Raw genomic sequence first — 111,806 nt, 5'->3', positions numbered from 1 at the left:
GGCTGGCGGATTACATCACCAACTATCACGTGCTCGACTCCGAGGGTCCTTCGGTGGCCGGCGCGGTCGAATATATGCTGCCCGGCTGGGCGGCGATCCGCATCGTGCTCGCCGACAACCCCATCGTGCTGACGCTCGGCGAGACGACCTACGATCCGCTGCCCGCCGCCTCGCTCTACGGCACCACCACGCGCGCGATGCGGCTGGTCACCAACGGCGGGGTGACGGTCGGCGCGGGGATCAGCCCGCTCGGCTGGTCGCGGCTGTTCAGCGAGCCGGCCGAGCGCTTCCGCGACCGCATCGTCCCGCTCAAGACGGCGATGGACCCGGCGCTGGTCCGCGATCTGACCGCGCGTCTGCGCGCATCGGATCAGGGCCCGGCGGTCAAGGCCATCCTCGATCGCTTCTTCATCGACCATATGGGCCCGCCCAGCCGGCACGAGCCGGCGCTGCGCGCGCTGATGGCGTTGATCGACAATGACGAGACCGAGGACCTCGCCAGCGCCGCGCAGCGCATCGGCATCGACCCGACCCGGCTGCGGCGGCTTTCGATGCGGCATTTCGGTTTCCCGCCCAAGACGCTGTTGATCCGCGCGCGCTTCATGCGGTCCTTCTTCAAGATGCGGGCCGCGCGCGACCCGGGAGATTACTCGCTGATCGCCGGCGCCTATTGCGACGCCTCGCATTTCCTGCGCGACGCCAGGCGCTTCCTCGGCATGACCCCGCGCCAGTTCCTGGCGATGCACACGCCCTATCTCGACGCCACGCTGCGCGCGCACGCGCTGGTGATCCGCGCCGCGAAGGCGAAGAACGTCTAGATCGGCGGGATCAGAGCTCGAACGCCATCTGGTTCTCGGCATCCTCGGCCTTGCGCTCGAAAGCGGAGAGCGTGACGCCAAGGAGGCGGATGCCCGCGCGCGGCGGGTAGAGCGTGCGGACCAGCTCCACCGCGAGCGGTGCGACGGCATCCGCGCCGATTGGGAGGCCGAGCGTGCGGCTGCGTGTGACCGTGGCGAAATCGGCGAAGCGCGCCTTCAGCGTCACGGTGCGGCCGGTCGCGCCGGTGCGGCGCACCCAGTCCGCCACGTCCGCCGCCATGCGCATGACGCCGGCCTCGATCTCCTCCGGGTTCAGCAGGTCGGCAGCGAAGGTCGTTTCCGAGCTGTAGGACTTGCGCGGACGATCGGGCGTGACCGCGCGATCGTCCTCGGCGCGGGCGATGGCGTGGTACCATGCGCCCGCCTTGCCGAAGCGCGCGACCAGATCGGCGAGGCTCCACCTGGCGAGATCGGCGCCGGTGTGAATGCCCAGCGCATGCATCTTCTCCGCGGTGCGCGGGCCGACGCCGTGGAACCGGCCGATGGCCAGTGCGGCGACGAAGCCGGGACCGGCGGCGGGGGTGATGACGCACTGGCCGTTGGGCTTGTTGACGTCGGAAGCGAGCTTGGCCAGCAGCTTGTTGTAGGAGACGCCGGCCGAGGCGGTGAGACCTGTATCGGCGAGGATGCGCGCGCGGATTTCCTCGGCCGTCGCGGTCGCCGAGGGAAGCCCGCGCTGGTTGGCGGTGACGTCGAGATAGGCCTCGTCGAGCGAGAGCGGCTCGACCAGCGGGGTGTATTCCTCGAAAATGTCGCGAATCTGGCGGGATACCGCGCGATAGACGTTGAAGCGCGGGCGGACGAAGACGAGGTCCGGGCAGCGGCGGAGCGCGGTGACCGAGGGCATCGCCGAGCGCACGCCGAACCTGCGCGCCTCATAGCTTGCCGCCGCCACCACGCCGCGCCCGCCCGATCCGCCGACCGCGACGGGTTTCCCCCGCAGATCGGGCGCGTCGCGCTGCTCCACCGAGGCGAAGAAGGCGTCCATGTCGACATGGATGATCTTGCGGGTCATTGCCGCGCTTCATTGGCACGCCGCGATGCCCAAGCAAAAGGGGCGCCCGGTCACCCGGACGCCCCCTTCGTTCATCGCCTGGCGATCAGAAGCGGAAGCCGACACCCGCCGCGACGTGGCGGCGCTGGAAGTTGATGCCGTACAGCTCGCCATAATCGGCATAGTTGAATTCGATCATGCCATAGGCGCGCGGACCGAAGTTGAACGCCGCGCCGAGCGCGCCCTGGACGCCGCCCTTGCTTTCGGACGCGTTGCCGAACGAAGTGTCGGCCTCCAGCGTGATGTTGGCGTAGCCGACCTTGGCGTAGATCTGCGTGTTGGCGGCGACCGCATAGCCGATCCGCGCGCCCGCGCCGAGATTGCCCTCGACACGCAGGCAATCGGGACCATCGCACAGCTCCACGCTGGAGAATTCGTAGGTGGCGTAGGGGCCGACCACGACCTTCTCTCCCGCCTTCAGATCGAAACCGATCTCGCCGCCATAGGAGACCGCGCTACCGATCTTGTAGACGTCCTCATCGCCGAGATCGTCGCCGCTGACGGTCGGCGTCTCATAGCCGATCCGCGCCTCGATGCGCGCGCCGTCGAAATCCTGCGCCAGCGCCGCGCCGGGCACGCACGCCACCAGGGCGGCGGCCGCCGCCATCATCTTCATCTTCATGATATCCCCCAAAAAAGAAGCCCGCCGGACGGCAGGCCGGGGCGCGCTTAGAGCGTCACCGAGACGGCGTCCAGCGGGATCGTTACGAACCCGTTCGTTTCGGATGCGATTGTGGCGTTTCAGCCGATCGCGACGATCTCCACCGCTTCTTCCTCTCCCGCGAAATCGACGCGCTCGCCGGCCGTCGCACCCATCACCGCGCGGGCGAGCGGGGCAGTGAAGGCGATGAGATGGGCTGCGGGGTCCGCCTCGTCATGGCCGGTGATGGTGAAGCTGCGCTCCTTGCCCTTGAGGCGGATCGTCACGCGGCTGCCGATGCCGGCTTCGCCCGCAGCGGGCGGCGGAGCGATCTGCGCCGTGGCGTGCCGGGTGGTCCAGTAGCGCAGGTCGCGGCGGAGCTTCTTGACGGCGTCCGGATCGCTTTCCGCGGCGATTTGCGCTTCGAGCGCGGCGACGCGCGCGGCGATCAGCGCCAGCCCACGCTCGGTGACGAGGTTCGGACCGACCGGGATCGGCAGCTCGAACTCGGGTTCCTTATGCTCGTCGTCGCTCTCGCGTCTGAAGGCGACGCTCACGGCTAGAAGGCCGCGATGCCGGTGATCGCGCGGCCGAGGATCAGTCCGTGGACGTCGTGCGTGCCCTCATAGGTGTTGACCGTCTCCAGATTGATCGCGTGGCGCATCACATGGAAATCGGCGGAGATGCCGTTGCCGCCGTGCATGTCGCGCGCGATGCGGGCGATATCGAGCGCCTTGCCGCAATTGTTGCGCTTGATGATCGAGATCGTCTCGGGCGCGAGCTTGTGCTCGTCGAACAGCCGGCCGGCGCGCAAGGCCGCCTGAAGACCAAGCGCGATCTCGGTCTGCATGTTGGCGAGCTTCAGCTGCACGAGCTGCTTCGAGGCGAGCGGCACGCCGAACTGCTGGCGGTCGAGGACATATTGCCGCGTCGCCTCAAGGCAGAATTCGGCCGCGCCCATCGTTCCCCATGCAATGCCGTAGCGCGCGCGGTTGAGGCAGCCGAACGGACCTTTCAGCCCCTGCACCTCGGGGAAGATCGCCTCCTCGCCGACCTCGACCCCGTCCAACACGATCTCGCCGGTGATCGAGGCGCACAGCGAGAGCTTGCCCTCGATCTTGGGGGCCGACAGCCCCTTCATGCCTTTTTCCAGGACGAAGCCGCGGATGCCGCCGCCATGCGCATCCGACTTCGCCCAGACGACGAAGACGTCGGCGATCGGCGAATTGGTGATCCACATCTTGCTGCCCGACAGGCGATAGCCGCCAGCGACCTTTTCCGCGCGGGTGCGCATGCCGCCAGGGTCCGATCCGGCGTCGGGCTCGGTCAGGCCGAAGCAGCCGACCAACTCGCCCGAGGCGAGACCGGGGAGATATTTCCGCTTCTGCTCTTCCGAGCCATAGGCGTTGATCGGATGCATGACGAGGCTCGACTGCACCGACATCGCCGAGCGATAGCCCGAATCGACCGCCTCGACCTCGCGCGCGACGAGGCCGTAGGCGACATAGTTGAGCCCCGCCCCGCCATATTCCTCCGGGATGGTCGGGCCGAGCAGGCCCAATCGCCCCATCTCGCGCATGATCTCGCGATCGAAATCCTCGTCGAGAAAGGCGCGGGTGACGCGCGGCAGCAGCTCGCCGCGGGCATAGTCGCGCGCGGTGTCGCGAACCATGCGTTCCTCGTCGCTCAGCAGCCCTTCGATGTCGAAGGGGTCCTGCCAGTCGAAGCGGGCCATGCCGCTCATGTCGGTTACTCCGTTGGTTGGTTGGGCGCGGGCTGGGGAGGCGGCGCGGTGATCGCGGCCGGGGCGGTCGTCGTCGGAGGAGGAGGGAGCGCGGCCGCCGCGGCGGCGGCGCGCTGCGGCTCGACGATCGCGGCGGTCTCCAGCACGTCCAGCGCGCGGCGCGCCTGGATGTAGCGGCGCGCGGCGGTCATCCACGCCGCCGCCTTGTCGCGGCCGGGCAGGCGCGCGACCTCGGCGAGCGCGGCGTCGACATTGCCGCCCTCCATCATCCGGCGGGCGCGGGCCAGCCGGTCGGTCGAGCGCGGACTGGGCGTGCCGGTCTTGCGCAGCACGATCAGGCTCGACAGCTCGCGCCGCACCGCATCCCACCAACTGGTCTCGTTGGCGGGGGTGGTGAGTTCGGGCGCGAGCTCATCGAGGCCGATGCGCAGCGCCTCCAGCGTCACCGGATTGCGCGCCGCCTGGATGGTGACCGCGACCGCACGCGGTTGCGTCGCGCCGAAGCGGTCGCGTAGCTGGCCCTCGAGATAGCCGAGGCCGAGGCCGCGATCGAGCGCGCGGCGCGCGGCGAAGGCGACGAGCAGCCCTTCGGCGCGCGAGGCATGGCCCGACGCCGCCGACGCCCGCGTGTCGATCAGCGCGAGCCGCGATTCGAGCGCGCCGATCCGGGCCGAAAGCTGCGATTCGCGGGTGGCGATCTCGGCCAGGGCATAGGGATCGGGAACGGCGACGGCCTGTGTCGCGGACGGCTGCGACGTGGCGGCGGGGGCAGTGACCGGCGCAGATGTGCGGGTCGCGCCGAACCAGCCGCGCCAGCCGTCCCAGCGGCTGAACAGCAGGCCGGCGAGCACCACGCCGAGGACGAGCGCGAGGAGCAGCAGGATGAGCAGCGCGCGCGTGCCCAGGCCCCGGCGTTCGGGAACGGCGACGGGCGCGGTTTCGGGATCGGCGATCATCGCGACCGCTTATCCGCGTGTGCGCGGGCGCGGTCAATCGCGGCGGCGACCAGCGCGGCGTCGGTCGGTCGCGTGGCGACGGCTACGCCCGCCCAGCCGGGGCCCGCGGCGTCGGCGGCGGCCGCGCTGATGACGGCGAGATGGATCGTGCCGCGGCTGCCTGGCGTCACGATCTCCGCGAGCCGCGCTGCGGCGCGGGGCGAATGGACCAGGGCCACCGCACCGGCCAGTGCGGCGGGATCGACCGGGATCGGCGCCGCCCGGTAAGTGGCGATGACGGTGAGGTTCGGCCTTGCGGGCTTCGGGCGGTGATCCTCACCCGCCAGCCACAAAGCGCGTGCGACGCCGGCGTCGGCCATCGCCCCGAAAAGCGCGGCGGCGTCGCTCGATCCGGCATGGGCGACCGTCAGCCCCGCCTCGCGCGCGGCTTGCGCGGTCGCCTCTCCCACCGTCCACACCGGGAGCGCGGCCAAGAAGGCAAGCTCCGGTCCGGCAAGCGTGACGGTGTTTACGCTGGTCAGCGCCAGCGCGTCGAAGCCTGCCGGATCGGGCGCGTTCCAGGCCAGGGGTTCGAGCGCGAACAGCGGCAGGCCAATCCCCTCACCGCCCGCTTCGGCGATCCGCGCGAGCGTCGTGCCGGCGCGCTCGCGCGGGCGAAGAACGACCAGCCGCCTCATCCAGCGAACAGCGCACGCACCGAGGCGGGCGCGCGCGCGAGCAGATCAGCGGCGAGGCGTTCGCCGACATCGGCGCCCTTGTCGATTCGGCCGCTGACCTGCGCGCTGCCGTCGATCGCGTAAAGCGTGGCGGAAAGCTGAACCGCGTCGCCATCGCACATCGCGAGCGCGGCGACCGGCGACCGGCAGTCCGCGCCGAGCGCTGCGAGCAGCGCGCGTTCGACCTTCACCGCAACCGAGGTCGCGATATCGTCTATCGCCGCCAGCCGGTCGCGCATCGCCGCGTCCTCAGCGCGACATTCGATCCCAACCGCGCCCTGGGCAGGCGCAGGGAGCATGACGTCGACCGGAACGGCCACGCCGACGTCATGATGACCCAGCCGGCCAAGGCCCGCCGCGGCGAGCAGCGTCGCATCGGCCTCACCCGCTTCGAGCTTGGCGAGCCGCGTCGCGACATTGCCGCGGAACAGCACGACGCGCAGATCGGGGCGCAGCGCCTGCACCTGCGCGGTGCGGCGCGGGCTCGACGTGCCGATGCGGGCGAATGCGGGCAGCGCTTCGATCGACTCGGCGCCGATCAGACGGTCGCGCACATCGGCGCGCGGCAGCATCGCGGCGATGGCGATCTCGACCGGCCGGATCGTCTCGACATCCTTCATCGAATGGACGGCGCAATCGATCTCGCCCGCCATCAGCGCGCGGTCCAGCTCCTTGGTCCACAGCGCCTTGCCGCCGAGTTCGGCGAGCGCGCGGTCCTGGATGCGGTCGCCGGAGGTGACGACGGGGACGATCTCGAAGGCGTCTTCGGTGAGGCCGTGCGCCGCCATCAGCGCCGCGCGCACCATGTTCGCCTGGATGAGCGCCAGCGGAGAGCCGCGCGTGCCGATGCGGATGGGTAAAGTCACCGCGCCCCTTTACCGCCTATCCATAAGGTGTCGAATCCCCCGCGCCCTTCCTTGTCGAAGGAGGGTTTAAGAAGGGGCAAGTAGGAAGCTACAGAGGCGCATGACCACGATCATCCTCGGCCTGGAATCGAGCTGCGACGAGACGGCGGCGGCGCTGGTGACCGACGACCGGCGCATCCTGGCGCACAAGCTCGCCGGGCAGGAGGCCGCGCACCGGCCTTATGGCGGGGTGGTGCCCGAAATCGCCGCGCGGGCGCATGTCGAGATATTGATGCCGCTGGTCGAAACCGCGCTGGTCGAGGCGGGCGTCGAACTCGCCGATGTCGATGCGATCGCGGCGACGGCAGGGCCGGGGCTGATCGGCGGCGTCATGGTGGGGCTGGTCACGGGCAAGGCGCTGGCGCTCGCCGCGGGCAAGCCGCTGGTCGCGGTCAACCATCTGGAGGGACATGCGCTGTCGCCCCGACTGGCCGATCCCGATCTGGAATTCCCCTATATGCTGCTGCTGGTCAGCGGCGGGCATTGCCAGTTGCTGCGCGTCGAGGGGGTCGGGCGCTATCGCCGGCTGGCGACGACGATCGACGACGCCGCGGGCGAAGCGTTCGACAAGACCGCCAAGCTGCTCGGCCTCGGCTTCCCCGGCGGGCCAGCGGTGGAACGGGCGGCGGCAGCGGGCGATCCCCATGCGGTGCCGCTGCCGCGCCCGTTGGTCGGCACGGCCGAGCCGCATTTCTCCTTCGCCGGCTTGAAAAGCGCCGTCCTGCGCGCGCGCGACGCTGGAATCCACCGCGCCGACGACATCGCGGCGAGCTTCCAGCAGGCGGTGGTCGATTGCCTGATCGACCGCACGCGACGCCAGCTGGCCGATGCCGACGAGCTCACCGCTTTGGTCGTCGCGGGCGGGGTGGCGGCGAATACAGTGGTGCGTGGCAACCTGGAGGCGCTCGCCGCTGAATATGGCCTGCCCTTCGTCGCGCCGCCCCAATGGCTCTGCACCGACAATGCGGCGATGATCGCCTGGGCGGGGGCGGAGCGTTTCGGTGCGGGGCTGACCGACGATCTGGGCGTCGCGGCGCGGGCGCGCTGGCCGCTCGATCCGGAGGCGCAGGCGGCCCGCGGCGCGGGGGTGAAGGCATGAGGATCGGGGTGATCGGCGGCGGCGCCTGGGGCACCGCGCTAGCCCAGGTTGCGGCTTCGGGCGGCGAACCGGTGCTGCTCTGGGCGCGTGAGGCCGAGGTGGTCGACACGATCAACATCTTCCATGAAAACCGGCTGTTCCTGCCGGGCGCGAAGCTGTCACCGGCGATTCGGGCGACGGGCGACCTAGCCGATCTCATCGGCATGGACGCGCTGCTGGTCGTCGCGCCCGCGCAGCATGTTCGCGCAGTGCTGGGGGACATCGCGGTGGGCGAGACGCCGCTGGTGCTCTGCGCCAAGGGCATCGAGGCGGGAACCGGGCGGCTGGTGGGGGAGGTTGCGGCCGAGGCGCATCCAGGCGCCCCAATCGCGGTGCTGTCCGGCCCCACCTTCGCGCATGAGGTGGCGAAGGGGCTGCCTACCGCGGTCACGCTCGCCTGCGCCGATGAGGCGTTGCGCGACCGGCTGGCGGCGCGCCTCGCCGGCCCCGCCTTCCGCACCTATGCCAGCCATGACGTCATCGGCGCGGAGATCGGCGGCGCGGTCAAGAATGTGCTGGCGATCGCCTGCGGCGTGGTCGAGGGCGCGGGGCTCGGCCTCAACGCGCGCGCCGCGCTGATCGCGCGAGGCTTCGCCGAGATGACCCGTTTCGGCGTCGCGCGCGGCGGTCAGGCGGAAACGCTCGCCGGGCTTTCGGGGCTGGGCGATCTGGTGCTGACCTGCTCCTCGACCAGCTCGCGCAACTTCTCGCTCGGTGTCGGGCTGGGCCAGGGGCGGGCGGCGGCCGAACTGCTCGCCGACCGGCGGACCGTGGCCGAGGGCGCGTTCACCGCGCCGGTGCTCCAGGCGGAAGCGGCGAAGGCGAGGGTCGAGATGCCGGTGACCGATGCGGTGTGCGCCTTGCTGGAGGGCGCGCCGGTTGGTGAAGTGGTGCGCGAGCTCTTGGCGCGGCCATTGCGGGCGGAAACGGTCTAAGATCCTCCCTCGCGTAGCGGGGGAGGAATTTCAGCGCAACGCTCTCTCGCTCAGCGCCGTGCAGTTCGCGTTCGTCGCAAGCGGCGCTTGGTCGCCGATGATCGCCTTGCCCAGCATCTTGAGCACGCTGCCTACCGTCTTGGTGCCCTTGGGCGGAAACGCCTCGGGGTTCTTGATCGTGCCGCCGATCGGCAGCGGCTTGTCGTAACGCAGCAGGCTCGATTTCTTGGGCGCGCCGGTCAGCATCCAGTCGAGCCGCTCGGTCTTCAGATCGATCGTTCCCGTCACCCGCGCCTGGCTGCGCGAGGTGTCGACGATCAGCGGCGAGAGGCGACCGGTGCCGTTGCGCACGTCCATATGGAAGACCAGACAGCGCAGCGCCGCCTCCTCGTCCTCATCGGTCGTCACCCCGCGGCCGATATCGAGGCCGATGAACGAGGCCATCCGCGCGGGAAGCCGGCCGTTTCCGGCAACCAGGCCGACGCTGCCGTTCGATCGGCCGATCGCCGCGCGCACCGTCCGCCCCGGGCCGGTCAGCCGCGCGCGGCCCTTGAGCCAGCCGGACATGTCGCCATGGCCGGCGAAGGTGGCGAGCGTCGAATCGGCCAGCGTCAGGTCGAGCGTCAGCAGCGGCACTTCGCGGTTCCGCGCATTCACCACCGCGCGGCCGGACATGACGCCGCGCGTCAGCCGCGCCGTGACGGGCTCGACGGTCAGCACCAGATTGTCGAGCTTGAGCACGCCCTTCAGCGACCTGAAGGGCGCAGGATTGCGCCAGCGCAGACGCTTGATGTCGAATTCGATCCGCCCGTCGGTGTTCTTCATGTTGGCGATGTCGATATCGGTATCGGGAATGATCCGCGGACCCAGCCGCGCGCGCTTGGCCCGGCCGCGAGCCAGCCCGGCATCGTCCGACAGATCGTCGAAGTCGAAGCCGTTCGACGTCATCTTGCCTGTGATGATGCTGCGGCCGTCGCGCTTCTCGACGGTGACATGGCCGGCAATATCCGAATTGCCGATCACGCCCTTCAGATTGGCGACGATCCAGTCGGGGCTGGCGCGGCGAATGTCCGCCGCGAGCGAGACCGGCTGGGTGGCGGGCAGGCCGGCCTCGATCACCGCATCGAGCAGCCGCAGCGAATTGCCGCGCGCCGTGACCTTGCCGGTGAAATGGCCGGTGTCGAGCGGCGAATCCATTCGCCCGTCGAGCCGCATGGCGATCGCCGCGCCTTCGATCCGCGCGACGAAGGGCCATGTGCCGCCATCCTTCGTGATCGGCGCGCCTTGCGCGGCGATGCGGACGGGGTGGCCCTGGATCGCGCCGGTTCCAGCCGCGCGTAACCCGCGCTCATCGAAGTCGACACGCAGTTCGGCCCGCCGATCGCGCTTCCGATCGGTATAGCGCACCAGCGCGTCATCGATCCGCACCGATTCGAGCCCGAGCGGCGAGCTGCCCTCGGACGCGGCGGGCTTTTCGCGCTGCCAGTTTTCGCGGCCGTCCTCATGGCGGATCAGATTTGCGACCAGGCCGTTGAGCGCGATGCCGCTGGGATCGAAACTGCCGCGGATCGCGCGGATCACCGGCACCTTGAGTCGCGCTTCCTCGAGCGTCAGCAAATCACCCTCTCCCGCCCAGGCCGGCTGGGCGATGCGCACGTCCCGGATGATGATCGTCGGATTGAAGGAAAAGGCCTCCGCCCGTTCGATACTGCCGATCCGTGCCGGATTGCCCGTGGCGTCGGTGATTGCAGCTTCGACCCGGCCCTTGAGCCAGCCGACCGGCGCTGCGGCGATCGCGAGCACCGCCAGCAACAAGAGCGCGATGAGCGCGAATCCCGCCCAGATCAAATATTTGCGCCAGGCGTGCGATCGCTCCACGCCGTCTGAGACGCTTTCGTGACGGCCTCGTTCCGAATCCTCAGAAATCGACCGCGATCCCGTTGCGCTCCCAGTCGCCATAGCGGGTGGGATCCTGGCCGTCGGGGTCGCTGGTTGGCCTGACCGGTTCAGGTTCGGGCACGGGCGGGCTCTTCGACAGATGCGCGGGCGGCTTCAGGTGCGGCGGGCGTTGGCCCATGGCGGCGATCCTTGCGCGAAACGGGGTGTTCCACCACATTGGACGGACAAAGGAGACGATACAAGTGAACGGCCTCAAGACGACCATGCTGCTGGCGGCGCTGACCGCCTTGTTCATGGGTCTGGGTTACACCTTCGGCGGTGCATCGGGCGCGGTGATCGCGCTGCTGGTGGCGGCAGGCATGAACCTGTTCACCTTCTGGAACGCCGACAAGATCGTGCTCAGGATGCACCGCGCGCGTGAGGTCGACGCGGCGAGCGCGCCCGAATTCCACGGGCTGGTGAAGCAGCTGGCCGACCGGGCCGGGTTGCCGATGCCCAGGACCTATATCGTCGACGATCCGCATCCCAACGCGTTCGCCACCGGCCGCAATCCCGAGAATGCGGCGGTCGCGGCGACGACCGGGCTGCTCGCCATACTCACCCGCGACGAGATCGCCGGGGTGATGGCGCACGAGCTGGCGCATGTGAAGAACCGCGACACCCTGATCATGACGATGGTCGCGACGATCGCCGGCGCGATCTCGCTGCTCGCCAATTTCGGGCTGTTCTTCCGCGGCGGGGACAGCCGCGGCAACATGGTCGCGATGCTGCTGGCGGTGATCGTCGCCCCCTTCGCCGCGATGATCGTCCAAATGGCGATCAGCCGCACCCGCGAATATGGCGCGGACGCGGGCGGCGCGGAGATCTCCGGCAATCCGCGCGCATTGGCCTCCGCGCTCGCCAAGCTCGCGCACGGGGCGCAGGCGATCCCCAACCACACGGTCGAGCGCAATCCAGCGGTGGCGCAGCTCTATATCGTGCCGGCGCTGACCGGGCGCGGCGGCGACAGCATGTTTTCGACCCATCCCGACACCGGCAACCGAATCGCTGCGCTGGAAGCGATGGCGGTGGAGATGGGGCAGGCGCCGGCCGCGATGGCCGCGCCAGTTGAGCGCCCGCGCATGTCGGCAGTGCCTAGATCGCGCCGCCGCTCGAGTGCGCTCGATCCGCATTCGCGAGGTTGATTTTCCATTGATTATCTCGTCGCCCCTGCGAAGGCAGGGGCCTGCAGGTTTGTGGCACATCCGGCGTCGCCCAAGCCGCTATAGGCCCCTGCCTTCGAAGGGGCGACGAGGATAGAGTGACGGAAACAACCGGCGTTCCCGCGCGATTGGCCGCGCTCAAGCTGCTCGATGCGGTGCTGCGCCAGGGCTTGCCGCTGGAGGCGGCGCTGGAGCGTGCCGGCGCCGGACTCGCCCCGCGCGATCGGGGTCTCGCCCATGCCATCGCCGCCGCCGTCATTCGCTGGCTGCCCGATCTCGACGAGCTGATCGATTCGGCGACGCGCAACCGGCTGGCCGACGATGCCAAGGCGCGGATGGCGCTGCGCATCGCCATCGCCCAGGCGCTGGTGCTGAAAACGCCGGGCCATGCCGCGATCTCGACCGTGCTGCCCTTGGTCGACGGCGGACCGCGCAAGCTGGTCCACGGGGTGTTCGGCACGCTGATGCGCAAGAACGTCGCGCTGCCCGACCGGCCGACCCTGCCCTATGCCACCCTCTATCGCTGGCAGAAGAATTGGGGCGACGTGATGCTCGCCGCCGCCGAGCATGCCATCGCCGATCAGCCGCCGATGGATATCGCGCTAAAGGGTGATGGCCCCGTGCCGGAGGGCGTGTCGCTGGCGCCCAACCATATGCGGCTGGGCGATCATGGGCCGGTCACCGAGATACCCGGTTTTGCGGAAGGATCATGGTGGGTGCAGGATCTCGCCGCGCAGATTCCGGCGCGGTTGCTCGGCCTGAATGGTGGCCATGTCCTCGACCTGTGCGCCGCGCCGGGGGGCAAGACGCTGCAGCTGGCGAGCGCGGGATGGAACGTCACCGCGGTCGACGCCTCGGATAGTCGTCTGGCGCGACTTCGCGAAAATCTCGAACGTACCGGGCTGGAGGCGGAGGTGATCACTGCCGACCTGCTCGACTGGAAGCCGTCGGCGCCCGCCGATGCGGTGCTGCTCGACGCGCCCTGTTCGGCAACCGGCATCTTCCGCCGCCACCCCGACGTGCTCCACCGCGTTCGCCCCAAGGTGATCGCCGAAATGGCCGCGGTGCAGGCGAAGCTGCTCGCCCGCGCGGCGCGGTGGGTCAAGCCGGGAGGCCGGCTGGTCTACGCCACCTGCTCGCTGGAGCCGGAGGAGGGCGAGGATCAGCTAGCCGCCTTCCTGATGGCGCATGGCGGCTTCCGGCTCGATCCGGTGCGCGCGGACGAGCTGCCCGCTGGCGTCACGCCGTCAGCGAACGGCACGGTCCGCACCCTGCCGACAATGCTCGCGGACCAGGGCCGCCTCGACGGATTCTTTGTGGCGCGATTGGTGCGCGTTTAGGCTCTTCCCCGGTTGCTAGCGCACGCGGGCACGCCTAAGCCTGCACGGCATGTCGCGTCCCATCCTGATCGCCCCATCCATTCTTTCCGCCGATTTCGCGCGGCTGGGCGAGGAGGTGCGCGCGATCGACGAGGCGGGGGCCGATTACATCCATGTCGATGTGATGGACGGGCATTTCGTGCCCAACATCACCATCGGGCCGGCGGTGGTTAAGGCGTTGCGCCCGCACACGGCGAAGCCCTTCGACGTCCATCTGATGATTTCGCCGGTCGATCCCTATCTCGACGCCTTTGCAGAGGCCGGGGCGGACATCATCACCATCCATCCCGAGGCCGGGCCGCACGCCCATCGCACGATCCAGCGGATCAAGGCGCTGGACAAGCTGGCCGGCGTGGTGCTCAACCCCGCCACGCCCGCGAAGATGCTCGATTACCTGATCGACATGGTCGATCTGGTGCTGGTGATGAGCGTCAATCCCGGCTTCGGCGGGCAGAGCTTCATCGACAGCCAGCTGAGGAAGATCGAGGCGATCCGCAAGCTGATCGATCAGACCGGACGCGACATCCGGCTGGAGGTCGATGGCGGCATCACCACCAAGACCGCGCCGCGCGCGATCGCCGCGGGAGCCGATGTGCTGGTCGCCGGCACAGCGACATTTAGCGGCGGGCCAGCGCGATACGCGGCCAATATCGCGGCGCTGAGGGGGCATTGAGCGGCTTCCATCCGATCGACGCCGCCGCCGACGGGATCGAACAGGGCCGCCGGCTGATCCGGCTGGGCGGCGACAAGGGACTGTCGCTCGCTGAACGACTGTCGAACCGTTTCAACCGGTTGACGTGGCGGACGCCGTTGCACAACTTCCGTTTGCGGGGGCGTTTTCCCCTGAAGCTGATCGCGGTGCCCGACGATCCGATCCCGGGAGACGCGACCGAGGGGCAGGCGATCATGGACGGGGTGCTGCGCCACCGCGGCACCGCGCGTGCGATCGAGGAGCTCGACTTCGCCCGTCCAGACGCGCCGGCCTCGTTCGTCGACCATCTCCACGGCTTCGCCTGGCTGCGCGACATCGCCGCCGCGGTGCCGCGCAAGGAAGGCGCGGCGGTCGCCGAGCAGATCATGCGGCTGTGGCTGGCGGCGCACGCGGACACGGTGACCGACCCCGCCTGGCGCTATGACGTCACGGGCAAGCGGTTGCTGATGTGGACCGCGCACGCGCCGCTGATCCTGTCGAGCGGGGACCTGGTCTACCGATCGGCGGTGCTCAACGCGCTGGCGCGCCAGGCGCGGCATCTCGACCGCGGGGCGGAGCGCAGCCCCCAGGGCGCGCCGAGGATTGCCGCCTGGTGCGGCGTCATCGCCGCCGGGCTGCTGATCCCGGGCGGCGACCCGCGCCGCCAGTTCGGCGAGGCGGGATTGACCCGCACGCTGTCGCAGGCGGTGTTCGAGGATGGCGGCCTCACCGCGCGCTCGCCGGTCGCGCAGCTCGAGGCGATCGCGCTGCTCGCGCAGCTCCGCCAGGTCTATGACGCGCGGCGCGAGGAGCTGCCCGCGCCGATCCAGACCGCGCTCAACCGGATGGTGCCCGCGCTGCTCGGCGTGGTGCATGGAGACGGCGGGCTTTCGAGCTGGCAGGGCGGCGCGCCGATCGACGGCGAGAGCGTGCGCGCGGTGATCGCCGCCTCGGGCGTGCGTGCCCGGCCGCTCAGGCAGGCGCGCGACTGGGGTTACCAGCGCATGGCGGTGGCCGATACGACGGTGATCGTCGACGCCGCCCCGCCACCCGTCGCGCGGCTCACCGAGGGCGGCTGCGCCTCGACGCTCGCCTTCGAACTTTCCGACGGGCCCAAGCGGCTGATCGTCAATTGCGGCGGCGCGCGCATGGCCTCGCCGCGCGTGCCGGCGCATCTGTGCGAGGGCCTCAGGACCACCGCGGCGCATTCGACGCTCATCCTCAAGGACAGCAACTCGACCGCGATCCATGCCGACGGGACGCTGGGGCGCGGCGTGTCCGAGGTCGAGCTCGATCGACAGGAGAGCGAGGGCGGCAGCCGCATCGAGGCGAGCCATGACGGCTATCTGCGCCGCTTCGGCTTCCTCCATCGGCGCGTGCTGGTGCTGACGGGCGACGGACGCGAGCTGCGCGGCGAGGACCTGCTGCTCCCCGCCCCGCGCGCGCGCCGCAAGCCCGAAGGGGCGGGCTTCGCGATCCGCTTCCACCTCGCGCCCGGGGTCGAGGCCTCGCCGACCGCCGACGGCCAGGGCGCGCTCCTGCGCCTGCCCGACGGGCCGCTGTGGCAGTTCCGCGTCAAGGGCGCGGGCCTCAGCATGGAGGACAGCCTGTGGATCGACGGCGGCGGCCGCCCGCGCGCGAGCTGGCAGATGGTCGTGATCGGCGAGGCGGCGGCGGGCGGCGCCAGCGTCAGCTGGGCGCTCCGGCGGATGGGGTGAAAGGCGGCCACTCTTGGAGCGGGACCGATATTTGTTCTCGGGGAATCATCAATCCTGTCCCTCGTCACCCCGGACCTGTTCCGGGGTCCATCGGGCGGCGAGGTCGAAGCTGGAGATTCAAGCGGTGCGCTTGCGGCACCATTGCCCCCGGAACAAGTCCGGGGTGACGGGAAGACGGGGCAAATTATGCATCACCCGGCCGCGGCTCAGCGACTTGATGCGCGGCAAGCTCGGCAAGTTTCGCTTGATGCGCTGGTCAACCCTGGCTTCCACGGCAGGGCTGGCCCTCGATATCAGGATCGCCGACGCCGCCTGAGCCTGGGCCCCGGCCCAGCGACGCCGGGCTGGTAATTTTGTTACGAATCTGCTAAACGGGTTCCGACATGACGGGTGCGACCGGCGCCCGTCTTCGGAGACGTGCAACACTCATTGCATCGCTGGATCGGATCGGAAGGTTTGTCGCGCCTTCCGCCCGCGGCGATTCACCCGACGAAAGGTAGGTTAGAATGGCTTCCAAGGCATTGTCCTTCGATGTCGGCGATTATGTCGTCTATCCCAAGCATGGGGTCGGCCGCGTGATCGAGCTTCAGAAATCCGAGATCGCGGGCATGCAGCTCGAACTTTATGTGCTGCGTTTCGAAAAAGAGAAGATGACGCTCCGCGTGCCGACCAACAAGGCCGAGAGCGTCGGCATGCGCAAGCTTTCGTCGGACAAGACGCTGAAGGAAGCGCTCGATACGCTGACCGGCAAGCCGCGCGTCAAGCGGACCATGTGGTCGCGTCGCGCGCAGGAATATGAGGCGAAGATCAATTCGGGCGACCTGGTGTCGATCGCCGAGGTGGTCCGCGACCTGTTCCGCGCCGACGACCAGCCCGAGCAGAGCTATTCCGAGCGGCAGATCTTCGAGGCGGCGACCAGCCGCCTCGCCCGCGAGCTCGCCGCGATGGAGCAGGTCGACGAGCCGACCGCGCAGGAGAAGATCCTGGAAATCCTGCGCAAGGCGGCGGCGATCTACAACAAGGAAAAGGCCGAGGCCTGATCGCAGCCGACTGTTCACCACGTCATGCCGGACCCGTCCCGGCATTCATTGCGTCACGCGCGTTCCGCTTGCGGAAAGATGGACCCCGGACCAAGTCCGGGGTGACGATGGAATGCAGATGCGATCTCTCACGAAAAGGCGGTCCCGCGGGGCCGCCTTTTTTCGTTTGCGGCCGGGTGAGGCGGGGTGTATTAGGTGCATAACACGCCAGGGAGGACACCATGCGCAAATCGATATTTCTGCCGCTGATCGGCGCGATCACGATCGCCGCCTGCAACGACAGCACCGCCAGCACCACCGACGCCAAGGTCACGCCGTCGGGCCAGCAGGGCCAGCGCCAGTTCCAGCTCGCCAATTTCGACACCGTATCCCTGGAAGGCCCCGACAATGTCGAGGTGCGCGTCGGCCCGGCCTTCTCCGTCACCGCGCAGGGCGACACCGGCGTGCTCAAGGCGCTCGAGATCAAGCTCGACGGGTCCGAGCTCGAGATCGGGCGCAAGAACCAGCGCAGCGGCTTCCGCTGGGGCAATGACGAGGGCGACGAGGCCGGCCCGCTCAAGGTGATCGTGACGATGCCGGCGATCCGCGCCGCGAACCTCGCCGGATCGGGCGACATGAGCGTCGACAAGGTGAGCGGCGACAGCTTCGACGCCGCGCTCGCCGGATCGGGCGACATGCTGCTGGGCGCGCTCGCGGTGAAGACCGCCGAGCTGTCGATCGCCGGATCGGGCGACATCAAGGCGAGCGGCGCCGCCGACCAGGTGTCGGTCTCGATCGCCGGATCGGGTGACGCCGACGGATCGGGGCTGGCGGCCAAGGCCGCGGACGTGTCGATCGCGGGGTCCGGCAATGTCCGCCTGGCGGTGGACGGCGCGGCCGACGTCTCGATCGTCGGTTCGGGCGACGTCGATCTGGGCCCCAAGGCGCGTTGCCAGAAATCGATCATGGGCGCGGGCGACGTCATCTGCGGCGGCTGACGCTTGCCTGAGGCGCGGGCGCGTGCGACGCTCGCGCCCATGCTGACGCGCCTGGTTCTGCTGTTGCTGCTGCTCGCCGCCCCCGCGGCGGCGGCGGAACGCAGTTATTCGGTCACCGATTTCGACCGCATCCGCGTCGAAGGGCCGTTCCGCATCACCGTGACGACGGGAAGCGCGGTGACGGCGCGCGCCGAGGGCGACCAGCGCGCGCTGGACGGCCTGGTGCTGCGGGTCGACGGGCGGACGCTGGTGGTGCGCATGGGAGATCGCGGCTGGGGCGGCTATCCCGGCGAGACCCCGCCGCCGCCGAGCATCCGCCTGACCGCGCCAAACCTGCGCGCGGCGGTGGTGACCGGCGGCGCGGTGCTCGACATCTCGGCGATGAAGGCGCCCCGCGTCGACCTGACGCTGACCGGATCGGGCAGCATCACCGCGCCCGCGATCGAGGCGGACCGGCTGGTGGCGAGCCTGATGGGCACCGGCCGGCTGGTGATGGGCGGCCGCGCGCTCATCGCCTCGGTGCAATCGCGCGGCGCGGGCGATATCGATGCGAGCGCGCTGGCGGTCGGCGACCTGACGGTCAATTCCGAAAGCGCGGGCGAGGCGAAGTTCAACGCCGAACGGAGCGTGCGTGTGGTCTCGCTGGGCGCGGGCGCGATCAGCGTGGCGGGCGATGCGGCGTGCACGGTGCAATCGACCGGGGTCGGGCCGGTGGCGTGCAATCGGTGATATGGGTGGACGACATTCGGAGGGATTGGTTCACGCGGAGGCGCGGAGAAGAAGAAGTTGGTTCACGCGAAGGCGCGAAGGCGCGAAGAAAGAAGAAGGGGTTCGCGCAGAGACGCGGAGGCGCAGAGAGGTGGTTCTGCCGCGTCAGCGGCTTTCATCTTTTCGCAGGGTTCCGCTTGCCGCAACGTAGCGAGGTGACATGCGCTTCGCGCAGAGTTTTGACATCTCTGCGTCTTCGCGTCTCTGCGCGAACCAACCTTCCTGCTTCTTCTTCGCGCCTTCGCGCCTTCGCGTGAACCAATCTTTCGAACGTCGATACGTCCCGGAGCCTGTCAGTTTAAGTTCCTGTCCCCCCTGCCTTCGCAGCGGCGACGGACCATAGATGGCAAAGAGCAGACAATCGGCCCGGATCGCCCGGATGGAAGTCACAGCAGCCCGATCGCCGCCAGTTCGCCGACCAGGCGGTGCGGCATGTCCGCCGTGCCGCTGTCGCCGCCGAGATCGGGCGGCGCGTCCTTGTCCTCCAGATAGCGCCAGCCCTGATGCGCGCGCTTTGGGCGGGCGGCGACGAGGATCAGGCGCGGTTCGAGGTGGATCGCGGTGCGGCCGCCCTCGGCCTCGCCGAAACGAAGGATCGGCGAGCGCGCGACGAGCTGGTGCTTGATGATCCAGTAGAGCGATCCGCCGGCGATCTCGGCATGGCGCTTGGGCAGGTAGCGCGTGGTCAGGACGAGGCCGCCCTGGGCGGCGCGCAGGGCGACCACCGCCTCCAGCTCGGGCAGCGAGGGATGGCCGTAGGCGACCTTGGTGAGATGAAGCGGCACGACGCCCGATTTGGGCCCGCGTGGGGCGGCGATCAAGCCAGCGGCACGAGCCCGCTCAGCACCGCGAGCCCGAGAAAGGCGAAAAATCCCATCGAATCGGTGATCATCGTGACGAACACCGAGGACGCCACCGCCGGATCCTGACCCAACCGTTCGAGCAGCACCGGCACGAGCACGCCGGCCAGGCCGGCGACGACGATGTTGATCAGCATCGCGGCGGCGATCACCGCGCCCAATGACGGGTTGCCAAACACCAGCGCCGCGCCGATGCCGATCAGCACCGCGATGGTGCCGCCGTTGAGCGCCGCCAGCGTGATCTCTCGCCTGATGGTGCGGATGGTGTTGGATTGGGTGAGCTGATTGGTGGCGAGCGCGCGCACCGCGACCGCCATGGTCTGCGTGCCGGCATTGCCGCCGATCGAGGCGACGATCGGCATCAGCACCGCCAGCGCGACCATCTGCTCGATCGCCCCGCCGAAAAAGGCGATGATCGTCGAGGCGACCAGCGCGGTGCCGAGATTGGCGACCAGCCAGCGCACGCGCGCCGAATAGCTCTCGCGGATCGGCTCGTTGATGTCGCCGTCGCCCGCGCCCGACAGCAGCAGCGCGTCCTCGCCGGCTTCCTCCTGGATGATGTGGACGACATCGTCGACGGTGATCATGCCGACCAGCCGCCCGTCGGGATCGACCACCGCGGCGGAGATCAGCGCGTATTTCTGGAAGCGCAGCGCGACCTCCTCCTGGTCCATGTCGACCGGGATCAGCGTCTGCTCGCGCGCCATGACGTCGGCGACGGCGATCGCGCGCGGCGTGCGGAGAATCCAGGAAAGGGCGCAGGTGCCGACCGGCTTGTGCTGCGGATCGACGACGAAGATTTCCCAGAAATCGGTGGTCAGCGTCTCGTCGGCGCGAAGGAAATCGAGCACGTCGCCGACGGTCCAGTGCTCGGGCACCGCGACCACCTCGCGCTGCATCAGGCGGCCGGCGGATTCCTCCGGATAGCCGAGCGCGGCCTCGATCGCGGCGCGATCGTCGGGGTCGAGCGCGCGGAGGACGGCGCGCTGGTCCTCGTCGTCCATGTCCTCGATGATCGCGACCGCGTCGTCGGTATCGAGCTCGGCGGCGATATCCGCGACCTGACCGGGCTCGAGCGCGTCGATCAGCGTCTCGCGGACGTAATCGTTCATCTCGGCGAGGACTTCGCCGTCGAGCATGTCGGCGAGCGCGGCGGCGAGCGCGCCGCGGTCCTCGGCCGGGGTCAGCTCGAACAGGTCGGCGATGTCGGCCGGGTGGAGCGGATCGACCAGCGCGCGCGCGGCCTCGGCGTCGCCCGCATCGACCGCGTCGAGCACCGCGCGGACGAATTCGGGCTTGAGCCGGTCGTCCTCGTCGAGCTGGGTTTCGCCTTCCGATTCGGGCGGTTGGAGTTCGGTCTCGCTCATGTTCGACCTCCCTCTGGCGGCTGGCGAATCCCCTTAGCGCGGCAATGCCGGGCTGCCAACGCGATTGGACAGGCCGGGATGCGGAGGGTAGGGCGTCGGCCAAATTCCCCATCCACAGGAGATTCCCCGATGGCCGATACGCTGACCTTCACGCTCGACAATGGCGGCGACGTCGTCATCCGCCTGCGGCCCGACCTCGCCCCCAACCATGTCGCGCGCATCGCCGAGCTGGCCGGCGAGGGCTTCTACGACGGCGTCGTGTTCCACCGCGTCATCCCCGGCTTCATGGCGCAGGGCGGCGATCCCACCGGCACCGGCATGAGCGGATCGGACAAGCCCGACCTCGCCCAGGAATTCAACGACGAGCCGCATGTCCGCGGCACCTGCTCGATGGCGCGCACCGCCAATCCGGACAGCGCCAACAGCCAGTTCTTCATCTGCTTCGACGACGCACGCTTCCTCGACCGCCAGTACACGGTGTGGGGCCAGGTCGAATCGGGCATGGAGCATGTCGACGCGCTGCCCAAGGGCGAGCCGCCGGCGACCCCGGGGAAGATCGTGAAGGCGGTGGTAAGCGATTAGCGCCAGCTAATCGCTGTCTCGGCCACCGCCACGGCCGGCGTCGCCACGCCGCAGTTTTGGCTTTCGTATACGACGCGGCAAAGCCGCGCCGTCGGCCGGACTGACGTCCGCCGGCCGGAACCCTGGCCGCGACGCGGATTAGCGAGGCTAATCCGCTGCCAGCGTTCCGATCAGCCAATCGTGAAACAGGCGCACCGGCTTGCTCTCCAGCGCGCGGGGGCGGCAGACGAACCAGTAGCTGTAGGGGCTCATCACCTCGATATCGAACAGCCGTACCAGCCGCGGATCGTTGGCGTCGAGGAAATGGCTTTCGTGCATGAAGGCGACGCCGAGCCCCTGCGCGGCCGCCTCCAGCATCAGCGGGCCCGAATCGAAATGGTCGATCGCGGCGGGTTCGAGCGCCTTCAATCCCGCCGCCTGGCGCCAGGCGGTGAAGGTGTCCGGCATGTCGCGGTGGATGAAGGCGGTGAGATCGGCCAATTGCTCCGGCCGCGTCACCGGATCGGGCCGTTCGAGCAGCGTCCGGCCGCCGATGACATAGACCTGGTTGCGGTCGAGCCGGTGCGCGTAGAGCGCGGGATCGATGTCGCGGGCGAGCGCGATCACCGCGTCGAGCCCGTCGCCCAGCCGGGCGATGCCGTGGCCGGCGGTGTCGACGTCGAGATGCAGCTCGGGATGCCGCGCGCGCAGATCGCCGAGCTTGGGGAACAGCCGCTGCGAGGCGAACAGCGGCAGCACGCCCAGCCGCAGGCGCAGCACGTCGCCGGGCGCGGTCAGCGCCTCGACCGCGTCGGAAAGCGAATCGATCGCGGGCCCGATCTGCTGGAGCAGGCGCTCGCCGTCGGCATTGAGGCGCATCGCCTGATGGCGGCGCTCGAACAGCGGCTTGCCGACGAAGCGCTCGAGCGCCTGGACGCGGCGGCTGAGGGCCGGCGAGGACAGGGCGAGCTCCTCCGCGGCGGCCTTGACCGAGCCCAGCCGCGCGACCTGCACGAAGGCCTCGATCGCGGTCAAAGGCGGCAAACGGCGCAGTTCTCGTCTCCTTTCTTGTGCATTGCAGCACAGGTCTGCGCGGTTCGCAATCCTGCTTTTGCGTAGATGAAACCGGTTACCATTGCAAGAATCGCAATCGTAATGGTCTTATTTCGCACTTGCACAAAAACGTGCTGCGCTGCACATAGAGCGGGCCTTTCAGGCATCCTCTCCTAAAAACTTTCAAGGCCGGTCCTTCGGGACCGGCCCTTTTTTTACCCCGATGCGTTCTGCCATCGCGGATAGGGGTCGCACGTTCGTGCGCCCATCCCTATTTCCGCCCCTTCGCAGAATTGAGGCGGGACGATCAATGGCAGACGAGGACGCGCCACTGAAGGTGCAGGTGGCGAACGCGCGCAAGGAGGATTCGGGGCGAGGCCTCGCCCGCCTCCCGCGCGCGACGATGCAGCAGCTGGGTCTGAGCGAGGGAGACGTCGTCGAGCTGATCGGCAAGCGGTCCACCCCGGCGCGCGCCGTGCCGCCCTATGCCGAGGACGAAGGGCTCGACATCGTCCGCCTCGACGGCCTGCAGCGCGCCAATGCCGGGATCGGATCGGGCGACCATGTCGGCATCCGCAAGATCGAATCGAAGGCGGCCACACGCGTGGTGTTCGCCCCGGCGCAGCAGAATCTGCGCCTGCAGGGCTCCGCGCAGGCGCTGCAGCGCGTCTTCATCGGCCGGCCGCTCACCTCGGGCGACGTCGTCGCCACCGTCGGCCAGCAGCGCACCGACCAGGACGCGCCGCCGCATGTCCGCCAGCTGCTCGGCGCGCCCGCCTATGCGCTGCAGGAAATCCGCCTGGTCGTCGTCTCGACCGCGCCGAAGGGCATCGTCCATATCGACGAGACCACCGAGGTCGAGCTGCGCAGCGAATATGAGGAACCCAAGGAAGCGCGCCGCGCCGACGTCACCTACGACGATATCGGCGGCATGGCCGGAACGATCGACCAGCTGCGCGAGATGGTCGAGCTTCCCCTGCGCTATCCCGAGCTGTTCCAGCGCCTGGGCGTCGATCCGCCCAAGGGCGTGCTGCTGCACGGCCCGCCCGGCACCGGCAAGACGCGGCTCGCCCGTGCGGTCGCCAACGAGAGCGACGCCGAGTTCTTCCTGATCAACGGGCCCGAGATCATGGGCTCGGCCTATGGCGAATCGGAGAAGCGCCTGCGCGAGGTGTTCGAGGAGGCGGCCAACGCCGCGCCCTCGATCGTCTTCATCGACGAGATCGATTCGATCGCGCCCAAGCGCGGGCAGGTGTCGGGCGAGGCGGAGAAGCGCCTGGTCGCCCAGCTGCTGACGCTGATGGACGGGCTGGAGGCCCGCGCCAACCTGGTCGTCATCGCCGCGACCAACCGGCCCGAGGCGCTCGACGAGGCGCTCCGCCGCCCCGGCCGCTTCGACCGCGAGATCATCGTCGGCGTGCCCGACGAGCGGGGGCGGCGCGAGATCCTGGGCATCCACACGCGCGGCATGCCGCTGGGCGACAAGGTGGATCTCGAGGAGCTGGCGCGCACCACCTTCGGTTTCGTCGGCGCCGATATCGCCGCGCTCGCGCGCGAGGCGGCGATCGAGGCGGTGCGCCGGATCATGCCCCGGCTCAACCTGGAGGAGCGCACCATCCCGCCCGAGGTGCTCGATACCCTCTCGGTCACGCGCGAGGACTTCGTCGAGGCGCTGAAGCGCGTCCAGCCGAGCGCGATGCGCGAGGTGATGGTCCAGGCGCCGACCGTCCGCTGGGACGATATCGGCGGGCTGGACGACGCGCAGATGCGGCTGAAGGAAGGCGTCGAGCTGCCATTGAAGGACCCCGACGCTTTCCGCCGCATGGGCATCCGCCCGGCCAAGGGCTTCCTGCTCTACGGCCCGCCCGGCACCGGCAAGACGCTGCTGGCGAAGGCGGTCGCGCGCGAGGCGGAGGCGAACTTCATCGCCACCAAATCGAGCGACCTGCTCAGCAAATGGTATGGCGAGAGCGAGCAGCAGATCGCCCGCCTGTTCGCCCGCGCGCGCCAGGTCGCGCCCACGGTGATCTTCATCGACGAGCTCGATTCGCTGGTGCCCGCACGCGGCGGCGGCCTGGGCGAGCCGCAGGTGACCGAACGCGTGGTCAACACCATCCTTGCCGAGATGGACGGGCTGGAGGAGTTGCAATCGGTCGTCGTCATCGGCGCGACCAACCGGCCCAACCTGATCGACCCGGCGCTGCTGAGGCCCGGCCGTTTCGACGAGCTGATCTACGTCACCGTGCCCGACGCGGGCGGCAGGCGGCGCATCCTTGCGATCCACACCGCCAGGATGCCGCTCGCCGACGATGTCGACCTCGACGACATGGCGCGGCGCACCGAACGCTTCACCGGCGCCGACCTTGAGGACCTCGTCCGTCGCGCCGGTCTGTTCGCGCTGAGGGAATCGCTCCAGTCGACCGAGGTGACGATGGCGCATTTCGAGCGAGCGCTAGGCGAAACCCGCGCCACCGTGACGCCCGAGATGGAGCGCGAATATGAGACGATGGCGGCGAAGCTGAAGCAGGAAGCGTCGGCGATATCGCAGATCGGCTTCATCGCGCCCGGCATGCTCACGCCGAAGGGAGAGAAGAACCCCTGAGACGCGCCAGCGCATAGACGAACAGCAGCGCGAGCGCCGCGCCGGCGACGAGATAGGGGAGCGGCTTCCACAGCTCGTAGAGGCCGACTCCGATCGAGGGACCGAGCACGAACGCCGCGCCGTTGATCGAGGTGGTCTTGCCCGCGACCGATCCTTGCGCGCCGGGCCCCACCGCCAGGCTGACCCCGGCGGTGAAACCGGGGCGGATGAAGCCGAAGCCGAGCGCGGAGAGCGCGAAGGCCATGGCGATGCCGTAGAGCGAGGTGGCGAGGCCGGTCAGCGCGCAGCCGGCCGCGGCGAGCACCAGGCCGATCAGCACCAGCGCGCGGGGTGCGAGGTTGAACAGCGGGATCAGCCCCCATTGCGCGAGCAGCGCGGTGCCCGCGCCCAGCATCAGCACGATGCCGATCGCCTGCTGCGCCTGATCGAGCGGCAGGCCCAGACGATCGATGACGAGGAAGCCGATCGCCTGCCCGGTCATCGCCTGCGCATGCCCCATGACCAGCCCGATCAGCATCCAGGGCAGGATGCGCGGATCGCGATAGGGCACGTCCTCCACCTTGGGCGCGGTCGCCGCCGTCACGCTGGCCCCGGTCGATTGGCCGCCGATCGAAGGATAGGCGTTGGCCGCGCCGTGCGCGCCGTCGTCGAGCGCATGTCCGTCGCGCGGCAGCATCCGCCATAGCGCGACGAACACCAGCCCGCCGAACGCGGCGAAGACATAGGCCGGCCCCGCCAGCCCGACGAGGGGCAGCACGAAGAACGGCGCGAGCGCCGGGCCGAGGATGGTCCCCAGCCCGAAGGCGGAGCCGAGCAGGGTCAGCGCGCGCGTGCGCTCCTCGCGCGTCGTGCGCCCCGCGACCATCGCCTGCGCGGCGGGCGGCGCGGCCGCGCCGAACAGCCCGTAGATCAGCCGCCCGCCGATAAAGGCGAGGAACGCGGCGAGCGGCGCGATCCAGCCCAATATCCCCGCGGTCAGGAAGATCGCGCACAATGCGACCGAGACGATATAGCCGCCCATGCCGATCAGGATCATCCGCCGCCGTCCGTGCCGGTCGGATCGCTTGGCCCAATAGGGCGCGGCGATCACCCAGAGCAGAGCGGAGACCGAGAAGGCGGCGGCGACCGCGCTGTCCGGCACCTTCAGGGATCGCCCGATCGCGGGCAGCACCGATTGCAGCGCGGTGTTGCCCGCGGCGATCGTCAGCATGACGATGAACAGCAGCGCGAAATCCCGCTCCAGCCTGGGGCGGAGCGTCACGCCTTGGTCCAGCTATAGCCGCGCATGACGGTGGTCACGGCGAGTTCGTAGCTCCGATACCATTTCGCCCGCCCCTCGGCGCGGATGCGCGCATGCTCGGGATGGTCGCGCCAGGCCGCGGCGGCGGCCTCGTCCGTCCAATAGCTGACGGCGATGCCCTGACCGTCGGCCCCGCGTGCGGCGATGAAGCCGCGATAGCCGGGTTGCGCCGCCGCCAGCCGCTCCATCGCTTCGGCGGCGGCGCCATAGCCCGAATCGTCCTGCGCGGTGCGCACCGAGGTGAAGATCACCGCGACCTGGCCTGTCCGTTCGCCGCTCATATGGCGCCTTTGGCCTGCGGAACGGGACGCGTAAACCCTGTTAGGAGTTTGTCAGGCAACCGATGCTCTTGAATGTTCGTTGCGCTTTTGCGACTGCGATGCTTCCATATCGACCGGGGGCGCCCGCACGCGAACGATATAGTCCGGGAGTCCGCATGCCCTCTTCTTCCGCCCCGACCCTCGCCAAGCGTACGCGCATTCGCCGACCGGCCGGGGTTCCCTCCCCCTGGGGCATGTTCTTCAAGGGCTTTCTGAAGCACCCGGTGATGGTCGGATCGATCATCCCCTCATCGAAGGTGCTGATCGACCGGATGCTGGCGCGGGTCGATTGGGAGAACACCAAGCTGTTCGTGGAATACGGCCCCGGCGTCGGCACCTTCTGCAATCATATCCTGGACCGGATGGCGCCCGACGCGACGCTGATCGCGATCGACACCAACCCCGAGTTCATCCAGTATCTGAGGCGCACGATCGACGATCGCCGCTTCGAACCGGTCCACGGCTCCGCCGCCGACGTCGCCCAGATCATTCGCGATCACGGCCATGAAGCGGCCGATTTCGTGCTTTCGGGCCTGCCCTTCTCCACCCTGCCGCCGGGCGTCGGCGACACCATCGCCGAACAGACCGCCCATGTGATCCGCCCCGGCGGCGCGTTCCTGGTCTATCAGTTCAGCCCCAAGGTGAAGAGCTTCATCGCGCCGCATTTCGGCAGGATCGACCACGCTTTCGAGCCGATCAACATTCCGCCGGCCCAGCTCTACTGGGCGTGGAAGGGCTGAACGGTCAGGCGGCGTCGGCCACTGCGCGCGCCGCCGCCTCTGGTTCGGCGGCGATCACCTTCAGATAAGCGCGCACCGCCGGTGGCGGCATATAGCGGCCTATCTCATATTGGCGGATGCTGGCGAGCGGGATGCCGTAGGTGCGGGCGAACGCCTCCTGGCTCAGCCCCAGACGGTTGCGCAGCTGGCGAACGCGCCGCCCCATCAGCCCGCGCTCCAGTGCGGCGACGCTGACGTCCCGATCCTCCGGATCATTCGGATCCGCCGGAATTGCTATCATAGTCTCTTTGTTCACGATCGTTGCTCCGCCTCACTGAGATCAGCCGGATCACTTCGCCCCGCCAGACGTGAATGGCGGTATAGAGCTTTCCGTTCACTGATCCGATCGCCTTGTGCCGCTCCTCCTCGTCGCCGATGCGCAACGTCGGAATGATCACGACATCGGGATCATCGAAAATCCGCAGGCCGAAGATCAGCGGCACGCCGTGCTTGATCCGGTTGGCCTTGTCCTTGGCCGGATCGAACTCGGCGATCATGGCAGGAATATATGTGATTCACATATGCGGTGCAAGAATCCTACCGCCCGTCGATGCCGAAGTTCAGGCGGCGCGAGACGTTATAGTCGAGCACCGCGATCAGCAGATAGGCGGCGAACTGCCTGATCCGCGTCCACCAGCCGCTGCGCCGGCGGTTGACCTCCGCCGTGATCGCCTCGGACTTCGCCATCTCGCCTTCGAAATAGCCGCGCACATGCGCGGCGAAGGCGGCGTCGTCGATCCGCACCATGATCTCCAGGTTGATGAACAGGCTGCGCATGTCGAAATTGGCGCTGCCGATATGGACGATGTCGTCGATCACATAGAGCTTGGTGTGGAGCTTGGTGGGCTGGAACTCGAAGATTTTCGCACCCTGGCGAAGCAGTCCGGCATAGGTGAAGCGCGCCGCGGCGATCGTCGCGTTGTTGTCCGATTTCGCTGCGGTGATCAGCCGCACGCGGCGCGCGCGATCGATCCGGCGGAGCAGACCCGGGCCCGGCGCGAAATAGGCGGCGATCATGTCGACCTGGGCGGCGCCGCGAATGTCGGCGCGCAACGCCTGCGCCCAGGGGCTCAGCCGCCGCGTGGGTCCGCCGAGCAGCCAGCGCACGCCGCCCGAGGTCTCGCTCGCGCGCTTGAGCGCGCGCCGCAGCGTGCGGATCCTCGCCTTGTCGTCGCGCGCCCAGGCCGACAGGTCGTCGAAATACCGCGCGATCCGCCCCGCCGCCGGCCCATCGATCTCGACGCCGAGATCGCGCCACGCGTCCTCGGCCGGGGTGCCGAAATAATCGTCCTCGACATTGAAGCCGCCGGTGATGACGCGCGCCTCGTCCGCGAGCGCAAGCTTCTGGTGGTTGCGCAGCAGATAGCGCCGGCCGAATCGCGGCAGGAAGCGGCACAGCTCGCCGCCTGCGTCGGTCAGCGGGCGGAAGAAATCGTCGTCGCCGCCCACCTCGCTGCCGAAACCGTCGACGATCAGCGACACCTGCACGCCGCGCGTCTGCGCCGCGACCATCGCGTCGCGCACGCGCCGCCCGGCATGATCGTCGGTGTAGATGTAGAACAGCACGCGCAACGACCGCTCGGCCCCGTCGATCAGCGCGATCAGCGCCTCCAGCCGCCGCGGGCCGGTATCGAGCAGCCGCAGGCGGTTGCCGTCGACGGTGAACCAGGGCTGTTCGGGCGGCTGTTCTGCGGGCGATGAAGCCATGTCCTGTCATGCTGCGCCCGCCCCGGACGCGCAAGGGGCGCGCCGGTTTCATTGACATTGCGAGGGCGCGGCGCTAACTGCCCGCCTTTCCGTTCATCGTTATCGAAGGATGCGTTTTCATGGCGCGCGTGACCGTTGAGGATTGCGTAGACAAGGTTCCCAACCGGTTCGATCTGGTGCTGCTCGCCGCCCAGCGCGCGCGGCAGATCTCGGGCGGCGCGGAGCTGACCATCGATCGCGATCGCGACAAGAACCCGGTCGTCGCGCTGCGCGAGATCGCCGACGAGACGATTCGTCCCGACCATCTCGAGGAATCGGTCGTCGCCGGCATGCAGAAGGTGCTGATCGACGATGAGGACGAGGCCGATGAGGTCGGCTCGCTGGCGGCGTCGGCCGAGGCGCTGCGGCTGACCGCGGCGGCTCCTCCGCGGAACCAGAATCTTGGGGCTGATTACGAAGGTTGAGGCCCGGATTTAGCGCAAGCTAAATCCGGATAAGCCGAAACCCCGGCCGGCGGTGCGCAAGCGCACCGACCGACGACGCGGCTTTGCCGCGTCGGGTTTCCGATAATCGAGATCACAAAGCGACGCGGCAAAGCCGCGTCGTCGGCCGGGTACTTCGTCCCGCCGTCCGCGGGCTCGGATGACTCCAGATTTAGCTCAAGCTAAATCTGGTCCTCGCCCCGGCCCTTAAACCCCTGCGCAATCACATACCACTCCGACGAGTCCTTGCGGCTCGCCGGCGGCTTGGCGTGCTTCACCTGCGCGAAATGGCGTTTCAAGAGCGCGACCAGATCGCTGTCGGCGCCGCCCGCCAGCACCTTGGCGACGAACGCCCCGCCGGGGCGCAGCACCGAGATCGCGAAGTCCGCGCCCGCCTCCACTAGCCCCATGGTGCGCAGATGATCGGTCTGCGGATGGCCGACGGTGTTGGCCGCCATGTCCGACAGCACCAGATCGGGCGCGCCGCCCAGATCGGCCATCAGCAGGTCGGGAGCGGAAACGTCCATGAAATCGAGCTGGTGGATGACGACGCCGTCGATCGGATCGACCGGCAGCAGATCGATGCCGACGACCGCCGCCCTGGGGCTCGCCTTGCGCACCACCTGCGACCAGCCGCCCGGCGCGATGCCCAGATCGACCACCCGCCGCGCGCCCTTCAGCAGCCCGAACCGCTCGTCGAGCTCGATCAGCTTGTAGGCGGCGCGGCTGCGATAGCCTTCGGCCTTGGCGCGGCGGACATAGGGGTCGTTGAGCTGACGTTCGAGCCAGCGGGTCGAGGCCGCGGTGCGCCCGCGCGCGGTGCGGACGCGCTGACGGCCGCCCGATCCGCCCCTGCTCAAGAGCGCCACTCCCCGGCCATGAGCGTGCGCAATATGCCCTCGCGAATGCCGCGATCGGCCACGCCCAGCCGCTCGGCGGGCCACATGTCGAGGATCGTCTCCAAGATGGCGCAGCCCGCCACCACCAGATCGGCGCGCTCCGGGCCGATACAGGCGAGCCGCGCGCGATCGGCGATCGCTTGGCCCGACAGGCGATGGCTGATCGCGCGCATCGATTGGGCGGGCACGATCAACCCGTCGACCGCCGAGCGGTCATAGGAGGGAAGCCCGAGATGGACGGAGGCGAGCGTCGTCACCGTGCCGCTGGTGCCGAGCAGCCGCAGCGCGGCGCCCTTGGGCAATCGGTCGGCGAAGCCCGCGAAGCTTTCCGCCACGCGCGCGCGCATGCGGGCGTAGGTGGCGCGCCGCTCGGCCTCGTCGGCGTGCGCCGCGCAAGGCTCGCTCTCGGTCAGCGAGACCACCCCCCAGGGCGCGCTCTGCCAGTCGAGGATCGCCGGAGGGCCGTCCTCGCGCGTTTCGACCAGCACCAGCTCGGTCGATCCGCCGCCGATGTCGAAGATGAGCGCCGGCCCGTCGCCCGGCTCGATCAGCGGATGGCAGCCGAGCACCGCGAGCCGCGCCTCCTCGCGCGCGGCGATGATGTCCAGGCGGATGCCGGTTTCACGATAGACGCGGTCGATGAATTCGGGCCCGTTGGCGGCGCGGCGGCATGCTTCGGTCGCGACGGCGCGCGAGAGCGTTACGTTGCGCCGCCTGAGCTTGTCGGCGCACACGGCAAGCGCCGCGATGGTGCGCTCGATCGCCGCATCGGACAGCCGGCCGGAAGCCGCCAGGCCTTCGCCCAGCCGGACGATCCGCGAAAAGGCGTCGACCACCGCGAAGCCATCGGCCTGCGCGCGCGCGATCAGCAGCCGGCAATTGTTGGTGCCCAGGTCCAATGCGGCGAAATGCCGCGGGCCGGGCCGGTGGTGCCGGCCCCGCATGGGGTGCGCCGGAGCGGCCCTCTGCGTCGAGGGAGCCGCGGGGCGCGGCGAATGGGTGGATATGTCCCCCATTTTCCGGCAATCTCGCTTTTCTGTTCTTCCGTCACGGCATGGCGCCGCCCGGTGCTTGGAGCCAGCCTATCGGGGGCGCGGCGCGGGCGCAAGCGGAAGGCCGCCCGCGACGTTGACAGCCCCGGCGCGCGCGCCTATTTCGCCGCGTCTCCGGTGCCCCGTCGTCTAAAGGTAAGACTACGGACTCTGACTCCGTCAATTGAGGTTCGAATCCTCACGGGGCATCCAGCCGCCTGCTTCGCTTCCTTCCCCACCTCGCGCACGCGGGGGTGGAGACATGCTGCCGACGCGCCAGCGAACACGGCATGATCGCTGCTCGGCCGTATAAACCCGTACAAATAGATGCCTAATCGAGTGACATGAAAAGCACAGACCAGTAGGCGAAGTTTACTGTGCCCACTTCGCATGTGACTCTTTTGGCACATGGGGAAAGTACCGGATTTACGCCGTTGCTTGCCATCTTTACAGCCTTTCACCGCCGTCCCATCCCTCACGCCATGTCCCGTCGCGCCGCCTGAGAGCGGGTGCGGGACGGTGCAACATTTCCGCGAAAGGGGCCTCTCGGCCGCGGAAGAACAGTGAGGACATTCGCCGTGAACAAGTTCATTTCAGGGCGCGCGCGCCTTCAGAGCGGCTCCGCCCTTCAGGCGCTGGCGTTGATCGGCGCGGGCGCCGCCTTCATGGCCGCGACGCCGGCGCTGGCGCAGGATACGCAGGATCCGTCGGTCGCGCCCGAGACGCAGACTGCGGAAGATGCGGATACCGGCGAGAACATCGTCGTCACCGGATCGATCCTGCGCCGCAGCACCGCCGACACGGTCTCGCCGATCACCGTCGTCACCGCCGACGATCTCGATGCGCGCGGAATCAACACCACGCAGGAGGCGATCCAGCGCCTTTCGTCCAACAACGGCCCCGCGCTGACCAACTCCTTCTCGGCCAACGGCGCCTTCGCCGCGGGCGCGTCCGCCGTGTCGCTGCGGGGCCTCAGCACCAGCTCGACGCTGGTCCTGTTCGACGGCATGCGCGCGAGCTACTATCCGCTCGCCGACGACGCGACGCGCAACTTCGTCGATCTGAACACCATCCCGGACGACATCGTCGAGCGTGTCGAGGTGCTGCGCGACGGCGCGTCGTCGACCTACGGCGCGGATGCGATCGCAGGCGTGGTCAACGTCATCACCAAGCGCGAGATCACGGGCATCAGCGCGCGGGCGGAAGCCGGCATCGACGAACGCGGCAACAGCCCGAATTACCGGCTGAGCCTGACCGGGGGCTTCGGTGATGTCGAGGGCGACGGCTACAACGTCTATGCGAGCGGCTTCTATTATACGCAGGACGCGCTGTTCAACGGCGACCTGCCCTATCCCTACAACTCGCAGAATCAGTCGGGCATCTGCCTCGACGGCGTCTGCGGACCGCAGGTCGGGCCAAATTCGGGCTCGATCAACCCGTCGAGCCAGGGCTTCGAAGGCTTTTCGCTGACGAGCGACCGGCGCCTGTTCGCCACGACCTTCTTCGTCGCCCCCTATGACGCGAGCAACACCACCTCGCAGGGCCGCTACCAATTTCTCAACCCAGCTGCGGGGTGCATCACCGGCGAGACGCCTTACACGCTGAGCGCAGCCGAATTCGCCGATCCCGACAATGCGCTCTCTCCGAGGACGGTCTGCCAGGGCGACCTGGTCACCCAATATGGCGTGGTCTCGCCCGAGCTCGAGCGCTTCGGCGGCGCGATCAAGGGAACCATCGCACTGGGCGGCGGGATCGAGGCATCGCTGGTCGGCAACTATCTGCAGAGCAAGGTGAGCTACACCGGCGAGCCCGCCACGATCCGCGCCAATGCCAATACCGGCATTATGTTCCCGCGGTTCAGCACCTTCACTGGCGGTCCGCCCAACGCGCCGGGCTCCTTCGCGCTCGCGCTGCCCGTCTATGTCTGCCCGCTTGTGAACGGCATGCCCCAGGCGACCTGCGATGCGACCAACGGCACGCTCAATCCCAACAACCCCTTCGCCGCGCAGGGCCAGGTCGCGCGGATCATCGGCCGCATTCCCAACCTGATCGAGTATAACGAGACATTGAGCCGCACCTATCGCGGTGCGCTGACGATCTCCGGCCCGATTTCCGACAATTGGAACTTCGCGGTGGACGCGGTGGGCATGCGCACCGATCTCAGGCGCACCCAGGAAGGCTATGTCTACATCCAGCGGCTGTTGAACGTGGTCGCGGACGGCAGCTACAATTTCGTCGATCCGTTCGCCAACAGCCAGGCGACGCTCGACTATCTGTCGCCCGACAACGTCACCGATTCGCATTCGGACATCTACGCGGCCTCGGCGAACATCAGCGGATCGCTGTTCGAGCTGCCGGGCGGTCCGTTGCAACTCGGCGTCGGCGCCGCGATCCGCAACGAGTCGATCGACGCACCCAGCGCCAATGACGATTTCGCCGGGCCGACCGAGCGCTATTTCGTCCTGAACGCGTTCGGCACCAGCGGCGAGCGCACCGTCTATTCAGCCTTTGCCGAGCTCGACGCCCCGATCCTCGAATGGGTCGACGTCAACCTGTCCGGACGCTACGACAATTATTCGAGCGGCCAGGACGCCTTCTCGCCAAAGGTGGGCGTCCGGTTCAGGCCGTTCGACGGGCTGACCGTGCGCGGCACCTGGTCTCGCGGCTTCCGCATCCCGAGCTTCGCCGAGGCGAACGCGCTGCCGACCACGGGCTTCGTCACCAATACGGCGGCGCTGTTCAACGATACCTATCTGGCGCAATATGGCTGCACCGTCGCGACCTTCAACGCGTGTCCGACCTATATCCGCGCCGGCGCATACGGCCAGACGACGCTCGCCAGCCCCGATCTCGATCCCGAGCGCTCGACCAGCTGGACCGCGGGCATCGTCTTCGAGCCGCTGCGCAACGTCACGCTCGCGGTCGACTATTACAACATCAAGAAAACGGGCGCGATCACCACGCCGAGCAACTCGCCTGCGCTCATCGCCTATTATAGCGGCCAGGCCATTCCCGAAGGCTACAACGTCATCGCCGATGCGCCGGATGCGCAATTCCCGAACGCGACGCCGCGCGTCGCCTTCGTCCAGTCGTCGCTGATCAACGCGAACACCATCCGGTCGGAAGGCCTGGACTTCGCCGCACGGGCCAGCTTCGATCTGGGGCCGGATATCCGCTTCACCTCCTCGGCGGAGGCGAGCTACATCATCAATCTCTCGACCGAATTCCCCGACGGATCGGTGGAGAGCTATGAAGGCACGCTCGGCAACTTCAACCTGACCGCCGGATCGGGCACGCCCGAATGGCACGGCAGCTGGCAGAACACGCTGGAGATGGGCGCCTGGACGCTGACCGCGACCGCCGAATATTTCGACGGCTACAACCTGTCGGCGGAGGATCAGAACGGCGCCGGCACCTCGGGCGATTGCGGGCTGCTGTCGGAGGCCTTCGTGGAATGCGACGTGCCGTCCTACGTCACCGTCGATCTTTCGACGAGCTTCGACGTGAACGACAACTTCACATTCTATGTCAACGTCCTCAACGTCTTCGACAATCTGCCGCCGATCGATCCGATCACCTACGGCGCCAACAACTACAACCCGGTGCAGGGCGGCACGGGCATTTTCGGCCGATCGTTCCGCGCGGGGGCCAAGGTCAACTTCTGATCGGCCGTCCTGGCCGGCAGGGGCGGCTTCCCTCGGGGAGCCGCCCTTTTTTGGTTCAGGCGGGTTCCCGCACCTGCTGGACGATCCCTTCGGCGAGCTTGCCGCCGACCTCGGCGAGATGGTCGAACCGCGCCTCGTAGCGGGCCATGCCCTGGCTCAGCGACCGGAGCTCGGACTCCAGCCCGTTGAGCTCGGCGCCGGGCAGCAGCGCCTCGACGCAATCCCAGCGCGACCAGCCTTCGAGCGGCGTCACGCCGAGCAGCTGCCCGCGCTTGCTCGCCACGGTCGAGGTGATCCGCGACGTGGCGCTGCCCGGCGCGCGGATGGCGATGTGCGCCATCGGTTCGAGCAGATAGGGCGAGGCGGCGGCGAGCGCATCGGCCATGGCGATCCGCCCGGCGGTGCGGAAGGCGAGTTCGGAGCTGTCGACGCTGTGGAACGACCCGTCGACCAGCGCCACCGCGACATCGACCACCTGGAAACCGAGCGGCCCCTTCGCCATCGCGTCGCGCACGCCCTGTTCGACCGCCGGGATCCACTGGCGCGGGATCGCGCCGCCGGTGATCCGGTCCTCGAAGCCGAAGCCCTCGCCGCGGCCCAAGGGGCGGATCTCGATCACGACGTCGCCGAACTGGCCGTGCCCGCCCGACTGTTTCTTGTGGCGCCCGCGCTGCATCGCCGGCTTGCGGATCGTCTCGCGGTACGCGACCGCCGGCTGGCGCACGGTCACCGCGACGCCGTAGCGCTGCTGCAACCGGTCGAGCGCGACCGCGAGATGCTCGTCGTTGAGGCCGCGCAGCAGCGTGTCGTGCGATTCCTCGTCCTGTCCCCAGTTGAGCGCGAAATCCTCCTCGGCCAGCCGGTTGAGCGCGGTCGACAGGCGGACCTCGTCCTTGTGGTCCTTGACCGCGATGGCGAGTGCGCAATTGGTCACCGGCGGCTCCGACAGGGCGGCGGCGGGCGGCTTGCCCGCGATGCCGATCAGGTCGCCCGCACGCGCCGCATCGGCCTTGGCGATGCCGACGATTCCGCCCGGCTCGGCGCGCGGCGCCTTGGCGGTGGCGGCACCCTGGACAGCGAACAAGGCGCCCGCGCGCATCGGCTCGCCATCGCCGGCGGTGAGCTCCGCGCCCTCGGCGAGCGGCGCGCCGAACACGCGGGCGAGCGCCAGCCGCCCGATCGTGCCGCCATGCGAGATCTTGAACACCTTGACCGCAGGACCGTCGATCCCCAGCCGCCGGGCGGTCTGCGCCGCGTCGGGCGTGTCGTGACGCAGCATCTTGAGCAGGCGGCGGATGCCGAAGCCGCTCGTCGCCGAACCGAACAGCACCGGCACCACCAGCCCTTGCGCGGTCTCGCGCGCAAGATCGCCGAAGATCGTCTTGAGATCGGGTGTCTCGTCCATCAGCAGCTGTTCGAGCAGCGTGTCGTCATGGTCGGCGAGCTGCTCGAGCATGTGGAAGCGCGCCGCCGCCTCATCGTCCTTCAGATGCGCGGCGAGCGGCACCTGGGTGGACGGCTTGCCCGGCTCGTAATGATAGGCGCGTTCGAGCGCGAGATCGACGAAGCCCGCCACCCGCTCGCCCGCGCGGATCGGGATCTGGCGGGCGACCAGCGCCGCCGCGCTCATCGGCTGCAGCGCTTCGAGCAATTCCTCGATGCTGCCGCGCGCCTGGTCGATCTTGTTGACGAACAGCGCGTGCGGCATGCCCAGCGCCTCCAGCCGCCGCAGCACCGGCTCGACCAGAGGCGCGTGCGCCGGGTCGGGATCGATCACCACCAGCGCGAGGTCGGCCGACGCCACCGCCAGCTCGGCATCGGGCGCGAAGCCGGGGGAGCCGGGCGCATCGACCAGCGTGTAGCGATCGCCCATCCAGTCGAAGCGCATCAGGTTGAGCTCGGTCGATCCGCCGCGCGCGCGCGCCTGGGGGCTCGCATCGCCCACGCTGCTGCCCGCATCGACCGCGCCCAGCCGCTGGATCGCGCCCGCCGCGAACAGCAGCGCCTCCGCCAGACTCGTCTTGCCCGCGCCCGCCGGTCCGACGAGCGCGACGGCTCTTGCGCCCTTGCTGTGCTCCATGCCTGCTCTCCTTTTGCTGCCGACCCCGCTCTTGCTCACCCTGTCTGTCCGAGTCGCGAGGGTCGGCCCAAGGGCGCGCGAAGGCAAGGCCCCTGCGGGCCGATCGTCAGGCGGGGCGGGGCGGCGTCAGGCCGATCCGATCTCCGCGGCGATGCGCCGCAGCCGGTCCTCGTCCAGCCGCACGCCGAAGCGCAGGCCGATCCGGCCGCCGCCCGCCCGCAGCACCACCGCCGGGATCGGCCGCTCGTCCACGATCAGCGCGACGAGCTGGCCGGGCTTGAGGTCGGCCGCGCAATGCATCCGCGCGCCTGACGGCGAAATGTCGAGGAGATGCGCGCGCAGCAGCGCATCGCCGTGCCTCAGGCGCGCCAGCCGGAACAGCTTGACCCGCGGCTCGCCGCGCGGGCGGTCGATTTTGTCCTGCCGTGCCGCCGAAACGTTCACCCACCGCTCCCCACGCGAGTCCGGTGGCCCTATGCGAGCCTCCTCCTGCCCGTTTCCAGCAGAAAAATGCTTAACACCCCCGTCCGACCGGTGCGAGGGTGCTGGACCGGACGCACGGGCTTGGGCTAACGCCGCTGCCTCACTCAAGCATGAGGATAATCCCATGAACAATGCCGACCTCGCCGATACCCTGGCCGCGAGCCATGGCCTGACCAAGGCCGACGCCCGCAAGGCCGTCGACAGCCTGTTTGCCGCGATCGCCGATGCAGCCGCCAAGGGCGAGGAAGTGTCGATCAACGGCTTCGGCAAGTTCAAGGTCAAGCAGAGCGCGGCGCGCGAAGGCCGCAACCCTTCGACCGGCGCGACCATCCAGATCGCCGCCTCGAAGAAGCTCGGTTTCTCCTCGGCCAAGGCGCTGAAGGACAAGATCAACGGCTGATCCGTGATCCGATCCGCCGCGCGGCCCGCTCGGGCGCGCGGCGGATCGCCTAGCCGAGCGCGTCGAACAGCAGCTTGGCGCCCAGCGCGACCATCAGCAGATAGACCATGGTGTAGAAGCGCTCCGTCCTCATCCGGCGGATCAGCCACACGCCGGCGAAGGTCGAGATGATCGCCAGCGGCATCAGCATGGCCGATGTCGCCAGATTCTCCTGCGTGAACTGGCCCAGCGCCAGATAGGCAGGCGTCTTCGCCCAGTTGATCGCGGCGAACAGCACCGCGGAGGTGCCGACGAAGCTTTCGTGCGGCAGCCGCTTCGGCCCCACCCACATCTGGAAGGGCGGCCCGCCGGCATGCGCGATCTGGCTGGTGAAGCCCGTCGCGGCGCCGAACAGCGCGCCGACCCAGCCGGGAGAGGTGGAGGCGAGCGGCGTGCGCCCGCCGCGCTCCAGCCATAGCCGCCACAGGCCGAACGCGACCGAGATCGCCCCCAGCGCCGCCATCACCGCATCCTCGGACAGCCGGTCGGCGAAGAACCAGCCGCCGGCGATGCCGGCCAACGCGCCGGGCAGCATCACCAGCACGATATGCCTGTCCCAGGTCCTGCGGAACGCCCACACGCTGACGACGTCCTGCACGATCAGGATCGGCAGCAATATCGCAGCGGCGGTCACCGGGGGAACCGCCAGTGCCAGGATCGGCGTGGCGAGCGCGCCCAGCCCGGCGAACCCGCCCTTGGCAAGCCCGAGCAGGGTCACCGACAGGATCGCGGCGATCAGGAAGGCGGGATCGGTCAGCACGTCCGCGCCTTAGCCGCGCGGGCGCGCCGCGACACCCCCTAGATGGGTTTCGGCCGCACGCGCGACGCCAGCCAGCCCGCGACGATCGCCAACAGGATGCCGGAGATGGGCATCCACACCGGTCCCGGAATCATCGTCGCATTGACGACGATCGACGCGATCACCAGCGCCACGATGATCCAGCCCGCCAGCGCGCGCCTGGCGATCAGATTGGCGACGAGCGCACCGGCGAACGCGCCCATCGTCCAGGCGGCGACGATCGTCGCCAGCGCAGCCGTCGGCGCCGCGGCTATCGCGGCGCGGACCGAATCCATGTCGCCGGACGTCGTGCCTGGAGGCGGCGGCCAGATCGCATGACCGATCATCTCCACGGCGCTTATCACGATCATGCCGGTCACGATGCCGGCGACGATGCCCAATGCCAGTTTCAGCATGCTCATCCCCTTTACGAGTCGCGACGCGAACATATCATGTGCGCAACCATCGGCCTTGTTGGGCGGTTGAAGGGAGAGGAAGAGGGAGTCTGCCGATGCTCGAACACCTGCCCCACTGGCTTGGCCACGCCATGCGCGGGCTGCGGGCGGGCGCGGACAAGCTGGCGATCGTCCAGCTGCGCATGGGCGGCGAAGTGCCCTCGCTCGATCTGATGAGCCCCGCTTTCGCCGATGGCGCACGACTGCCGCCGCGCTTCACCGCCGATGGCGAGGGCGTGTCGCCGCCGCTGGTCTGGGGCCCGGTGCCCGAAGGGACCAGCGGCCTCGCGCTGCTGGTGGAGGATGCCGATGCACCGACGCCGCAGCCATTGGTCCATGCGGTGGTCTGGGGGCTCGCCGCCGATACCGGCCGGCTCGCCGAGGGCGCGATCGTCCGCGACGGCGACGGCGGTGACGGGCGCGACGTCGGGCGCAATTCCTATTTTGCCGAGGGCTGGCTGCCGCCCGATCCGCCGACCGGGCATGGCGACCATCGCTATGCCTTCCAGTTGTTCGCGCTCGCCGCCGGTGACGATCCCGATCCCAATCCGGGCCGGTCCGAGCTGATCGAGGCGATGACCGGCCGCGTCCTTGCCGCTGGCCTCTTGATCGGCACCTACGCCCGCGGCAAACCCGCCGATATCGGCCCGGTCGGCAGCGTAGAGCGATCACCCGCGTAAAGGAGCATCCCCATGAACCGCACCCTTCCCGCGCTTGCCGCGCTGCTCGCCTTTACCGCCTGCGACCGCTCCGATCCGCCGGTCAACCAGGTCGGGATCGATCTGAACGCGGTGACCCCGGCGCCCGAGCCTGCGCCCCAGGCGCCAACGGCCAATGAGACCGCGCCCGCGAACGGCGCCGCGCCGGTCGCCAGCACGACCATCCCCGCCGCCTATCACGGCGTGTACGATCAGACCGCGGCCGCCTGCGCCTCGGCCTCGTCGATCTACCGCCTGACCGTGTCGGGCGACGAGCTGCGCTTCCACGAAAGCCTGGCCGAAGTGCAGAGCGTCACGCCGGAAGGCGAGAACGCCATCCGCGTCGCCGCCAACTATTCGGGCGAGGGGATGACGTGGAGCAACATCCAGCGCGTCGCGCTCTCCGACGGCGGACGGACGTTGACGATCACCGGCGAAGGCGAACCCGTCAAGCGCACGCGCTGCGGTTAATCGGTCCGCGCCTCGGGATTTTTGTCGACCGGCAGCGCCCAGCGGATCTGGTCGCGCAGCAGCGCCTCCAGCTCGTCGGCGCCGACGGCATGCGCGGCGGCGCGCTTGCGCAGCAGGCTGGCGAGCAGTTGCGGCCGCGTCTGGGCGGCTGGCTTGATACGGCGCCCCTGCGAAAGGGCGCGCGCGAAGCGCACGGATAGCGCGGTCACGACCAGGTTCCTTCATTGGCGCCGGTGGGGAGCGGCGCTTTCCCAGTAATACGGCAACGCCACGATAAAGTTGCGTAAAATGAGGGTTTTCGCGGCGTTAACCCCGATCCGGCCGGGTCCATAGCTCGGCGTCGCGGGGCCGCGGCGTACGCTGGTTGAGCGCCGCCGCGCCGGCCTTCGCCGCCAGCGCCAGCTTCTCCGCGCGGCCGACGACGACGCGGTGGTCCCAGGCGTGTTCGCCGCGCTCCGCCACCTTCCGCGCGATCGCCCCATAGATTTCCGACGCCGCCAGCACCGCCCAGCGCGAGCGGAAGGGCAGGCCCTGCGCGCCCTCCGCCGCGCTCGCCCGGTAGGCCGCCGCCATTCCCGCCAGCCGCTTCGCCAGCACCGCCAGCCGCGCGCGGAACGGCGGCTTCATGTGCTGTCCCGGCGGCATGTCCATCTCGACCAGCCACTCCTCGGGCAGATAGCAGCGTCCCACGCGGTCATCCTCCTCGACATCGCGGGCGATGTTGGCGAGCTGGAAGGCGATGCCGAGATCCGAGGCGCGGTCGAGCGTGGCCGAATCGCCGGGCGAGACCCCCATCACCACCGCCATCGCGCACCCGATCGCGCCCGCGACATGGTAGCAATAGCCGAGCATGTCGGTCTCGGAGCGCGGCCGCCACTCCTCCGCATCGCGCGCGAATCCCGCGATCACATCGTCGATGAAGCCGTGCGGCACCGGGCATTCGGCGACCAGGTAGCGCAGCGCGTCGAACGCCGGATGCCCGACCGGCTCGCCCGCCAGCGCCCTGGCGGTGAGCTCGCGGATCAGCGCCAGCCGCGCGGCCGGATCGGCGACCGCGGTCATGTCGTGGCCCATCGCCTGCCCGTCGGCGAGATCGTCGCAGGCGCGCGCCCAGGCGTAGAGCAGCCAGGCGCGCTCGCGCGTGCGCCGGTCGAACAGCCTGCTCGCCATCGCGAAGCTCCTGGAGCCGGCGGCGATCGTCTCGCCCGCGGTCGCGACGATCGCGTCGCGCGTCGCGTACCCTCCGCTCACAGCTCTTCGCTGCTCATCTTGAAGATCGGCGTGTGCGGGCGGTGCGCCGCCATCCGTTCGAGCAGATCGTCGAGCGTGTCCGCCACGATCAATATGTCGCGGTGGACCGGGCGCAGGAAGCCGATCTCGGCCATCTTGGCGACGAAGGCGATCAGGTGATCGTAGAAGCCGAGCGCGTTGAGCAGCCCTACCGGCTTGGCGTGATAGCCGAGCTGCGCCCAGCTCATCGCCTCCCACAATTCGTCCATCGTGCCGGTGCCGCCGGGGATGGTGACGAAGCCGTCGGAAAGGTCGGTGAACAGCTGCTTGCGCTGGTGCATGCCGGGAACGACGTGCAGCTCGGTCAGCCCGCGATGCGCCACCTCGGTGTCGACCAGCGCCTCGGGGATCACGCCGATCACCTCGCCCCCCGCGTCGAGCGCGGCATCGGCGACCGCGCCCATCAGCCCCAGCCGCCCGCCGCCATAGACAAGCCCGATCCCGCGTTCGGCGAAGCTGCGGCCGACAAGCCGCGCGACCTCGATATAAGCGGGATCGGCGGGCGTGGCGGAGCCGCAGTAAACGGCGAGGCGGTTCATTCCGATCCTCCCCGGCACGGGGAGGGGGACCAGCCGCAGGCTGGTGGAGGGGGATCGCCCCACACGCTTCGCTCGCGGCCAGCCCCCTCCACCGCACTTCGTGCGGTCCCCCTCCCCGTGCCGGGGAGGATCACACAGCCATTCACCCGAAATCCTCCAGCATCAACTTCGCCGTCGCCTTGGCGCTCGCCACCACCCCAGGGATCCCCGCGCCGGGATGCGTGCCCGCGCCGACGAAATAGAGGTTGGGGATATGGTCGTCGCGGTTGTGCACGCGGAAATACGCGCTCTGCGTCAATATCGGCTCCAGCGAGAAGGCGCTCCCCAGATGCGCGTTCAGATCGTGCGCGAAATGGGTCGGGGCGTAGCTGAAGCAGGTGACGATCCGGTCGTGGATGTCGGGGATCAGCCGTCGGCCGACCTCGTCGAGGATGCGCTTCTCCATCACCGGTCCGATCTCGCCCCAGTTGACCGGCAGCTTGCCGAGATGCGGCACGGGCGCGAGCGCGTAGAAGGTCGAATGCCCCTCGGGGGCCATCGAAGGGTCCGTCACCGTCGGATGGTGGAGATAGAGCGAGAAATCCTCGCTCAGCACGCCGGTGTCGAAGATGTCGGTCAAGAGCCCCTTGTAGCGCGGGCCGAACAGGATCGAATGGTGCGGGATGCCGGGCCAGGTGCCCTTCACCCCGAAATGGACGACGAACAGCGAGGGCGACCAGCGCTTGGCGCGCAGCCTGGGCACCTTGCGCCGCGCCGACCCCGAATGGCGCAAAAGGTCGCGATAGCTGTGCATCACATCGGCGTTGCTCGCCACCGCATCGACCTCGCGCCGCCAGCCGCTCTTGCACGAAACCGCGGTGGCGCGATCGCCCAGCGTCTCGATCGCATCGACAGGATCGCCCAGGCGAAGGGTGCCGCCCAGCCGCTCGAACTGCGAGACCATCGCCGCGACCAGCCTGTTGGTGCCGCCTTTCGCGAACCACACGCCGCCGTCGCGTTCCAGCTTGTGGATCAGCGCGTAGATCGCGCTGGTCGTCATCGGATTGCCGCCGACGAGGAGCGTGTGGAAGCTCAGCGCCTCGCGCAGCTTGGGGTGCCGCACGAAATGCGACACCATCGAATAGACCGATCGCCACGCCTGATGCTTCGCGAGCGCCGGCGCCGCCTTCACCATCGACGCGAAGTCCAGGAACGCGCTGTGCCCCAGCTTGACATAGCCTTCCTGATAGACCCCCGCGGCATAATCTAGGAACTTGGCGTATCCCGCGACATCGATCGGATCGAGCTTTGCGATCTCGGCGGTGAGCTTCGCATCATCGTTCGAATAATCGAAGCTGGTCCCGTCGGGCCAGCTGAGGCGGTAGAAGGGCGATATGGGCTCCAGCGTCACATCCGCCGCCATGTCGCGGCCGGTCAGCGCCCATAGCTCGGCAAGCGCAGCGGGATCGGTGATGACGGTGGGTCCGGCGTCGAAGACGAAGCCGTCGCGCTCCCAATGATAGGCGCGCCCCCCCGGCTTGTCGCGCGCCTCGATCAGCACGGTGTCGACGCCCGCCGACTGCAGCCGGATGGCGAGCGCCAGCCCGCCGAATCCAGCCCCGATCACCGCCGCCGATCTGGTTTTTACCGCCACGTCGTCTCCCGCACCGCCTGCAGCGCGCGCCCGATCGGGACGGGCGGCTTGCCGGCGAGGATGCGGGCCTTGTCCAGCCATGTCGACTGTCCCGCGTAGAATCGGCGTATAAGCGCAGGGTTCAGCCGATAAAAGCGCTGGATCACGCGCCAGCGCTCGGCCGGCTCGGCGGCGCGGAACAGCATGGCGTTGAGCAGGCGGTAGAAGCCGCGGCTTTCCCATGCCGCGCGCGCATGGCCGTGCGTCAGCCTGGCGAGCGCCGGGCCCGACAGGTCGCGCTCGGCGGCGATCTTCACCGCCAGCCGCACCGCATCGGGCAGCGAATAGCCGGTGGCCGGCTGGAACAGCCCCGCGCGCATCCCCGCCTTGGCGACATCGGTCCCGGTCGATCGCCAATAGCTTTCGAAATCGCCGCCCAGCGCGATCGGCAGCACGCCGGTTTCCTCGCGGTGCACGCCTTCGATGCTCCAGCCGCGGCGGTGCGCGTAGTCGTCGATCCGCTGGGCCAGCGCCTTCTTGTCGAGCTTGGGCGAATCGCTGAAATAGGTGTCCTCGACGAACATTCGCGTCGCGGTGAAGGGCAGCGCATAGACGAAGCGGTAGCCGTCCACCTGATCGACGCACGCATCCATCACCCGCGGATCGGGCGCCTCGTGCGGCTCGGCCAGCGCCAGCTCGCGTCCCATGAACTTCTGCCAGCCGAGATCGAGCAGCCCCAGATCGCCCGGGCCGCGCGCGTCGATCACCCCCTTGGCCTCGATCCGCGTGCCGTCGGCCAGCATCACCGCGCGCGGCGAGAGCCCCAGCACCCGCTTGCGCGTCATCACCCGCCCACGCGGCAGCGCGCCGCGGATCACCCGGTGGAAATGCTCGCTCTCGATCGAATAATAGGGTGCGTCGAGCGTCCGCTCGAGATCGGGGAAGCATACCGAATAGCGCCGCCAGGCATGGCTGACGAGCGGCGCGACCAGCCATTTGTCGCCCGGCGCGATATCGCCGCCGAAGAACGACCAGACGTGATTGCCCCCCAGCCTGGGCGCGCTCTCGATCAGCCGCACGTCGACATCGCCGCGCCGCTCGCCCAGCGCCCGCGCGATCAGCCCGCCAGCCAGCCCGCCGCCGACGATGGCGACATCGCAGGAAATGCTCTCTGCCATAGGTGAGGGGCGGTTAGCGTAAGGCGCGCATGAAGGGAAATGCGGTTCGGCGCACAATCGCCCGCTTTCACCGCGCGTGGGAAGACCGCTATCCCTTGGCTTTATCGCGCGAGCCCTCGTACGGACACTCGGCCCGCTCCGCGTCGCTCTTGGTCAGTTCGCTGCTGAATTCCCGACGACGCTTCTGTTCGTCCTCATCCGCCTTGACGACGGCCTGGAGCTTCGTCTGCGCCTCCTGCAGGTCGGTTTTCGCATCGTCGATAGGCTGTTTCAGAGCAGTGATCTGCGCCTCGATCTGCTTGGCCTTGGGATCGGCATCAGCCGCCGCGTCGAGCGCCGCCGCGTCCGCCGCCGGAGAGCGGGCCGCTTCGGTCGCACGAGCGGCATCCTTCGCGGCCCTTAGATCATTCTCGAGCGTCGTGCGCCGGTTGAGGAGGTTCTGCAGGTTGTTGCTCATCCTGTTGTGCTGATCGATAGCCAGCTGCCCGGAAAGTGAGTTGGTCACAAACGACGCCGATATAAGATTGTCCGCCTGCTTCTGAATCGAAGCAAGATCGGCAAGCTGCCGCCGCATCGTATCAAGACCAGGCTGATCCGACCGTTCGATCGCCTGCGCCGCCTCGGCGAGACCGGTGAGGATCGAGCAGCTCGCATGATAGCGCATCGCATCTCCGAACCCGTCCATCAACGTGTAGGAGGTCATCGGGCAGGCTTGGCGATTCGTGATGTCGCGCAACTGCCGCTCGCGCGATTTCTCATAGGCGGCGACGAGCACGTGGATGGTCTGGCTGGAAAACCAGCTTTCGTTGATCGCGGTGCGGCTGCCGCTCAGCATGGCGGACGATCCGGACAGGATGCGCGCCGCCTCCGCCCCCTGGACGATGCCGCCAACACCGCCGGTCAGGATTGCTAGCACGCTCAGCGCGCTGTTGGTCTGCCCGTCGAAGGTCTTGAGATGCGCCGAATAGCTGCCGCACTTGTCGTTCGACACCGCGATGAGCGCGTCGACCACCTCGTTGCGCCGCCAGAGCGTTTGCTCCGTAGCGTCGCCTTTTCCCGGTCCTCGATCAAATTCGTAGGCGCGCAACTGATCGAGAAGATCTCCACAGACTTTGTTGCCTGCAAATGCCGGGGGCGACCGGCTGCTTTCCGGTGCGGTCACTGCGAAAAGGAACAGCGGATCGTCGAGGCACAGGTCCGCATTCTCGCCGACGCTGCTGCTGAACAGCGGCTCGGCCTGCGAAAGCCTCACTCGCTCGTCGGCTAGATTGCATCCGGATAGAAGCACAGCCGCCAGACCGGCGGCGCAAAGGCGCATGAACATCGTTGTCCCCCCAGGCAAACAAGACGTCGTGCGACCCTAATATGCGGACGTTACAGGACCTTATTCTGGAGTCAACTCGATCGCTCTTCGCAACTCGCGCCATTTCGGATCGATCGCACGGTTTCATTGCCTAGCGCGCCCGCGCCCGGCAATGTCGCGCGATGACCGTCCCGCGCCGAGCCCTCCGCACCCCGCCGCGCGCGCTGGTCGCCGCCATCCTCCTCGCAGCCGTCGCCGCGGCGATCCTGCTCGTCATGGGCCGCCCGCCGATCTGCGCCTGCGGCAGCGTCAAGCTGTGGCACGGCGTGGTGCAGTCGAGCGAGAACAGCCAGCATCTGGCCGACTGGTACAGCTTCAGCCACGTCATCCACGGCTTCCTGTTCTACGGCGCGGCGCACCTGCTGCTGAAGGGGGGCGCGCGCCAATGGGCGCTGCCGCTCGCGGTGCTGGTCGAGGGCGCGTGGGAGCTGCTGGAGAATTCGCCGATCATCATCGACCGCTACCGCGAGGCGACCATCGCCTTCGGCTATTCGGGCGACAGCGTGATCAACTCGGTCGCCGATATCGGCTGGATGGCGCTGGGCTTCGCGCTCGCCGCGCGGCTGCCGGTGTGGCTGACGGTCGCGCTCGCCATCGCATTCGAGCTGATGACGCTGTGGCTGATCCGCGACAATCTGACGCTGAACGTGCTGATGCTGGTCTGGCCGGTCGAGGCGATCAAGCTGTGGCAGGGAGGTTAGGACCTTCGGCCTAGGCCGCCCGGACGCGATGCCCGGCGATACGCGTCATGTTATCATAGGCGTATCGCGGGCGGGAGGCACCGGCATGATTCGCGCGTTGACGACGGGAGCGGCGCTGCTCTCCGCAGCCGCGGCGGCGCAGGTCGCGCTTGCGCCGGCGGATCGCGACGCCGCGTTCCGCGCCGCAGGCTTCCTCAAGATGGGCGGCGCGTGGCGCGGTTGCGACGATCCGGGCACCGCCGGCTATACGCCGGGCAGCATCGAGCAGGTCGAGGACGTCAACGGCGACAATTTGCCCGAAGCGGTGATCACCGAAGGCAGCAGCTATTGCTATGGCGGCGCGGGAGCGGGCTATGTCCTGGTCAGCAAGCAGGGCCCGGCGCGCTGGCGGCGCATCACCCAGGGGACCGGCATGCTGCGGTTCCTGGAGACCAGGGGCGTCGGCGGCTGGCCGGATATCGAGATCGGCGGGCCGGGCTTCTGCTTCCCGGTCGAACGCTGGAACGGCCGCGAATATCGCCGCGTCCGCTTCGAATATGAAGGCAAGCCCTGCACGCCGGCGCACCGATGATCGCAGGCTATCCTTCCCGCCAGCGCGCCAATGCGCGGCGATAGGCGGCATCCGCCCGCTCGCGCGCCTGCTCCAGCCTTCCGGCTTCGTTCGATTGCGCCTTGTCGAGCTTGCGGCGTCTGGCGGCCAGCGCCTTCTCTTCGCGCGCCAGCGCCGCGCGTTCCGCCCGGTGACGGCGCTCGGCAGCTTCGATCGCCGCTTCGGCGGCGTCGAGCCCGGCGCGGCTCGGATGCGGCGCGCGCTTCGCCTTGGCGGCCGGCTTCGTGACCTTTCCGCCATCATCGCCGGCGAGCGCGGCTTTCTGCTCCGCAGCGGTTCCGCGCATCCGTTTGATGATCTTGCCGGGATTGGCGAGCGGCTCGGCGGACAATTGGGCATCGGTCACGCGTTCGGCGACGCCGCGGGCGAACAGGTCATGGTCGCTGCCCCATGCCTCGAGCGCCGCCTTCTGGCTGGGCGCCGCGACATAGGCGTCGTGGAAGCCGATCGGCGTGCGAAACACCTTCAGCTTGCGCGCCGCCGCCATCGTCAGCGGCCTGTCCGTTCGGGGGGAAAGTTCATCGCGTGCTCCGGGGCGGACAACGCCGTTCGCGCCAAGTCTATCCGGCCGCGCGCGCGGCGCCTATGATCGGGCCATGTCGCCCGCGCTCGCCATCCTCCTTTCCGCGCTCGCGATGACCGCGATCGTCGGCACGCGCTATCTCGCCGCCTCGGGCGCGTTCGCCCTCGCCACGCGGATCAGGCATCCGGGCCTCTATCGCGGCCTCGACCGGCAGATGCGGCGCGAGATCGGCTGGAGCCTCGCCTCGGCCGCGATCTACGGCGCGCCCGCCGGGATCGTCGCCTGGGGCTGGCGGGAACATGGCTGGACGCGCATCTACAGCGACGTCTCCGCCTGGCCGCTCTGGTATCTCCCCGTCTCGGTGCTGCTCTACCTCGCCGCGCACGACGCCTGGTTCTACTGGACCCACCGCTGGATGCACCGCCCGCGCCCGTTCCGCATCGCGCATGCGGTCCACCACGCCAGCCGCCCGCCGACGGCCTGGGCGGCGATGGCCTTCCATCCGCTCGAGGCGATCGCCGGCGCTGTGGTAATTCCGCTACTGGTCTTTGTAATTCCGATCCACGTCGCCGCGCTGGGGCTTGTGCTGGCGATCATGACGGTGATGGGTGTGACCAACCATATGGGGTGGGAAATCTTCCCCAGATGGATGCACTCGGGCCCGCTCGGCAGCTGGCTGATCACCGCCAGCCATCACCAGCGGCATCATGCGGAGTATGCTTGCAACTATGGCCTCTATTTCCGCTTCTGGGATCGGCTCTGCGGCACCGACAAGGGGCTTGGCGATTTCCGCTCTCTCCGCCGCGGCGTTCATTCTGCTGGCCGGCGCGAGCCCGACCTCGACGCTTGACGTCGGCGTCGACAAGCTGCGTTCGGCAAAGGGCCTGGTGCGCATCTGCCTGACGCGCGATCCGGACAATTTCCCCGATTGCGTCGATGATGCCGGGGCCGTCACCCGATCGATTCCAGCCAGCGCGCCGCATACCGTGTTCGAGGGACTCGCTCCGGGCGGCTATGCCATCGCCATCATCCATGACGAGAATGCCAACGCGAAGCTCGATACCTTCGCCGGCATTCCCAGGGAAGGCATCGGCTTCTCGCGCAACCCGAAATTCACCTTTGGCCCGCCGCGCTTCTCCGCCGCGCGCTTCACGCTCGATGGTGATGCCGAGCGGCAACAGGTGCGGATGCGTTACTTCCTGTGATGCGGCCGCCCCGCAACCAAAACCGCTTCTGGCTCGTTGCGGCAGCGCAACCTGTTGAATTGGACACATATGATCCACCGCACGCTCACGGCCCTGTTCGCCGCCGCCCTGCTCGCCACGCCTGCCTTGGCGCAGGATACCGAACAGGGGCAGACCGGCCAGGCCGATCCCGGCACCGCCGTGGACAATCCCTCGCTCGATCCCGATCGCGACACGGTCACCGCCGGCGTCGGCGTGGTCGTCATTCCCGATTATGAGGGATCGAACGATTATCGCGTGATCCCCGGCGCGATCGTGCGCGGCAAGGTCTCCGGCATCAGCTTCTTCACCCGCGGCCTCGCGCTGTTCGTCGACGTGATCCCGGAGCCGCCGGGCGAGAGCGTCGACATCTCCTTCGGCCCGATGATCCAGTATCGCGGCGGCCGCTCCAGTCTCGATTCGATCGAGGACCCGCGCATCCGCGCGCTCGGAGAGACCGACAGCGCGCTCGAGGTCGGCGCCTGGGCGGGCGTCTCCAAGACCGGAATCATCACCTCCGCCTATGATACATTGGGGGCGCGGATCAGCTATCAGCATGACGTGATCGGCGGACATGACAGCTACGTCATCACCCCCACCATCGAATATGGCACGCCGCTGTCGACCACCACCTTCGTCGGCCTGGGCGTCACCGCCGATTATGTCGGCGACGATTTCGCGCGGACCTATTTCTCGATAGCGCCCGGCCAATCGGTCGCGAGCGGGTTGCCGGCGTACGACGCCGATGGCGGCTTCAAGAGCGTCGGCGGCACGCTGATCCTCGGCCAGTCGCTGTCGGGCGATCTCCGGCACGGGTTGGGGCTGTTCGGGCTGATCGGCTATAACCGCCTGCTCGGCGATTTCGCCGACTCGCCAATCGTGTCGGTCGCGGGCAGCCGCAACCAGTGGTTCGGCGGCATCGGCCTGGGCTACACTTTCTGACCGCGTGCGCGGCCGGCTGCAACCAAGTCGCGCCTGGCCGGTTTGGAGCGGATGTTGCGTGTCCGTAGCGATCCTCCGCACGGCGACATATTCGCGGACGGGGCGGGGCCCCGGCCGATCCTGGGCGCGCGCCATGCCGTCGCGATCTGCATCGGCATCGTCATCGGCGCGGGCGTGTTCCGCACGCCATCGCTGGTCGCGGCCAATTCCGCCGACGCCTTCGTCTTCGCCGCCGCCTGGATCGCGGGCGGGCTGCTCTCGATCGTCGGCGCGCTGTGCTATGCGGAGCTCGCTTCGGCCTATCCCGGCGTCGGCGGCGATTACAGCTATCTGAAGCGCGCGTTCGGCGCACGGGTGGGCTTCATCTACGCCTGGGCGCGGCTGTCGGTGATCCAGACCGGATCGATCGCGCTGCTCGCCTTCGTCTTCGGCGATTATCTGGCGGAGATCGTCGATATCGGCCCGCGGGGGCCGGTGTTGTTCGCCGCGGCGATCGTCATCCTCCTCACCGCGCTCAACCGCGCCGGTGCGCGCCAGGGCGCAGGCGCGCAGCTGTGGCTGATGCTGCTGGAGGTCGGCGGCCTGCTGCTGATCACCGCCGCCGCCTTTCTGCTCGTCCCGCCTGCGCCTGCGTCCGCCGTCGCTGCGGCGCCGGAGGGCAGTGCGCTGGGGCTCGTGATGGTGTTCGTCCTCCTCACCTTCGGCGGGTGGAGCGAGACCGTCTACGTCACCGCGGAGCTGCGCGGCGGACGGCGGCGCATCGCCGGGGTGCTGGTCGCGAGCCTGGCGCTCGTCACGCTGCTCTACCTGCTGGTCAACCTCGCCTTTCTTCACGCGCTGGGCCTTGGCGGGATGGCCGCGAGCGACGCGGTCGCGGCCGACGCCATGCGGCTGGCGATGGGCGATGCGGGCGCGGTGGCGATCAGCCTGATCGTCGCGGTCGCCGCGCTCAGCTCGGCCAACGCCACCGTCATCACCGGCGCGCGCACCGGCCATGCGCTGGGCGAGAACACCCCCGCGCTCGGCTGGCTCGGCCGCTGGGACGGCGCGCGCGGCACGCCGGGCAACGCGCTCCTCGCGCAAGGCGCGGTGGCGCTGCTGCTGGTCGTGCTGGGCGGGCTGTCGCGCGACGGCTTCGCCGCGGCGGTCGAGTTCACCGCGCCGGTGTTCTGGCTCGCCATGTTCGGCGTCGGCGTCGCGCTGTTCGTGCTGCGCCGGCGAGAGCCCGGCGTCGATCGCCCGTTCCGCGTGCCGCTCTATCCGCTCACCCCGGCGATATTCTGCGCGACCAGCCTTTACCTGCTCTGGTCGAGCATCGCCTATACCGGCGTCAGCGCGCTGGCCGGCGTCGCGCTGCTGGCGGTCGGCGCGGCGCTATCCCTGTTCATCCGCCTGTCGCCCAACGGTTCCCCAAGCGAGAAGGAGTTCGCCCGATGAAATGCCTTGTCCTCGCCATCATGCTCGCCACGGCGGGCGCCTCGGCCGCCTGCGCGCAGCAGGCGCCCACGCAGACGCGCACGCCCGACGTGATCTACGTCCCCACGCCCCAGCCGGTGGTCGAGGCGATGCTCAAGCTCGCCAAGGTCAAAAAGGGCGACGTCCTCTACGATCTCGGCTCGGGCGACGGGCGCATCCCGGTCACCGCCGCCAAGCTCTACGGCGTCCGCGCGACCGGCATCGACATCGATCCCGAACGCATCGCCGAGGCCAAGGCCAACGTCGCGAAGGAGGGCGTCGGCAACCTCGTCACCATCAAGCGGGAAGACCTGTTCGAGACCGATTTCAGCGACGCGACGGTGGTCACGCTCTACCTGCTCGATTCGCTGAACGAAAAGCTGCGTCCGCGCCTGCTCGCCGAGCTCAAGCCCGGCACGCGCATCGTCAGCCACGCCTTCCGCATGGGCGACTGGGAGCCCGAGGTGACGAAAGAGGTGGAAGGCCGCACCATCTATCTATGGACCGTGCCCAGGCGCTGACCTACAAGGGGCCATCCCCGGGGGAGCGCTGCCGGGTTCCCATCAAGCTGATAGTTTGATGGGGTCCCTATCCGCGCTTGAGAGGGTGGCAGGAGCCGCCGACCCGCTGAACCTGATCCGGTTGACACCGGCGTAGGGAGTGGGCGGTCCTTCATCCGAAGCCCGTGCTCCCCGCGATAGTGGAGAGCATGACGATGGCCGACATTCCCGCCCGCACCGAACTTATACCTCCCCGGAACGGGGAGGGGGACCGTTCGCCGCAGGCGAATGGTGGAGGGGGCGGAGCGCAGCTCCGTGTCACCACCGGCCCGATCCGCGGCAGCCATAAGGTGCATGTCGGCCCATTGAACGTCGCCATGCGCGAGATCGACCTCGAACCCTCCTCGGGCGAACCCCCCTTGCGCGTCTACGACACCAGCGGCCCCTATACCGATCCCGCCACCCGCATCGACATCATGGCCGGTCTCCACGAGCTGCGCCGCGACTGGATCCGGAGCCGCAATGACGTCGAGGAGGTCGCCCAGCGCGAGGTCCGCCCCGAGGATAACGGCCAGCTCGGCCCCGACCGCAGCGGCGGCGTCCAGCCCTTCCCCAATGTTCGCCGCACCGTGCTCCGCGCCAGGCCGGGCATGAACGTCTCCCAGATGCACTATGCCCGCCGCGGCATCGTCACGCCCGAGATGGAATATGTCGCCACCCGGGAGAATCTCGGTCGCGCGATGCTCAACGAATATGTCCGCGACGGCCAGGACTGGGGCGCCTCGATCCCCGATTACGTGACGCCGGAATTCGTCCGCGACGAGGTGGCGAGGGGCCGCGCGATCATCCCCAGCAACATCAACCATCCCGAAAGCGAGCCGATGGCGGTCGGCCGCAACTTCCTGGTCAAGATCAACGCCAATATCGGCAACTCGGCGGTCGCATCCGATGTGGCGAGCGAAGTCGACAAGATGGTGTGGGCGATCCGCTGGGGCGCCGACACCGTCATGGACCTCTCGACCGGGCGCAACATCCATGACACGCGCGAATGGATCATCCGCAACAGCCCCGTGCCGATCGGCACCGTCCCGATCTACCAGGCGCTCGAGAAGGTCGGGGGCATCGCCGAGGACCTGACCTGGGAGATCTTCCGCGACACGCTGATCGAGCAGGCCGAACAGGGCGTCGACTATTTCACCATCCACGCCGGCGTCCGCCTGCCGTACATCCCCATGACCGCCAAGCGGGTCACCGGCATCGTCAGCCGCGGCGGCTCGATCATGGCGAAATGGTGCCTCGCCCACCACAAGGAGAGCTTCCTCTACGAACGCTTCGACGAGATCACCGAGATCATGAAGGCCTATGACATCGCCTATTCGCTGGGCGACGGCCTGCGCCCCGGCTCGATCGCCGACGCCAATGACGAGGCCCAGTTCGCCGAGCTCTACACGCTGGGCGAGCTGACCAAACGCGCCTGGGAGCAGGATGTGCAGGTGATGATCGAAGGCCCCGGCCATGTGCCGATGCACAAGATCAAGGAGAATATGGACAAGCAGCTCCAGGCATGCGGCGAGGCCCCCTTCTACACGCTCGGCCCGCTCACCACCGATATCGCGCCGGGCTATGACCACATCACCAGCGGCATCGGCGCGGCGATGATCGGCTGGTACGGCACGGCGATGCTCTGCTACGTGACGCCGAAGGAGCATCTCGGCCTCCCCGACCGCGACGACGTGAAGGTCGGCGTGGTGACCTACAAGCTCGCCGCCCACGCCGCCGACCTCGCCAAGGGGCATCCCGCGGCCAAGCTGCGCGACGACGCCCTCAGCCGCGCCCGTTTCGAGTTCCGCTGGCGCGACCAGTTCAACCTCAGCCTCGATCCCGACACGGCGGAGCAGTATCACGACCAGACGCTGCCGGCGGAAGGCGCAAAGACCGCGCATTTCTGCTCGATGTGCGGGCCGAAGTTTTGCTCGATGAAGATCACCCAAGAAGTGAGGGATTTTGCGGCGAAGCAGAATCAGGGCGCAGAAAGCTTCCTTGCCGCCAATTCCTCCCTCGCGTCAGCGGGGGAGGGGGACCATTCGGCAAAGCCGAATGGTGGAGGGGGCCTCGCCGCGGAGGAAGCCGAAGCCGGCATGGCCGAAATGAGCGAAAAATTCCGCGAAACCGGCAGCGAGCTCTATATGGGCGCGGGCGGGCGCGAGCACGACTGACGCCGTCGCCGGATACCTTATCCGCATCGGATGCGTCCGCGTCGACAATATTGACTGTCCTTCCCCCCTCACACAGTCTGCGTAACGGGGGAGAATGGACATGGACGACAAGGCGGGGGATCTGACCGAGGCGGCGCTCGATCGGCGGTACGAGCTGGATTATTCGCCGGGCGAGGTCCAGGCGATGTGGACGCCGCCCGCCGCGCTGTTCCAGGGCGCGCTGGCGGTGGGCCGTCCGCCGCGGCTGATCGGCAAGTCGACCGGCGTGACCGGCGAGCACATCCAGCTCAACGCCGAAAGCCGCGTTCGCGCGCGCATCTGCGTCGACGACCAGAGCCTGACGATGAGCCTCGACCTCAAGATCGGCGGCGGGGTCGTCATCGTCGATACCGGCAGCGCCGAATCGAAGCTGCAGCTGATCTCCAGCATCGGCGTCAGCAATTATGACGTCACCATCGTCGTCTACGCCAAGCATGTGCCGGGATCGCTGTTCGCCAAGGGCGCGCGCCTGCTTCCCGGCGTCCGGCCCGGCACGCAGGGCTTCGTCGATTACTATGGCGGCGCCTGGGTGTCGAAGATCACCCACGGCGCCGAATTCGCCAGCATCGTCAACTACAAGGCGGCGACGCGCGAACAGCGCATGGGCATCGTCTCCGCGCTCAAGGCGGAAGGGGCGCTCGCCGGCAACTCGCTCAACTTCGACTTCTCGCTCGAGGCCAAGCTGGAGGCGGTCGCGAAGCATTTCGCCTATGACACGGACTATCTGATCCGCGGCATCGCCAGCCCGCCCTATTTCGAGCCGCTCGAAACCAAGAGCGCCGAATTCTGCCGCGATTTCCTGAAGCTCACGCCCGATTCGCCGATCGTCACCGATCTCGACTTCACCGATTACGGCTCGGTGCCGCCAGGATGAGAAGGAAGACGCGATACAACTGAGCGAAGCGACGAAAAGGCCCTTGCGCTCGGCGTCGGGAACAGAGGCGCCACGTTCGTCCCTAAGCATCTCGGATCGTTCGCGCCGACATCGGCGTTGGATGGGCATGAGACTGTTTCCAATCGCCTTTGTCCTGGCCTTGGCCGCTTGCGCGCCCGAAGCCGCCGATAAGGCAGAGAGCGGCAACGCCGCTGCGCCCGTCAGCCAGCCGCCGCCGGCCGCTCCGGCTGAGCCGGCGCGTGCGCCCGCCACGGAGACGGCCCTCACGGCCGATGGCTGGGGCCCGCTCCGGATCGGCATGAGCCGGGCCGAGATCGAAGCGGCGCTGGGCGGGGACGCCGATCCGGCGGCGGTAGGCGGGCCGGATCCCGAGGCCTGCGACCAGTTCCGCCCGGCGCGCGCGCCCCAAGGCATGCTGGTGATGGTCGAGGACGGCAAGCTCGCCCGCATCTCGCTGGTCCGCGACGCCGACATCGCGACCGACCGGGGCATCAGCCTGGGCGACGATGCCGCCAGGGTCCGCGCCGCCTATGGCGACGCTATCGGCGCGACGCCGCACGCCTATCTCCATCCCGAGGGCGGCTATCTGACCGTCTGGGCGCGCGGCGGCGGCGGTGAAGACGTTCGCGATCCCGCGGCGCGCGGCATCCGCTACGAGATCGGCGAGGACGACCGCGTCACGGCGATCCATGCCGGCGGGCCGGCGATCCAGCATGTCGAGGGCTGCCTTTAGGATTATCGATCACCGCCTTCTCGCTGAAAGGGGAGGCGCACTGCGTAAATTGCGCACGCGTTAGTGCTATTGTAAGACTATTCGGCCCAGATGCGCCGTTGCCTGGCATCTGGAGCCGCCATGATCGACGTCGCCCTGTGTATCGCCATCGAGCATGATCCGTGGCTGGTCGCGCTCGCGGTGCTGATCTGCGGCATGGGCGCCTTCGCCATCGTCCAGATGTTCGAGCGCGCGTGCAACGTGCCCGGGCTGCAGCGCTTCGGCTGGGTGTTCCTCACCTCGGTCGCGGCGGGCGCGACGATATGGTGCACCCATTTCGTCGCGATGCTGGCGTTCGAGGCCAAGGCGCCGGTCCAGCTCGATCCGGTGCTGACGATCGGTTCGCTGATCGTCGCGGTGGTCGGCTCTTTCGCCGGCTTCAGCGTCGCCGCGTGGCGATCCGATCGCGCGCTTCCGGCGATCGGCGGCGCGCTGTTCGGCGGCGCGATCTCGGCGATGCACTTCATGGGCATGGCCGCCTACCGCGTGCAGGGCGCCGTCAGCTGGGACATGGGCTACGTCGTCGCGTCGGTCGCCTGCGCCTGTGTCTTCGCCGGCGCGGCGCTCGCCGTGCTCAGGTCGCTCAGCCTGCCGCGTCACCGCGTCGCGCTGGGTACCGTCCTGATCGTCGTCGCCATTGCGACGCTGCACTTCGTCGCGATGACCGCGATGAACATCCGGCCGATGATGGGAAGCGATCTCGCGCTCGAGGCCGAGGAGGCGCGCGCGCTGGCGCTCGCCACCGCGCTGATCGGGCTGCTGGTGATCGCATCGGGCGTGTTCGCCGCGATGATCGACCGCCAGACGCGCTCGGACGCGATGCAGCGCCTGCATCACATGGCGATGAACGACGCGCTGACCGGCCTGCCCAATCGCGTCGGCTTCCAGGGCGAGCTCGACCGCCAGATCGCCGCCGCACGGACGACGGGCGGGCGGATCGGGCTGTGCGCGATCGATCTCGACCGCTTCAAGGAGATCAACGACGTCCATGGCCACAAGGCGGGCGACGACGTGCTGGTGCTGCTCGCCGAGCGGATGCGCCAGGCGATCGGTCCGAACGACATGGTCGCGCGGCTGGGCGGCGACGAGTTCGTCGCGATCACCCGCTTCACCGACCGCGCGCAGCTGGTAGCGTTCGCCGCTCTGCTCGAGGCGACGCTCAAGGCGCCGCTCTCGCTCGGCCAGTTCGACGCGCGGCTGGGGGCGAGCATCGGCGTCGCGGTCTTTCCCGACGACGCGGGAGATGCCGAGGCGCTGACCAACAACGCCGATCTCGCCATGTACCGGGCCAAGTGCGAGAGCGCGCCCGGTCCCTGCCATTATGACAGCGAGCTGGACGAGGCGATCCGCGAACGCCGCGAGATCGCGAACGACCTGCGCCGCGCGATCGAGCATGACGAGCTCGACGTGCACTATCAGGTGCAGGCGTCGATCGCGACGCGTGAGGTGACCGGATATGAGGCGCTGCTGCGCTGGACCCACCCCGAACGCGGGGCGATCCCGCCATCGGTGTTCATCCCCATCGCCGAGGAGAACGGCCTGATCCTGAGCCTCGGCGAATGGGTGCTGCGGCGCGCCTGCTTCGATGCGATGCGCTGGGACCACCAATCGCGCGTCGCGGTCAACGTGTCGGCGCTTCAGCTCGCCCATGCCGATCTGCCGCGGCTGTTCCACCAGGTGATGCTCGATTCGGGGCTGCCGCCGCGGCGGCTGGAGATCGAGCTGACCGAGACCGCGATCATGGCGAACCGTGAGCGCGCGCTGCACATCCTCCGCCAGATCAAGGCGCTGGGCGTCGGCGTGGCGCTCGACGATTTCGGCACCGGCTATTCGTCGCTGGAGACGCTGCGCGTCTTCCCGTTCGACAAGATCAAGCTCGATCGCTTCTTCACCTCGGAACTGGAAGGAAGTCCGCAGGCGACCGCGATCATCCGCGCGGTGCTGGCGCTGGGCAAGAGCCTCGCCATCCCCGTGCTCGCCGAGGGCATCGAGACCGACGAGCAGCTGAGCGTGCTGATCCGCGAAGGCTGCGACGAGGTGCAGGGCTTCCTGCTCGGCCATCCCGCGCCGATGCCGGTGACCGGCGCGATCGGGGCGACGCCTGCGGCGGACGAAAAGGTCGGAGCGCTCGAACGCGCCGCCTGACGCGTCGCCGGTGGCCAAGCCCGGCGCGATGCCTATAAGGCGCTGATGGTCGATCTGGCGGCGCTGCTCCGCACCACATTCGGATTCGAAGGCTTTCGCGGCGTCCAGCGCCAGGTGGTGGACCGCGTGCTGGCCGGCGCCAACACGCTCGCGGTGATGCCCACCGGCGCGGGCAAGTCGCTCTGCTACCAGCTGCCGGCGCTGGCGATGCCGGGCACCTGTATCGTCATCTCGCCGCTCATCGCACTGATGCACGATCAGCTGCGCGCGGCCGAGGCGGTCGGCATCCGCGCGGCGACGCTGACCTCGGTCGACACCAACCAGGCCGAGACGCGCGCGCGGTTCCGCAGCGGCGATCTCGATCTGCTCTACGTCGCGCCCGAACGCGCCTCAAGCGAGGGCTTCCGCCGGCTGCTCGGCGAGGGGCGGCTGAGCCTGTTCGCCATCGACGAGGCGCATTGCGTATCCGAATGGGGTCACGATTTCCGCCCCGACTATCGGCTGCTCAAGCCGCTGATGGACGCGCATCCCGACGTCCCCCGCCTCGCGCTCACCGCCACCGCCGACGCGCACACCCGCGCCGATATCCTGACGCAGCTCGGTATTCCCGATGATGGCCTGATCGTAGCCGGGTTCGACCGGCCCAACATCCGCTATGCGATCACCCCCAAGGCCAACACCGCGCGGCAGATCGCGGCGCTGATCGCGGAGACGCCGGGGCCGGGCATCGTCTATGCGCAGACGCGCAGCGGGGCGGAGAAGCTCGCCGGGCAGCTGGCGGCGACGGGCCGGCCGACGCGCGCCTATCATGCCGGGCTCGATCCCGCGGTGCGCGCGCGCAATCAGGCCGATTTCGTCGCCAGCGAGGATATGGTGATCGTCGCCACGGTCGCCTTCGGCATGGGCATCGACAAGCCCGACGTGCGATTCGTCGCCCATGCCGGCATCCCCAAGTCGATCGAGGCCTATTATCAGGAAACCGGCCGCGCGGGGCGCGACGGCGATCCGTCGGTCGCGCACATGTTCTGGGGCGCGGAGGATTTCGCGCGGGCGCGGGCGCGGCTGAACGAGGTCGATGAAGCGCGCTTGGCCGGCGAGCGCGCCCGGCTCGACGCGCTCGCCGGGCTGGTCGAGACGCCGGGTTGCCGGCGCGCGGTGCTGCTCCGCCATTTCGGCGAGGACCCGCCCGAGACCTGCGGCAATTGCGACAATTGCCTGAATGCGCCCGGGGTGATCGACGCGACCGAGACGGCGCGCAAGCTGCTCTCCGCGGTCTATCGCACCGGCCAGAGCTTCGGCATCGGCCATGTCGAAAAGGTGCTGACGGGCGCGAACGACGACCGCATCGATCGGCTGGGGCATGATCGTCTGAGCGTCTTCGGCATCGTCGCGGGCGAGGAGGCGGGGCTGATCCGCCCGCTCGCCCGCGCCTTGCAGGCGCGCGGCAGCCTGGTGCCGACCGAGCATGGCGGCCTCGCGCTGGGGGGAGACGCGCGCGCGATCCTGAAGGGCGAGGCGGCGGTCGAGATCGTCGTCCCGCCCAAGCGCGAACGCCGCCGCCGCGCCGACCGAAGCGCCGCGGCCAACCCGATCGGCGATCCGCTGTTCGAGGCGCTGCGGGCCGCACGCCGCGATCTGGCGAAGGAAGCGGGCGTGCCGCCCTATGTCGTCTTCCACGATTCGGTGCTGCGCGACATGGCCCGGCTCCGCCCGCGCGACCTCTCCGAAATGGCGCTGGTCAGCGGCGTCGGCGCGCGCAAGCTGGAGGCTTATGGCGACGCCTTCCTCGCGGTGGTGCGGGAATGGGCGTGATCCACCGCCTGCCGCGCCTCACAGCGAGATGGATTCGCCCCTCTCAATACGCGGGATCATCTCGCGCGCATGGCTGTTGGCAGGATTCAGCGCCAGCGACCGGCGGAAGCTTGCCATCGCCTTGCTCGCGAAATCGGGCCCGGCCGCGGCATAGCCGTCGCCCAGGCTGTCGTGAACGTTCCAATCGTCTGGATATTCCCGCGCGTTGAGCTCCCACAAAGCGATGGCGTCTTGCACCCGGCCCTTGCGCAGCAGGGAATAGCCCAGCCGATTGAGCTCGCCCGGGTTGAAGATGTAGTTCGGACGCGTTTCTTGCGTCTTCAGTGCTTCGTAGCGCGCGATCGCGGCCGAAACGCCGCCTTCGTGCAAAGGCCCAAGGATCGTCGCCGCGATCGAGCGCGGGATCGACAGCCGCTTGCCCGTCTTCCATTCCATCCAGTCGGCGACCAGCTGGTTCGATACGTTCCAGCCGTTCGATCCGTTGGTGAGGACGATCAGTCCGTCGCGCTGGAATCGGCTGACCCAGAAGAAGCTCTGCCAGCCGCGATTGCCGCCGTCATGGCCGACGCGCGCCACGCCGTCCGGAAAGCCCTCGCCCGCCGCCTGGATCGAATAGCCCAGTCCCCAGCGTCCATTGGTGGCGGGCGCGGGCGCGGTCATCAGGTCAAGCATGCCCGGCTTCAGCACCGCCCCCGATCGCGGGTCGCCGATCGACGCCAGCGCGTAGCAGGCCATGTCGCCGACGGTCGCATACATGCCCGCAGCGGCGAGCTCGGCGAACCGCGGCGTAGGCGTCTCCTCGCCCAGTTCGTCATAGGCTCGCGCGGCGCGGCCAAGCACGTCGGCGGTCAGAGCGAAGCTGCTGTCGTCCATGCCGAGCGGGCGAAGGACGGCGTCGCGCATATGGTCCGCGAACGGCTTGCCCGCGGTTTCCTCGACCAGCAATTGCATCAGCGTGTAGCCGCCGCCCGAATAGGACCAGCGCGAACCCGGCGCCGCCTCCAGCACGACCGCGCCGGCGCCGTTCGCCTGGCCGGACAGCGATTGTTCCAATGTCGGGATGAGGTCGTCAGGCCCCCAGCCGCGATAGCCCGACACCGACAGACCCGCTGTATGGCTGAGCAGCCGGCGCAAGGTGACGCCCGACACCGGATGCGGCGATGGGGGAAGATGCCAGCGCTTCAGCCGCGCGTCGACCGGCTCGTCGAGTGACAGCTTGCCTTCGCCCACCAGGTGCATCGCCCCCCATGCCGCCACCGATTTGGAGGTCGATCCGATGTTGAACAGCGTTTCGGGGCCGACCGCCGTCGCGGTGGCCAGGTTCGCCACGCCGAACCCGCGCGCGAGAATCACCCGGCCGTCCTCGATCACCACCACCGCGCCGCCCGGTACGCCGAAATCCTCGAGATAGGTCGGGGTCCGGGCGCTGACCTGTTCCGCGAAGGCCGCCTCGCGCGCGCTCCTCTCGGTCGCGGCTTCGGAACAGCCGGCGAAGGCCGGCTCGCCGATCAGGGCTCCGGCAAACAGCAGCCAGGTCGCGCAAAGTAGCTGTCGCTTCATCTTGACCCCCGAATTTCCTTGAAACGCGCGGAACTTGTCGTGCTTGGCCCGGCGGCACAAGCCGCTTGGCTGCGATGCACGATAATGCTCAATGCGTATGACAATGCGCTTTCACGGCTTGCATCGGTGGCGACCGTTCCTATTCTGATGCTGCCATGATGTTCACCATCTTCAATCGCGCGGCCGCCTTTCTGCTCGTCTGAGTGGACGACGAGTACCCGAACCGGCGGCGTTTCGCCTGCGCCCGCGATCGCCTGTACAATTTGATTGGAAACACATCATGGGCCTTGAAACCGCGCATGCGCTCGACGCCGCAAGCATCGCGTCCTTCATCGATAACGGCTTCGTTCGCATCGACCGCGCCTTTCCGAAAGCGCTGGCCGAGCAGGCCCGCGCGATCCTGTGGCGCGACACCGGCTGTGATCCGCACGACCGCTCGACATGGACCCGGCCCGTCGTTCGGCTGGGTCAATATGGCCAACCGCCCTTTCGCGAAGCGGCGAACATGCCGCTGCTCCACGCCGCGTTCGATCAACTCGTCGGGCCGGGGCGCTGGCTGCCCCTCGGCGCGCTCGGCACCTTCCCGGTCCGCTTTCCCTCGCCGATCGATCCCGGCGACGATGGCTGGCATATCGATGTGAGCTTCGGCGAGGACAATCCGGACTTCATGGAATGGCGCGCCAATGTGGCCAGCAGGGGCCGGGTGCTGCTGATGCTGTTCCTCTTCTCGGATGTCGGGCCCGAGGACGCGCCGACGCGCATCCGGGCGGGATCGCACATCGATATTGCCCGGCAGCTCGCCCCAGCCAGCGATTCCGGGCTGACCCTGCGCGAGCTGGCCGCCGACGGCTTTGCCGGATCGGCCGGCCGGCCGGAGGTGCTCGCCGTCGGCGAGGCGGGTACGGTCTATCTGTGCCATCCCTTCATCGTCCACGCGGCGCAACGCCATCGCGGGACTCGGCCGCGCTTCTTGGCGCAACCGCCGCTCCTGCCGCGCGAGCCGATCCGCCTCGATCGCCCGGACCACGATTATTCGCCGGTCGAGCAGGCGATCCGGGGCGCGATCGGGGAGATGGCGGAACGACGTCGCTTTCCTGGCGCCTGAACCGCTTGTGCTTCGATGCGCCGCTGACGCAGCTGCTCGTCGCGACCGGACAAGGAGATTCATTTTGTCCGGAAAGAGTCAGGCTGGAAGCTGGATGGTCTGACTTTTTCGCTTTCCTAATAGGATTTCGCGTGCTGGACTCGGCCGATGATCCCCGCTCGGCCCTGCTTCTCTTCTACGCCCCGCCGGCCAATCCGCTCGGTTCGCCGCACGCTCGCGAAGACGTGGCGTGACCTTCCTTACCTTTCGCACATCGCGATCAGTCCCAGCGCGCAACCGGACCCTAAGCCATGACCGACATCCGCCCGCTCGATTCGCACTTCGCCGTCGCGCCGCAGCTCACTTCCGAGGACCTCGGTCCCGCCGCGCAGGCCGGTTATGTCGCGCTGGTCAACAACCGGCCCGACGGCGAGGAGGCGAATCAGCCCGAAGGCGCCGAGATCGCGCGCGTCGCGGCGGAGCATGGGCTGTCCTATCGGGCGATCCCCGTCACCCATGCCGGCTTTTCGCTGCCGCAGGTCGACGCGCTGGTCGAGGTGATCGAGAGCGCCAACGGCCCGGTGCTGGCCTATTGCCGGTCGGGCACGCGCTCGGCCAATCTATGGGCGCTCGCCCGCGCGCGGCTGGGCGACGATGCCGACACGCTGATCGAGAAGGCGGCCGGCGCGGGCTACGATCTCTCCAATCTGCGCCCGTTGCTCGACCAGATGCGCGCCGCCAAATGAATTGGGCGCTGCTCGGCGGCAGCCTCGCCGCGGTGCTCGCATTGGCGGGGATCGCCTGGGCGCTGGGGCTGGGCGGCGGCGGCATCGCGAGCGAGGACGAGGCGAAAGCGGCGGCAGAGGACGCGCTGTCGGGCTTCGCCTCGATCGACGCGGTGGTCGCCGAGGACGGCAAGGCCGCGCTGGTGACGGGAGCCGACGGAAGCGTCGCGCTGTTGAAGCTCCACGGCGCGCAGATCGCCGCGCGGCGAATGCGTCCACCCCTACGGATCGCGCGCGATGCGGGACTTGCCACTATCGACAGCGGTGAGAGCGGCTTCGGCCGCATCGCGATTCCGGATAGCGACAAGCTGCTGACACTGGTGTAAGCACAAGCCCGTGCCCGACCTACCCGATCCCGTCGATCTCGCCATTCCGGCCTTCGTCCTGCTCGTGCTGGCCGAGATGCTGGTCGCGCGGCTGAAGGATCGGCGGCGCTATTGCCCGAAGGACACGCTGACCTCGCTCGGGCTCGGCTTCGGCAGCACCATCGCCGGCATACTCTCGGGCGGCCTGGTCGTCGCGCTTGCCATGTGGGTCCATCAGTTCGCCCTGTTCGACATCGGCTATGCCTGGTGGGTGTTCCCGGTCGCCTTCGTGCTCGACGACCTCGCTTATTACGTCTTCCACCGCAGCGCACACCGCGTGCGCTGGTTCTGGGCGAGCCACGTCATCCATCACTCGTCGCAGCATTATAATCTGTCGACCGCGCTCCGGCAGACCTGGACCGGCTTCTTCAGCCTCGGCTTCCTGTTCCGGCTGCCCTTGTTCCTGATCGGCTTTCCGCCCCCGCTCGTCTTCTTCGTCGCCGGGGTGAACTTGGTCTATCAGTTCTGGATCCACACCGAGACGATCGGCCGGATGCCGCGCTGGTTTGAGGCGGTGATGAACACGCCCAGCCACCACCGCGTCCACCACGCGACCAACGCGCGCTATCTCGACGCCAACTATGCCGGCGTGTTCATCGTGTGGGACAAGCTGTTCGGCACCTTCGTCGCCGAGCGCGACGACGACAGGCCCCGCTACGGCATCGTCCGCAACCTCGGCAGCTTCAACATCCTGTGGGCGGCGACGCACGAATGGATCGGCATCGCGAAGGATGTGTGGCGCGCGCCCGGCTGGCGCAACAAACTGAACTACATGATCCGCGAGCCCGGCTGGAGCCACGACGGATCGCGCGACACCAGCGCCATGATCAAGGCGCGCTGGGCCGCGAAACATGGGGAGGCGCAGGACGCATGGACGAGTTCGACATCATCGTCGTCGGCGGAGGATCGGGCGGCAGCGCCGCCGCGGGCCGCCTGAGCGAGGACCCCGATCTCTCGGTCTGCGTGGTCGAGGCGGGCGGGCGCAACGACGATGTCTTCATCCGCACCCCGGGCTTTATGCCCTTCATCCGTGAGCGGTCGAACTACCGGTTCGACACCGTCCCGCAGCGGGGGCTGAACGGGCGCACCGGATACCAGCCGCGCGGTCGCGGGCTGGGCGGATCGAGCGCGATCAACGCGATGCTCTATATCCGTGGGAGCGCGTGGGATTACGACAATTGGCGGGATCTCGGCTGCACCGGCTGGGGCTGGGACGATGTGCTGCCGGTATTCAAGGCGTGCGAGGCGAACGAGCGGGGCGCGGATGCCTGGCACGGCGCGGACGGGCCGCTGTCGGTCAGCGACCAACATTGGCCCAACCCCGGCAGCCGCGCCTTCGTCGAGGCCGCGGCCAATCTGCAGCTGCCGCTGAACGACGATTTTAACGGGCCCGGCCAAGAGGGCTTCGGCCTCTACCAGACCACGCAGAAAGGCGGCGAACGCTGGTCGGCGGCGCGCGCCTTTCTCGATTCGGCCAAGGGCCGGGCGAACCTCGACATCCGCACCGGCGCGGTGGTCGAGCGTGTGTTGATCGCCGATGGCCGCGCCTCGGGCGTGGTGATCGTGCGCGGCGGCCGGCGCGAGACGATCCGCGCGAAGGGGGGCGTGGTGGTGGCAGGTGGCGCGTTCGGCACGCCGCAGACGCTGATGCTCTCCGGCATCGGGCCGGGCGCGCATCTCGCCGAACATGACATTCCCGTCGTGCGCGATTGCGCCGCGGTCGGATCGGACCTGCAGGACCATGTCGATTATGTCGCGGGGTTCGAGACCGAGGGGCGGACCTTCATGGGCCAGTCGCTTGGCGGCCTGTGGACGATGGTGAAGGCGGTGATCGAGCACCGGCTCAAGCGCACCGGCGCGATGACCACGCCCTATGCAGAGGCGGGCGGCTTCTGGCGGGTCGACCGCGACGCGCCCGCGCCCGACATCCAGTTCCACTTCGTCCCCGCCGTGCTCGAGGATCACGGCCGCACCAAGGTGAAGGGCCACGGCTTCTCGTGCCATGTCTGCGTGCTGCGTCCCGAAAGCCGGGGGACGGTGCGATTGGGCTCGACCGATCCCGCCGCGCCGCCCTTGATCGATCCCGCCTTCCTCACCACCGATTACGACATGCGGATATTGCGCGAAGGCGTCCGCCTCACCCATCGCATCTGCGCCGCGCCGCCGCTAGACGGGCACAAGCCCAAGGACCGGCACCCGATCGATCTGCGCGACGACGCAGCGCTCGACGCCATGATCCGCGACCGCGCCGATACCGTCTATCACCCCGTCGGTAGCGCGCGGATGGGGGCGGACGAAGATGCGGTGTGCGATCCGGCGCTCAAGGTGCGCGGGGTTGAAGGCCTGTGGATCGCCGACGCCTCGATCATGCCCCGCCTCGTCTCGGGCAACACCAACGCTCCCTCGATCATGATCGGCTGGCGCGCCGCGGAGTTCGTGAAGGAGGCACTCCAATAAATCCTCCCCATGCGAAGCAGGGGGAGGGGGACCAGCCGCAGGCTGGTGGAGGGGGGAATGCCACAAGCGAATCGCTCGCGGCCTGCCCCTCCACCGCACTACGTGCGGCCCTCTCCCCTGCTTCGCGAAGGAAGATAAAAAGAGGCCGGCGTGTCGCCACACCGGCCCCAGTCGTTCGCAGGAGGAACCTCTTCAATAATTGTAGGCGCGCTCGCCATGCTCGCCGAGGTCGAGGCCTTCGCGCTCGACTTCGGGGGTGACGCGCAGGCCGGTCACCGCCTTGGCGATGAAGAAGGCGATTGCGGAGCCGACCGCGGCCCAGACGATCGCGACAACCACCGACATCACCTGGATGCCGAGCTGGCTGCCCAGCGCGTAATCCGCGGCGCCCGGCCCGCCCAATGCGGGCAGCATGGTGAAGGCGGTGCCGATCGAACCGATGATGCCGCCGACGCCGTGGATGCCGAACACGTCGAGCGAATCGTCGAAGCCCATCTTCGGCTTGAGCGCGGTGACCACCCAGAAGCAGGCGAGACCCGCGACCGCGCCGAGCAGGATCGCGCCGAACGGACCCGAATTGCCCGCCGCGGGCGTCACCGCGACCAGGCCGGCGATCGCGCCCGAGCAGGCGCCGAGCAGCGAGGACTTGTGGCCGCCCATTTTCTCGCCGAGCATCCAGAACAGCACGCCCGCCGCGGTCGCGACGAAGGTGTTGAGCAGCGCGAGGCCCGCCGAGCCGTTGGCCTCGAGCGCGGAGCCCGCGTTGAAGCCGAACCAGCCGACCCAGAGCAGGCCGGTGCCGATCAGCGTCATGGTCAGCGAATGCGGCGCCATGATCTCTCTCTGATAGCCGATCCGCTTGCCCAGGATGATCGCGCCGACCAGCGCCGAGACGCCGGCATTGATGTGGACGACGGTGCCGCCAGCGAAATCGAGCGCGCCCCAGCCGAAGATCAGGCCGGTCGAGGCGTCGTCTCCGCCCAGATACCAGACCATGTGCGCGATCGGGTAATAGACGATCGTCAGCCAGACGATGGCGAAGACCATCAGCGCGCTGAACTTCAGACGCTCGACGAGGCCGCCGACGACGAGCGCGACGGTGATCGCGGAGAAGGTCATCTGGAAGGCGATGAAGACGAATTCGGGGATCACCACCCCGTCGGTGAAGGTCGCCACGGTCGAATCCGCGGTGACGCCCGCGAGGAAGAACTTGCCCGAGGACAGGAACTGGTTGAAGTCGCCGCCAAAGGCGAGGCCGTAGCCGTAGATCACCCAGAGCAGCATCGCCAGGCTGGCGACGGCGAGCGTCTGGGTCAGCACCGACAGCATGTTCTTGGTGCGGACCAGGCCGCCGTAGAACAGCGCGAGGCCGGGGACGATCATCGCCATCACCAGCACGGTCGCCATGATCATCCAGGCGGTGTCGCCCTTGTCGGGCGTCGGCGCGGCGGCGGCGGCCTCCTGCGCCCAGGCCGGCAGAGCCGCGAACAGGCCAAGCCCGAGCCCACCTGCAATCTTGAGAGCGTTTTTCATCTTTCCCCCTTCAGCTCAAAGTGCGGTCACGTCGGTTTCGCCGGTGCGGATGCGCACCGCCTGGCCGACGTCGAGCACGAAGATCTTGCCGTCGCCGATCGCGCCGGTGTTGGCCGATTGCTGGATCGCCTCGACCACGCGGTCCGACATGGCGCTGTCGCAGACCACCTCGATCTTGATCTTGGGCACCATGTTGGTGCTGTACTCGGCGCCCCGGTAGATCTCGGTCTGGCCCTTTTGCCGGCCGAAGCCCTTGACCTCGGTCACGGTCATGCCCGCGACGCCGACATCGGCGAGCGCCTCGCGCACCTCGTCGAGCTTGAATGGTTTGATGATGGCGATGATCAGCTTCATGCGCGTCCCCCGAATAGTCGGCCCGTGCCGGGGTCACGCAACGCAAGCGGCATGCCAGATGTCTTTGCGCTAACGATTCCGCGAGATTCACGCGGGCGGCGCAGCAACGTTATGCCGCTGCCGCCGATTTATTGTGCAGTTGCGAAAGACTGCCTGTTTTTCAGGCAGGAGCGTCGATGATCGCGCGCGCTTCGGCCAGATCCTCGTCGTCGACCATCACGCGCGCGGGGATCAGGAACTGGCTGCCGTCGGCGATGCTCGCCTCGCCGTCGAAGACGAAGGCGTGAAGCCCGGCGGCCTCCAGCTTGGCGCGGACCATGTGCGCCTCCATCCGGTCGAACCGGCCGAGCTCGATCAGCGCCATCAGGCGGGGCTCACATCGCCGTCCCGCCGACGGTCAGGCCTTCGACCAGCAGGGTCGGCTGGCCAACGCCCGCGGGCACGCTCTGGCCGGCCTTGCCGCAGATGCCGACGCCTTCGTCGAGAGCGAAATCGTTGCCGATGCCCTTGACCTTGGTAAGCACCGTGGGGCCGTCGCCGATGAGGGTCGCGCCCTTGATCGGCGCGCCGAGGCGGCCGTTCTCGATGGTGTAGGCTTCGGTGCAGCTGAAAACGAACTTGCCCGAGACGATATCGACCTGACCGCCGCCGAAGCTCTTGGCAAAAATCCCTTTCTTCACGCGTGTGAGCAATTCGGCCGGGTCGTCGTCGCCGCCCTTCATGAAGGTGTTGGTCATGCGTGGCATGGGCGCATGCTCGAAGCTTTCGCGCCGCCCGTTGCCGGTGGGCTCGACCCCCATCAGCCGGGCGTTCAGCCGGTCCTGCATATAGCCCTTGAGGATGCCGTCCTCGATCAGAACGGTCTCGCGCGTCGGGGTGCCTTCGTCGTCGATGGTGAGCGATCCGCGGCGGTCGAGGATCGAGCCGTCGTCGACCACCGTCACGCCGGGCGCGGCGACGCGCTCGCCGATGCGGCCGGAAAAGGCGCTGGTGCCCTTGCGGTTGAAATCGCCCTCCAGACCATGCCCGATCGCTTCGTGGAGCAGGATGCCCGGCCAGCCGGGGCCGAGCAGCACGGTCATCTCCCCCGCAGGGGCGGCGACCGATTCGAGGTTGGTCAGCGCCTGGGCCAGCGCCTCGTCGATCGCGCGGGTCCAGACGCTCTCGTCGAACAGCCGGTCGTAAAGATGGCGACCGCCAAGGCCGAAAAAGCCCGATTCGCGCCTTCCGCCCTGCTCGGCGACGATCGAGACGTTGAGGCGCACCAGCGGGCGGACGTCGGTGGCGATCGTGCCGTCGGCGCGGACGATCTCGACCACGCTCCACGATCCCTGCAGCGTCACCGACACCTGCGCGACGCGCGGATCGCGCCCACGGGCGGCCGCGTCGATCCGCTGGCACAGCGCGACCTTGTCGGCGAAGGGGACGAGATCGAGCGGATCGGCGTCGGTGTAGAGCCGCGCATTGGTCTTCTGCGGCGGCGCGGCGCGCGCGGCCTTGGTCGGATCGAGCAGCGCGAGCGTCTCGCCCGCGCGCGCGATCGCCGCGGCGGAAATCTCGTTGGCGTGGGCGAAGGCGGTGGTCTCGCCCGATATGCCGCGCAGGCCGAAGCCCGAATGCGTCGCATAGTCGGCGGTTTTCAGCCGCCCGTCGTCGAAGCCGAACGCCTCGGTCTTGCGATATTGCAGGTAGAGCTCGCCATCGTCCGCCCTGGCCAGCGCGTCCGCGACCAGCGCCTGGGCGCGTTCGGGATCGAGCAGATCGGGATCGTAGAGGAACGAGCGGGGATCGGATATGTGGGCCATGCCCTCCGATATAGGCTGCTCAGGCCCCCGCGCCATCCCCGATGTCGCGGCCCTCGCCGGCCTGCGGACCGTCCGCCGGGCCGCCGATCAGGATGAAGCGCCGGTCGCAATAGCCGCAATCGACATGGCCGATCTCGGGATCGATCTCCAGCCACACGCGCGGATGGCCGAGCGCGGCGCCGCCGGGAATGTCGGTCGCCCCGTCGCAGGCGACGCGGGTCTGGCTGGTGCGGACGGTTTCGGGCGGTTCGATCATGGCGGCGCTTGCGTTAGCAACGCCGCCCCGCCCGCGCAATCGGCGCAATCAGAGGTAGAACACCGTCAGGTTGAACGTGCCGGCATAGTCGCCCGGCATCTGGTTGGCGGCGACGGTCAGCCGCCCGCCGACATTGATGTCGATCACGCCGCTTCCGGGAAACAGGCTCACCGCCGGACGGTTGGTGGCGATGTCGGTCACGTTCATCGACGCGCCGCCGCCGGCGCGGGTGATCGTCGTCGCATTGTCGACCGAGATGATCACGACGATGCTGGCGAGCCCGGCGGTGACGAACTGCGCCGGGCCGAAATCGCCGGGCGCGCCGGTGACGCCGCCGGTCACCATCCGCGCGCCGCTGGTTTGGCTGATCACCGCGCTGCCCCCCGCCGTTCCCGCGATCAGGCTGCCGAAGCGCAGATCCTCGGTATTGACCAGCGACAGCGGGCGGACGATCACCACCTCGCCCTGGCCGGTCGCGGACTGCGCCGCCGCCGCGCCCGGAATGGCCGCCGCGCCGATCGCGCACAGGGTGAACAGGGGCCGCATCGCGCCGATCCTTTCAGAAATAGGTGACGGTGATGGTGAAGCTGCCGGAATATTCGCCGGCCATCTGGTTGGCGCCGACATTGAGCTGCCCGCCGACGCGCAGATCGAGGATGCCGGCATCGTCGAGATAGCGGAAGGTCGCGCCATTGAGGGTCAGCTGGCTGACGTTCATCGTCGCGCCGCCGCCCGCGCGCGTCAGCACCGGCAAGGGCCCGCGCGTCACATAGATGAACTGGCGCGGCCCGCCATAGGTGTAGAATTGCGCGGCTTGCGGCGCACCACCGGCGGCCCCCACGCCGCCGGTGGTGCTGCGTGAGTCGTCGTCCGCATCGATCGTCACCGTGCCCGCGGCCGGTCCGGCAATCAGGTTGCCGAATTCCAGGTCGCGGAGCTTGACGATAGAGAGCGGCCGGAGGGTGATGGCCTTGGCCACCGCCGTCTCCGTTTGCGCCTGCGCCTGGCCCCCGCCAAGCGCAGCCGACAGCAGCGCGCAGGCAAGTGCTGCACGCCGCGACCTATGTCCCCACATGGTCCCCACATTCCGCCGTCTAGTCGGGACGGCTTCAGCAATGGTGAAGCCGCATGGTTAATTTTGCGTTGTGCTTGGCGGGCGGGCTCTCACGCGGCTATGCGTCGCCGCGATGAGCGACGCGGCGATCGAGATCGAGGGCCTTTCCAAGGTCTATCAGGGCGGCAAGCAGGCGCTGGACGACGTGTCCTTCTCCGTGGCCGAGGGCAGCATCTTCGGGCTGCTCGGCCCCAACGGCGCGGGCAAGTCGACGCTGATCAACATCCTCGCGGGCCTCGTCAACAAGACCGGCGGGCGGGCGAGCATCTGGGGCTTCGACATCGACGCGCATCCGAGGAACGCCAAGGCGTCGATCGGCATCGTCAACCAGGAGATCCTGTTCGATCCCTTCTTCACCCCGTTCGAGACGCTGGAGATCCAGGCCGGGCTGTACGGTGTGCCCAGGACGCGGCGCCGGTCGCTCGACCTGCTGCGCGCGGTGCATCTGGAGGACAAGGCGGACGCCTATGCCCGCACGCTTTCGGGCGGGATGAAACGCCGGCTGATGGTGGCCAAGGCGATGGTCCATTCGCCGCCGGTGCTGGTGCTCGACGAACCGACCGCGGGGGTCGATATCGAGCTTCGCCAGCAGCTCTGGGCCTATGTCCGCGAGCTGAACGCGGGCGGCGTCACGGTGGTGCTGACGACGCACTACCTCGAAGAGGCCGAAGAGCTGTGCGACCGGATCGCCATCATCAACCATGGCCGGCTGATCGCCAACGAGCCGACCCGCCAGCTGGTCGGCAAGGCGACCGAGAAGCGCGTGGAGGTTACCGTCGACCGCGACGTGGCTGCGCCGCCCGATGCGAGCTGCTTCCAGAAGATCGAGCTGATCGGCGAGCGCGTGCTGGCGATCACCTATGACAAGGCCAAGGTCAACGCGGGCGAGGTGCTGGCGGCGGTGCAGGCGGGCGGCCTGGGCATCGTCGACGTCTCCACACGCGAGGCCGATCTGGAGGACGTGTTCCTCAGCCTGACGCGGGCCGAGCGCGCCTAGGATCAATCGACCTTCAACTGGTTATGGCGCGCGCATATTCCCATTTCCGTCACCCCGGACTTGTTCCGGGGTCCATGGCGCCGCGAGCGCAGCACTCGCTTCTCAAGGGCGAACCTAGCGGCACGATGGACCCCGGAACAAGTCCGGGGTGACGAGGAGTTGCATGATATCGCAGTGCTAACAGCCGATCCGCCTTAGGGGTGTACTCAGCGCCAGCCGGCGTCCACGAAATAGCTGTGGCCGGTGATCAGCCGGGCGTCGTCCGAAGCCAGGAACATCACCATCGCGGCGATATCCTCCGGCACCAGCCGTCCGCTCAGGCATTGCGAATCGACGATCTCCGCCTCGCCCTCGGGCGTGTACCATTTGAGCTGGCGGGGGGTGCGGACATTGCCCGGGATCACGCAGGTGGCGCGGATGCCGTCCTTGCCCAGATCGCGGGCCAGGCTGCGCGTCAGCCCTTCGATCGCGGCCTTGCAGGTCTGGTACAGGGTCAGGTCGTTGAGCCCGAGATGCCAGGAGATCGACCCCAGATTGACGATCACCCCCGCGCCCTTGGCGCGCATCGCCGGGATGACCGCCTGCGCGCAGAAGAACATGTGCTTCAGGTTCACGCTCAGCCGATCGTCCCAATAGGCCTCGGTGATTTCGTCGATCGAATGGCGATCGTCGTTGGCGGCGTTGTTGATCAGGATGTCGAACGCGCCCGACCGCTCGATCATCCCCGCGATCGTCGCCTGCAGCGTGGCGATGTCGGTCAGGTCGACATGCTCGTAGCACGCCCTGCCCGCACCGCCCGCCAGCCGCTCGACCAGCGCGCGCGATTCGGCCTCGGCGATGTCGAAGAAGGTGACGTCGGCCCCTTGCGCGACGAAGCCTTCGACGATCCCCGCGCCGATGCCCGAGCCGCCGCCCGTGACGAGCACGCGCTTGCCCCGAAGGCTGGGATAGCGCGCGCCGAGGCCGGTATCCTGGATGACGGGAGAGGGATCAGCCTCCGACATAGACGGTCTTCATCTGGGTGTAGAACTCCACTGCGGCGAAGCCCTGTTCGCGCGCGCCGTAACTCGATTTGCGGGTGCCGCCGAAGGGGACGTGGTAATCGACCCCCGCGGTCGGCAGGTTGACCATCACCATCCCCGCCTTCGCCGCGCGGCGGAAATGGCGGGCATGGATAAGCGAATTGGTGACGATGCCGGCGGAGAGGCCGAAATCGCCGCGATTGGCGATCTCCAGCGCCTCCTCGTAATTCTTCACGCGCACCGTCGAGACGACGGGGCCGAACACCTCCTCGACATTGATCCGCATGTCGGGCGCGGTGTCGGCGACCAGCGCGGGCGCCATGTAATAGCCGGGCGTGGCGAGCTTGAGCGCATCGCCGCCAGTGACCAGCCGCCCGCCTTCGCCGGTCGCGATCTCGACATAGCTGCGGTTCTGCTCGAACTGGCCCTGGCTGACGGCGGGGCCGACCTGCGTGTCGGATGCGAGCGCGTCGCCGACCTTCAATGCCTTGGCGCGCTCGGCGAGCGCCGCGACGAAGCGGTCATGGATGCCCTCGGTCACGATCACGCGCGACGAGGCGGTGCAGCGCTGGCCGGTCTGGAAGAAGCCGCCGTCGAGCGCGATTCCCACCGCCTTGTCGAGATCGGCGTCGTCGAGCACGATCAGCGGGTTCTTGCCGCCCATCTCCAGCTGCACGCGCGCCTGGCGCTTGACCGCGGCCTCGGCGACGCGCGCGCCGACGCCCTGCGATCCGGTGAAGGACACGCCGGCGACGTCGGCGTGGTCGACCAGCGCCGACCCCATCCGCCCTTCGCCCAGGATCAGGTTGAACACGCCGGCGGGCGCGCCCGCCTCGTGGATGATCGCGGCGAGCGCATGCGCGATCGCCGGGGTCGGGCTGGCGGGCTTGAGCACCACGGTATTGCCGAAGGCGAGCGCCGGCGCCGCCTTCCACGCGGGAATTGCGATCGGGAAATTCCACGGCGTGATCAGCGCGAACACGCCGACCGCCTCGCGGTGCGTCGTCACGTCGATTCCCGGCCGGGTCGATTCGAGCGCCTGGCCGTGACGCCTGAGCGCCTCTCCGGCGAAATATTTGAAGATGCGCGCCGCGCGCATCACCTCGCCGGTCCCTTCGGCGAGCGTCTTGCCCTCCTCGCGCGCGAGCAGCCGGCCGAGATCCTTGGCGCGCTCCATGATCAGCGCGCCGGTCCTGTCGAGCAGGTCCGAACGGACCTCCGGCGATGCATCGGCCCAGGCGGGGAGGGCCGACCGCGCGGCGTCGACCGCGGCGTCGACCTCGGCCTGGCCGCCCTGCGGGTAGCGCGCGACGATCTCGTCGGTGTTGGACGGGTTGGTGCTGGCGCCGGTCAGCTCGCCGGACACCGCCTCGCCGCCGATGAAATGGGTGAGCGATTGGGTCATAGCGAAGCTCCCGCGCCGATCAGCCGGCGCTCTGCGAGATTGGCGAACAGGTCGCGAATGCCGAACGTCCAGGGCGCGGCGTCCTTCGATGTAGTGACGCGGTTGGCCAAAGTCCCGAGCCTTGGCGTCGAGATGAGCACGGTGTCGCCGGTCTTGTGGGTGAAGCCGCGGCCCGGCACGTCGCGGTCCTGCACCGGCGCGAACAGCGTGCCGAGGAACAGCGCGAAGCCGTCGGGATATTGATGCTCGCTCAGCGTCTGGCGCACCAGCTCCTCGGGATCGCGACTGATCTCGCGCATCGTGCTGCGCCCGTCGAGGACATAGCCCTCCGGCCCTTCGATGCGCATGTCGAGCTCGGCGGCGCGGACATCGTCCATGGTGAAGCCTTCGTCGAACAGGCGGATGAAGGGGCCGAGCGAGCAGGAGGCGTTGTTGTCCTTCGCCTTGCCCAGGAGCAGCGCGCTGCGCCCTTCGAAATCGCGCAGGTTGACGTCGTTGCCCAGCGTCGCGCCGACCGGCCTTCCGCCCGCATCGGCGATCACGACGATCTCGGGCTCCGGATTGTTCCAGGTCGAATCGGAGCGGACGCCGATCTCCGCGCCCCAGCCGACGGTGGAGAGCACCGGCGCCTTGGTGAACACCTCGGCGTCGGGACCGATCGCTACCTCGAGATATTGCGACCACATGCCGGCGTCGATCAGCGCCGCCTTGAGGCGCATCGCCTCCTCGCTGCCGGGCTTGACCGCGCGGATGCCGCTGCCGACCCGCGCTTCCAGATCGCCGCGCACTTCCGCCGCCTTGTCCGCGTCGCCGCGCGCGCGCTCCTCGATCACGCGCTCGATCGCCGAGACCGCGAAGGTGACGCCCGCCGCCTTGACGCATTGCAGGTCGATCGGCGACAGGATGCGCGGCCCGTCCGCGCCATCGGCGGTAAGCGCCTTTACGGGGCAGATTTCCGGACCGTCGATCGCGGCGATATCGCGGCTGTCGAGCAGATCCGCCACCGTCGGCGCGGCGCGCGACACGTCGAGCACCCGGCCCTCGCGCACGATCACCGGCGTCGGCCCCTCGTCCAGCGCGACGCGGCCGACCAGCAGCGCGGCCGACAGGTCGACGGGCAGCATCTCCGCTCCCAGATTGCGATTCAAGCCCCGATCCCCGCCCATGCGTTTTTGATAGCGCTACCATTGGTGCGGTCGCGCAGCATTGTCAAGATCGCGCGGGCCCCTCTCTCAGCCGACCGGCTGACCGCAGGGCAGGCCGCTCCTGGCGCCTTGCGCCACCGCCGGGATCCGCGTGGCGAGATAGGGTCCGAAGGCGATCGCGTGCTTGTCCCCGGCCAACTGGACCGAGACCGCCAGCTGCGCCGGCTCGAGCGCGATCTTCGCCGGGCCGGCCAGGCAGTGGAAACGCCAATCGGGGCCGATTTCCAGGGCGCCTTCGAGTGCGGCGTCGTAAGGTGCGGCGTCGCGCTGCACGCGGACGTTGACCCGTGCGGTGTCCTTGCCCGGATCGGGGGCGATCGCGCGGGCGTAGAAGCCGAAGGTGACGGTGTCGCCCGCGGCGAACCCCTCCTTCAACTTGAGCCGCGCCTGGATGTCCCACGGATTGACGCCCCTGGCGGGCACCTCGACCGCGAGCGCCCGTCCGCCGGGAATGCCCTCGGCGGCGACCTCCTTGACCTCGGCCTTGCCCTCGAACGCCCAGCTGGCCGACGCCTGATCGCTGATGATGGTCTCCTTCACGCGCTCCTGCGCCGGCAGCGCGACGGCCATCGCACTCACGAGCATCACCCGAAGAACCATGATCCCTCTCCCCTTGTTATCGGTATCATGGTACGCGCCGCCGCATCCGGCGCAACAGCTAATCTGCGACCTTGCCCGCGTCCGCTTCGCCGCCCAAAGGGAACCGATGTTGCGTCGCCCCGCCCTGCTCGCCCTCCTCCTCCATTCCGGCGCGGCGTTCGCCCAGGAGACCATCGTCGTCACCGGCCGCGGGCTGGAGGAGGCGGCGGGCGAGCGCGCCTATGACGTCGTCACCATCGATCGCGACCGCATCCAGGCTTCGGCGAGCGAGCGGCTGGAGGACGTGCTGCGCGACGTCGCCGGGCTGCAGCAGTTCCGCCGGTCGGATTCGCGCTCGGCCCATCCGACCAGCCAGGGCATCACGCTGCGCGGCATCGGGGGCAACGCGTCGAGCCGCGCGCTGCTCCTTCTCGACGGCGTGCCCCAGGCCGATCCGTTCGGCGGCTGGGTGGCCTTCCCCGCCTTTGCGACCGACCGGCTGGGGCGCATCCGCGTGACGCGCGGCGGCGGCAGCGGGCTGTTCGGCCCCGGCGCGCTCGCCGGCACGATCGCGCTGGAAAGCGCGACCCCCGAACAGCTCGCGCCGCTCTCCGCCTCGCTCGCCTATGGCAGCCGCGAGTCGCTCGACGCGCGCGCCTCCGCCTCGCTGGTCTCGGGCGCCGGCTTCGCGACGATCTCGGCCGCCTATGCCCGGGGCGACGGCTTCGCGCCGATCGTGCAAGAGCAGCGCGGCCCGGCCGACCGCGCGGCGCCGTTCGAGCAGGCGTCGGGCGCGGTGCGCGGGGTGATCGCCATCGCCCCGGCCGCCGAGTTGCAGGCGAACCTCTCCGCCTTCGCCGACCGCCGCGACCGCGGGGTCGATTTTACCGAGAACGGGAGCGAGGGCGCCGACGCCTCGCTGCGGCTGGTGGGCAAGGGCGAGCTTGGCTGGTCGCTGCTCGGCTATGTCCAGACGCGCGCCTTCGCCAGCCGTTTCGCCAGCGTCGAGGATGATCGCAGCGCGAGCAGCCTGGTGCTCGACCAGTACAACGTCCCCTCGACCGGCATCGGCGCGCGCGGCGAGATCGCGCCGTCCTGGGCCGGCGTCGACCTGCGGCTGGGCGCGGACCTGCGCGCGGTGAGCGGCGAGACGCAGGAGCTGTTCAGCTTCGCCGCCGGAAGGCCGACGCGGATGCGCGAGGCGGGCGGGCGCTCGCTCACCGCCGGGGCGTTCGTCGATGCGAGCGCGGAGCTGGGCGCGGTGACCCTGAACGCGAGCGGACGGCTCGACCGATGGGCGATCGGCGGCGGCCACCTGCGCGAGCGCGCGATCGGCGGCGCGACGATCGCCGACACCGCCTTCGCCGATCGCGCGGGCTGGGAGCCGACCGGGCGTGCGGGGATCGCGTTTCGGGCGAGCGAGGCGCTGTCGCTGCGCGCCGCGGGCTATCGCGGCTGGCGGCTGCCGACGCTCAACGAGCTCTACCGCCCGTTCCGCGTCGGCGCGGACGCGACCGCGGCCAACGCCGCGCTTGCGCCCGAGACGCTGCTGGGCGCGGAGATCGGCGTCGATCTGACGCCCGCACCCGCGGTCCGGCTTTCCGCCACCGCCTTCATCAGCCGGCTCGACGACGCCATCGCCAACGTCACGATCGCGCGCGGCCCCGGCACTTTTCCCGGCGTGGGCTTCGTCTCCGCCGCCGGGGCCTATCGCCGGCGCGAGAATCTCGATTCGATCGCGGCCAGGGGGATCGAGCTCGACGCCACGGCGGCGTTCGGCGCATTCGGCGCGCGCGCATCCTATGCCTATACCGACGCCACCGTCGCCGCCTCGGGAGTCGCGGCCGATCTCGACGGCCTCAGGCCCGCCCAGTCGCCCGAGCACCAGGCCTCCGCCACGATCGGCTGGGAGGGCGACGCGGGCGCCGCCGTCTCGCTCACCGGACGCTATGTCTCGGACCAGTATGAGGATGACGGCAACAGCCGCAGCCTGGCCGATGCCTTCACCATCGACGCCCGCGCCGAAATGCCGGTGGGAAGAGGCTTCAGCATCGAGGCGCGGGGCGAGAACCTCGCCGATGAGCGCATCGAGACCGGCATCAGCGGCGACGGGATCGTCGAGCGCGCGAGCCCGCGCACATTGTGGATCGGCCTGCGCTATCGGCGATGAGGGCCGCTCACCGGCCGGGCGGCACGACCGGTGCGCGCGCCGTATCGGTTGAACCCGTGGGCGGAACCGGGGCCGGGTTTGGCGCGACTGGCGGCGTGACCGGCTCGACTGGGGGCGTCACGGGTGGAGTGACCGGCGCCACGGGCGGCGTGACCGGTTCGGCTCGCGCCGCGTCTCCCCCGGTCACGGGCGCCGCGCGCGCCGTCGAGGAATCCCCGGTCGCCAGCCGGCTGGTGTCGATCGCCGCCGGCGGGTCGGGCGCGGGGGGCGTGCGGGTGATCGCCTCGGTCCGCTCGGTGCGGGCCGCGCGTTCGGTGGCGCGGGCGGTGGCGCGGGCGCTGCGCTCGGTCGCGATGCGCTGCGCCTCGTCCTCGGGATTGATCGTATTGACCATGATCCGCTCGCGCGCCTCGCCGGTCGCCAGCCGGTCGAGCGGCACGTAATCGGTGCGGAAGACCAGCTCGACCGCGCTGTCCAGATCGAGCTCGGTGTTGATCTCCTCGCTGGTCTGGGTCCGGTCGGTCGAGACATAGCCGATCGTGTTCTGCACCTTGGCCTCGGCGCCCCACGGCCCGAACTTCGCGCCGACGCCCGCCTCCACGGTGTTGCGCATGTCGAACTGCGACCCGCGGTCGTTCGCGGCGGCGCTGCTGGTGTCGATGTGGAAGCGCATCGATGCGTTCAGCCTGCCGCTTTCGATGACGATGCGCTGCAGCCCCATCTGCACCATGGTCGCGAGCAATTGCTGGCGGTTGCGCGCCAGCACCTGCCGGGCGAAGGGCACCAGCGCCTCGGGATTGCCGCCGGAGATCGTCTCCCCCTCCGCCGTGCCGAAGGCGGCGCGCAGCGCGGCGTCGGTCGGCGGCGCGGCGCCGGGGCGAAGGACGAGGCGGATGGCGGCGTCGCGCTCGGCCTGGATCTCGGCCTCGCGCTCGCGCCGTTCCTCGGGCGAGAGGCCGGACAGATCCTCGGGAAACGGGTCCTCCTCGGCGCCCTCGATCATGTAGGAGCCGGGGAAGCGCTCGGCGATCCATTCGCGCGCGCCCGCCACCCCGACATTGCTGTCGGCAAAGCCCTCGGTGGTCTGCGCGACGTTGCGGATCAGATCGACGAAGGCGGTCAGCTGCTGCTGGTTGGAATCGTTCATCGCCTTGAACACGCCGGTGATCAGCTCGGTGACGAAGCGCGGGAAGGACACTGCGTTGAGCACCGCATGGGTCGTGCTCGCCAGCCGGTCGGTCGCCGCGCCCGAGAATTCCCTGCCGGCGTTGAGCGCGCGCGCGACCGGCTTCGTCGCGGGCGGCGCCGCGGCCTCGTGATTGTCGAGCGCGACCGATCCGATCCTGACCAGCGAGCTGGCGATGTCGCGGCGGGTGCGGTCGTCCAGCGCGGAGAAGCCCTGCTGATCCGACAGCAGCGCGCGGACGCCGTGGCGGACATCGTCGCGCGGATGCGGGGCGCAGGCCTGCCCTGGCGCGGGCGGCCGGGAGATCGCCGCCGCCGCCATCTCAGGCCCCGAGCGCCGCCCAGGGCGATGCGGCCTCCGCCGCGGGAACCGGCTGCGCGGGCGCGAGGGCGGCGCTCGATTCGCCGATGTCGAGCGTCGCCTCGATCCAGTCGATCGCCGAGCCGACCACCGGATGGCCGATGACCACGTTCGGCCCGCCGGCCCCGCCAAGCCGATCCGCCACCTCGGCCAGCCAGGCGATGACGGTCATCCCGGCCTTGCCGCGCCGCAGATAGGGGCCGGCGGGCTCGAAACGCTGTCGGGCGAGACGGGCGATCCCGCCGACCACGTCCCACAGGTCGCGCGCGGCGAAGGTGCGGCGCAGGTCGGGATGGCCGACGATGGCGAACGCCTCCTTCAGCATCGCGATGATCTCGGCCGCCATGAAGGCGGCGATGCCGCCGCTCGCCGCCGCCAGATTCTGCGTCAGCCGCCGCGCCGCCGCGCGCACCCGCGCCTGCTGCGCGGCGCCGCCATAGGGATCGCCGCCCGACAGCTCGTCGAGCTTGTAGAGCGCCTCGCACAGCTCGAGCATGCAATCCTCGAACTGGTAGTTGCGGTCGGCGTCGGCCGCGACGGGGCCGTTGGCGGTGCCGAACAGGCGCGAGAAGAAGGCGTTGCGCTCCGGCCCGCCGGCGCGTTCGTTGCGGCGGCGCCACCAGCCGGCGACCAGCGCCTGCGCCTCGCCCAGATCGAGGCTCGCCGCGCCGGTCGATGCCAGCCCCGCCAGCGCATCGACCGCGGGAACGATGCCCGCCGCCTCCAGATCGGCGGCGAGATAGAGCGTGGCGAGCGCGCGCAGCTGCGCCCGGTCGATCCGCGCGGCGAGCGGCTCGGGAATGTCGATGTCGCCGATCTCGTCGAGCGCGAAGGCCACCGCCTGCGCGCGCGCGGTCAGCCGGCCGCCCGTCGCCAGCGCCGCGCCGACCAGCGCGTCGGCGACCGGGGCGATCACGGCGGACGCCACGGCGTCAGCCCCCCGCGCCGGCTTGCTGGGCGGGCCTCGGCGTGTTGGGGTTGTACGGGGTGCTGTTGCCCTGGATGACCGACATCATCTCCGGCGTCGCCATCTTTTCGAGCGGCAGATAGTCGCTCTTGAAGTTGACGCGGACGTCGCCCGAAAGGTTGGATTTCAGCTCCGCCTTGAACTCGCTGGTTTCATCGACGGCGGAGCCGACGGTCGCGACATGCTCCTGCTGTCCTTCGAAGGATGCCGACGCGGAATAGGGCGTGTACCAGCTGCCATATTCCGCCTTTGCGCTCTGCTTGTATTTCTGCGCCTCGCGGTCGTGCATCGACGCCGTGTAGCTGCGCTTGCCGGTATCGGTGACCCGCATGGAGAACAGCACCTTGGCGTTGATCGATCCGTCGGTGACGACGATGCGGTTGATGCCCAGCATCACCATCGACGAAAGCAGCTGCTGACGCGACTTGGCCATTTGCAGGCGCGCGGCGGTGACCAGGCGCAACTCCGCATTGGCATCGGTGATGTCGCTGACGGGCGGGTTGAGGTTGAGGTCGCGGCTGATCTCCGCCAGGCGGACGGCGGCGTCGTCGCCCCGCGCTTCCAGCCGCGCCGGGGGCTGTTCGGTCGTCTCGCCATCGGCAAATGCGTCGGAGGTGCCGCCCGTGCCGACCGACAGCACGTCGGGGAAGGCGTCGGCCAGGTAATCGCGGCCGGCCGCCTCGCCGATATTGTCGCGCATGAACTGGTCGGTGGTTTTGGCGACGTTGGCGATCAATTCGCCATAGGCGCGCATCTGTTCGATCGAGCTCTCGACGATCGCCTGAAACACGTTCTTGATCAGCCCGCCGACGAACTTCGGGAAATCGATCTTCTGGATCATCTCGCCATATTGTTGAACGGTGCCGGCAAGCGCCGCGTCGCTGAAGTCCTTGCCGGCGAAACCGGGACTTTTCGATAGCTGCCTTTTGGTCGCATCGACCGCACTGTCGAGTGCGCTGGCGACCGGCGGAGCGGCGAGCGCATTGACCGCCGGCAGCGCGCCGCTGGCCTCGCGCTCGCTGATCTCCGCCTGTACGCCGTTGGGATCGGCCATGTAGCTCAGCACCCGCACCGTATCGGCGGCGATGCGCTGGCGCTCGGCGTCGGGCAGGTCGAGGAACGCAGGGATGGCGGTGAGCAGGCGCTTCACCTCCGGCCGGGTGGCGTCGAACGCCGCGGAGCTGGTGGGCGGCGTGGCGAGGTGGGTGGTCATCGCGGCGGCTCCGTCTCAGACGGCCGGCGTGGGCGCTGGCGCGATCGCCCCCGCCGGGGCCGGGGTTGGCGTCACCGCGGCCGCCGGCGCCGCCCTTGGGCTGGGCACGACATTGGGATCGGCCGGGGTGGCGTTGCCCTGGATCGCGGCGATCATCTGCGGCGTCGCCATCTTCTCGAGCGGCAGATAGTCGCTCTTGAAATTGACGTCGACCGCGCCGGACAGCTGGATCTTGGTCTGGATCGCCGCATCGGATTCGTAGGATGCGGTGGTCTGCGCCGTGATGATCGGCTTGTTCTCGTACTGATACTCGCCCTTGGCGAAGTATTTCGCGTTGTATTCCGGGGTGTTGTACTGGCCGGACACCTGGTTGTCGCTCTCGTACTTGCCTTCGCCCGAATGCGTCGTCTGGACCCGGCCGAACCGGTCGCGCGCGACGTCCATCGCGCTCGCCCGCTTGCGCATCGACGCGCTGTCCTGGGTGCGCACGTCGTAGATGATCTTGGCGGAGATGCGGCCGTCGGTGACGACGATGCGGTTGATGCCCATCAGCACCATGCTCGCCATCAGCTGCTGGCGCTGGCGGGCGAGCTGGATGCGGCTGTTCTCGATCAGCGCCTTCTCGACATTCTCGTCGCTCAGGTCGAGGCTCTTGAGCTGGCCGTTCTCGAACTCCAGCTTGTTGTTGACCTTCTTGAGCGCCTCGTTCTCGTCCACCCCTTCGCGCAGCTTCAGGCGCGGCTCGCCCGTGTCCGACCATTCGTCCATGCCGATCTCGAACAGGTCGGGGAACTGGTCGACCATGTTGTCGCGGCCCTGGTTGGGCGTGACATTGTCCTCGGTGAACTGGCGCAGCGACGTCGCGACCGAGGCGATCATCTCCCGATAGGCCTTCATCTGATCGATCGAGCTCTTGACGATCGAGGTGAACACGCCCTCGATCAGTCCGGAGACGAAGGTCGGGAACTGCACCTGGTTGAGCAGCAGCCCGGCGACGTTGGCGCCCTCGCGCGCCGCCTCGGCGCGGAACGGCTTGCCGGCGATCGCGTCCACCGCGGCCCTGCGCTCCTCCCAGCTCGCCTCGTCGGCGGACTTGTCGTCGCCGAAGAACAGCGCTTGCGCGGGCGGCATGCCGACGCCGCCGGCGATGCGGTTGCCCTCGATCCCCTCGGGCCTGGCGATATAGTCGGCGATCAGCGCGGTGTTGTGCGCGATCTCCTGCTGGTCCTTGGCCGGCATGTTGCGGAACGCTTGCGAACGGCTGAGCATCTGCGCGATGCCCTGGCGGACCTCGGGAGCGGGCGTCTGCGTCCGGGCGCTGGCGGGGGCGGCGTTGGCGGCGGGGGCGTACATGGCGAAACCTCGTGGAGTTAGGCGGCCTGCGGGAGGGCCTCGACCGGCAGCTCGAACTCGATCGGGCGGAGGTAGAGGCTGACGCGCGGCGGCGTGTCGCGATCGGTGCGCAGGCTGATGATCGAGAAGCGGCCGGGCCAATGCTCGTCCTCGGGCGTGAAGGCGCCCATCCACCGTTCGAGCGCCGCGAGACCGCGCGGGCGCTCGGAAAGGCCCATCGTCAGGAGCGACAGGAAGCTGGGCGGCACGTCGGGGATGGCGGACAAGAGCACGTAGATCTCGAAATCGGGACCGCTCGGGCCCTCCCCGCAGGCGATCAGCGCGGCATGCGCGGGCAGCTCGAACCGGCCGCCGAGCACCAGCCCCAGCATCTGCATGATGCCGGGCAGGCGATGCCCCAATCCGAGCACGTCGAGCGCCGGCTGCAGGTCGGCGAGGCGCAGCGGCTGGGTGCAGGCGAAGGTCAGCCGCTGGCCGCCCATGTCGCGCTGCGCCGCGACCGTGGTGAACAGGGGCTTCAGCCCCGGGATCAGCTCGAGCGCCGCCTGGACGATCCGGTGCAGCCCGAACGGCAGGTTGTCGATCGCGCCGCGCCCGCCCGGCAGCTCGTAATAGACCTTGGAGGCGTAGAGCCCGTCGCGGTCGAAGCTCGATCCGAAGAACGCGCCGTAGTCGAGCTTGCCGCCGCCGTTCGCGAAGCCGCGGAACGGCTCGCTCGCGCGATCGAACCAGCGGAGCGCGTCGCGCCCCATCACGCCGCCGACCAGCCGCCGCATCTCGCGCGTCGATTCGTCGCGGCGGTCGAGCGACGACGCCTGTGGCGGCAGCGGCTCGATGGTGAAGCGCAGCTTGTTGGGCTGGCTCTCCGAGAAGCTCGGCTCGAACGGCACCGCCATCGGCAGCAGCGCATTGTCGCGGTAGCGCGGATCGTCGGCCGGATATTGGAAGGTCCGCATGAACAGGTCGCGCGAGGGGGCGAACGGGTCCGACGTGCCCAGCACGCGCGCGGCGGAATGCAGCGTCCGCGCGACCTTGGCAAACATCGGCTCGGCAGTTGGTTGATGGCGCATGGCGCGTCTCCTTAATGACAGACCAGGGTGCGCGGGCCGCGGCATCAGTGATGCGCGCGGCCGCCATATCCGTTCTGGTAGAGCGGCTGCGCCCCCATGCCGCGGCCGAGCCCGGCGCCGAGATCGCCCAGCCCGTCCAGCATGTCGCGCGCGAGCGCAGGGATCTGGATCGGCTTGGAGGTCATCTGCGGCGCCTCGCGCGGCTGCGCCATCTCCTCGACCTGCGTGTCGCTCGTCGCGGTGTCGGCGAGCCACAGCTCGCAGGCGTTGACGAGGTCGTAGTCGGTCGGGTTCTTGGTCGCGCGGTGGTTGGAGGCGACATCCGGGCTGCGCACCTGATCGATGTTGATGATCGGGCCGGTCGCCTGGTTGATGCGGTTGACGTTGTTCGCCAGCCACGCGGTGATGATCGTGCCGCAGGTGGCGAGCGTGCGATAGCGCGAGCTGGTCTTGGCGCCGCCCAGCTCGTAGGTCGCGACCTGATCGACCACCTGCCACATGTCGCGCGCGCCGTAGCAGCCGAGGATCTCGGGATCCTGCAGCAGGCCGATCATGAACTTGACCTGCGCCTGCATCTCGCGCGCCGCATAATGCGCCATGCCGTAGCCGTGCAGCGAGAGGTTGCCGGCGAGGTCGCGCGCCGATTTGCGCACCTGCTGGTGGCTGATCGGGCTCGGCGTCGCCGAGCGGAGCAGGCTGTCCACCTCGTTCTGGCGGATGAAGGACGAGACCGACGAGACGAAGCGGATCCACAGATCGTTGAACTCGCGGTTGACCATCCCGCCGGCGTCGCCGCCGGGAATGCCGAGCGTGATCGCGGCGAAGTTCTTGCGCTCCTGCTCGGACATGCGGTTGGGCGCCTCGCGCCAGTAGCGGTAGAGCATCTTGCCCGCGTTGCCGGGGCCGAGCGGCAGCATGCCGTGCTGGAACTGCTCGACGATGCGGTCGACCACCTGGAAGACCTTCAGCTCGTCGAACATCGCCGAGACGATCATCGGGCCCATCACGCGGACATTCTCCGCGACGATGTTCTGGTCGTAGATGTCCTCGAGATCGGGCAGGTCGATGCCAAGGTCGGCGATCGAATCCTCGCCGCCGACATTCTGGACGTCGTCGAGCACCTCGTTGACGCGGCGGCGCAGCTGCGGCTCGTTCTCGCCCACCCTGCGCAGCACCAGGCCGCGCATGACGCGGGCATATTCCTCCGCGCCAACCGTCGGGACGCCGCCGCCCGAACCGTCGGGATCGCCCTCCTCGACCAGGATGGCGAGCACCTTGTCGCCCAGCCCGCCATAGCTGCGCGCCTCGCCGACCGCGCGGAAGAACTGGCGGGTGAACTCGTTCGCCAGCCTGTGCGACAGGTCGGCATAGATGGTCTGGCCATTGGCCTTGCCGCCCGGACCGGCCTTCATCCCGGTCTTGTTCGATGCCTGGGCGACGACCGTCACCGGCGGCGGGGTGGCGCCGTCGGCGGCGAGCAGGCCGATCGTCAGCGCGACGATGCCGATCGGCAGGCTCCTGCCGGAAGCGGGCGCCGCCGCCGCCGTGGAGGTGGATTCGGATGCCGACGACGCCGCGTCGACCGTGACCGTCGCGGTCAGCGTCGGCGCGGAGGTCTGGCCGTCGAACAACAGGCAGCCATCGTCGTGCGATCTGAGATCGGGGCTAATCAGCGACTGTTCGTTGAGCAATGTCCGCGCGGCGACGAACAGGGGATCGCACACCTCGTCCGCCTTGTTGTTGTTGCGGCGGCTCTTGTCGATCTCGTCGATGACGGCTTCGGACAGCGCCTTCTCGGCGGCCTCGGCCTTGCTCAGCGCGCGCTTCTCCTTGACCTGGGTCAGGCGCGCGACGGTGTTGACGTGGCCGTCATAGGCTTCGCTCTCTCGCCGGGCGATGTCGCGGAAGCGGGTGGTGGGATCGATGGTAGCCATGATGTCGTCTCCTGGTGTCTCGAATGATTGATGGAATCAGCGAACAGCGATCGGGTCAGCCGTCATCGGCGCCTCCATCGGCTTCGGCCTGGGGTCCCAGGGCGCGGTCGATCTCCCGGTCGAGTTCGGTGAGCGCGGCGGCGCCGTCGAGGATGCCCGCGCCGCAGCCGGCGGCGGCGCCCGCGGCGAAGGGCTGCGCGGTGCGCATCAGGATGTCGCGCACGGTGAGCGCGTCGATCGGCCGGGCCCGGCGATGGCTGCGCGCGACGAGCAGCGCCGCCGCGCCAGCGACGAAGGGCGCCGCGAAGCTGGTGCCGGTGGCGTGCTGATAGCCGTCGATGGCGGTGGTCAGCACCTTTTCGCCGGGGGCGGACAGCGCGACATGGTCGCCGCGCGTCGAGAATGCGGCGGGCCGCTTGTCCGCGCCGACCGCGCCGACCGCGATCACCCCCGGATGCGCCGCTGGCCAGTAGCGGGTCTCGCGGCCGTTGTTGCCGCTCGCCGCGATCAGGATGCAGCCGCGCGCCAGCGCATAGTCGATCACGTCGGCATGCGGCTTCGGGCTGCGCGGGCCGAGCGCCGTGTCATCGGTGCCGAAGCTCAGGTTGAGCACCTTGGCGCCCAGGTCGACGGCGAGCTTCACCGCCATGTCGAGATCGCTGATCGCGCCCAATCCGACCGCCTCGGCCTTGCCGGACATCCGGGCCGCCGCCAGCGCGCGCATCGGGATGATGCGGCAATCGCCGCCCATGCCGCGCGGCATGGCGCGTCCCTCGGCGGCGATGATCCCGGCGCAGCCCATGCCGTGGCCGACGAAGCGGTCCTCCGGATTGCCGTCGTTGCCGCGGTGATCGCCGAGCAGCTCGACGCCGGGCGCGACGTCGCCGCTCTCCAGCCGGACGGTGTCGTACCCGGCGCGGAAGGTGCGGGCGAACTCGCGGTGGCGGCGGGCGATGCCGCTGTCGACCAGCCCGACCATCACCGCATCGTCGCCCGGCTCGATCGCATGCGCCTCGGCCATGCGCACCACCGCGCGCGATTCCCAGCCGGTCTCGTCGCGCGCGGCGACCGGGGCGAGCAGGTCGAACGGCGTGACCGAGACATAATTGGGGCTGGCGCTTTCGACCGTGGTGATCTGCGCCAGCGTCTCGCACAGCGCGCCGACCGGCGTCCCTGCGGGCACGCGCAGCACCAGCGTGCGCGCCATGCCGGTCATCTGCTCGGTCGCGTCGAAGCCGAGATGCGCCGCCCCCGGCATGGTCGGCTCGCGCGCGGCGCTGAACAGCCGGGCGGCGCGGAAAGCCCCGGCGAACTCGCCTGTGATGCGGTCGATCGGGCCGCCGTCGATCGCGGTCGCCGGGGGCAGCACGCGGCGCGCGACGTCGCGGATCGCCGGGATGCCCTCGGGCGCCTCGCCGAGCGCGAGCTTGAGCACCAGGCTGGTCGGCAGGCTGTATTGCCTATCGCCCGGCGCGGCCCAGGGGGTGGCGGCGGTCATTGCCGCGTCTCCACCGGCGGGATCGCGGCGATGCCGATCGCGGGCGCGGCGATCGGCTCGATCGGCCTGTCCTGCGGGGCGAAGGCGCTGAGGTCGAAGCTCATCGCGGTGCCGAGCAGCGGCGCCGCCTCGACCGCCAGCTCGCCGGCCCATTGATCGTCGCCGGGGGCGAGCAGCAGCTCGTTGGGCGACGATTTCAGGATCGATACCGGGCGGCGGCCGATCTTGACCTGCGGCAGCATATTGCCGCGCACCAGGTTGCGGCCGGTGACGCGGATCAGCGGCGGCGCGCCCGGCGATGCATCCAGTTCGGGCCGCACCGGCTCGACCCGCTGGACCAGCGGCTCCGATGCGCGCTCCAGCGCCTTGCGCAGCCGCTCGACCGGCAGGTTGGTGACTCGGCCGATGGTGTGCACCGCCCCGCGCTCGCGCGCGTCCTGCAGCTGCTTGACCGTGCGGACCCCCGCCCATTCGAGCCGTTTGCGCTCCTCGCTGGTCAGCTCCGCCTCGAGCTCGTCGAGCGGCTGATCGTCGGGATCGTCGGCCAGAGCGATCGCATTCTCCTCGATCGCGGGGCGGGTGATCGCGGTGAAGACGAGGTGGAAGACGCTCGCCTCCTTCTCGCCCGCCGCGGCCGGGCGGATGCGGATCTCGCTGTCGGCGAACTCGACATGCGCGCGCAGATCGAGGTTGATGTCCTTGATCGCGAAGGTCAGCGGCAGGTTCAAATTGCGCGCCTTGATCGCCATCGCGGCCTGCGCGTTGTCGAGCTGGCTCTGCACCGCCTGGATGAAATCCTCCAGCCGCAGGGTCGCGTCGCGGGTCATGGCGCGTCCCCCGTCCGTTCGGCCGGCACCGCGCGCCATTCGACCGACAGCCGCGCGGGATCGGGATCGAACGCGGTGCGGGTGATGAATTGCGGCGCGTCGCCGATCACCTGCGGGCCTGCGGCGGTCGCGACCAGGCGCAGGTCGATCGGCAGGCTGATCGAGAAGGACCGCGCGCGCACCGCCTCGCCGCCGGCGAGCATGCCCGCGCTCTCGGCCAGCTCGCCGAGCAGCTCGCCCAGGGGCCGGCGCGCGGTCATGCCGGCGCTCCGGCGGCGGGCGGGATCGCGGCGACGGGGGCGACCGGCGGCGGCGCGACGGCGGGTGCCGTGGTCGGCGGCGGCGGCGCGGCGGCCGTGCGGCGCGCGGGCGCCTGGCGGCTGTGGCGTTCGAGCAGCGTGCGCTGCGCCTCGTCGACGAAGCGGTCGAGCGGCAAGGTTTCGGAGGCGAAGTTGATCTTCACGTCGCCGAACAGCTCGGCCTTCAACTCGCTGTCCGACTGGGCGTTGACCCCGACGGTCGAGACCTTGGTGATCGCGCCTTCGCTGGCGCGCGCGCCCCAGGCGGTGCCGCCGCTGTTGGGATCGTTGGAGGTGGCGTACTGCACCGCCGCGCGATCGACCGCGGCGGCGCGGAAACGCAGCCGCGCGCCGATCGACCCGTCCTTGATGACGACGCGCTGCATGCCCATCAGCACCATCGTCGCCAGCGTCGAAAGCCGTTGCTGGGCCATCCGCTCGCGCGCCTGGGGCAGGATCGTCTCCTCCAGCAATTCCGCGGAAAGTTCGTTGCCGTCCTCGCCAAAGTCGGCGAGCCAAGGGGGCGTCGGCGCTTCTTCGCCGCCCGGCGCGATCAGCGGGGCGAGGCGATAGTCGCCGCCCTCGGCGATCAGCGTCACGTCGCGGGGGTATTGCTCCACCATCCAGGCGCGCGCCTGGCCCGGCGTCACATTCTCCTGGGTGAACTGGTCGAGCGGCTTGGACACCGCGCCGACCAGATCGGCGAAGCTCTCCATCTGCTTGATCGAGCTGTCGACGATCGCATCGAACGTGCCGTGGACCAATGACGCGACGAAGGCGGGAAAGTCGATCTCGTCGGACAGCGCCCCCGCCCGCCGGCCGAGGGCGTCGGTCGCCTTCTCGGTCTTCTGGGCGGGTTGCGACGGGTCCTGGCTGCCGAACAGCGGCGGTTCCTCGCCGCCGCTCGAAGGCGCCGCGATCTCGCGCCCGAAGGCGTCGCGCGCCAGCGTCATCGCCGGGGCGAAGCGGGGCGGGGGCGGGATGTGGCGGGCCATCGATCGGCTTCCCGGCGCGGGCGATCAGGCGCGCAGCAGCTGCGGCGGGGCGTCGGGCGCCGCCGGCTCGGGCGGCAGCGGCTCGGCCGGGGCGCGATCGGCGCCGTGCCGGGTTTGCTGGCGTCCGTCGCCCATCAGGATGACGTCGGTGACCGCGACCTGATCCTCCTCGTCCTGGCGCGAGAAGACCGTGGTCACGCGCACCTTCAGATGGGTGCGTTCGGGCATCGATCCGTTGAGCGAGATGTCCGCCTTGACCGCGGCCGACCAGCCGTCGAGCACCTGCCCCTCGATCGGGGCGATCGCGACGTCGCCGACCGCGCCGCCCTGATATTTCCAGTCGATCGCGACGCCCGCCTGGGTGCGGCCGCTCGGCCCCTCGATATAGGGCCAGTCGTCAAGCACGACGCGCTCGCCGGGCAGCGCCGGCGCGCCCGCGCCGCCGGCCAGCGCGTTGGCGGGCAGGACCATGCCGGCAAGCTGGGCGAGGTCGTAGCGCCGCCCGTTCTTGCCGCTCGCCTGGCGGGTGAGCGACGTGCCGACGCCCAGGCTGGCGTCGCCGGCGGGAGCCTGGGCCGGGGTCGGCGGCGTGGAGGGCGCGAGCGTCGCCGTCTCCGTCGCGCCCGCGTCGCTCAGCGCCAGGGCGTAGTTCGCCGCCGGCCCCATCGCGCGCGCATTGCCGCGGTTGGCGGTGTGGCCATGCGTGCCGCCGGTGTGGAGCAATTGGATCCGGTCGATATCGCCCGCCGCCTCGAACTCGGCGGCGAAATTGTCGTAGGTCATGATGTAGCGGCTGCCGGTGACATGGGTCATCGGCCGCGCGCCCGGCGCGCCGGGCGCACCCACCTCGCGGTCCAGCGGATCGGTGATGCGGACGTAGGTCACGCCGCCCGCGCTGTACATGCCGGTGACGACGATCGCGTGGACGAAGGGCACCTTCGCCGTCACCCAGACCGGTCCGTTGGCCTCCAGGACGTCGCGGAACCCTTCCGCCGTGTAGCAGGCGTTGGGATGGACGATCAGGCCGACCGAATCGGCGAAGGCCTGCTTGTCGCCGGGGCTCAGCCCGCCGCTCAGCGAGCTTTCGAAGCCGTTGCATGAGGCGAGCAGCTGCGGGGAGACCGACTGCCGGTCCCGCCAGCCCTTGAGCATCGCCGCAGCCGTCGCCCAGCAGCCCATGTCCGAAGGCTGCGGGATCTGCTCGACATCGTCCCAGTTGATCGACCAGTCCATCGTGTCGAGCGCATGGGCCGGGGCGCGGCGCGACAGGCCTTGCGCCGCCGCGGGCTCGCGGACGTTGAAGTTGAAGTTGCGCAGCCCCTCGACGATCGTCGCGTAGTTGCGCGGCAGCGGCGTGTTCGCCGGGTCCGCCAGATAGGCGTCGAGCCCCGCCTTGCCCGGCGGGCGCTGGCCGGGCCGGACCTCGTTGAAGGCCATCAGCAGCGCCAGCTCGCGCGCGTTGTCGGCAAGGCACAGCTCGGTCATGATCGCCGTCACCCTGGAAGCGATGTCGGCCTCTGACGGGGGCGGATCGTCGCGGCTGGTGGTCGACGTTCCGGGGAAGACGAGGATGCTGACCGGGAAATTGTTGTTGAACCGGTTGCCGCGGCCGCTGCCACCCAGGTTCGTTCCCACCTTCTGCGCGCACTCGCCGAGCGCATAGCTGTTGCGCCCGCCCGAATCGGCCATCCAGAATCCGCTCTGCAGGTTCCGGTCATTCCGCACGGCCAACCCGAAGTCACCCAGCCCCACCCCCAAACCCTTGAGCTTGCCGGACAGCGCGCCATAGGCGACCGAGGACGCGTCGAGGTAGCGGCGCTGCAGATGGTTGGCCAGGCTGCGGTCGGCGGCACGCGACGTTTGCGACACATAATAGCCCGGCCGTGGATCGCCGTTCTTCTCCTGCTGGATGACCGGATATTCGCCCTTGAACAGGCGCTCTGGACGCTGGTCGATCAGGACGGTGCCGTTGGCGACGAGCGGGTCGGTCGGCTTCATCGCGACGACGCCGTACCAGCCGCTTGTCGCGTCGCCGGCATTGGCGAGATGGTCGTCGCCGGTGTCGTCGGGATGATAGGCGGTGGGCGAGCCGTCGAAATCGATGCTGACATGGCCCATGCAGACGAACGCCACCGGCGTGTCGGGCGCGTCGGACCAGCTGACTTCGGTGAGGGTCACGCGGTCGTAGTCGACCATATGCCAGGGCTCGCTGGCCGGCCGGTCCTTGAACACGAGCGTGCGCGCGGTGAGGCCACGGGCGACGCCCAGCCCCTGCGCCACAGCGGGCGCGCGCGAGGGCACCGCGATCCAGCCCGTGCTGACCTCGCGGTCGGTCGGCGGCAGCAGGCTCGTGGGGCCGTTCCCCGCCGCGACCGGATCATAGCCGAAGATCAGCTGGCCATTGATGTAGAGCTCGTGACAGGGGAAACCGTCATGATCGCCGACGACCATCGCCTCGATGCCGTTCGCGCCCCGCTTCAGGTAGATCGCGATGTCGGCGTCGATCGCAGGTGACGGGCTGACCAGCGGCAGGCTGCCCGACAGGTAGATGGAGACCACCGCGCTCTGGCTGGTCATCGCCAGGATGTTGCGCGTCGTGCCCGATGCGCCGCGATAGATCTTCAGATTGTCGTCATCGGCGGCGAGCGTCGCGTGGCGGCTGGGGGTGTGGCCGGCATGCTTGTCCACCCACCAGTCGGGCTTGCCCGCGACATGATAGGTATAGGTCGAATCATAGGCCTTGGACTCGCCCCAATGCCGGTCGACCGTGCGCAGATCGGAGATGCCGCCATCGGCGCCCAGGGTCAGCGTCGCGGTGATCTCGCCGCGGCTGGTGCCGCCATCGTAGCTGAAGCCGCGGCCGTCGCCGCTGAAATCCTCGCCCGAGGCGATCGGCCCGAAATCATAGTCGGAGTTCGGCCCCTTGATCAGCGGGGAGGGGATGAACACGCGATATTTGATTTCCACCGTCTCGCCGCCCCCGCTCATCGCGCGCGGCCCGGACCAGCTCTCGGCGCGGGCGTAGGCGCGGCTCTGCGCCAGCGCGGGTTGCGGCGCGCAATATTGGTTGGTGACCAGTTCCATGAAGTGATCCCAGTTCCACGCGCCGTCGGGGCACGAGGTGTGGGTGGTGTTGGCGTCCGCCTCGCGGTGGCCGATGATCGTCGTGCGATCGGGCGTGAGGCCGTATTTCTGGCAGAGATGGCTGACCAAAGCGGCGGATTCGCAATATTGCGTGTCGGTCGGCGGCATATGGGGGAAGGTGGTGCTGCCATAGGTCGCGCCGCCCTGCTTCACCGCGACATGCTCGATGCCGATGCTGCGGCCGTTGACCCCGCGCGCGTGCCAGGCGGTGTCGGCTTCGGAGACGAACTGGACGATCTCGCCGTCCTGCCCGACCAGATAGTGCGCGCTGCTGTTGGCGTCGGCGCGGGTGAAATGGTTGACCGTGCTGCTCGTCGTCGGCGCATCGGTGATGTGAATGACGATGCGGTCGATCGCCTGCGAGCGGCCGGCGGTGAAGGCCGGCGAGGGCGCGGTGCGCGATGCGCGGTCGTAATCCTTCGCGGTCAGCGCCAGCGCCGCCGCCTGCACCGGGGCCGCCTCGCTATGCGCCGGACCCTCGATCCCCATCGTCTCGGGATCGATTTCCAGGCCGCGCGCAAGGCCCCGGCCGAGGCCGGTGGCGGGAAGCGCCGCGTAGCACTGGGCGACCAGCGCCATATAGCCGTCCCAATCCCACGCGCCGTCGGGGCAGGCGGTGTGGGTGGTGCTGGTATCGGCCTCGCGGTGGCCGATGATCGTCGTGCGGTCCGGCGTAAGGCCGTATTTGCGGCACAGATGCGCGACCAGCGCGGCCGAGGCGCGATATTCCGCATCGGTCGGCGGCGTATAGGGATAGGTGGTGCTGCCGTAGCGCGCGCCGCCCTGCTGAATGGCGACATGCTCGATGCCGATGCTGCGGCGGTTGGCGCTGCCGGCGTGCCAGGCCTTGTCCTGCTCGCGGACGAACTGGATGATCTCCCCGTTCTGGTCGACCATATAGTGCGCGCTCGAGTTCGCCTCCTCCCGCGCGAACCAGCTGCCGATGTGCGGCGACTGCGGCGCGCCGGTGATGTGGATGACGATCCGGTCGATCGCCTGCCCGCCGCGCCCGCTATAGGCAGGCGACGGCATGATCCGGGTGACGCCCGGATATTCGGCCGCGGTCAGCGCGCGCGGCCGGCTGCCCAGCGCCATCGCCTGGGGCGGAACGCTGTCGTCGAGGACCGGCCCATCGATCCCGATCGCGTCGGCATCGGCCTCGGGCGGGGCAACCGGGCTCGCCGGCGGCGTCTCGGCGGCGGTGAGCGGCGGCAGCGGACCGAAGCCGTCGTCATAGGGCACGTCGCTCGCCGCCGGCGCCGGCGCGCCATTGGCGGGGGCGGGCTGTGCAGCCGGGGCGGGCGCCGCGCCCGCCCGCACCCGGTCACCGGCCCAGTCGAGCACGCCCGCCCGGCTGCCGCCGCCATAGCCCCCCGATGCGCCGCGCGTCGGGAACATGCGCACGCGGCGCAGCGCCCGATCGCTGAGGCCCGAGAGCGACACATAGGGGCTGGCCTCGCTCGGCAGGACGTCGACCGTCCAGTCGCTCGCCGCCGGCGGCGAGGCGGTGGCCAGGCCGAACCACAGCCGGTCGGCGGCGATGAAGCGCGCGAGCACATCGGGCGGCACGACATAGACCGCATCGCGCTTGGGCAGGCTCAGCAGGCCGTGCTCGCGGCTCGAATAGAAATTGGCCGATGTCCGCCCTTCGGGCTTGGTGAACAGGTCGATGCCGGTCGCGATCACCACTTCGGCGAGGCGCGGCGGGCCGTCGGTCAGGATGGTGAAGCCCAGCATGGGGAACCGGTCGGTGACGTCCAGGCGGGTCGGGCGGATCTGCGAAGCCATGGGACTACCTCTCTGTGGAAGCGGGAAGCGCCGATCCGTCGCGCGTCGCGGCGATCGGCCGGCGGCGCGCATCGATCGCGCGCCGTTCGAATTCGGACGGGTGGGTGAAGGCGAGATCGCCGTCGTTCGCGCCTGGCGCGATGTCCGGGATTTCCTGGTGCTTGCGCTCGAATTGGTCGATCGACTGGTTGAGCAGCTGCGCCAGCAGCTTGGCGTGGACGGGGCTCACCGCGATGCGGCTGAGCAGCTGGACCTCGCCCGATTGCGGTTCGAGCTGCCCGGCGTCGAGCAGGAACTCGAAGGCGTTGTGCCCGACCTCGAAATAATTGGCGTAGCAGGCGAGCGGCGGGCGTTCGTGGCGAAAGCCGCCGCCCTCGCCGGCGCAAGCCCCCTGCGTCTGTGTTTGCGGCGTGGCGGTCATGAACACCCCTTGCGCATCGCGTCGATGCAAGGGGCGGGTGCAAGCGTCAGGCCAACCGTTCGCACCCAGCAAAACCGGCCGATTTCGCGGCTGCGATGCGCGCGGGGCTGTCACATGTGACAGTCGCCGCGTAACAGAGGTGACAGCTCAGTCTTGGTCGTCCCCTTCGGGATCGAGCGCATATTTGGCGAGCTTGCGGTAGAGCGTCATGCGCGACCAGTTCATCTGGCGCGCCGCCTCCACCTTGTTCCACCTGGTCTCGCGCAGCACCTCGGCCAGCCGCTCGCGCTCGGGCGCGCCCGCGCTGCGGTCCGACGCGAGCAGATCGCGGAACGAGCGCGGCAGGTCCTCCAGCCGCACCGCGCGGTCCTGCGGCGCGTCGATGAACAGCGCTTCGACCATGTTGCGCAGCTCGCGCACATTGCCCGGCCAGCTATATTGGCGCATCGACGCGAGCAGCGCTGCGTCCGGCCGCCCCACGCGCATCGCCAGGCGGCTGTTCTGTTCGGCGATGAAATGATCGACGATGGGGGCGATATCCTCCGGACGCGCGCGCAGCGGCGGCAGGTCGATGCGGGCGACGTTCAGCCGATAGAACAGGTCGGCGCGGAACTGGCGGGCGGCGACCAGCTCCTCGAGCCGCTGGTTGCTCGCGGCGACGATCCTGACGTCGACGGCGCGCGGCCGCACCGATCCGACCGCGGTGACCTTGCGGTCCTCCAGCACGCGCAGCAGCTTGGCCTGCGCGGCCGGCGCCATCTCGCCGATCTCGTCGAGGAACAGCGTGCCGCGGTCGGCCTGGGCGAAGCGGCCGGGGAAGCTCGCCATCGCGCCGGTGAACGCGCCGCGCTCGTGGCCGAACATCTCGGATTCGAACAGGGCGTCGGGTATCGCGGCGCAATTGACCGACACCAGCGGCCCGGCCGCGCGCGGCCCCAGCGCGTGGATGGCCGATGCGACCCGCTCCTTCCCGGTGCCCGTCTCGCCGGTCACCAGCACGGTCGCGTCGCTCCGCGCCACCTTCGCCAGATAGCCGCGCATCTCGGTGATCGCGGCGCTCGCGCCGAACAGGCCATCGCGAGCAGGCGCAGCCGTCCCCTCCACCAGCGTGACCCTTCACCCGCGGCGCCATGTGGCCCGCGTCCAGATTGCGCACAACGTCCTCGCCCGCCCTGTTCGGGAAAAACGATCGGACAGTGTTTGTGGTTTGTTTTACAGCAGGAGAGCCGGGGTGGGCGTTCGCGCTGCGCGACTCATGGGGCGATCCAGGGCGGATGCTAGGCCTCCCCAGGCCGGGGCACAACGCGCAAGCGACAGAATGAGGCTTATAAAAGCCGTTCGGGAGGGACGCGGCGCGGACGGCGGCCCGGTGCCGTCGGTTGAAGGCGGGAATCGGCCGGTCAGACCGTCTTTCCAGCGCCGCGCCAGGTCCTCATCGCCCTGAACTTGGCCGCGATTTTCCGATGGGCTGGATCAGTGCATATGTCTGCGCCCAACGAGGATGATGGCCGGCCAGTCTCCCTGCTGCCGAAAATATGAGCCTGAACGCGTCACTTGGCGCACGCCAGGCTTCGGACGGCCGCATCCCAGTCGACAGCTTTGGCGGGCCACGCCCGCTGAGGATGAGCACTATACCTACGCTGTAGCGCTACGATAGCAGACGGAGGCCTTCCGGCCCAGTTTACGCCGTTGAGTGATGCCTTTGCCGACCTGCCACCTGCCGTCTGCTCAGGTGGCCAAGGCTGTCCAGAACGTACGCCAATCGAACGAGGGGCGCTGGACTAGGGTCCAAACCCAATTAGGACAGGGTCGTGACGGAGCGGATTTTGGCGCACGGCTAGGAGCAAGGAGGGAGCGATGCTGAAGCATCGTGACCAACGCGCGACGCCGCTGTGCGCCAAAAGCCGCCCGCCGCCGAGGCGGTCGCCCGGAGAGGCCCGCTGGCCGCGTCGCTTGCTTGCGCGTAGCACCAGCTACGCGTCTGCGCCGCGCTCCTTGCCAGCGGGCCTCTCCGGGCGATCACGATCCCTGTCCTAATTGGGTTTGGACCCTAGCCATGAACCGTCTCGCCGCGCCCGAGCATCTCGACGAAATCAGCGATACGCTTGGCGCGCGTTTCGGACCTTTTCGCCGTGCTGACGCGATAGAGGATCGCGTAGCGGTTCGCACCTTTCAACGTCGCGAAGAACTCTGCGGCCCGGGGCGCGGCATCGAGCGCGGCCTGCAGATCGGGCGGCATTTGCGCGGTGCTCGCGGGCGCATAAGCAGCATCCCACCGACCGTCGGCCTTGGCGGCTTCCACCTCGGCCAAGCCAGTGGACTGCATCCGACCCTGCTTGATCAACTCCACGGCGCGGGTCCGATTGACCTCGGACCATTTGCTTGCGCGCTTGCGCGGCGTGAAGCGAACCAGCCAGCTCTCCTCGTCATACTTGTCGAGCTGGCCATCGATCCAGCCATGGCAAAGCGCCGCGTCGATTGCTTCCGCTTTCGAGAGACTGGTAACCGCCGCGCCTTTTTTGGCGAGTTTTAGCCACAACCCCCTCGAAGTCCTCGGTTCCGCCGCCAGCCAAGCGCCGAAGGCGGCGGCGTCCTCAAAGCCGATTATGGGAAGGCCCGCTCGGATCTCCATTTCCATCTCCATCGGGAGGGGATCATATTACGCCTGCCTCGTGGGGCAACGGCAGATGTCTGCGTCGGGCTGCCTTTAGGCCAAGTCCCACAAGCCGTCATTCAGCAGCCGAGCGTAGCGGCGGCGGCTCAAAAGTCGAACGGCGGCGTATGGCGGAATGGCGGAGCGGGAGGGATTCGAACCCTCGATACGGTTTTGCCGTATACTCACTTTCCAGGCGAGCGCCTTCGACCACTCGGCCACCGCTCCGCATTCCCTGGCAGGAGGTGCGCACCTAATCGGCTGGCGGCGCTTCCGCAAGCCGCCTTGCCGTGGCATCACTGCCGGCCATGACGCTTCCCGCCCTGCTGCTCGCCCTCGCCGCGCCCGTCCAGGCCGCCGCGCCCTCCCCCGCCGATCCGATCGAGGCCGACTGGCGAACCATCCCCGACGACGAGATCATGATCATCACGCTGGCCGACGGGCGCGAGGTCGTGGTCCGGCTCGCGGCCCGCTTCGCGCCCGAGCATGTCGCCAATATCCGGAAGCTGGCGCGCGCCGGATGGTGGGACGACGCCAGCGTCTACCGCGTCCAGGAGAATTGGGTGACCCAGTGGGGCGATGCGACCGAGAAGAAGCCGCTGCCCGCCGACATCGCCCGGCGCCCGGCGGCGGAGTTCGAGATTCCGGCCTTCACGCCCGCGCAGCGCATGACCAAGTCGGACGCGCGCTCGACGGCCAGCGGCTTTTCCGCCGACGGCTGGCCGATGGCGACCGACGGCAAGGCGGCGTGGCTGACGCATTGCTACGGCATGGTCGGCGTCGCGCGAGACAGCCTACCAGACACCGGCACGGGGGCGGAGCTGTTCACCCCGATCGGCCAGTCGGCGCGGCGGCTCGACCGCAACTACACGATCGTCGGGCGGATCATCGGGGGCATGGGCCATATGGCGTCGATGCCGCGCAGCGACGCGCCGATGGGGGTCTATGCCGATCCCGGCGAGCGGACCGGCATCACTTCCGTCCGGCTCGCGAGCGACATTCCCGCCGCCGAACGGCCGCGGTATGAGTACCGCGCCACCGACAATCCCCGCTTCGCCGCGCTGATCAAGCTGCGCGAGAATCCGGCGCCCCCCACGATCGGCACCGGCGGCGCGGACGTCTGCGAGATCGCGCTGCCGACACGCCGGGCCGGCTAGGACGAGCACTGGGACGGATCGAAGATTGGTTCACGCGAAGGCGCGGAGGCGCAGAGATGTGGTTCTGCCGCGCCGGCGGCTCTCATCTTCCTGAGGTTTTCGCTTGGCGCAGCGTAGGGAGGTGAATGCGCTTCGCGCAGGGCAGCGACATCTCTGCGCCTCCGCGTCTCTGCGTGAAAAACCGTCTTCGCGGCCTCGCGCCTTCGCATGAACCCAAACCCTGCGAGGCCGGCAAATGTCGATCCGCCCTAGCCGCCGGAGAAGCTGAGGTTGAGCTCGCGCGAATTGGACGGCACGTCGAGCTTGGCGCTGTTGAACTCCAGCTCGGCGCGCGGGCCCAGCGTCCGGCGCGAGGGAGCGACCGTCCAGCTATAGACCAGCCGCCCCTGCGCATCGCGCAATTCGGCGATGATGTCGGGCACGCGCTGCGCGCGGTCGGTGGGGTTGATGATGCGGCCGCTGACCGCGAACAGCTCGTTGCCGCTCTCCAGATCGCGCCGCTCGACCGTGTAATCGGCGAAGCGCAGCGGCACGTCGGTCTGGGTGACGGGCAACCCCAGCTTGCTCGCGATGTCGGCGGCGAAGCCCGGCGTGCCGAAATAGTGGATCGCGCCGATCGCGCCTAGCATCAAGAGGCCCGCGATCACCGCCGCGATGGTCCAGCGCCGCGCCGGGTTGCGCCGCGCCCGGAAGGGCGGGCCGTGCCGGAACGCGTCATAGTCGCGATATTCGACGCTGACCGCCGGTTCGGGCGCAGGCACGGGGGCGGGTTCGGGTGGTGGCGGGTCGAATACCGGCGCCTCGGGCTCGGGTGCGCGGGGCCCTTCCTGGAACCAGCTGTGCTTGCAGCTGGCGCAGCGCACCTGCCGCCCGTCCACGCCGATGGCGCTGTCGGGAACGACATAGCGGGTACGGCATTCGGGGCAGACGAGGATCATGCGCGCGTGGTTTTCCCGGGTCCGCCGGTGATTGGACAGCCCCTCATTGTAAACACCCTGCACGAAGCGCGCGCAAGCCCCTGAAAGCCGCCGAGTCGCCGCCCTTGATGCGCCCTCCCGCTTCGTGCGATGGCCTGCACCGGGGGTCGAGGTTTTCCAAGGCGCGCATGGCCAGCATCGTCCAGTTCGAGAATGTCGGCCTGCGCTACGGCACGGGGGCGGAGGTGCTGTCCGACGTCAGCTTCTCGCTGGGCAAGGGCGCCTTCTATTTCCTCACCGGCGCGTCTGGAGCGGGCAAGACCTCGCTCCTCAAGCTGCTCTACCTCGCCCAGCGCCCCAGCCGCGGGCTGATCCGGCTGTTCGGCGAGGATGCGGTGACGATGGCGCGGGGGCGGCTTCCCGGCTTCCGTCGCCGGATCGGCGTGGTCTTCCAGGATTTCCGGCTGGTCCAGCATCTGTCGACGTACGACAATGTCGCGCTTCCGCTCAGGATCGCGGGCATGTCGGAGAAGGAGCTCGACACCCCGGTGCGCGAGATGCTCGCCTGGGTCGGCCTCGCCGAGCGCGCCGACGCGCGGCCGCCGACGCTGTCGGGCGGCGAGCAGCAGCGCGTCGCGATCGCGCGCGCGGTGATCGGCCGGCCCGAGATGCTGGTGGCGGACGAGCCGACCGGCAACGTCGATCCCGACATGGCCGAACGGCTGCTGCACCTGTTCGACGCGCTCAATCGCCTCGGCACCACCGTCGTCGTCGCGACGCACGATCTGCACCTGATCAGCCGCATCCCCAATGCGCGGATGATGCGGCTCGATCGCGGGCGGCTGTCCGATCCCACCGGCGAGCTGCGCTTTCCGCCCGGAGCGCCGGCATGAGCTTCGGCTGGGCCGCATCGCCGCCCGACAGCCGGCTGCTGCAGGAAGGCCGGCTGACGGGTCCGATGCCGTGGATCATCGCGATCATGATGTTCCTGACCGCGCTCGCCGCCGCCGCGGGTCTCGGCCTCGCCAATGCGTCGAGCGCGATGGACGCGCGGCTGGCGGGCCGGCTGACCGTCCAGATCGTCGACGCCGACGCCGAATCGCGGGCGCGCGACGCGCGGCGGGTCGCGACCGCGCTGGAGACGCTGCCCGGCGTCGCCAAGGTCGAGCAGGCCGACCGCGCCGAGCTCGCCGCGCTGCTCGAGCCCTATCTCGGCGCCGACGGGCTCGACCGCGACCTGCCGATGCCCGCGCTGATCGACGTCGATCTGGACAGCGCGGAGGAAAGCGCGGTCGCCGAGGTGGAGGGCGTCGTCGCGCGCATCGCGCCCGCCGCGCGGGTCGATCGCCATGCGCGCTGGCTTGCGCCGGTCGAAAGCCTGTTCGGCTGGCTGACCTGGCTCAGCATCATGATGGTGCTGCTGATGGCGGCGGCGACCGGCGCGGCGGTCGTGCTCGCCGCGCGCGGCGCGCTCAACACCCACCGCGCGACGATCGACGTGCTCCACCTGATGGGCGCGACCGACCGGCAGGTGGCGCGGCTGTTCCAGCGCCGCATCGCGCTCGATGCGCTCTTGGGCGGCGCGACCGGGCTGGTGGTGGCGCTGATCGTCATCATGCTGCTCGGCTGGCAGGTCGGCTCCCTGCAATCGGAGCTGGCGAGCGGCGTCACGCTCGCCTGGCGCGACTGGCTGCTGCTGCTGGCGCTGCCGCTGCTCTTCGCCGCGCTCGCCACGCTGGCGGCGCGTACCACCATCCTGGCCGCGCTGAGGAAATTGCTGTGATCAAGCGCGTGGCGGCGGCCGTCATCCTGCTCTGGGCGTTGGGCTTCGCGCTGTTCGCCGTCACCCTCGCGCAGCCGCTGGAGGGGCGGACCACCGACGCCGTCGTCGTTCCCACCGGCGGGGCGGGGCGCATTCCGCGCGGCATCGACCTGCTGCAGCGCAAGCAGGCGAAGCGCATGCTCATCACCGGCGTCGCGCGCGACGTGCGGCCGATCGAGCTCGCCATCGCCAACGACGCGCCGCCGGCGGTGTTCGCCTGCTGCATCGATCTCGGCCGGTCGGCGGTCGACACCCGCTCCAACGGGCTGGAGACCGCGCACTGGATCGAGCGGCGCGGGTTCAGGTCGGTGCGGCTGGTGACGACCGACTGGCACATGGCGCGCGCGCATTACGAGCTCAGGAGCGCGCTTGGCCCCGATATCGAGATCGTCGACGATGCAGTGCGCTCCAGCCCCGGCCTCGGCGTGCTGCTGCGCGAATACAACAAGTATCTGCTCGCCCGCGCGGCGGGGCTGATCGGGCTGTGAGGCGGCTGCGCGCGACCCTGTTCGCGCTGATCTTCTACGGCGTGTCGGTGCCGATCGTGCTCGGCGCGCCGGTCGCAGGATTGCTCGGCCGGCCGGCGATGCGCGGCTGGGTGCGGATGTGGGCGCGCTGGCACCGCTGGTGCGCGAGAGCGCTGCTTGGCGTGCGCGTGCGCGTGGAGGGCGCGCCGCCGGCGCACCCGCTGCTGATCGTCGCCAAGCATGAGGCGATGTTCGAGACGATCGAGGTCGTGCTGATGCTGCACGAGCCCGTCGTGGTGATGAAGCGCGAGCTGGCCGACATCCCGATCTGGGGCTGGTGCGCCAGGCGTTACGGCATGATCGTGATCGACCGCGAGGGATCGGCGCGAACGCTGCGCCAGATGGTGCGCGAGGCCAAGGCCGCGGTCGAGGCTGGGCGCGCGATCGTGCTGTTCCCCGAAGGCACCCGCGTGCCGCATGGCGAAGCGCCGCCGCTCCGCTCGGGCATGGCCGGGCTCTATCGCGCGCTGGGCCTGCCGGCGATGCCGCTTGCGGTCGACAGCGGCCGCTTCATCCCGCGCGAAGGACTGCCGCGCCCGGGCACCATCACCTTCCGCTTCGGCGAGGAGCTGCCGCCCGGCCTGCCCCGCGCCGAAGCCGAGGCGCGCATCCATGCGGCGATCAACGTGCTGAACGGTGGGCAGTAGAACAGGGGTGTTCATGCGAAGGCGCGAAGGCGCAAAGAAGAGATAGGGTTTTCACGCGAAGCGCGAAAAGAGCGGCAGCTTCATCCATTACCGTTCGATCGCGCAAATGCGGAACGGCGGCCACGCAATATCTTCGCGTCTTCGCGCCTTCGCGTGAACCATCCTTCTTTTACTTCGCCCTCGCGAAGATCAGTCGTGCAACCGCCCGAAATCCGGCCTGGAATCGTCCTGGCCCTCTTCGATGATCGAGCGCCGGACCGCGCGGGTGCGGGTGAACAGGTCGAACAGCGCGTCGCCGTCACCCCAGCGGATCGCGCGCTGCAGCGCGGAGAGGTCTTCAGAGAAGCGCTGCAGCATCTCCAGCACCGCATCCTTGTTGGCAAGGAACACGTCGCGCCACATCGTCGGGTCCGATGCGGCGATGCGAGTGAAGTCGCGAAAGCCGCCGGCCGAATATTTGATCACCTCGCTCCTCGTCACCGCCTCGAGGTCGGACGCCGTGCCGACGATGGTGTAGGCGATGAGGTGCGGCAGATGGCTGGTGACGGCGAGCACCAGGTCGTGGTGCCCGGCCTCCATCGTCTCCACCCGCGCCCCGAGCCTGGTCCAGAAATCGGCGAGCCGCGCGACCGCGAGCCGGTCGGCGCCCTCGGCGGGCGTCAGGATGCAATAGCGATCGTGGAACAGGCTGGCGAAGCCGGCCTCGGGGCCGCTATTCTCGGTTCCCGCCACCGGATGCGCCGGGATGATCGTCGCGCCCGGCAGCGCTTCGGCGAGCGCCTTCGCGACCCCGGCCTTGGACGATCCGACATCGCTCACCACCGCGTCGGCGGGCAGGTCGCCGGCGATCTCCGCCGCGACCCCCGCCATCGCGCCGACGGGCACGCACAGGATCACCAGATCGGCGTCGGTCACCGCCGCGCCCGCGCTGTCGGCGATGTCGTCCGTGAGGCCGAGGGCGCTCGCCGCATCGCGCACGTCCGCGCTCGCGTCATAGCCGGCAAGCGCCACCGTCGGCATATGCGCCCTCACCGCGCGCGCGATCGAGGAGCCGATCAGCCCCAGCCCGATGATCGAGACGCGGGCGAATGGAAGCATCAGTCCTCGCCGCCCAATATCTTGCGCAGCGCCGCCGCCACCCCGCGCGTCTCCTCCTCGGTGCCGATCGAGATGCGCAGGGCTTGCGGCAGCTTCTGCCCCGGCAGCCAGCGGACGATGAAGCCTTCGTGCATCAGCCGCTTGTACGCGTGCTCGGCGCTCATCGCGCCCTCGAACAGCACCAGCAGGAAATTGGCACGGCTGGGCACGGCGCGGACGCCGTGATTGGCCATGCCGGCGATCTCGCCCGCCAGCCATTTGAGCCAGCGGTCGTTGTGCGCGCGGCTGTGCTCGACGAAATCGGTCGCGCCCAGCGCGGCGATCGCGGCGTGCTGGCCGGCGGTCGTCACGTTGAACGGCGCGCGGATGCGGTGCATCGCCGCGACCGCCTCGGCCGATCCGTAGCCCCAGCCGATCCGCTCGGCGGCGAGGCCGTGGATCTTGGAGAAGGTCCGGGTGATGATGACGTTGGGCTGGCCGATCGCCAGCTCCAGCCCGCCGTCATCCTCCTCGGCGGAGAGATATTCGGCATAGGCCTGGTCGATCACCAGCATCACGTCGGCCGGCAGGCCGGCGTGCAGCCGCGCGATCTCGTCGCGCGAGGCATAGGTGCCGGTCGGATTGTTGGGATTGGCGATGAACACCACCCGCGTCCGCTCGGTGACGCAGGAAAGGATCGCGTCGACGTCGGTGGCATAATCCTTGTCGGGCGCGATCACCGGGGTCGCGCCGACGCGCCGCGCGGCGATCTCGTACACCGCGAAGCCGTAGCGGACGAAGATCACCTCGTCCCCCGGCCCGGCATAGGCGCCGGCGGCGAGGTGCAGCACCTCGTCCGATCCGGTGCCGTAGATCACCCGCGCCGGATCGAGCCCGTAGGCGCGCGCGATCGCCTCGCGCAGCTCGGGCGCGGCGGCGTCGGGATAGCGCGAGAGCGAACGATCCGCCGCCTCGAACGCCGCGCGCGCGGCCTCGCTGGTGCCCAGCGGATTCTCGTTGGAGGACAGCTTGGCCACTTCGCGGCCGTCGTCGGTCCTGGACTTGCCCGGCACATAGGGGGCGATGTCCATGATCCATTGCTTGGGGCTGGGTGCAGTCATGCGCGGCTCCTTAGGGACCATAGTCGGCACCGGCAATGGTCCCTCAGCCGATTGATGCCCCTTCGGATTCGCGGCTAATCGGTCCTTAACCCTGCGCGGATAGCGAAGGCATATGATGGAGCTGACCCCACGCAGCTTCCCTGTCGATCCGGAGCGCGCGGCTGGTTCGCCGCGCCCCGGCCCGTCGGAAGCACAGAAGACGGCCGATGCGGCCTTCGCCGCGGCGCGCGGCGCGGCGCGCAAGCCGCTGTTCCGCCCGCCGCCGCCCAAGCCCGCGCCGCTGCCGGCATCAGACGACGTGCTCGACGTCCGCCTGGCCGAAGAGATCGACTATATCCGCCGGATGCTCGATGCGATGGGCGAGCGGCTCGCCGCCGATCCGATCCTGCTCCAGCGTCATGGCCAGGCGATGCAGGGCTTCGACCTGATCGCGCAGATGCTCGGCCATGTCGCGAGCGTGGTGGGGACCTGCAACCGCGACGCCGCGATCGAGCGGATCATGCCCGACATGCGCGCGCGGCTGACGCGCAAGTCGCTGTTCGGCTGAACCCTCTCCGCGGGGCCGATGTTGACAGCGCGCGCGCCGCGGCCATAGCGCCGCACGCGATGACCAGCGACCAGCGTTTCGGCCTTCAGCGCCACGTCCGCCTCACCCAGCCGCTCGCGCTGGACGGGGGCGCGGTGCTGCCCGCGGTCGAAATCGCCTATGAGACCTATGGCGCGCTCAACGCGGACGCCTCCAACGCCATCCTGATCTGTCACGCGCTGACGATGGACCAGCATGTCGCCAGCAAGCATCCGATCACGGGCAAGCCCGGCTGGTGGGAGCAGATGGTCGGCAGCGGGCGCCCGATCGACACCGATCGCTATTTCGTCATCTGCGCCAATGTGCTCGGCAGCTGCATGGGCTCGTCGGGGCCGGCGAGCATCGATCCGGCGACGGGGGCGCCCTACGCCATGGCCTTTCCGGTCATCACCATCCGCGACATGGTGCGCGCGCAGGCGATGCTGCTCGATCATCTCGGCATCGCGCGGCTGATGGCGGTGGTCGGCGGGTCGATGGGCGGGATGCAGGCGCTCTCCTGGCCAGCGACCTATCCCGAACGCGTGGCGTCGGCGGTGGTGATCGCCTCCACCGCGCGGCATTCGGCGCAGAACATCGCCTTTCATGAGGTCGGGCGCCAGGCGGTGATGGCCGATCCCAATTGGCGCGGCGGCGCCTATTACGGCCACACGCCGCCCACCGCGGGTCTGGCGGTGGCGCGAATGGCGGCGCACATCACTTACCTCTCCGAAGCCGGCCTGACCGAGAAATTCGGTCGCAAGCTGCAGGAGCGGGATACCAAGACCTTCGGCTTCGACGCCGATTTCCAGGTGGAGAGCTATCTGCGCCACCAGGGCATCAGCTTCACCGACCGGTTCGACGCCAACGCCTATCTCTACATCACCCGGGCGATGGATTATTTCGACCTCGCCGAAGAGCATGGCGGGCGGCTGGCCGATGCGTTCAAGGGCAATGCGACGCGCTTCTGCCTGATCAGCTTCGATACCGACTGGCTGTACCCGACGGCCGAATCGCGCAGCATCGTCCATGCGCTGAACGCGGCGGGCGCGGCGGCCAGCTTCGTCGAGCTGAAGAGCCCGTTCGGCCACGACGCCTTCCTGCTCGACGTGCCGGAGATGAACCGCGTGATCGACGGCTTCCTGCGCGCGGTGGAAACTCCCTCTCCCCTGAAGGGGCGAGGGCTTTGACGCTGCGCCCCGACCTCGCGATCATCGCCGCCAATGTCGCGACCGGCTCGCGCATCCTCGATGTCGGCTGCGGCGACGGGGCGCTGATGGCGGCGCTGCGTGATGAGCGCGGCTGCGACGCGCGCGGGCTGGAGATCGATCCGGCCAATGTCGCCGCCGCCGTCGCTCGCGGATTGTCGGTGATCCAGGGCGACGCCGACACCGATCTCGCCGACTATCCCGACGGCGGGTTCGATTACGCGATCCTCAGCCAGACGCTGCAGACGACGATGCGGCCCGATTGGGTGCTCGATCAGCTGCTGCGGATCGGCGCGCGCGCCTTCGTCAGCTTCCCCAATTTCGCGCATTGGCGGGTGCGCGCCTCGCTCTTGTGGGGCGGGCGGATGCCGGTGACGCGGCTGCTGCCCGTCGCCTGGTACGCCACGCCCAATATCCACCACGTCACCATCGACGATTTCCGCGCGCTGGTGGCGGAGCGCGGGCTGACGGTGGAGGGCCAGTGGTTCCTCGCCGGGGATAAGCGAAGGAGCGCGCTGGCGGCGAATTTTGCCGCGGAGCACGCGGTGTTCCTGCTGCGAAAATAGCCGTCGCCCCTGCGCAGGCAGGGGGCCGCTGGCGGCATACGCTACGTTGATTGTGCCACAAACCCAGCGGCCCCTGCCTTCGCAGGGGCGACGTTATGACACGACGATCATGCCCTTCATGCCGAAGGTCGAATGAAGGAAGTGCGAGCAGTGGACCGGATAGCGGCCCGCGGGCGGCGCGGTCAGGCGGATGCCCACCGTGGTGCGGCCGGGCACCTCGATCCCGCCATCCTCCAGCTTGGCGCGGTCCTCCGCCGCGACGCCCGCCGCGGCGAAGAATTCGCGCGCGACGAAGTCATGCCCGCCCTTCGCCGCGTTGGTGAAGCGCAGCACATAGGGCTGGCCCTGCCGAAGCGCGATCGTCTCGGGCGTGTAGCGGAAATTGGCGAGGGTGATGGCGATCGTCTCGGGCGCCTGGACGGGCGCCGCAAGCGCGCATGCGAACGGGATCAACAGGGCTTTGCCGATCATGTGCCGGTCCTCCACTGGAGGGTCGGCGCGCACGGCCGACTCGACCGCGCGCGATCATACGCTCAAAATGGAACGTCGTCGTCCAGATCGCTGTCGAACGCGTTCGGCCGGCTGCCGCCGCCGCCGCGCGACTGGCCGCCGCCCGAGAAGCCGTCATCGCCGCCGCGGCCCCAATCGTCACCGCCGCCGCGCGATCCGCCGCCGCCGCCCTGGCCACCACCCGGCGCGCCGTCGAGCATGGTCAGCACCGAGTTGAAACCCTGCAGCACGATCTCGGTCGAATAGCGGTCCTGGCCGTTCTGGTCCTGCCATTTGCGCGTCTGCAGCTGGCCCTCGATATAGACCTTGCTGCCCTTGCGCAGATAGCGCTCGGCGACGTTGGCGAGGCCTTCGTTGAAGATCGCGACCGAATGCCATTCGGTCTTTTCCTTGCGCTCGCCGGTGTTGCGGTCCTTCCAGCTTTCCGAGGTGGCGATGCGCAGATTGACCACCTTGCCGCCGTTCTGGAAGCTTTTCGACTGCGGGTCCTGGCCCAGATTGCCGACCAATATGACCTTGTTGACGCTGCCCGCCATGTTCGCTCCGCTATAATCCGAGTGCCGTTGCGACCCAGTAGGTCGCTCCAGCAGCGATGTAGGCCAGCGCGAACAGGTAGACAATCATCACGATCGGCCAGCGCCATCCATTTGTTTCCCGGCGGGCGACGGCGATGGTCGAGAGGCACTGCGGCGCGAAGACGAACCAGGCGAGGAAGGCGAGCGCGGTGGGCAGCGGCCAGCTGTCGCTCAGCCGCCGGCCGAGCGCCTCGGCGCCCTGCTCCTCGTCGGGCGCGTCGATCGAATAGACCGTCTGCAGCGCGGAGACGGCGACCTCGCGCGCGGCCATCGCCGGGATCACCGCAAGCGACATCTCATGGTTGAAGCCGATCGGCCGCAGCACGACCTCCAGCCCCGACGCGATCCGCCCGGCGACCGAATATTCGCTCTGCTTCACGCCTTCGGGCGCGACCGGATAGCTGGCGAGCAGCCACAAGGCGACCGTCACCGCCATGATGATCGTGCCCGCGCGGCGCAGGAACACATAGGCGCGCTGCCACAGCCCGATCAGCACGTCGCGAACCGACGGCAGCTGGTAACGCGGCATCTCCATCATGAAGCCGCTATTGGCGCCCCTGGCAGCGGTGCGGCGGATGACCAGTGCGGCAACCATCGCGCCGGCGATTCCCGCCAGATACAGCCCCAGCAGCACCAGCCCCTGCAGACCCACGCCGTAGCCGATGTCGCGCGCCGGGATGAACGCGCCGATGATCACGGCATAGACCGGCAGCCGCGCCGAACAGGTCATCAGCGGGGCGATCAGGATCGTCGTCAGCCGCTCCTTCGGGTCGTCGATCGACCGCGTCGCCATGATGCCGGGGATCGCGCAGGCGAAGGAGGAGAGCAGCGGAATGAACGCGCGGCCGGAAAGGCCGACGCCCGCCATCAGCCGGTCCATCAGGAACGCGGCGCGGACCATGTAGCCCGACGCCTCCAGGATCAGGATGAACAGGAACAGGATCAGGATCTGCGGCAGGAACACCACCACCGATCCCACGCCGTTGATGACGCCTTCGACCAGCAGGTCGCGCAGGAAATTGTCGGGCAGGCCGGCCACCGCCGCCTCGGCCAGCCACCCCTGCGCGCCCTCGATCCAGCCGATCGGCGCCTCGGACCAGCTGAACACCGCCTGGAACATGACGAACATCAGCGCCAGCAGGATCAGCGGGCCAAGCACCGGATGCAGCACCACGCGGTCGATGCCGCGGGTGAACTTGCGCGCGCCGGGCTGCTCGACGATCGCGGCCGCCGCGATCCGCCGGGCGTCGCGCTGGAAATGGCGAATGTCGGTGTCGAAGCCCTCGATCACGGCCGGTTGCGGCCGGCCGATCACGCCCGCCAGCGCGTCCTTCAGCGCCTCCAGCCCGCGCTTGCGCACCGCGACCGTCTCGACCACCGGCATGCCCAGCTCGCGCGACAGCATGTCGGCGTCGATCTTCAGCCCGTCGCGCACCGCCATGTCGATCATGTTGAGCGCCAGCACCATCGGGCGGCCCAGCGCCTTCAGCTGGAGGACGAAGCGCAGATGGTTGTCGAGGTTGGTCGCGTCCGCCACCACCACCAGCGCATCGGGGGTGCGCTCCAGCTCGCCATTGCCGGAGACGACGTCGCGCGTCACCTCCTCGTCGGGGCTGGACGGTTCGAGCGAATAGGCGCCGGGCAGGTCGACCAGCTCGACCGGGCGGCCGTCGTTCAGCGCCATGCGGCCCGAATGCCGCTCCACCGTGACGCCGGGATAGTTGCCCACCTTTTGCCGCGCGCCGGTCAGCGCGTTGAACAGCGCGGACTTGCCGGCATTGGGATTGCCGACCAGCACGATCAGGGGGGCGTGCTTCATGCCGGCAGGGTGACGCGGATGGTCGTGGCGACGCGGCGGCGCAGCGCCACGGTCATGCGGCCGATGCGGCACGCCAGCGGATCGCCGCCCAGGCTGGCGCGGTGGAGCAGCTCGACGGTCACCCCCTCGTCCAGCCCGAACTCGCGCAACCGCCGGCTATCCTGCGCGCCCAACGCCTCCCAATCGACCGAATGGACCGTCGCGGGCTGATTGGGACGCAGGGTCGCAAGGCTGTCGGGAAGGCTCATGCTGCGAGCGATTATCAATATCGGGTGGGTTTGGAAACCCTAGGGTCCAAACTCAATTAGAACAGGGATCGTGATCGCCCGTGGAAGACCGCCGACAAGGAGCGCAGCGCAGTCGCGTAGCCGAAGCTACGCGCAAGCAAGCGACGACGCTCGGCGGTCTTCCACG

The 111,806-nt window shown here is 69.0% G+C and carries 108 protein-coding genes and 2 tRNA genes (1 of these 110 running past the window's edge); 46 read left to right on the top strand and 64 right to left on the bottom strand.

Annotated elements, in window-relative coordinates; genetic code table 11:
• On the top strand, window positions 1-818 hold the 3' portion of the coding sequence (locus tag D1610_RS00550; RefSeq protein WP_222926899.1) for a helix-turn-helix domain-containing protein. It extends 109 nt beyond the left edge of the window; the window shows 818 of its 927 coding nt (coding positions 110-927); its start codon lies beyond the left edge, outside the window; its stop codon occupies window positions 816-818.
• A 10-nt stretch (window positions 819-828) separates the two neighbouring features.
• Here D1610_RS00550 and dinB read toward each other — a convergent pair whose 3' ends face one another.
• From dinB to hemC, 7 genes are all read right to left on the bottom strand, one after another.
• On the bottom strand, window positions 829-1,893 hold the full coding sequence (dinB, locus tag D1610_RS00545) for a DNA polymerase IV (protein WP_118862201.1): 1,065 nt from the start codon (window positions 1,891-1,893) through the stop codon (window positions 829-831).
• An 85-nt stretch (window positions 1,894-1,978) separates the two neighbouring features.
• Window positions 1,979-2,554: an outer membrane protein gene (locus tag D1610_RS00540; protein ID WP_118862200.1), complete on the bottom strand. Its 576-nt coding sequence runs from the start codon at window positions 2,552-2,554 to the stop codon at window positions 1,979-1,981.
• Window positions 2,555-2,673: 119 nt separating this feature from the next.
• The gene (locus tag D1610_RS00535; protein ID WP_118862199.1) at window positions 2,674-3,129 is read right to left on the bottom strand and encodes a GreA/GreB family elongation factor; all 456 of its coding nucleotides are present in this window, start codon (window positions 3,127-3,129) and stop codon (window positions 2,674-2,676) included.
• Window positions 3,130-3,131: 2 nt separating this feature from the next.
• Window positions 3,132-4,316, bottom strand: a complete 1,185-nt coding sequence (locus D1610_RS00530) for an acyl-CoA dehydrogenase (RefSeq protein ID WP_118862198.1) — start codon at window positions 4,314-4,316, stop codon at window positions 3,132-3,134.
• 5 nt (window positions 4,317-4,321) lie between these two features.
• A complete protein-coding gene (locus tag D1610_RS00525; protein ID WP_118862197.1) occupies window positions 4,322-5,272 on the bottom strand; it encodes an MICOS complex subunit MIC60 in 951 nt (316 codons plus the stop codon).
• Window positions 5,269-5,949: a uroporphyrinogen-III synthase gene (locus D1610_RS00520; protein ID WP_118862196.1), complete on the bottom strand. Its 681-nt coding sequence runs from the start codon at window positions 5,947-5,949 to the stop codon at window positions 5,269-5,271. The genes D1610_RS00525 and D1610_RS00520 overlap by 4 nt, the downstream gene beginning before the upstream one ends.
• A complete protein-coding gene (hemC, locus tag D1610_RS00515; RefSeq protein WP_118862195.1) occupies window positions 5,946-6,854 on the bottom strand; it encodes a hydroxymethylbilane synthase in 909 nt (302 codons plus the stop codon). The genes D1610_RS00520 and hemC overlap by 4 nt, the downstream gene beginning before the upstream one ends.
• Before the next feature lie 100 nt (window positions 6,855-6,954).
• Between hemC and tsaD the strand changes: the two genes are divergently transcribed.
• Together tsaD and D1610_RS00505 are read left to right on the top strand one after the other, a co-directional pair.
• Window positions 6,955-7,992 carry a tRNA (adenosine(37)-N6)-threonylcarbamoyltransferase complex transferase subunit TsaD gene (gene tsaD, locus D1610_RS00510; RefSeq protein ID WP_118862194.1) on the top strand — a complete coding sequence of 346 codons (1,038 nt, stop codon included), beginning with the start codon at window positions 6,955-6,957 and terminating at the stop codon, window positions 7,990-7,992.
• On the top strand, window positions 7,989-8,966 hold the full coding sequence (locus D1610_RS00505; RefSeq protein WP_118862193.1) for an NAD(P)H-dependent glycerol-3-phosphate dehydrogenase: 978 nt from the start codon (window positions 7,989-7,991) through the stop codon (window positions 8,964-8,966). Before tsaD ends, D1610_RS00505 begins: the two co-directional genes overlap by 4 nt.
• A 30-nt stretch (window positions 8,967-8,996) precedes the next feature.
• Here D1610_RS00505 and D1610_RS00500 read toward each other — a convergent pair whose 3' ends face one another.
• Entirely contained in the window at window positions 8,997-10,844 is a 1,848-nt protein-coding gene (locus D1610_RS00500; protein ID WP_182466645.1) for an AsmA family protein, read from the bottom strand.
• Between the two features lie 40 nt (window positions 10,845-10,884).
• Window positions 10,885-11,043, bottom strand: a complete 159-nt coding sequence (locus D1610_RS00495) for a DUF1674 domain-containing protein (RefSeq protein ID WP_118862191.1) — start codon at window positions 11,041-11,043, stop codon at window positions 10,885-10,887.
• Window positions 11,044-11,107: 64 nt separating this feature from the next.
• Here D1610_RS00495 and htpX point away from each other — a divergent pair, with 64 nt between their 5' ends.
• The 7 genes from htpX (at window position 11,108) to D1610_RS00460 (ending at window position 18,601) form a co-directional block, all read left to right on the top strand.
• Entirely contained in the window at window positions 11,108-12,049 is a 942-nt protein-coding gene (gene htpX, locus D1610_RS00490; RefSeq protein ID WP_118862190.1) for a zinc metalloprotease HtpX, read from the top strand.
• Between the two features lie 116 nt (window positions 12,050-12,165).
• Window positions 12,166-13,407 carry an RsmB/NOP family class I SAM-dependent RNA methyltransferase gene (locus D1610_RS00485; RefSeq protein ID WP_245941893.1) on the top strand — a complete coding sequence of 414 codons (1,242 nt, stop codon included), beginning with the start codon at window positions 12,166-12,168 and terminating at the stop codon, window positions 13,405-13,407.
• Between the two features lie 49 nt (window positions 13,408-13,456).
• A complete protein-coding gene (gene rpe / locus D1610_RS00480; protein WP_118862188.1) occupies window positions 13,457-14,119 on the top strand; it encodes a ribulose-phosphate 3-epimerase in 663 nt (220 codons plus the stop codon).
• Window positions 14,116-15,855 carry a heparinase II/III family protein gene (locus tag D1610_RS00475; protein WP_118862187.1) on the top strand — a complete coding sequence of 580 codons (1,740 nt, stop codon included), beginning with the start codon at window positions 14,116-14,118 and terminating at the stop codon, window positions 15,853-15,855. Before rpe ends, D1610_RS00475 begins: the two co-directional genes overlap by 4 nt.
• 506 nt (window positions 15,856-16,361) lie before the next feature.
• Window positions 16,362-16,895, top strand: a complete 534-nt coding sequence (locus D1610_RS00470; RefSeq protein WP_118862186.1) for a CarD family transcriptional regulator — start codon at window positions 16,362-16,364, stop codon at window positions 16,893-16,895.
• 221 nt (window positions 16,896-17,116) lie between these two features.
• A complete protein-coding gene (locus tag D1610_RS00465) occupies window positions 17,117-17,872 on the top strand; it encodes a head GIN domain-containing protein (protein ID WP_118862185.1) in 756 nt (251 codons plus the stop codon).
• A gap of 39 nt (window positions 17,873-17,911) precedes the next feature.
• Entirely contained in the window at window positions 17,912-18,601 is a 690-nt protein-coding gene (locus D1610_RS00460; RefSeq protein WP_118862184.1) for a head GIN domain-containing protein, read from the top strand.
• 425 nt (window positions 18,602-19,026) lie between these two features.
• Here the strand turns inward: D1610_RS00460 and D1610_RS00455 are convergent, their stop codons facing one another.
• Together D1610_RS00455 and mgtE are read right to left on the bottom strand one after the other, a co-directional pair.
• Complete coding sequence (locus D1610_RS00455) at window positions 19,027-19,461, bottom strand: DUF1489 family protein (protein WP_245941892.1); 435 nt, start codon at window positions 19,459-19,461, stop codon at window positions 19,027-19,029.
• Window positions 19,458-20,867, bottom strand: coding sequence for a magnesium transporter (gene mgtE / locus D1610_RS00450; protein WP_118862182.1), 1,410 nt, complete (start codon window positions 20,865-20,867; stop codon window positions 19,458-19,460). Before mgtE ends, D1610_RS00455 begins: the two co-directional genes overlap by 4 nt.
• Before the next feature lie 129 nt (window positions 20,868-20,996).
• On the opposite strand from mgtE, the gene D1610_RS00445 reads away from it, so the two are divergent.
• On the top strand, window positions 20,997-21,449 hold the full coding sequence (locus D1610_RS00445; RefSeq protein WP_118862181.1) for a peptidylprolyl isomerase: 453 nt from the start codon (window positions 20,997-20,999) through the stop codon (window positions 21,447-21,449).
• A 147-nt stretch (window positions 21,450-21,596) separates the two neighbouring features.
• Here D1610_RS00445 and D1610_RS00440 read toward each other — a convergent pair whose 3' ends face one another.
• The gene (locus D1610_RS00440; RefSeq protein ID WP_118862180.1) at window positions 21,597-22,481 is read right to left on the bottom strand and encodes a LysR substrate-binding domain-containing protein; all 885 of its coding nucleotides are present in this window, start codon (window positions 22,479-22,481) and stop codon (window positions 21,597-21,599) included.
• 310 nt (window positions 22,482-22,791) lie between these two features.
• On the opposite strand from D1610_RS00440, the gene D1610_RS00435 reads away from it, so the two are divergent.
• A complete protein-coding gene (locus D1610_RS00435; protein WP_118862179.1) occupies window positions 22,792-25,083 on the top strand; it encodes a CDC48 family AAA ATPase in 2,292 nt (763 codons plus the stop codon).
• On the opposite strand, the gene D1610_RS00430 is transcribed toward D1610_RS00435, so the two are convergent.
• Window positions 25,055-26,293 (bottom strand): MFS transporter, encoded by a 1,239-nt coding sequence (locus D1610_RS00430; RefSeq protein WP_118862898.1) that lies wholly within the window; start codon window positions 26,291-26,293, stop codon window positions 25,055-25,057. The two genes, D1610_RS00435 and D1610_RS00430, sit on opposite strands and share 29 nt — an antisense overlap.
• A 47-nt stretch (window positions 26,294-26,340) precedes the next feature.
• Window positions 26,341-26,664, bottom strand: a complete 324-nt coding sequence (locus tag D1610_RS00425) for an antibiotic biosynthesis monooxygenase family protein (RefSeq protein WP_118862178.1) — start codon at window positions 26,662-26,664, stop codon at window positions 26,341-26,343.
• Between the two features lie 155 nt (window positions 26,665-26,819).
• Between D1610_RS00425 and D1610_RS00420 the strand changes: the two genes are divergently transcribed.
• Window positions 26,820-27,443 (top strand): class I SAM-dependent methyltransferase, encoded by a 624-nt coding sequence (locus tag D1610_RS00420; protein ID WP_118862177.1) that lies wholly within the window; start codon window positions 26,820-26,822, stop codon window positions 27,441-27,443.
• Window positions 27,444-27,447: 4 nt separating this feature from the next.
• Here D1610_RS00420 and D1610_RS00415 read toward each other — a convergent pair whose 3' ends face one another.
• The 3 genes from D1610_RS00415 to D1610_RS00405 are packed head-to-tail and all read right to left on the bottom strand — an operon-like array spanning window position 27,448 to window position 29,189.
• Window positions 27,448-27,738, bottom strand: coding sequence for a helix-turn-helix domain-containing protein (locus tag D1610_RS00415; RefSeq protein WP_245941889.1), 291 nt, complete (start codon window positions 27,736-27,738; stop codon window positions 27,448-27,450).
• A complete protein-coding gene (locus tag D1610_RS00410) occupies window positions 27,695-27,979 on the bottom strand; it encodes a BrnT family toxin (RefSeq protein WP_118862175.1) in 285 nt (94 codons plus the stop codon). The genes D1610_RS00415 and D1610_RS00410 overlap by 44 nt, the downstream gene beginning before the upstream one ends.
• Window positions 27,980-28,019: 40 nt before the next feature.
• Entirely contained in the window at window positions 28,020-29,189 is a 1,170-nt protein-coding gene (locus D1610_RS00405) for a phospholipase D-like domain-containing protein (RefSeq protein ID WP_118862174.1), read from the bottom strand.
• Between the two features lie 119 nt (window positions 29,190-29,308).
• Between D1610_RS00405 and rpoZ the strand changes: the two genes are divergently transcribed.
• Window positions 29,309-29,653, top strand: a complete 345-nt coding sequence (gene rpoZ, locus D1610_RS00400; RefSeq protein WP_118862173.1) for a DNA-directed RNA polymerase subunit omega — start codon at window positions 29,309-29,311, stop codon at window positions 29,651-29,653.
• Window positions 29,654-29,853: 200 nt separating this feature from the next.
• Here rpoZ and D1610_RS00395 read toward each other — a convergent pair whose 3' ends face one another.
• Together D1610_RS00395 and D1610_RS00390 are read right to left on the bottom strand one after the other, a co-directional pair.
• Complete coding sequence (locus D1610_RS00395) at window positions 29,854-30,531, bottom strand: RlmE family RNA methyltransferase (RefSeq protein ID WP_118862897.1); 678 nt, start codon at window positions 30,529-30,531, stop codon at window positions 29,854-29,856.
• The gene (locus D1610_RS00390) at window positions 30,528-31,514 is read right to left on the bottom strand and encodes a Ppx/GppA phosphatase family protein (RefSeq protein ID WP_245941888.1); all 987 of its coding nucleotides are present in this window, start codon (window positions 31,512-31,514) and stop codon (window positions 30,528-30,530) included. Before D1610_RS00390 ends, D1610_RS00395 begins: the two co-directional genes overlap by 4 nt.
• Window positions 31,515-31,740: 226 nt before the next feature.
• On the opposite strand from D1610_RS00390, the gene D1610_RS00385 reads away from it, so the two are divergent.
• Together D1610_RS00385 and D1610_RS00380 are read left to right on the top strand one after the other, a co-directional pair.
• Window positions 31,741-31,814: transfer RNA gene (locus tag D1610_RS00385), tRNA-Gln, on the top strand.
• 452 nt (window positions 31,815-32,266) lie between these two features.
• Window positions 32,267-35,266: a TonB-dependent receptor domain-containing protein gene (locus D1610_RS00380; RefSeq protein WP_118862896.1), complete on the top strand. Its 3,000-nt coding sequence runs from the start codon at window positions 32,267-32,269 to the stop codon at window positions 35,264-35,266.
• Between the two features lie 55 nt (window positions 35,267-35,321).
• On the opposite strand, the gene D1610_RS00375 is transcribed toward D1610_RS00380, so the two are convergent.
• Both D1610_RS00375 and D1610_RS00370 read right to left on the bottom strand, forming a co-directional pair.
• A complete protein-coding gene (locus D1610_RS00375; RefSeq protein WP_118862171.1) occupies window positions 35,322-37,346 on the bottom strand; it encodes an elongation factor G in 2,025 nt (674 codons plus the stop codon).
• Window positions 37,347-37,472: 126 nt separating this feature from the next.
• Window positions 37,473-37,790 (bottom strand): PilZ domain-containing protein, encoded by a 318-nt coding sequence (locus tag D1610_RS00370; RefSeq protein WP_182466644.1) that lies wholly within the window; start codon window positions 37,788-37,790, stop codon window positions 37,473-37,475.
• A gap of 163 nt (window positions 37,791-37,953) precedes the next feature.
• Here D1610_RS00370 and D1610_RS00365 point away from each other — a divergent pair, with 163 nt between their 5' ends.
• The gene (locus D1610_RS00365) at window positions 37,954-38,229 is read left to right on the top strand and encodes an HU family DNA-binding protein (RefSeq protein ID WP_118862169.1); all 276 of its coding nucleotides are present in this window, start codon (window positions 37,954-37,956) and stop codon (window positions 38,227-38,229) included.
• 49 nt (window positions 38,230-38,278) lie between these two features.
• Here D1610_RS00365 and D1610_RS00360 read toward each other — a convergent pair whose 3' ends face one another.
• Both D1610_RS00360 and D1610_RS00355 read right to left on the bottom strand, forming a co-directional pair.
• Window positions 38,279-39,028: a sulfite exporter TauE/SafE family protein gene (locus D1610_RS00360; RefSeq protein ID WP_118862168.1), complete on the bottom strand. Its 750-nt coding sequence runs from the start codon at window positions 39,026-39,028 to the stop codon at window positions 38,279-38,281.
• Window positions 39,029-39,066: 38 nt separating this feature from the next.
• Window positions 39,067-39,462 (bottom strand): hypothetical protein, encoded by a 396-nt coding sequence (locus D1610_RS00355; protein WP_147414238.1) that lies wholly within the window; start codon window positions 39,460-39,462, stop codon window positions 39,067-39,069.
• Window positions 39,463-39,557: 95 nt separating this feature from the next.
• Between D1610_RS00355 and D1610_RS00350 the strand changes: the two genes are divergently transcribed.
• A complete protein-coding gene (locus tag D1610_RS00350; protein WP_118862166.1) occupies window positions 39,558-40,181 on the top strand; it encodes a YbhB/YbcL family Raf kinase inhibitor-like protein in 624 nt (207 codons plus the stop codon).
• Between the two features lie 12 nt (window positions 40,182-40,193).
• On the top strand, window positions 40,194-40,670 hold the full coding sequence (locus tag D1610_RS00345; RefSeq protein ID WP_118862165.1) for a hypothetical protein: 477 nt from the start codon (window positions 40,194-40,196) through the stop codon (window positions 40,668-40,670).
• Here the strand turns inward: D1610_RS00345 and D1610_RS00340 are convergent.
• The 6 genes from D1610_RS00340 to D1610_RS00315 all read right to left on the bottom strand — a co-directional run bounded on the left by D1610_RS00340 (window position 40,667) and on the right by D1610_RS00315 (window position 46,613).
• Window positions 40,667-40,879 carry a hypothetical protein gene (locus D1610_RS00340; protein WP_118862164.1) on the bottom strand — a complete coding sequence of 71 codons (213 nt, stop codon included), beginning with the start codon at window positions 40,877-40,879 and terminating at the stop codon, window positions 40,667-40,669. The genes D1610_RS00345 and D1610_RS00340 overlap by 4 nt on opposite strands.
• A gap of 97 nt (window positions 40,880-40,976) precedes the next feature.
• Entirely contained in the window at window positions 40,977-41,840 is an 864-nt protein-coding gene (locus tag D1610_RS00335) for a phytoene/squalene synthase family protein (RefSeq protein ID WP_118862895.1), read from the bottom strand.
• A gap of 77 nt (window positions 41,841-41,917) precedes the next feature.
• Window positions 41,918-42,499, bottom strand: coding sequence for an LOG family protein (locus tag D1610_RS00330; protein ID WP_118862163.1), 582 nt, complete (start codon window positions 42,497-42,499; stop codon window positions 41,918-41,920).
• A gap of 142 nt (window positions 42,500-42,641) precedes the next feature.
• A complete protein-coding gene (locus D1610_RS00325; RefSeq protein ID WP_245941885.1) occupies window positions 42,642-44,132 on the bottom strand; it encodes a phytoene desaturase in 1,491 nt (496 codons plus the stop codon).
• Complete coding sequence (gene crtY, locus D1610_RS00320; protein ID WP_118862161.1) at window positions 44,123-45,289, bottom strand: lycopene beta-cyclase CrtY; 1,167 nt, start codon at window positions 45,287-45,289, stop codon at window positions 44,123-44,125. Before crtY ends, D1610_RS00325 begins: the two co-directional genes overlap by 10 nt.
• Window positions 45,290-45,377: 88 nt before the next feature.
• Window positions 45,378-46,613 carry a hypothetical protein gene (locus D1610_RS00315; RefSeq protein WP_147414237.1) on the bottom strand — a complete coding sequence of 412 codons (1,236 nt, stop codon included), beginning with the start codon at window positions 46,611-46,613 and terminating at the stop codon, window positions 45,378-45,380.
• Window positions 46,614-46,774: 161 nt separating this feature from the next.
• Here D1610_RS00315 and D1610_RS00310 point away from each other — a divergent pair, with 161 nt between their 5' ends.
• On the top strand, window positions 46,775-47,353 hold the full coding sequence (locus tag D1610_RS00310; RefSeq protein ID WP_118862159.1) for a DUF2585 domain-containing protein: 579 nt from the start codon (window positions 46,775-46,777) through the stop codon (window positions 47,351-47,353).
• Window positions 47,354-47,438: 85 nt separating this feature from the next.
• Window positions 47,439-47,924 (top strand): hypothetical protein, encoded by a 486-nt coding sequence (locus D1610_RS00305; RefSeq protein ID WP_118862158.1) that lies wholly within the window; start codon window positions 47,439-47,441, stop codon window positions 47,922-47,924.
• Window positions 47,925-47,931: 7 nt separating this feature from the next.
• Here the strand turns inward: D1610_RS00305 and D1610_RS00300 are convergent, their stop codons facing one another.
• A complete protein-coding gene (locus D1610_RS00300; RefSeq protein WP_118862157.1) occupies window positions 47,932-48,450 on the bottom strand; it encodes a hypothetical protein in 519 nt (172 codons plus the stop codon).
• Between the two features lie 109 nt (window positions 48,451-48,559).
• Here D1610_RS00300 and D1610_RS00295 point away from each other — a divergent pair, with 109 nt between their 5' ends.
• The 10 genes from D1610_RS00295 to recQ all read left to right on the top strand — a co-directional run bounded on the left by D1610_RS00295 (window position 48,560) and on the right by recQ (window position 60,485).
• Window positions 48,560-49,336, top strand: a complete 777-nt coding sequence (locus D1610_RS00295; RefSeq protein WP_118862156.1) for a sterol desaturase family protein — start codon at window positions 48,560-48,562, stop codon at window positions 49,334-49,336.
• Window positions 49,266-49,691, top strand: coding sequence for a DUF2141 domain-containing protein (locus tag D1610_RS00290; protein ID WP_245941883.1), 426 nt, complete (start codon window positions 49,266-49,268; stop codon window positions 49,689-49,691). Before D1610_RS00295 ends, D1610_RS00290 begins: the two co-directional genes overlap by 71 nt.
• Window positions 49,692-49,745: 54 nt before the next feature.
• On the top strand, window positions 49,746-50,651 hold the full coding sequence (locus D1610_RS00285) for a MipA/OmpV family protein (RefSeq protein ID WP_245941882.1): 906 nt from the start codon (window positions 49,746-49,748) through the stop codon (window positions 50,649-50,651).
• 54 nt (window positions 50,652-50,705) lie between these two features.
• Window positions 50,706-52,088 carry an APC family permease gene (locus D1610_RS00280; RefSeq protein ID WP_245941880.1) on the top strand — a complete coding sequence of 461 codons (1,383 nt, stop codon included), beginning with the start codon at window positions 50,706-50,708 and terminating at the stop codon, window positions 52,086-52,088.
• Window positions 52,085-52,627: an SAM-dependent methyltransferase gene (locus D1610_RS00275; protein WP_118862153.1), complete on the top strand. Its 543-nt coding sequence runs from the start codon at window positions 52,085-52,087 to the stop codon at window positions 52,625-52,627. Before D1610_RS00280 ends, D1610_RS00275 begins: the two co-directional genes overlap by 4 nt.
• Window positions 52,628-52,821: 194 nt before the next feature.
• Window positions 52,822-54,822, top strand: a complete 2,001-nt coding sequence (gene thiC / locus D1610_RS00270; protein WP_245941878.1) for a phosphomethylpyrimidine synthase ThiC — start codon at window positions 52,822-52,824, stop codon at window positions 54,820-54,822.
• 100 nt (window positions 54,823-54,922) lie between these two features.
• Entirely contained in the window at window positions 54,923-55,735 is an 813-nt protein-coding gene (locus tag D1610_RS00265; RefSeq protein ID WP_147414236.1) for a hypothetical protein, read from the top strand.
• A gap of 127 nt (window positions 55,736-55,862) precedes the next feature.
• Window positions 55,863-56,489, top strand: a complete 627-nt coding sequence (locus D1610_RS00260; protein WP_222926898.1) for a hypothetical protein — start codon at window positions 55,863-55,865, stop codon at window positions 56,487-56,489.
• Window positions 56,490-56,609: 120 nt separating this feature from the next.
• Entirely contained in the window at window positions 56,610-58,673 is a 2,064-nt protein-coding gene (locus D1610_RS00255; protein ID WP_245941877.1) for a putative bifunctional diguanylate cyclase/phosphodiesterase, read from the top strand.
• A 45-nt stretch (window positions 58,674-58,718) separates the two neighbouring features.
• Window positions 58,719-60,485, top strand: coding sequence for a DNA helicase RecQ (gene recQ, locus D1610_RS00250; RefSeq protein ID WP_118862150.1), 1,767 nt, complete (start codon window positions 58,719-58,721; stop codon window positions 60,483-60,485).
• An 18-nt stretch (window positions 60,486-60,503) separates the two neighbouring features.
• Here the strand turns inward: recQ and D1610_RS00245 are convergent, their stop codons facing one another.
• Window positions 60,504-62,045 (bottom strand): serine hydrolase domain-containing protein, encoded by a 1,542-nt coding sequence (locus D1610_RS00245; RefSeq protein WP_147414235.1) that lies wholly within the window; start codon window positions 62,043-62,045, stop codon window positions 60,504-60,506.
• A 280-nt stretch (window positions 62,046-62,325) separates the two neighbouring features.
• Here D1610_RS00245 and D1610_RS00240 point away from each other — a divergent pair, with 280 nt between their 5' ends.
• From D1610_RS00240 to D1610_RS00220, 5 genes are all read left to right on the top strand, one after another.
• Window positions 62,326-63,150, top strand: coding sequence for a phytanoyl-CoA dioxygenase family protein (locus D1610_RS00240; protein ID WP_118862148.1), 825 nt, complete (start codon window positions 62,326-62,328; stop codon window positions 63,148-63,150).
• Window positions 63,151-63,440: 290 nt separating this feature from the next.
• Complete coding sequence (locus tag D1610_RS00235; RefSeq protein ID WP_118862147.1) at window positions 63,441-63,875, top strand: protein tyrosine phosphatase family protein; 435 nt, start codon at window positions 63,441-63,443, stop codon at window positions 63,873-63,875.
• Entirely contained in the window at window positions 63,872-64,240 is a 369-nt protein-coding gene (locus D1610_RS00230; protein ID WP_118862146.1) for a hypothetical protein, read from the top strand. The genes D1610_RS00235 and D1610_RS00230 overlap by 4 nt, the downstream gene beginning before the upstream one ends.
• A gap of 10 nt (window positions 64,241-64,250) precedes the next feature.
• The gene (locus D1610_RS00225; protein ID WP_182466643.1) at window positions 64,251-65,216 is read left to right on the top strand and encodes a sterol desaturase family protein; all 966 of its coding nucleotides are present in this window, start codon (window positions 64,251-64,253) and stop codon (window positions 65,214-65,216) included.
• Entirely contained in the window at window positions 65,150-66,736 is a 1,587-nt protein-coding gene (locus D1610_RS00220) for a GMC family oxidoreductase (RefSeq protein ID WP_118862145.1), read from the top strand. The genes D1610_RS00225 and D1610_RS00220 overlap by 67 nt, the downstream gene beginning before the upstream one ends.
• A 192-nt stretch (window positions 66,737-66,928) precedes the next feature.
• Here D1610_RS00220 and D1610_RS00215 read toward each other — a convergent pair whose 3' ends face one another.
• From D1610_RS00215 to D1610_RS00185, 7 genes are all read right to left on the bottom strand, one after another.
• Complete coding sequence (locus D1610_RS00215) at window positions 66,929-68,269, bottom strand: ammonium transporter (protein ID WP_118862144.1); 1,341 nt, start codon at window positions 68,267-68,269, stop codon at window positions 66,929-66,931.
• Window positions 68,270-68,284: 15 nt separating this feature from the next.
• On the bottom strand, window positions 68,285-68,623 hold the full coding sequence (locus D1610_RS00210; RefSeq protein ID WP_118862143.1) for a P-II family nitrogen regulator: 339 nt from the start codon (window positions 68,621-68,623) through the stop codon (window positions 68,285-68,287).
• A gap of 160 nt (window positions 68,624-68,783) precedes the next feature.
• The gene (locus tag D1610_RS00205; protein ID WP_118862142.1) at window positions 68,784-68,987 is read right to left on the bottom strand and encodes a putative signal transducing protein; all 204 of its coding nucleotides are present in this window, start codon (window positions 68,985-68,987) and stop codon (window positions 68,784-68,786) included.
• A gap of 10 nt (window positions 68,988-68,997) precedes the next feature.
• The gene (gene tldD, locus D1610_RS00200; protein WP_118862141.1) at window positions 68,998-70,428 is read right to left on the bottom strand and encodes a metalloprotease TldD; all 1,431 of its coding nucleotides are present in this window, start codon (window positions 70,426-70,428) and stop codon (window positions 68,998-69,000) included.
• Between the two features lie 19 nt (window positions 70,429-70,447).
• On the bottom strand, window positions 70,448-70,684 hold the full coding sequence (locus D1610_RS00195; RefSeq protein ID WP_118862140.1) for a zinc-finger domain-containing protein: 237 nt from the start codon (window positions 70,682-70,684) through the stop codon (window positions 70,448-70,450).
• Between the two features lie 48 nt (window positions 70,685-70,732).
• Window positions 70,733-71,230 (bottom strand): DUF4402 domain-containing protein, encoded by a 498-nt coding sequence (locus D1610_RS00190; protein WP_182466642.1) that lies wholly within the window; start codon window positions 71,228-71,230, stop codon window positions 70,733-70,735.
• Window positions 71,231-71,243: 13 nt separating this feature from the next.
• On the bottom strand, window positions 71,244-71,663 hold the full coding sequence (locus tag D1610_RS00185; RefSeq protein ID WP_182466641.1) for a DUF4402 domain-containing protein: 420 nt from the start codon (window positions 71,661-71,663) through the stop codon (window positions 71,244-71,246).
• A gap of 208 nt (window positions 71,664-71,871) precedes the next feature.
• On the opposite strand from D1610_RS00185, the gene D1610_RS00180 reads away from it, so the two are divergent.
• Window positions 71,872-72,795: an ABC transporter ATP-binding protein gene (locus D1610_RS00180; RefSeq protein WP_118862137.1), complete on the top strand. Its 924-nt coding sequence runs from the start codon at window positions 71,872-71,874 to the stop codon at window positions 72,793-72,795.
• 206 nt (window positions 72,796-73,001) lie between these two features.
• On the opposite strand, the gene xylB is transcribed toward D1610_RS00180, so the two are convergent.
• The 4 genes from xylB to D1610_RS00160 all read right to left on the bottom strand — a co-directional run bounded on the left by xylB (window position 73,002) and on the right by D1610_RS00160 (window position 77,027).
• Window positions 73,002-73,799, bottom strand: coding sequence for a D-xylose 1-dehydrogenase (xylB, locus tag D1610_RS00175; RefSeq protein ID WP_118862136.1), 798 nt, complete (start codon window positions 73,797-73,799; stop codon window positions 73,002-73,004).
• On the bottom strand, window positions 73,786-75,222 hold the full coding sequence (locus D1610_RS00170; protein WP_118862135.1) for an aldehyde dehydrogenase family protein: 1,437 nt from the start codon (window positions 75,220-75,222) through the stop codon (window positions 73,786-73,788). The genes xylB and D1610_RS00170 overlap by 14 nt, the downstream gene beginning before the upstream one ends.
• Complete coding sequence (locus D1610_RS00165; protein ID WP_425453194.1) at window positions 75,219-76,388, bottom strand: fumarylacetoacetate hydrolase family protein; 1,170 nt, start codon at window positions 76,386-76,388, stop codon at window positions 75,219-75,221. The genes D1610_RS00170 and D1610_RS00165 overlap by 4 nt, the downstream gene beginning before the upstream one ends.
• A gap of 66 nt (window positions 76,389-76,454) precedes the next feature.
• Window positions 76,455-77,027 (bottom strand): carbohydrate binding domain-containing protein, encoded by a 573-nt coding sequence (locus D1610_RS00160; RefSeq protein WP_147414233.1) that lies wholly within the window; start codon window positions 77,025-77,027, stop codon window positions 76,455-76,457.
• 106 nt (window positions 77,028-77,133) lie between these two features.
• Here D1610_RS00160 and D1610_RS00155 point away from each other — a divergent pair, with 106 nt between their 5' ends.
• Window positions 77,134-79,176, top strand: coding sequence for a TonB-dependent receptor (locus D1610_RS00155; protein ID WP_118862132.1), 2,043 nt, complete (start codon window positions 77,134-77,136; stop codon window positions 79,174-79,176).
• A 7-nt stretch (window positions 79,177-79,183) separates the two neighbouring features.
• On the opposite strand, the gene D1610_RS00150 is transcribed toward D1610_RS00155, so the two are convergent.
• The 15 genes from D1610_RS00150 to D1610_RS00080 all read right to left on the bottom strand — a co-directional run bounded on the left by D1610_RS00150 (window position 79,184) and on the right by D1610_RS00080 (window position 99,112).
• Window positions 79,184-80,683 carry a hypothetical protein gene (locus D1610_RS00150; protein ID WP_118862131.1) on the bottom strand — a complete coding sequence of 500 codons (1,500 nt, stop codon included), beginning with the start codon at window positions 80,681-80,683 and terminating at the stop codon, window positions 79,184-79,186.
• Window position 80,684: 1 nt separating this feature from the next.
• Window positions 80,685-81,650 carry a hypothetical protein gene (locus D1610_RS00145; protein ID WP_147414232.1) on the bottom strand — a complete coding sequence of 322 codons (966 nt, stop codon included), beginning with the start codon at window positions 81,648-81,650 and terminating at the stop codon, window positions 80,685-80,687.
• 4 nt (window positions 81,651-81,654) lie between these two features.
• Entirely contained in the window at window positions 81,655-82,902 is a 1,248-nt protein-coding gene (locus D1610_RS00140; RefSeq protein WP_118862129.1) for a hypothetical protein, read from the bottom strand.
• Between the two features lie 15 nt (window positions 82,903-82,917).
• Window positions 82,918-84,255 carry a hypothetical protein gene (locus tag D1610_RS00135; RefSeq protein ID WP_118862128.1) on the bottom strand — a complete coding sequence of 446 codons (1,338 nt, stop codon included), beginning with the start codon at window positions 84,253-84,255 and terminating at the stop codon, window positions 82,918-82,920.
• A gap of 17 nt (window positions 84,256-84,272) precedes the next feature.
• Window positions 84,273-85,325, bottom strand: a complete 1,053-nt coding sequence (locus tag D1610_RS00130; protein WP_118862127.1) for a hypothetical protein — start codon at window positions 85,323-85,325, stop codon at window positions 84,273-84,275.
• 44 nt (window positions 85,326-85,369) lie between these two features.
• On the bottom strand, window positions 85,370-87,259 hold the full coding sequence (locus D1610_RS00125; RefSeq protein ID WP_118862126.1) for a hypothetical protein: 1,890 nt from the start codon (window positions 87,257-87,259) through the stop codon (window positions 85,370-85,372).
• 55 nt (window positions 87,260-87,314) lie between these two features.
• Window positions 87,315-88,757 carry a S8 family peptidase gene (locus D1610_RS00120; RefSeq protein ID WP_118862125.1) on the bottom strand — a complete coding sequence of 481 codons (1,443 nt, stop codon included), beginning with the start codon at window positions 88,755-88,757 and terminating at the stop codon, window positions 87,315-87,317.
• Window positions 88,754-89,584 (bottom strand): hypothetical protein, encoded by an 831-nt coding sequence (locus tag D1610_RS00115; RefSeq protein ID WP_118862124.1) that lies wholly within the window; start codon window positions 89,582-89,584, stop codon window positions 88,754-88,756. Before D1610_RS00115 ends, D1610_RS00120 begins: the two co-directional genes overlap by 4 nt.
• Window positions 89,581-89,844, bottom strand: coding sequence for a hypothetical protein (locus D1610_RS00110; RefSeq protein ID WP_118862123.1), 264 nt, complete (start codon window positions 89,842-89,844; stop codon window positions 89,581-89,583). Before D1610_RS00110 ends, D1610_RS00115 begins: the two co-directional genes overlap by 4 nt.
• Window positions 89,841-90,878 carry a hypothetical protein gene (locus tag D1610_RS16915; protein ID WP_182466639.1) on the bottom strand — a complete coding sequence of 346 codons (1,038 nt, stop codon included), beginning with the start codon at window positions 90,876-90,878 and terminating at the stop codon, window positions 89,841-89,843. Before D1610_RS16915 ends, D1610_RS00110 begins: the two co-directional genes overlap by 4 nt.
• A 24-nt stretch (window positions 90,879-90,902) precedes the next feature.
• Window positions 90,903-95,810 carry an N-acetylmuramoyl-L-alanine amidase gene (locus tag D1610_RS00100; RefSeq protein ID WP_182466638.1) on the bottom strand — a complete coding sequence of 1,636 codons (4,908 nt, stop codon included), beginning with the start codon at window positions 95,808-95,810 and terminating at the stop codon, window positions 90,903-90,905.
• A gap of 4 nt (window positions 95,811-95,814) precedes the next feature.
• Window positions 95,815-96,231, bottom strand: coding sequence for a DUF3467 domain-containing protein (locus D1610_RS00095; RefSeq protein WP_118862890.1), 417 nt, complete (start codon window positions 96,229-96,231; stop codon window positions 95,815-95,817).
• Window positions 96,232-96,378: 147 nt separating this feature from the next.
• Window positions 96,379-97,335, bottom strand: a complete 957-nt coding sequence (locus D1610_RS00090) for a sigma-54 interaction domain-containing protein (protein WP_222926897.1) — start codon at window positions 97,333-97,335, stop codon at window positions 96,379-96,381.
• Window positions 97,336-98,281: 946 nt separating this feature from the next.
• Window positions 98,282-98,875 (bottom strand): YdeI/OmpD-associated family protein, encoded by a 594-nt coding sequence (locus D1610_RS17325; RefSeq protein ID WP_118862121.1) that lies wholly within the window; start codon window positions 98,873-98,875, stop codon window positions 98,282-98,284.
• A gap of 146 nt (window positions 98,876-99,021) precedes the next feature.
• Window positions 99,022-99,112, bottom strand: a tRNA-Ser gene (locus tag D1610_RS00080).
• Window positions 99,113-99,192: 80 nt separating this feature from the next.
• On the opposite strand from D1610_RS00080, the gene D1610_RS00075 reads away from it, so the two are divergent.
• Entirely contained in the window at window positions 99,193-100,041 is an 849-nt protein-coding gene (locus tag D1610_RS00075) for a peptidylprolyl isomerase (protein WP_118862120.1), read from the top strand.
• Between the two features lie 248 nt (window positions 100,042-100,289).
• Here the strand turns inward: D1610_RS00075 and D1610_RS00070 are convergent, their stop codons facing one another.
• Window positions 100,290-100,979 (bottom strand): MJ0042-type zinc finger domain-containing protein, encoded by a 690-nt coding sequence (locus tag D1610_RS00070; protein WP_118862119.1) that lies wholly within the window; start codon window positions 100,977-100,979, stop codon window positions 100,290-100,292.
• A 167-nt stretch (window positions 100,980-101,146) separates the two neighbouring features.
• Here D1610_RS00070 and ftsE point away from each other — a divergent pair, with 167 nt between their 5' ends.
• From ftsE to D1610_RS00050, 4 genes are read left to right on the top strand one after another with little or no spacing between them, the layout of a single operon-like run.
• Window positions 101,147-101,851 (top strand): cell division ATP-binding protein FtsE, encoded by a 705-nt coding sequence (gene ftsE / locus D1610_RS00065; protein ID WP_118862118.1) that lies wholly within the window; start codon window positions 101,147-101,149, stop codon window positions 101,849-101,851.
• Window positions 101,848-102,741 (top strand): cell division protein FtsX, encoded by an 894-nt coding sequence (locus D1610_RS00060; protein WP_118862117.1) that lies wholly within the window; start codon window positions 101,848-101,850, stop codon window positions 102,739-102,741. The genes ftsE and D1610_RS00060 overlap by 4 nt, the downstream gene beginning before the upstream one ends.
• Window positions 102,738-103,268 carry a YdcF family protein gene (locus tag D1610_RS00055; RefSeq protein WP_118862116.1) on the top strand — a complete coding sequence of 177 codons (531 nt, stop codon included), beginning with the start codon at window positions 102,738-102,740 and terminating at the stop codon, window positions 103,266-103,268. The genes D1610_RS00060 and D1610_RS00055 overlap by 4 nt, the downstream gene beginning before the upstream one ends.
• Window positions 103,265-103,954 carry a lysophospholipid acyltransferase family protein gene (locus D1610_RS00050; RefSeq protein WP_118862115.1) on the top strand — a complete coding sequence of 230 codons (690 nt, stop codon included), beginning with the start codon at window positions 103,265-103,267 and terminating at the stop codon, window positions 103,952-103,954. The genes D1610_RS00055 and D1610_RS00050 overlap by 4 nt, the downstream gene beginning before the upstream one ends.
• A gap of 189 nt (window positions 103,955-104,143) precedes the next feature.
• Here the strand turns inward: D1610_RS00050 and D1610_RS00045 are convergent, their stop codons facing one another.
• Complete coding sequence (locus D1610_RS00045) at window positions 104,144-105,052, bottom strand: prephenate/arogenate dehydrogenase family protein (RefSeq protein WP_118862114.1); 909 nt, start codon at window positions 105,050-105,052, stop codon at window positions 104,144-104,146.
• Window positions 105,052-106,152 (bottom strand): histidinol-phosphate transaminase, encoded by a 1,101-nt coding sequence (gene hisC, locus D1610_RS00040; protein ID WP_118862113.1) that lies wholly within the window; start codon window positions 106,150-106,152, stop codon window positions 105,052-105,054. Before hisC ends, D1610_RS00045 begins: the two co-directional genes overlap by 1 nt.
• Before the next feature lie 112 nt (window positions 106,153-106,264).
• On the opposite strand from hisC, the gene D1610_RS00035 reads away from it, so the two are divergent.
• The 3 genes from D1610_RS00035 to metW are packed head-to-tail and all read left to right on the top strand — an operon-like array spanning window position 106,265 to window position 108,488.
• On the top strand, window positions 106,265-106,699 hold the full coding sequence (locus D1610_RS00035) for a hypothetical protein (protein ID WP_118862112.1): 435 nt from the start codon (window positions 106,265-106,267) through the stop codon (window positions 106,697-106,699).
• Between the two features lie 59 nt (window positions 106,700-106,758).
• On the top strand, window positions 106,759-107,904 hold the full coding sequence (metX, locus tag D1610_RS00030; RefSeq protein WP_118862111.1) for a homoserine O-acetyltransferase MetX: 1,146 nt from the start codon (window positions 106,759-106,761) through the stop codon (window positions 107,902-107,904).
• On the top strand, window positions 107,901-108,488 hold the full coding sequence (metW, locus tag D1610_RS00025) for a methionine biosynthesis protein MetW (RefSeq protein WP_118862110.1): 588 nt from the start codon (window positions 107,901-107,903) through the stop codon (window positions 108,486-108,488). The genes metX and metW overlap by 4 nt, the downstream gene beginning before the upstream one ends.
• 93 nt (window positions 108,489-108,581) lie before the next feature.
• Here metW and D1610_RS00020 read toward each other — a convergent pair whose 3' ends face one another.
• The 4 genes from D1610_RS00020 to D1610_RS00005 all read right to left on the bottom strand — a co-directional run bounded on the left by D1610_RS00020 (window position 108,582) and on the right by D1610_RS00005 (window position 111,640).
• On the bottom strand, window positions 108,582-108,959 hold the full coding sequence (locus D1610_RS00020) for a cupredoxin domain-containing protein (protein ID WP_118862888.1): 378 nt from the start codon (window positions 108,957-108,959) through the stop codon (window positions 108,582-108,584).
• A gap of 62 nt (window positions 108,960-109,021) precedes the next feature.
• Window positions 109,022-109,534 carry a single-stranded DNA-binding protein gene (gene ssb, locus D1610_RS00015; RefSeq protein WP_118862109.1) on the bottom strand — a complete coding sequence of 171 codons (513 nt, stop codon included), beginning with the start codon at window positions 109,532-109,534 and terminating at the stop codon, window positions 109,022-109,024.
• 10 nt (window positions 109,535-109,544) lie between these two features.
• Complete coding sequence (gene feoB / locus D1610_RS00010) at window positions 109,545-111,392, bottom strand: ferrous iron transporter B (RefSeq protein WP_118862108.1); 1,848 nt, start codon at window positions 111,390-111,392, stop codon at window positions 109,545-109,547.
• Entirely contained in the window at window positions 111,389-111,640 is a 252-nt protein-coding gene (locus D1610_RS00005) for a FeoA family protein (RefSeq protein WP_182466636.1), read from the bottom strand. Before D1610_RS00005 ends, feoB begins: the two co-directional genes overlap by 4 nt.
• Between the last annotated feature and the right edge of the window lie 166 nt (window positions 111,641-111,806).

Origin of the sequence: Sphingomonas gilva, assembly GCF_003515075.1 — a bacterium.
Classification (GTDB): domain Bacteria; phylum Pseudomonadota; class Alphaproteobacteria; order Sphingomonadales; family Sphingomonadaceae; genus Sphingomonas; species Sphingomonas gilva.
This window is presented reverse-complemented; position numbering and strand designations above follow the sequence as displayed.

Excerpts from the sequence above, each read along its gene's own strand:
- D1610_RS00375 (WP_118862171.1), bottom strand. The coding sequence starts at position 37,346 with ATGGAGCACAGCAAGGGCGCAAGAGCCGTCGCGCTCGTCGGACCGGCG.
- D1610_RS00195 (WP_118862140.1), bottom strand. The coding sequence starts at position 70,684 with ATGATCGAACCGCCCGAAACCGTCCGCACCAGCCAGACCCGCGTCGCC.
- D1610_RS00120 (WP_118862125.1), bottom strand. The coding sequence starts at position 88,757 with ATGACCGCCGCCACCCCCTGGGCCGCGCCGGGCGATAGGCAATACAGC.
- D1610_RS00045 (WP_118862114.1), bottom strand. The coding sequence starts at position 105,052 with ATGCTTCCATTCGCCCGCGTCTCGATCATCGGGCTGGGGCTGATCGGC.
- dinB (WP_118862201.1), bottom strand. The coding sequence starts at position 1,893 with ATGACCCGCAAGATCATCCATGTCGACATGGACGCCTTCTTCGCCTCG.
- D1610_RS00410 (WP_118862175.1), bottom strand. The coding sequence starts at position 27,979 with ATGATCGCCGAGTTCGATCCGGCCAAGGACAAGGCCAACCGGATCAAG.
- D1610_RS00390 (WP_245941888.1), bottom strand. The coding sequence starts at position 31,514 with ATGCGGGGCCGGCACCACCGGCCCGGCCCGCGGCATTTCGCCGCATTG.
- D1610_RS00365 (WP_118862169.1), top strand. The coding sequence starts at position 37,954 with ATGAACAATGCCGACCTCGCCGATACCCTGGCCGCGAGCCATGGCCTG.
- D1610_RS16915 (WP_182466639.1), bottom strand. The coding sequence starts at position 90,878 with ATGGCCCGCCACATCCCGCCCCCGCCCCGCTTCGCCCCGGCGATGACG.
- tsaD (WP_118862194.1), top strand. The coding sequence starts at position 6,955 with ATGACCACGATCATCCTCGGCCTGGAATCGAGCTGCGACGAGACGGCG.
- D1610_RS00470 (WP_118862186.1), top strand. The coding sequence starts at position 16,362 with ATGGCTTCCAAGGCATTGTCCTTCGATGTCGGCGATTATGTCGTCTAT.
- D1610_RS00035 (WP_118862112.1), top strand. The coding sequence starts at position 106,265 with ATGATGGAGCTGACCCCACGCAGCTTCCCTGTCGATCCGGAGCGCGCG.
- D1610_RS00230 (WP_118862146.1), top strand. The coding sequence starts at position 63,872 with ATGAATTGGGCGCTGCTCGGCGGCAGCCTCGCCGCGGTGCTCGCATTG.
- D1610_RS00150 (WP_118862131.1), bottom strand. The coding sequence starts at position 80,683 with ATGGCGGCGGCGGCGATCTCCCGGCCGCCCGCGCCAGGGCAGGCCTGC.
- D1610_RS00110 (WP_118862123.1), bottom strand. The coding sequence starts at position 89,844 with ATGACCGCGCGCCGGCCCCTGGGCGAGCTGCTCGGCGAGCTGGCCGAG.
- D1610_RS00075 (WP_118862120.1), top strand. The coding sequence starts at position 99,193 with ATGACGCTTCCCGCCCTGCTGCTCGCCCTCGCCGCGCCCGTCCAGGCC.
- D1610_RS00465 (WP_118862185.1), top strand. The coding sequence starts at position 17,117 with ATGCGCAAATCGATATTTCTGCCGCTGATCGGCGCGATCACGATCGCC.
- D1610_RS00240 (WP_118862148.1), top strand. The coding sequence starts at position 62,326 with ATGGGCCTTGAAACCGCGCATGCGCTCGACGCCGCAAGCATCGCGTCC.
- D1610_RS00135 (WP_118862128.1), bottom strand. The coding sequence starts at position 84,255 with ATGTACGCCCCCGCCGCCAACGCCGCCCCCGCCAGCGCCCGGACGCAG.
- D1610_RS00460 (WP_118862184.1), top strand. The coding sequence starts at position 17,912 with ATGCTGACGCGCCTGGTTCTGCTGTTGCTGCTGCTCGCCGCCCCCGCG.
- D1610_RS00020 (WP_118862888.1), bottom strand. The coding sequence starts at position 108,959 with ATGATCGGCAAAGCCCTGTTGATCCCGTTCGCATGCGCGCTTGCGGCG.
- D1610_RS00160 (WP_147414233.1), bottom strand. The coding sequence starts at position 77,027 with ATGGTTCTTCGGGTGATGCTCGTGAGTGCGATGGCCGTCGCGCTGCCG.
- D1610_RS00100 (WP_182466638.1), bottom strand. The coding sequence starts at position 95,810 with ATGGCTTCGCAGATCCGCCCGACCCGCCTGGACGTCACCGACCGGTTC.
- D1610_RS00140 (WP_118862129.1), bottom strand. The coding sequence starts at position 82,902 with ATGACCACCCACCTCGCCACGCCGCCCACCAGCTCCGCGGCGTTCGAC.
- D1610_RS00095 (WP_118862890.1), bottom strand. The coding sequence starts at position 96,231 with ATGACCGCCACGCCGCAAACACAGACGCAGGGGGCTTGCGCCGGCGAG.
- D1610_RS00190 (WP_182466642.1), bottom strand. The coding sequence starts at position 71,230 with ATGCGGCCCCTGTTCACCCTGTGCGCGATCGGCGCGGCGGCCATTCCG.
- metX (WP_118862111.1), top strand. The coding sequence starts at position 106,759 with ATGACCAGCGACCAGCGTTTCGGCCTTCAGCGCCACGTCCGCCTCACC.
- D1610_RS00205 (WP_118862142.1), bottom strand. The coding sequence starts at position 68,987 with ATGGCGCTGATCGAGCTCGGCCGGTTCGACCGGATGGAGGCGCACATG.
- rpoZ (WP_118862173.1), top strand. The coding sequence starts at position 29,309 with ATGGCGCGCGTGACCGTTGAGGATTGCGTAGACAAGGTTCCCAACCGG.
- D1610_RS00445 (WP_118862181.1), top strand. The coding sequence starts at position 20,997 with ATGGCCGATACGCTGACCTTCACGCTCGACAATGGCGGCGACGTCGTC.
- D1610_RS00060 (WP_118862117.1), top strand. The coding sequence starts at position 101,848 with ATGAGCTTCGGCTGGGCCGCATCGCCGCCCGACAGCCGGCTGCTGCAG.
- feoB (WP_118862108.1), bottom strand. The coding sequence starts at position 111,392 with ATGAAGCACGCCCCCCTGATCGTGCTGGTCGGCAATCCCAATGCCGGC.
- ftsE (WP_118862118.1), top strand. The coding sequence starts at position 101,147 with ATGGCCAGCATCGTCCAGTTCGAGAATGTCGGCCTGCGCTACGGCACG.
- D1610_RS00275 (WP_118862153.1), top strand. The coding sequence starts at position 52,085 with ATGAAATGCCTTGTCCTCGCCATCATGCTCGCCACGGCGGGCGCCTCG.
- D1610_RS00435 (WP_118862179.1), top strand. The coding sequence starts at position 22,792 with ATGGCAGACGAGGACGCGCCACTGAAGGTGCAGGTGGCGAACGCGCGC.
- D1610_RS00505 (WP_118862193.1), top strand. The coding sequence starts at position 7,989 with ATGAGGATCGGGGTGATCGGCGGCGGCGCCTGGGGCACCGCGCTAGCC.
- D1610_RS00345 (WP_118862165.1), top strand. The coding sequence starts at position 40,194 with ATGAACCGCACCCTTCCCGCGCTTGCCGCGCTGCTCGCCTTTACCGCC.
- D1610_RS00265 (WP_147414236.1), top strand. The coding sequence starts at position 54,923 with ATGGACGACAAGGCGGGGGATCTGACCGAGGCGGCGCTCGATCGGCGG.
- D1610_RS00495 (WP_118862191.1), bottom strand. The coding sequence starts at position 11,043 with ATGGGCCAACGCCCGCCGCACCTGAAGCCGCCCGCGCATCTGTCGAAG.
- D1610_RS00305 (WP_118862158.1), top strand. The coding sequence starts at position 47,439 with ATGATTCGCGCGTTGACGACGGGAGCGGCGCTGCTCTCCGCAGCCGCG.
- thiC (WP_245941878.1), top strand. The coding sequence starts at position 52,822 with ATGGCCGACATTCCCGCCCGCACCGAACTTATACCTCCCCGGAACGGG.
- ssb (WP_118862109.1), bottom strand. The coding sequence starts at position 109,534 with ATGGCGGGCAGCGTCAACAAGGTCATATTGGTCGGCAATCTGGGCCAG.
- D1610_RS00330 (WP_118862163.1), bottom strand. The coding sequence starts at position 42,499 with ATGAACCGCCTCGCCGTTTACTGCGGCTCCGCCACGCCCGCCGATCCC.
- rpe (WP_118862188.1), top strand. The coding sequence starts at position 13,457 with ATGTCGCGTCCCATCCTGATCGCCCCATCCATTCTTTCCGCCGATTTC.
- D1610_RS00520 (WP_118862196.1), bottom strand. The coding sequence starts at position 5,949 with ATGAGGCGGCTGGTCGTTCTTCGCCCGCGCGAGCGCGCCGGCACGACG.
- D1610_RS00420 (WP_118862177.1), top strand. The coding sequence starts at position 26,820 with ATGCCCTCTTCTTCCGCCCCGACCCTCGCCAAGCGTACGCGCATTCGC.
- crtY (WP_118862161.1), bottom strand. The coding sequence starts at position 45,289 with ATGGCAGAGAGCATTTCCTGCGATGTCGCCATCGTCGGCGGCGGGCTG.
- D1610_RS00380 (WP_118862896.1), top strand. The coding sequence starts at position 32,267 with ATGGCCGCGACGCCGGCGCTGGCGCAGGATACGCAGGATCCGTCGGTC.
- D1610_RS00260 (WP_222926898.1), top strand. The coding sequence starts at position 55,863 with ATGAGACTGTTTCCAATCGCCTTTGTCCTGGCCTTGGCCGCTTGCGCG.
- D1610_RS00215 (WP_118862144.1), bottom strand. The coding sequence starts at position 68,269 with ATGAAAAACGCTCTCAAGATTGCAGGTGGGCTCGGGCTTGGCCTGTTC.
- hisC (WP_118862113.1), bottom strand. The coding sequence starts at position 106,152 with ATGACTGCACCCAGCCCCAAGCAATGGATCATGGACATCGCCCCCTAT.
- D1610_RS00115 (WP_118862124.1), bottom strand. The coding sequence starts at position 89,584 with ATGACCCGCGACGCGACCCTGCGGCTGGAGGATTTCATCCAGGCGGTG.
- D1610_RS00405 (WP_118862174.1), bottom strand. The coding sequence starts at position 29,189 with ATGGCTTCATCGCCCGCAGAACAGCCGCCCGAACAGCCCTGGTTCACC.
- tldD (WP_118862141.1), bottom strand. The coding sequence starts at position 70,428 with ATGGCCCACATATCCGATCCCCGCTCGTTCCTCTACGATCCCGATCTG.
- D1610_RS00255 (WP_245941877.1), top strand. The coding sequence starts at position 56,610 with ATGATCGACGTCGCCCTGTGTATCGCCATCGAGCATGATCCGTGGCTG.
- D1610_RS00540 (WP_118862200.1), bottom strand. The coding sequence starts at position 2,554 with ATGAAGATGAAGATGATGGCGGCGGCCGCCGCCCTGGTGGCGTGCGTG.
- recQ (WP_118862150.1), top strand. The coding sequence starts at position 58,719 with ATGGTCGATCTGGCGGCGCTGCTCCGCACCACATTCGGATTCGAAGGC.
- D1610_RS00125 (WP_118862126.1), bottom strand. The coding sequence starts at position 87,259 with ATGGCTACCATCGATCCCACCACCCGCTTCCGCGACATCGCCCGGCGA.
- D1610_RS00220 (WP_118862145.1), top strand. The coding sequence starts at position 65,150 with ATGGACGAGTTCGACATCATCGTCGTCGGCGGAGGATCGGGCGGCAGC.
- D1610_RS00130 (WP_118862127.1), bottom strand. The coding sequence starts at position 85,325 with ATGCGCCATCAACCAACTGCCGAGCCGATGTTTGCCAAGGTCGCGCGG.
- D1610_RS00005 (WP_182466636.1), bottom strand. The coding sequence starts at position 111,640 with ATGAGCCTTCCCGACAGCCTTGCGACCCTGCGTCCCAATCAGCCCGCG.
- D1610_RS00350 (WP_118862166.1), top strand. The coding sequence starts at position 39,558 with ATGCTCGAACACCTGCCCCACTGGCTTGGCCACGCCATGCGCGGGCTG.
- D1610_RS00525 (WP_118862197.1), bottom strand. The coding sequence starts at position 5,272 with ATGATCGCCGATCCCGAAACCGCGCCCGTCGCCGTTCCCGAACGCCGG.
- D1610_RS00530 (WP_118862198.1), bottom strand. The coding sequence starts at position 4,316 with ATGAGCGGCATGGCCCGCTTCGACTGGCAGGACCCCTTCGACATCGAA.
- D1610_RS00315 (WP_147414237.1), bottom strand. The coding sequence starts at position 46,613 with ATGTTCATGCGCCTTTGCGCCGCCGGTCTGGCGGCTGTGCTTCTATCC.
- D1610_RS00295 (WP_118862156.1), top strand. The coding sequence starts at position 48,560 with ATGTCGCCCGCGCTCGCCATCCTCCTTTCCGCGCTCGCGATGACCGCG.
- xylB (WP_118862136.1), bottom strand. The coding sequence starts at position 73,799 with ATGTCGGAGGCTGATCCCTCTCCCGTCATCCAGGATACCGGCCTCGGC.
- mgtE (WP_118862182.1), bottom strand. The coding sequence starts at position 20,867 with ATGAGCGAGACCGAACTCCAACCGCCCGAATCGGAAGGCGAAACCCAG.
- D1610_RS00165 (WP_425453194.1), bottom strand. The coding sequence starts at position 76,388 with ATGGGCGGGGATCGGGGCTTGAATCGCAATCTGGGAGCGGAGATGCTG.
- D1610_RS00235 (WP_118862147.1), top strand. The coding sequence starts at position 63,441 with ATGACCGACATCCGCCCGCTCGATTCGCACTTCGCCGTCGCGCCGCAG.
- D1610_RS00300 (WP_118862157.1), bottom strand. The coding sequence starts at position 48,450 with ATGGCGGCGGCGCGCAAGCTGAAGGTGTTTCGCACGCCGATCGGCTTC.
- D1610_RS00155 (WP_118862132.1), top strand. The coding sequence starts at position 77,134 with ATGTTGCGTCGCCCCGCCCTGCTCGCCCTCCTCCTCCATTCCGGCGCG.
- D1610_RS00355 (WP_147414238.1), bottom strand. The coding sequence starts at position 39,462 with ATGCTGAAACTGGCATTGGGCATCGTCGCCGGCATCGTGACCGGCATG.
- D1610_RS00210 (WP_118862143.1), bottom strand. The coding sequence starts at position 68,623 with ATGAAGCTGATCATCGCCATCATCAAACCATTCAAGCTCGACGAGGTG.
- D1610_RS00180 (WP_118862137.1), top strand. The coding sequence starts at position 71,872 with ATGAGCGACGCGGCGATCGAGATCGAGGGCCTTTCCAAGGTCTATCAG.
- D1610_RS17325 (WP_118862121.1), bottom strand. The coding sequence starts at position 98,875 with ATGGAGATGGAAATGGAGATCCGAGCGGGCCTTCCCATAATCGGCTTT.
- D1610_RS00170 (WP_118862135.1), bottom strand. The coding sequence starts at position 75,222 with ATGACCCAATCGCTCACCCATTTCATCGGCGGCGAGGCGGTGTCCGGC.
- D1610_RS00335 (WP_118862895.1), bottom strand. The coding sequence starts at position 41,840 with ATGGCGAGCAGGCTGTTCGACCGGCGCACGCGCGAGCGCGCCTGGCTG.
- D1610_RS00070 (WP_118862119.1), bottom strand. The coding sequence starts at position 100,979 with ATGATCCTCGTCTGCCCCGAATGCCGTACCCGCTATGTCGTTCCCGAC.
- D1610_RS00425 (WP_118862178.1), bottom strand. The coding sequence starts at position 26,664 with ATGAGCGGCGAACGGACAGGCCAGGTCGCGGTGATCTTCACCTCGGTG.
- D1610_RS00430 (WP_118862898.1), bottom strand. The coding sequence starts at position 26,293 with ATGCTGACGATCGCCGCGGGCAACACCGCGCTGCAATCGGTGCTGCCC.
- D1610_RS00310 (WP_118862159.1), top strand. The coding sequence starts at position 46,775 with ATGACCGTCCCGCGCCGAGCCCTCCGCACCCCGCCGCGCGCGCTGGTC.
- D1610_RS00245 (WP_147414235.1), bottom strand. The coding sequence starts at position 62,045 with ATGAAGCGACAGCTACTTTGCGCGACCTGGCTGCTGTTTGCCGGAGCC.